General features: G+C 63.2%; 98 protein-coding genes, 2 tRNA genes, 2 other RNA genes and 1 pseudogene (1 of these 103 running past the window's edge). 44 read left to right on the top strand and 59 right to left on the bottom strand.

Annotated features, from left to right (window positions below):
* Nucleotides 1–39: the 3' portion of an O-antigen ligase family protein gene (locus CKO15_RS01085; protein ID WP_200191618.1), read on the top strand. Its footprint begins 1,314 nt before the window's first position; 39 of the gene's 1,353 nt are visible here — the last part of the coding sequence; the start codon falls outside the window, past its left edge; it ends in the stop codon at nt 37–39.
* A 91-nt stretch (nt 40–130) separates the two neighbouring features.
* On the opposite strand, the gene CKO15_RS01080 is transcribed toward CKO15_RS01085, so the two are convergent.
* Both CKO15_RS01080 and CKO15_RS01075 read right to left on the bottom strand, forming a co-directional pair.
* Nucleotides 131–712 carry a hypothetical protein gene (locus CKO15_RS01080; protein ID WP_200191616.1) on the bottom strand — a complete coding sequence of 194 codons (582 nt, stop codon included), beginning with the start codon at nt 710–712 and terminating at the stop codon, nt 131–133.
* Between the two features lie 296 nt (nt 713–1,008).
* On the bottom strand, nt 1,009–1,164 hold the full coding sequence (locus tag CKO15_RS01075) for a hypothetical protein (RefSeq protein WP_200191615.1): 156 nt from the start codon (nt 1,162–1,164) through the stop codon (nt 1,009–1,011).
* Between the two features lie 32 nt (nt 1,165–1,196).
* Between CKO15_RS01075 and lhgO the strand changes: the two genes are divergently transcribed.
* Nucleotides 1,197–2,435: an L-2-hydroxyglutarate oxidase gene (lhgO, locus tag CKO15_RS01070; RefSeq protein ID WP_200191613.1), complete on the top strand. Its 1,239-nt coding sequence runs from the start codon at nt 1,197–1,199 to the stop codon at nt 2,433–2,435.
* Between the two features lie 98 nt (nt 2,436–2,533).
* On the opposite strand, the gene CKO15_RS01065 is transcribed toward lhgO, so the two are convergent.
* Nucleotides 2,534–2,920 (bottom strand): cupin domain-containing protein, encoded by a 387-nt coding sequence (locus CKO15_RS01065; RefSeq protein ID WP_200191611.1) that lies wholly within the window; start codon nt 2,918–2,920, stop codon nt 2,534–2,536.
* A gap of 201 nt (nt 2,921–3,121) precedes the next feature.
* Between CKO15_RS01065 and aepY the strand changes: the two genes are divergently transcribed.
* The 6 genes from aepY (at nt 3,122) to CKO15_RS01035 (ending at nt 10,292) form a co-directional block, all read left to right on the top strand.
* A complete protein-coding gene (aepY, locus tag CKO15_RS01060) occupies nt 3,122–4,318 on the top strand; it encodes a phosphonopyruvate decarboxylase (protein ID WP_200191609.1) in 1,197 nt (398 codons plus the stop codon).
* On the top strand, nt 4,315–5,619 hold the full coding sequence (locus CKO15_RS01055; protein WP_200191607.1) for an iron-containing alcohol dehydrogenase: 1,305 nt from the start codon (nt 4,315–4,317) through the stop codon (nt 5,617–5,619). Before aepY ends, CKO15_RS01055 begins: the two co-directional genes overlap by 4 nt.
* A complete protein-coding gene (locus tag CKO15_RS01050; protein WP_200191605.1) occupies nt 5,616–6,917 on the top strand; it encodes a hypothetical protein in 1,302 nt (433 codons plus the stop codon). Before CKO15_RS01055 ends, CKO15_RS01050 begins: the two co-directional genes overlap by 4 nt.
* 168 nt (nt 6,918–7,085) lie before the next feature.
* A complete protein-coding gene (locus CKO15_RS01045) occupies nt 7,086–8,462 on the top strand; it encodes a LicD family protein (RefSeq protein ID WP_242464457.1) in 1,377 nt (458 codons plus the stop codon).
* 18 nt (nt 8,463–8,480) lie between these two features.
* Entirely contained in the window at nt 8,481–9,650 is a 1,170-nt protein-coding gene (locus CKO15_RS01040) for an aminotransferase class I/II-fold pyridoxal phosphate-dependent enzyme (protein ID WP_200191603.1), read from the top strand.
* A gap of 12 nt (nt 9,651–9,662) precedes the next feature.
* The gene (locus CKO15_RS01035; protein WP_200191601.1) at nt 9,663–10,292 is read left to right on the top strand and encodes a sugar transferase; all 630 of its coding nucleotides are present in this window, start codon (nt 9,663–9,665) and stop codon (nt 10,290–10,292) included.
* 14 nt (nt 10,293–10,306) lie between these two features.
* Here CKO15_RS01035 and CKO15_RS01030 read toward each other — a convergent pair whose 3' ends face one another.
* From CKO15_RS01030 to CKO15_RS01010, 5 genes are all read right to left on the bottom strand, one after another.
* The gene (locus CKO15_RS01030) at nt 10,307–12,307 is read right to left on the bottom strand and encodes a polysaccharide biosynthesis protein (protein WP_200191646.1); all 2,001 of its coding nucleotides are present in this window, start codon (nt 12,305–12,307) and stop codon (nt 10,307–10,309) included.
* A gap of 269 nt (nt 12,308–12,576) precedes the next feature.
* The gene (locus CKO15_RS01025) at nt 12,577–13,545 is read right to left on the bottom strand and encodes a hypothetical protein (RefSeq protein WP_200191599.1); all 969 of its coding nucleotides are present in this window, start codon (nt 13,543–13,545) and stop codon (nt 12,577–12,579) included.
* A 7-nt stretch (nt 13,546–13,552) separates the two neighbouring features.
* Complete coding sequence (locus CKO15_RS01020) at nt 13,553–14,551, bottom strand: BUD32 family EKC/KEOPS complex subunit (protein ID WP_200191598.1); 999 nt, start codon at nt 14,549–14,551, stop codon at nt 13,553–13,555.
* Entirely contained in the window at nt 14,551–15,291 is a 741-nt protein-coding gene (locus tag CKO15_RS01015) for a hypothetical protein (protein ID WP_200191596.1), read from the bottom strand. Before CKO15_RS01015 ends, CKO15_RS01020 begins: the two co-directional genes overlap by 1 nt.
* An 87-nt stretch (nt 15,292–15,378) precedes the next feature.
* A complete protein-coding gene (locus CKO15_RS01010; RefSeq protein WP_200191594.1) occupies nt 15,379–16,011 on the bottom strand; it encodes a fused DSP-PTPase phosphatase/NAD kinase-like protein in 633 nt (210 codons plus the stop codon).
* A 149-nt stretch (nt 16,012–16,160) separates the two neighbouring features.
* Between CKO15_RS01010 and CKO15_RS01005 the strand changes: the two genes are divergently transcribed.
* The 5 genes from CKO15_RS01005 (at nt 16,161) to sufT (ending at nt 21,234) form a co-directional block, all read left to right on the top strand.
* Nucleotides 16,161–16,835, top strand: coding sequence for a response regulator transcription factor (locus CKO15_RS01005; protein ID WP_200191592.1), 675 nt, complete (start codon nt 16,161–16,163; stop codon nt 16,833–16,835).
* Complete coding sequence (locus tag CKO15_RS01000; RefSeq protein WP_200191590.1) at nt 16,825–18,138, top strand: sensor histidine kinase; 1,314 nt, start codon at nt 16,825–16,827, stop codon at nt 18,136–18,138. Before CKO15_RS01005 ends, CKO15_RS01000 begins: the two co-directional genes overlap by 11 nt.
* A 183-nt stretch (nt 18,139–18,321) precedes the next feature.
* A complete protein-coding gene (locus CKO15_RS00995) occupies nt 18,322–19,635 on the top strand; it encodes an NTP transferase domain-containing protein (protein ID WP_200191588.1) in 1,314 nt (437 codons plus the stop codon).
* A gap of 50 nt (nt 19,636–19,685) precedes the next feature.
* Nucleotides 19,686–20,273 (top strand): nitrogen fixation protein NifQ, encoded by a 588-nt coding sequence (locus CKO15_RS00990; protein WP_200191586.1) that lies wholly within the window; start codon nt 19,686–19,688, stop codon nt 20,271–20,273.
* A gap of 409 nt (nt 20,274–20,682) precedes the next feature.
* Nucleotides 20,683–21,234: a putative Fe-S cluster assembly protein SufT gene (gene sufT, locus CKO15_RS00985; protein ID WP_200191584.1), complete on the top strand. Its 552-nt coding sequence runs from the start codon at nt 20,683–20,685 to the stop codon at nt 21,232–21,234.
* Nucleotides 21,235–21,311: 77 nt separating this feature from the next.
* Here the strand turns inward: sufT and CKO15_RS00980 are convergent, their stop codons facing one another.
* Nucleotides 21,312–22,520 carry an aminotransferase class I/II-fold pyridoxal phosphate-dependent enzyme gene (locus CKO15_RS00980; protein WP_200191582.1) on the bottom strand — a complete coding sequence of 403 codons (1,209 nt, stop codon included), beginning with the start codon at nt 22,518–22,520 and terminating at the stop codon, nt 21,312–21,314.
* A 332-nt stretch (nt 22,521–22,852) separates the two neighbouring features.
* On the opposite strand from CKO15_RS00980, the gene CKO15_RS00975 reads away from it, so the two are divergent.
* The 3 genes from CKO15_RS00975 to CKO15_RS00965 all read left to right on the top strand — a co-directional run bounded on the left by CKO15_RS00975 (nt 22,853) and on the right by CKO15_RS00965 (nt 27,029).
* The gene (locus tag CKO15_RS00975) at nt 22,853–23,902 is read left to right on the top strand and encodes a D-2-hydroxyacid dehydrogenase (RefSeq protein ID WP_200191580.1); all 1,050 of its coding nucleotides are present in this window, start codon (nt 22,853–22,855) and stop codon (nt 23,900–23,902) included.
* Between the two features lie 95 nt (nt 23,903–23,997).
* Nucleotides 23,998–25,563: an amidase gene (locus CKO15_RS00970; RefSeq protein WP_242464456.1), complete on the top strand. Its 1,566-nt coding sequence runs from the start codon at nt 23,998–24,000 to the stop codon at nt 25,561–25,563.
* Nucleotides 25,560–27,029 (top strand): aldehyde dehydrogenase family protein, encoded by a 1,470-nt coding sequence (locus CKO15_RS00965; RefSeq protein ID WP_200191578.1) that lies wholly within the window; start codon nt 25,560–25,562, stop codon nt 27,027–27,029. The genes CKO15_RS00970 and CKO15_RS00965 overlap by 4 nt, the downstream gene beginning before the upstream one ends.
* Here the strand turns inward: CKO15_RS00965 and CKO15_RS00960 are convergent.
* The 3 genes from CKO15_RS00960 to efp all read right to left on the bottom strand — a co-directional run bounded on the left by CKO15_RS00960 (nt 27,001) and on the right by efp (nt 29,991).
* The gene (locus CKO15_RS00960) at nt 27,001–28,164 is read right to left on the bottom strand and encodes a GGDEF domain-containing protein (protein WP_200191576.1); all 1,164 of its coding nucleotides are present in this window, start codon (nt 28,162–28,164) and stop codon (nt 27,001–27,003) included. The two genes, CKO15_RS00965 and CKO15_RS00960, sit on opposite strands and share 29 nt — an antisense overlap.
* Nucleotides 28,157–29,314, bottom strand: coding sequence for an EF-P lysine aminoacylase GenX (locus CKO15_RS00955; protein WP_200191574.1), 1,158 nt, complete (start codon nt 29,312–29,314; stop codon nt 28,157–28,159). Before CKO15_RS00955 ends, CKO15_RS00960 begins: the two co-directional genes overlap by 8 nt.
* A 107-nt stretch (nt 29,315–29,421) precedes the next feature.
* Nucleotides 29,422–29,991, bottom strand: coding sequence for an elongation factor P (gene efp, locus CKO15_RS00950; RefSeq protein WP_200191572.1), 570 nt, complete (start codon nt 29,989–29,991; stop codon nt 29,422–29,424).
* Between the two features lie 207 nt (nt 29,992–30,198).
* On the opposite strand from efp, the gene CKO15_RS00945 reads away from it, so the two are divergent.
* From CKO15_RS00945 to CKO15_RS00915, 7 genes are all read left to right on the top strand, one after another.
* On the top strand, nt 30,199–32,823 hold the full coding sequence (locus CKO15_RS00945; RefSeq protein WP_200191570.1) for an efflux RND transporter permease subunit: 2,625 nt from the start codon (nt 30,199–30,201) through the stop codon (nt 32,821–32,823).
* 62 nt (nt 32,824–32,885) lie between these two features.
* Nucleotides 32,886–33,725, top strand: a complete 840-nt coding sequence (locus CKO15_RS00940) for an outer membrane lipoprotein-sorting protein (RefSeq protein ID WP_200191568.1) — start codon at nt 32,886–32,888, stop codon at nt 33,723–33,725.
* A gap of 4 nt (nt 33,726–33,729) precedes the next feature.
* On the top strand, nt 33,730–35,145 hold the full coding sequence (locus tag CKO15_RS00935; RefSeq protein WP_200191566.1) for a DUF1302 family protein: 1,416 nt from the start codon (nt 33,730–33,732) through the stop codon (nt 35,143–35,145).
* 186 nt (nt 35,146–35,331) lie between these two features.
* Nucleotides 35,332–35,607, top strand: a complete 276-nt coding sequence (gene hemP, locus CKO15_RS14630; RefSeq protein ID WP_420842105.1) for a hemin uptake protein HemP — start codon at nt 35,332–35,334, stop codon at nt 35,605–35,607.
* Nucleotides 35,608–35,664: 57 nt separating this feature from the next.
* Entirely contained in the window at nt 35,665–38,343 is a 2,679-nt protein-coding gene (locus CKO15_RS00925; RefSeq protein WP_200191564.1) for a fused MFS/spermidine synthase, read from the top strand.
* A gap of 224 nt (nt 38,344–38,567) precedes the next feature.
* On the top strand, nt 38,568–38,957 hold the full coding sequence (locus CKO15_RS00920; protein ID WP_200191562.1) for a c-type cytochrome: 390 nt from the start codon (nt 38,568–38,570) through the stop codon (nt 38,955–38,957).
* Nucleotides 38,953–40,260 (top strand): FCSD flavin-binding domain-containing protein, encoded by a 1,308-nt coding sequence (locus CKO15_RS00915; RefSeq protein ID WP_200191640.1) that lies wholly within the window; start codon nt 38,953–38,955, stop codon nt 40,258–40,260. The genes CKO15_RS00920 and CKO15_RS00915 overlap by 5 nt, the downstream gene beginning before the upstream one ends.
* Nucleotides 40,261–40,329: 69 nt before the next feature.
* Here the strand turns inward: CKO15_RS00915 and CKO15_RS00910 are convergent, their stop codons facing one another.
* From CKO15_RS00910 to CKO15_RS00900, 3 genes are all read right to left on the bottom strand, one after another.
* A complete protein-coding gene (locus CKO15_RS00910; RefSeq protein WP_200191560.1) occupies nt 40,330–41,148 on the bottom strand; it encodes a response regulator in 819 nt (272 codons plus the stop codon).
* A 566-nt stretch (nt 41,149–41,714) separates the two neighbouring features.
* Nucleotides 41,715–43,898 (bottom strand): catalase/peroxidase HPI, encoded by a 2,184-nt coding sequence (gene katG, locus CKO15_RS00905; protein ID WP_200191558.1) that lies wholly within the window; start codon nt 43,896–43,898, stop codon nt 41,715–41,717.
* A 191-nt stretch (nt 43,899–44,089) separates the two neighbouring features.
* Nucleotides 44,090–44,407 carry a DUF1640 domain-containing protein gene (locus CKO15_RS00900; protein ID WP_200191555.1) on the bottom strand — a complete coding sequence of 106 codons (318 nt, stop codon included), beginning with the start codon at nt 44,405–44,407 and terminating at the stop codon, nt 44,090–44,092.
* Between the two features lie 272 nt (nt 44,408–44,679).
* Between CKO15_RS00900 and CKO15_RS00895 the strand changes: the two genes are divergently transcribed.
* Nucleotides 44,680–45,774: a cobalamin biosynthesis protein CobD/CbiB gene (locus tag CKO15_RS00895; RefSeq protein ID WP_200191553.1), complete on the top strand. Its 1,095-nt coding sequence runs from the start codon at nt 44,680–44,682 to the stop codon at nt 45,772–45,774.
* 46 nt (nt 45,775–45,820) lie between these two features.
* Here CKO15_RS00895 and fdxB read toward each other — a convergent pair whose 3' ends face one another.
* On the bottom strand, nt 45,821–46,099 hold the full coding sequence (gene fdxB, locus CKO15_RS00890) for a ferredoxin III, nif-specific (protein WP_200191551.1): 279 nt from the start codon (nt 46,097–46,099) through the stop codon (nt 45,821–45,823).
* A gap of 233 nt (nt 46,100–46,332) precedes the next feature.
* On the opposite strand from fdxB, the gene msrA reads away from it, so the two are divergent.
* The 3 genes from msrA (at nt 46,333) to CKO15_RS00875 (ending at nt 48,194) form a co-directional block, all read left to right on the top strand.
* Nucleotides 46,333–46,887: a peptide-methionine (S)-S-oxide reductase MsrA gene (gene msrA / locus CKO15_RS00885; RefSeq protein WP_200191549.1), complete on the top strand. Its 555-nt coding sequence runs from the start codon at nt 46,333–46,335 to the stop codon at nt 46,885–46,887.
* Entirely contained in the window at nt 46,875–47,879 is a 1,005-nt protein-coding gene (locus CKO15_RS00880; protein WP_200191547.1) for a zinc-binding dehydrogenase, read from the top strand. Before msrA ends, CKO15_RS00880 begins: the two co-directional genes overlap by 13 nt.
* Nucleotides 47,880–47,969: 90 nt before the next feature.
* Nucleotides 47,970–48,194 (top strand): transposase, encoded by a 225-nt coding sequence (locus CKO15_RS00875; protein WP_338035967.1) that lies wholly within the window; start codon nt 47,970–47,972, stop codon nt 48,192–48,194.
* Between the two features lie 56 nt (nt 48,195–48,250).
* On the opposite strand, the gene CKO15_RS00870 is transcribed toward CKO15_RS00875, so the two are convergent.
* The 3 genes from CKO15_RS00870 to putP all read right to left on the bottom strand — a co-directional run bounded on the left by CKO15_RS00870 (nt 48,251) and on the right by putP (nt 50,766).
* Entirely contained in the window at nt 48,251–48,607 is a 357-nt protein-coding gene (locus CKO15_RS00870) for a HepT-like ribonuclease domain-containing protein (protein ID WP_200191545.1), read from the bottom strand.
* The gene (locus CKO15_RS00865) at nt 48,600–48,890 is read right to left on the bottom strand and encodes a nucleotidyltransferase family protein (protein ID WP_200191543.1); all 291 of its coding nucleotides are present in this window, start codon (nt 48,888–48,890) and stop codon (nt 48,600–48,602) included. Before CKO15_RS00865 ends, CKO15_RS00870 begins: the two co-directional genes overlap by 8 nt.
* A 394-nt stretch (nt 48,891–49,284) precedes the next feature.
* The gene (putP, locus tag CKO15_RS00860; protein WP_200191541.1) at nt 49,285–50,766 is read right to left on the bottom strand and encodes a sodium/proline symporter PutP; all 1,482 of its coding nucleotides are present in this window, start codon (nt 50,764–50,766) and stop codon (nt 49,285–49,287) included.
* A 546-nt stretch (nt 50,767–51,312) separates the two neighbouring features.
* Here putP and CKO15_RS00855 point away from each other — a divergent pair.
* Complete coding sequence (locus tag CKO15_RS00855) at nt 51,313–52,221, top strand: zinc-binding dehydrogenase (RefSeq protein WP_200191638.1); 909 nt, start codon at nt 51,313–51,315, stop codon at nt 52,219–52,221.
* 25 nt (nt 52,222–52,246) lie between these two features.
* On the opposite strand, the gene CKO15_RS00850 is transcribed toward CKO15_RS00855, so the two are convergent.
* Nucleotides 52,247–52,894, bottom strand: coding sequence for a YiaD family glycine zipper/OmpA-like lipoprotein (locus CKO15_RS00850; RefSeq protein ID WP_242464460.1), 648 nt, complete (start codon nt 52,892–52,894; stop codon nt 52,247–52,249).
* A 134-nt stretch (nt 52,895–53,028) separates the two neighbouring features.
* Nucleotides 53,029–53,387: a transfer-messenger RNA gene (ssrA, locus tag CKO15_RS00845) on the bottom strand.
* Between the two features lie 333 nt (nt 53,388–53,720).
* Between ssrA and CKO15_RS00840 the strand changes: the two genes are divergently transcribed.
* The 6 genes from CKO15_RS00840 (at nt 53,721) to htpX (ending at nt 59,692) form a co-directional block, all read left to right on the top strand.
* Nucleotides 53,721–53,942: a hypothetical protein gene (locus tag CKO15_RS00840; protein ID WP_200191538.1), complete on the top strand. Its 222-nt coding sequence runs from the start codon at nt 53,721–53,723 to the stop codon at nt 53,940–53,942.
* A 390-nt stretch (nt 53,943–54,332) separates the two neighbouring features.
* On the top strand, nt 54,333–56,024 hold the full coding sequence (locus CKO15_RS00835) for a thiamine pyrophosphate-dependent enzyme (RefSeq protein WP_200191536.1): 1,692 nt from the start codon (nt 54,333–54,335) through the stop codon (nt 56,022–56,024).
* Nucleotides 56,025–56,031: 7 nt separating this feature from the next.
* On the top strand, nt 56,032–56,766 hold the full coding sequence (locus CKO15_RS14475) for a 2-oxoacid:acceptor oxidoreductase family protein (RefSeq protein ID WP_338035964.1): 735 nt from the start codon (nt 56,032–56,034) through the stop codon (nt 56,764–56,766).
* A gap of 50 nt (nt 56,767–56,816) precedes the next feature.
* Nucleotides 56,817–58,154: a phenylacetate--CoA ligase family protein gene (locus CKO15_RS00825; protein WP_200191534.1), complete on the top strand. Its 1,338-nt coding sequence runs from the start codon at nt 56,817–56,819 to the stop codon at nt 58,152–58,154.
* A 25-nt stretch (nt 58,155–58,179) separates the two neighbouring features.
* Nucleotides 58,180–58,620, top strand: a complete 441-nt coding sequence (locus CKO15_RS00820; protein WP_200191532.1) for an amino acid-binding protein — start codon at nt 58,180–58,182, stop codon at nt 58,618–58,620.
* 166 nt (nt 58,621–58,786) lie between these two features.
* Nucleotides 58,787–59,692, top strand: coding sequence for a protease HtpX (htpX, locus tag CKO15_RS00815; RefSeq protein WP_200191530.1), 906 nt, complete (start codon nt 58,787–58,789; stop codon nt 59,690–59,692).
* Nucleotides 59,693–59,950: 258 nt separating this feature from the next.
* Here the strand turns inward: htpX and CKO15_RS00810 are convergent, their stop codons facing one another.
* The 13 genes from CKO15_RS00810 to CKO15_RS00755 all read right to left on the bottom strand — a co-directional run bounded on the left by CKO15_RS00810 (nt 59,951) and on the right by CKO15_RS00755 (nt 78,978).
* Entirely contained in the window at nt 59,951–60,403 is a 453-nt protein-coding gene (locus CKO15_RS00810) for a hypothetical protein (protein WP_200191528.1), read from the bottom strand.
* A gap of 42 nt (nt 60,404–60,445) precedes the next feature.
* Complete coding sequence (locus CKO15_RS00805; RefSeq protein WP_200191526.1) at nt 60,446–62,152, bottom strand: transporter substrate-binding domain-containing protein; 1,707 nt, start codon at nt 62,150–62,152, stop codon at nt 60,446–60,448.
* Nucleotides 62,153–62,210: 58 nt separating this feature from the next.
* Nucleotides 62,211–62,753: an Lcl domain-containing protein gene (locus tag CKO15_RS00800; protein WP_338035966.1), complete on the bottom strand. Its 543-nt coding sequence runs from the start codon at nt 62,751–62,753 to the stop codon at nt 62,211–62,213.
* A gap of 763 nt (nt 62,754–63,516) precedes the next feature.
* Entirely contained in the window at nt 63,517–66,225 is a 2,709-nt protein-coding gene (locus CKO15_RS00795; protein ID WP_200191522.1) for a virulence factor SrfC family protein, read from the bottom strand.
* Between the two features lie 36 nt (nt 66,226–66,261).
* On the bottom strand, nt 66,262–67,326 hold the full coding sequence (locus tag CKO15_RS00790) for a hypothetical protein (RefSeq protein ID WP_200191520.1): 1,065 nt from the start codon (nt 67,324–67,326) through the stop codon (nt 66,262–66,264).
* A gap of 13 nt (nt 67,327–67,339) precedes the next feature.
* Entirely contained in the window at nt 67,340–70,261 is a 2,922-nt protein-coding gene (locus CKO15_RS00785) for a virulence factor SrfB (RefSeq protein WP_200191518.1), read from the bottom strand.
* A gap of 51 nt (nt 70,262–70,312) precedes the next feature.
* Complete coding sequence (locus CKO15_RS00780; protein ID WP_200191516.1) at nt 70,313–71,920, bottom strand: hypothetical protein; 1,608 nt, start codon at nt 71,918–71,920, stop codon at nt 70,313–70,315.
* Nucleotides 71,921–71,979: 59 nt separating this feature from the next.
* Nucleotides 71,980–74,439 (bottom strand): S8 family serine peptidase, encoded by a 2,460-nt coding sequence (locus tag CKO15_RS14470; RefSeq protein ID WP_200191514.1) that lies wholly within the window; start codon nt 74,437–74,439, stop codon nt 71,980–71,982.
* Between the two features lie 58 nt (nt 74,440–74,497).
* Nucleotides 74,498–74,587 (bottom strand): hypothetical protein, encoded by a 90-nt coding sequence (locus tag CKO15_RS14625; protein WP_420842104.1) that lies wholly within the window; start codon nt 74,585–74,587, stop codon nt 74,498–74,500.
* Nucleotides 74,588–75,970, bottom strand: a complete 1,383-nt coding sequence (locus tag CKO15_RS00770; protein ID WP_200191512.1) for a hypothetical protein — start codon at nt 75,968–75,970, stop codon at nt 74,588–74,590.
* Nucleotides 75,971–76,017: 47 nt separating this feature from the next.
* On the bottom strand, nt 76,018–77,361 hold the full coding sequence (locus CKO15_RS00765; protein ID WP_200191509.1) for a hypothetical protein: 1,344 nt from the start codon (nt 77,359–77,361) through the stop codon (nt 76,018–76,020).
* Between the two features lie 294 nt (nt 77,362–77,655).
* Nucleotides 77,656–77,745, bottom strand: a tRNA-Ser gene (locus CKO15_RS00760).
* A 66-nt stretch (nt 77,746–77,811) separates the two neighbouring features.
* Nucleotides 77,812–78,978, bottom strand: a complete 1,167-nt coding sequence (locus tag CKO15_RS00755) for a quinone-dependent dihydroorotate dehydrogenase (RefSeq protein ID WP_200191507.1) — start codon at nt 78,976–78,978, stop codon at nt 77,812–77,814.
* A 333-nt stretch (nt 78,979–79,311) separates the two neighbouring features.
* Between CKO15_RS00755 and CKO15_RS00750 the strand changes: the two genes are divergently transcribed.
* On the top strand, nt 79,312–80,637 hold the full coding sequence (locus CKO15_RS00750; RefSeq protein ID WP_200191505.1) for a lytic murein transglycosylase: 1,326 nt from the start codon (nt 79,312–79,314) through the stop codon (nt 80,635–80,637).
* A gap of 8 nt (nt 80,638–80,645) precedes the next feature.
* Here the strand turns inward: CKO15_RS00750 and CKO15_RS00745 are convergent, their stop codons facing one another.
* Nucleotides 80,646–80,990, bottom strand: a complete 345-nt coding sequence (locus tag CKO15_RS00745) for a glutaredoxin family protein (protein ID WP_200191503.1) — start codon at nt 80,988–80,990, stop codon at nt 80,646–80,648.
* 261 nt (nt 80,991–81,251) lie between these two features.
* Between CKO15_RS00745 and ppk1 the strand changes: the two genes are divergently transcribed.
* Complete coding sequence (gene ppk1 / locus CKO15_RS00740; protein WP_200191501.1) at nt 81,252–83,360, top strand: polyphosphate kinase 1; 2,109 nt, start codon at nt 81,252–81,254, stop codon at nt 83,358–83,360.
* Here ppk1 and CKO15_RS00735 read toward each other — a convergent pair.
* The 5 genes from CKO15_RS00735 to ppsR all read right to left on the bottom strand — a co-directional run bounded on the left by CKO15_RS00735 (nt 83,306) and on the right by ppsR (nt 88,443).
* Entirely contained in the window at nt 83,306–84,898 is a 1,593-nt protein-coding gene (locus CKO15_RS00735; protein ID WP_338035963.1) for a Ppx/GppA phosphatase family protein, read from the bottom strand. The genes ppk1 and CKO15_RS00735 overlap by 55 nt on opposite strands.
* Entirely contained in the window at nt 84,873–86,411 is a 1,539-nt protein-coding gene (locus tag CKO15_RS00730) for a sensor domain-containing diguanylate cyclase (RefSeq protein ID WP_200191499.1), read from the bottom strand. Before CKO15_RS00730 ends, CKO15_RS00735 begins: the two co-directional genes overlap by 26 nt.
* Nucleotides 86,332–86,844: an Rrf2 family transcriptional regulator gene (locus tag CKO15_RS00725; RefSeq protein ID WP_200191497.1), complete on the bottom strand. Its 513-nt coding sequence runs from the start codon at nt 86,842–86,844 to the stop codon at nt 86,332–86,334. Before CKO15_RS00725 ends, CKO15_RS00730 begins: the two co-directional genes overlap by 80 nt.
* Nucleotides 86,845–86,894: 50 nt before the next feature.
* Nucleotides 86,895–87,521, bottom strand: a complete 627-nt coding sequence (locus tag CKO15_RS00720) for a DUF1249 domain-containing protein (protein WP_242464455.1) — start codon at nt 87,519–87,521, stop codon at nt 86,895–86,897.
* 88 nt (nt 87,522–87,609) lie between these two features.
* Nucleotides 87,610–88,443, bottom strand: coding sequence for a posphoenolpyruvate synthetase regulatory kinase/phosphorylase PpsR (gene ppsR, locus CKO15_RS00715; RefSeq protein ID WP_242464454.1), 834 nt, complete (start codon nt 88,441–88,443; stop codon nt 87,610–87,612).
* Between the two features lie 295 nt (nt 88,444–88,738).
* On the opposite strand from ppsR, the gene ppsA reads away from it, so the two are divergent.
* On the top strand, nt 88,739–91,114 hold the full coding sequence (gene ppsA / locus CKO15_RS00710) for a phosphoenolpyruvate synthase (RefSeq protein WP_200191493.1): 2,376 nt from the start codon (nt 88,739–88,741) through the stop codon (nt 91,112–91,114).
* 125 nt (nt 91,115–91,239) lie between these two features.
* Complete coding sequence (locus CKO15_RS00705; protein WP_200191491.1) at nt 91,240–92,076, top strand: sulfurtransferase; 837 nt, start codon at nt 91,240–91,242, stop codon at nt 92,074–92,076.
* On the opposite strand, the gene orn is transcribed toward CKO15_RS00705, so the two are convergent.
* From orn to motA, 3 genes are all read right to left on the bottom strand, one after another.
* Nucleotides 92,057–92,608, bottom strand: coding sequence for an oligoribonuclease (gene orn, locus CKO15_RS00700; RefSeq protein ID WP_200191489.1), 552 nt, complete (start codon nt 92,606–92,608; stop codon nt 92,057–92,059). The genes CKO15_RS00705 and orn overlap by 20 nt on opposite strands.
* Before the next feature lie 108 nt (nt 92,609–92,716).
* Nucleotides 92,717–93,754: a flagellar motor protein MotB gene (locus tag CKO15_RS00695; protein WP_200191487.1), complete on the bottom strand. Its 1,038-nt coding sequence runs from the start codon at nt 93,752–93,754 to the stop codon at nt 92,717–92,719.
* Nucleotides 93,755–93,774: 20 nt separating this feature from the next.
* Nucleotides 93,775–94,647 carry a flagellar motor stator protein MotA gene (motA, locus tag CKO15_RS00690; RefSeq protein WP_200191485.1) on the bottom strand — a complete coding sequence of 291 codons (873 nt, stop codon included), beginning with the start codon at nt 94,645–94,647 and terminating at the stop codon, nt 93,775–93,777.
* Nucleotides 94,648–94,902: 255 nt separating this feature from the next.
* Between motA and CKO15_RS00685 the strand changes: the two genes are divergently transcribed.
* Nucleotides 94,903–96,399: an HDOD domain-containing protein gene (locus CKO15_RS00685; RefSeq protein WP_200191483.1), complete on the top strand. Its 1,497-nt coding sequence runs from the start codon at nt 94,903–94,905 to the stop codon at nt 96,397–96,399.
* Nucleotides 96,400–96,477: 78 nt separating this feature from the next.
* Here CKO15_RS00685 and CKO15_RS00680 read toward each other — a convergent pair whose 3' ends face one another.
* The 12 genes from CKO15_RS00680 to CKO15_RS00625 form a co-directional block, all read right to left on the bottom strand.
* Nucleotides 96,478–96,825: a histidine triad nucleotide-binding protein gene (locus CKO15_RS00680; protein ID WP_200191481.1), complete on the bottom strand. Its 348-nt coding sequence runs from the start codon at nt 96,823–96,825 to the stop codon at nt 96,478–96,480.
* Nucleotides 96,826–97,055: 230 nt separating this feature from the next.
* Nucleotides 97,056–98,264, bottom strand: coding sequence for a hypothetical protein (locus CKO15_RS00675; RefSeq protein WP_200191479.1), 1,209 nt, complete (start codon nt 98,262–98,264; stop codon nt 97,056–97,058).
* 334 nt (nt 98,265–98,598) lie between these two features.
* Nucleotides 98,599–99,462 carry a glycine betaine ABC transporter substrate-binding protein gene (locus tag CKO15_RS00670; RefSeq protein ID WP_200191477.1) on the bottom strand — a complete coding sequence of 288 codons (864 nt, stop codon included), beginning with the start codon at nt 99,460–99,462 and terminating at the stop codon, nt 98,599–98,601.
* Nucleotides 99,463–99,491: 29 nt separating this feature from the next.
* Nucleotides 99,492–100,640, bottom strand: a complete 1,149-nt coding sequence (locus CKO15_RS00665; RefSeq protein ID WP_242464453.1) for an ABC transporter permease — start codon at nt 100,638–100,640, stop codon at nt 99,492–99,494.
* 64 nt (nt 100,641–100,704) lie between these two features.
* Nucleotides 100,705–101,907, bottom strand: coding sequence for a glycine betaine/L-proline ABC transporter ATP-binding protein ProV (proV, locus tag CKO15_RS00660; protein ID WP_200191475.1), 1,203 nt, complete (start codon nt 101,905–101,907; stop codon nt 100,705–100,707).
* A gap of 108 nt (nt 101,908–102,015) precedes the next feature.
* Nucleotides 102,016–103,674 carry a BCCT family transporter gene (locus CKO15_RS00655; protein WP_200191473.1) on the bottom strand — a complete coding sequence of 553 codons (1,659 nt, stop codon included), beginning with the start codon at nt 103,672–103,674 and terminating at the stop codon, nt 102,016–102,018.
* A 177-nt stretch (nt 103,675–103,851) separates the two neighbouring features.
* A complete protein-coding gene (recR, locus tag CKO15_RS00650; protein WP_200191471.1) occupies nt 103,852–104,463 on the bottom strand; it encodes a recombination mediator RecR in 612 nt (203 codons plus the stop codon).
* Nucleotides 104,460–104,786, bottom strand: a complete 327-nt coding sequence (locus CKO15_RS00645) for a YbaB/EbfC family nucleoid-associated protein (RefSeq protein ID WP_200191469.1) — start codon at nt 104,784–104,786, stop codon at nt 104,460–104,462. Before CKO15_RS00645 ends, recR begins: the two co-directional genes overlap by 4 nt.
* Nucleotides 104,787–105,091: 305 nt before the next feature.
* Nucleotides 105,092–106,831, bottom strand: coding sequence for a DNA polymerase III subunit gamma/tau (gene dnaX / locus CKO15_RS00640; protein ID WP_200191467.1), 1,740 nt, complete (start codon nt 106,829–106,831; stop codon nt 105,092–105,094).
* 34 nt (nt 106,832–106,865) lie between these two features.
* Nucleotides 106,866–106,963, bottom strand: an RNA gene (ffs, locus tag CKO15_RS00635) — signal recognition particle sRNA small type.
* Between the two features lie 14 nt (nt 106,964–106,977).
* Nucleotides 106,978–107,068: transfer RNA gene (locus CKO15_RS00630), tRNA-Ser, on the bottom strand.
* Between the two features lie 94 nt (nt 107,069–107,162).
* The gene (locus tag CKO15_RS00625; RefSeq protein WP_200191465.1) at nt 107,163–108,530 is read right to left on the bottom strand and encodes a hypothetical protein; all 1,368 of its coding nucleotides are present in this window, start codon (nt 108,528–108,530) and stop codon (nt 107,163–107,165) included.
* A gap of 161 nt (nt 108,531–108,691) precedes the next feature.
* On the opposite strand from CKO15_RS00625, the gene CKO15_RS00620 reads away from it, so the two are divergent.
* The 5 genes from CKO15_RS00620 to CKO15_RS00600 all read left to right on the top strand — a co-directional run bounded on the left by CKO15_RS00620 (nt 108,692) and on the right by CKO15_RS00600 (nt 112,762).
* Nucleotides 108,692–109,114, top strand: a complete 423-nt coding sequence (locus tag CKO15_RS00620; protein ID WP_200191463.1) for an NfeD family protein — start codon at nt 108,692–108,694, stop codon at nt 109,112–109,114.
* Nucleotides 109,115–109,156: 42 nt separating this feature from the next.
* Entirely contained in the window at nt 109,157–110,956 is a 1,800-nt protein-coding gene (locus CKO15_RS00615; protein WP_200191461.1) for a HEAT repeat domain-containing protein, read from the top strand.
* A 46-nt stretch (nt 110,957–111,002) separates the two neighbouring features.
* A complete protein-coding gene (gene thpR / locus CKO15_RS00610) occupies nt 111,003–111,527 on the top strand; it encodes an RNA 2',3'-cyclic phosphodiesterase (protein WP_200191459.1) in 525 nt (174 codons plus the stop codon).
* A gap of 133 nt (nt 111,528–111,660) precedes the next feature.
* Nucleotides 111,661–111,993, top strand: coding sequence for a DUF3634 family protein (locus tag CKO15_RS00605; RefSeq protein WP_420842103.1), 333 nt, complete (start codon nt 111,661–111,663; stop codon nt 111,991–111,993).
* 385 nt (nt 111,994–112,378) lie between these two features.
* The gene (locus tag CKO15_RS00600) at nt 112,379–112,762 is read left to right on the top strand and encodes a DUF2628 domain-containing protein (protein ID WP_200191457.1); all 384 of its coding nucleotides are present in this window, start codon (nt 112,379–112,381) and stop codon (nt 112,760–112,762) included.
* A 70-nt stretch (nt 112,763–112,832) separates the two neighbouring features.
* Here the strand turns inward: CKO15_RS00600 and CKO15_RS00595 are convergent.
* From CKO15_RS00595 to CKO15_RS00585, 4 genes and pseudogenes are all read right to left on the bottom strand, one after another.
* Nucleotides 112,833–112,973 (bottom strand): annotated as a pseudogene (locus CKO15_RS00595) (transposase); the annotation flags it as partial.
* 401 nt (nt 112,974–113,374) lie between these two features.
* Nucleotides 113,375–113,587 (bottom strand): hypothetical protein, encoded by a 213-nt coding sequence (locus tag CKO15_RS13995; protein ID WP_242464452.1) that lies wholly within the window; start codon nt 113,585–113,587, stop codon nt 113,375–113,377.
* Nucleotides 113,588–113,635: 48 nt separating this feature from the next.
* On the bottom strand, nt 113,636–114,343 hold the full coding sequence (locus CKO15_RS00590; RefSeq protein WP_242464451.1) for an Rpn family recombination-promoting nuclease/putative transposase: 708 nt from the start codon (nt 114,341–114,343) through the stop codon (nt 113,636–113,638).
* Between the two features lie 135 nt (nt 114,344–114,478).
* Nucleotides 114,479–115,276: a reverse transcriptase domain-containing protein gene (locus tag CKO15_RS00585; RefSeq protein WP_200191455.1), complete on the bottom strand. Its 798-nt coding sequence runs from the start codon at nt 115,274–115,276 to the stop codon at nt 114,479–114,481.
* Nucleotides 115,277–115,343: the final 67 nt, after the last annotated feature.

The following is a 115,343-nucleotide window of genomic DNA, read 5'->3' as shown; positions in this document are numbered from 1 at the left end:
GTGCGTTCGTGGCTGCAACCATGCGATAGAGAGCCTTGAGAAACCTCCGTTGCAGCTTACAAGTCCAACGCACTGGCGGGCTACGCGCCGGGTTTTTCGAGGCGGCGCCCGATGGAGAGAGCAAACCAGTTCAAACCCCGCGAATAACCTCACCCATTTGCTCTAACTCGCACATTATGGCAGTGCGTGGGTCACCCTCCCAACGCTCCAAACAGGCCTTAAACCACACCGAGTGGACCAGATCGACGGTGATTGGCACCCACCGCAACCCCAATAACCGGGTGATTGCCAACCGATGTGTACCCTCGCGGCATTTGATCAGCTGGCCGTAGCGATCAATGCGCACCGTGATTTCATGCTTCATCGGCCCGCCTATCTCGGCTTGCGACTGATACCCCTCGCTGCGGATACGCTCGATTAGCGTTAATAGACTGCGAAAGTAGTCATCGATCTCCGCTCGTGTATAGAGCCGCGGCGAAGCGGTGCGACCGTTGCGGGCGAGCTCTTCGAGCATTGCGTGATAGTGTGAATTCTCCGTAATCGGCCGCCCCTCTAGCAATTCGCGCATTTGCTGCTCACGCGGCAGGGGTCGATCGACCCCACCTAAATCCCACCCTCCACCGCAGACCCACCACGGCCACCGCTTCAAATACCACGGCCACTGCTTCGCGCTCTTGCGGTAACGAATAGAAAAGGGATCGACGCTCAACAAGACCGCGCCACGCCTTCGCATCAAGCGCCAGCGGACGAGCGCATCGCGACGGGGACGGCGACCGGGACCGGGACCAGGACCAGGACCAGGACCAGGACCAGGACCAGGACCAGCGCGGGGAGCACTGTGCTCGCTCGAAGTCAAACCCCTATGAGTGGTCTCGGCCTCAACGTGCGCATCGAACTGCTTGTGGCTGTCGGATTTCACAGGTGTCTCATTCCCTATCGCATGGCACAGGCAACGCCAGAGGGGCTCTCAAAAGGCCGCTGGGTCTGCCATCAGGGTCAATCGCTTGGTCAGCCGAAAGCGGGCTCAACTCCTGTGCCTGACCGGCGAATCGACAGACGAATCGGTGCAGCCAGCAGTTCGGATGATCGTATCGCCTGCTCACCCCCCAGCCCTGCCTTGCCAAAGACTGCGGAATCGACCAGCATGGCAGACTCTACCGGCATCAAGACTTCCAATCAGGCCCCAGAATAGATTCATGGTAAACCACAGCGACTACCTCATCATCGGCGCCGGCATCGTCGGCTTGACCCTCGCACGCGAGCTCTTACAGCGCGACCCGGGTGCACAGCTGACGGTGATCGACAAGGAGCCTGCTGCGGGCCGGCACGCCAGCACCCGCAACAGCGGGGTTCTGCACAGCGGCATCTACTATACGGCCGACAGCTTCAAAGCGCGCTTTACCCGCGACGGCAATCAGGCGTGGCAAGCCTACTGCGAGGAGCGAGGGCTGGCACTGGAGCGCTGCGGCAAGCTCGTGGTCACGCGCAACGAGCAGGAAGAGGAGTCGCTGCAGGTACTTGAGCAGCGTGCAGCGGCCAACGGGGTCACCGTGGAACGTCTTAATGCACAACAGGCCCGCGCGCTTGAGCCTCGCGCGCGCACTTGCGACCAGGCGCTCTTTATCCCCTCTACGGCGACGATCGACCCACAGGAGCTGATCAACACCCTAGAAGAGGAGCTGCGCGCCGCCGGTACCCGCCTGCTCTACGGCCACCCTTACCGACAGCGGCTTACGCGGCAGTCCGGCGCCCAGACCATTGAGGCCGGCACCACTCGCCTGAGTGCCGGAAAGATCATTAACTGCGCCGGGCTCTACGCCGACCGCATCGCCCACGACTTCGGCTTCGGAATGCCGTACAGCGTACTCCCGTTCAAAGGGCTCTATCTCTACGCCAGCGCTAACGCCCCTGCTCCGCGCGCGCACATCTACCCGGTACCAGACTTAGCCACCCCCTTCCTCGGCGTCCACGTGACACGCACTATCGACGGCCGCGCCAAGATCGGCCCGACCGCCACCCCCGCGCTCTGGCGTGAGCACTACGGCGGACTCCGCGGCTTTCGTTTCGATGAGTTGCGCGAAGTCCTCGGGCACGAACTCTACATGCTCGCCACCAACCGCAATCAGTCGCGCACGCTCGCCCGCCAAGAGTTAAAAAAGCGGCGCCGAGAGGAGATGATCAGTGCTGCAGCACAGCTCATCGACGACGCCGCGTCGCTCGGCTTCCATCACTGGGGCGCCCCCGGCATCCGTGCCCAGCTGATCGATCGGCGCAGCCGCTCGCTGGTGATGGACTTCGTCGTCGAGGGGGACGCCCACAGCTTGCATATCCTCAACGCCGTCTCGCCGGCCCTGACCTGTGCCCTCCCCTTCGCCCGCTACCTAGCGACCGAACACCTCGGCCTGTCGGAGCCGCGGCCTATCGAAGCCCGCTGAGCAGCGCGTACAAGCCAGTATAAAGGGGCTTTAGAGGAGGCCTCCCAGCAGGTGTTGTCGTCGCAGGTTGCGGGCGGAGAGAGCTTTAAGGGGCACGTTTAGTGATCGTGCTCAGCCGCGTCGGCCTCCGCCTTAGAGGCGTGCACCGTCCCAGGGGCGTGCTCCGGCGGGCAGTAAGTGGTGTAGAGCTTGAGCATGCCGGAGCCGGTATTGATGAAGTTATGGTGGACCCCCGAGGGCACGATGCTCATATCGCCCTCCTGAACGGAGTACGCCTCACCGCCGATCTCCGCCCGCCCCGATCCGGCAACGAAGAACAGCAGCTGGTCGTGGCCCTCGTGGGTCTCCGCGCCGATATCCGCCCCCTCCGGGATCGCCATCAAGACGACCTGGGTCTCCTGCCCGGTCCACACCACCCGGCGAAACTGCTCGTTCTTGCGCGCCATCTCGGCAATCGGCAGCGTCAGCTTGTTCTCTTCGCTCATTGATACCCTCCTAATCCACTGAAGTAATAGAACTGTATGTACAGCGTCCGCACCGCCCCGGGGCGGTCACCTACGGGTCGCATTGTACCCGCCTACAAGCGCCCGGGCACAACAGGATGCATCTAATCGGCTGGAGCGGATAGAATCTCGGCTGGGACGAACGGATAGAATCTAGCCACCGCCGCTGTTGGAGACTTGCAAATGGATGCTTTGTCGCCCACCGCCAACAGGGATCGGGGTCGATCGGCCGTGATCTCTCCTCAGGCGTTTCACGCGGCCCTGGCCGCTGCCGGGGTCGATTTTTTCACCGGCGTGCCCGACTCACTCCTGAAGAGCTTCAACGCCTACACGGAGGCCACACTCCCTGCCGAGCGTCACATCACTGCGGCCAACGAGGGGACGGCGGTGGGGCTGGCCGCGGGCTTTCATCTGGCAAGCGGCGGTGTCCCGCTGGTCTACCTGCAAAACTCCGGCATCGGCAACGCCGTCAACCCGCTGCTATCACTGGCCGACCCGGAGGTCTACGGCATCCCGTTGGTACTGCTGATCGGCTGGCGCGGCGAACCGGGCGTTCGCGACGAGCCGCAGCACGTCAAACAGGGGCGCATCTCGCCGGATCTGCTTCAGGCAATGGAGATCCCGCACCGCGTGCTCGACGGCGACCCGGCGGCAGCCACTGCAAATGCCCACTGGGCGGTCGCTACCGCACGCCAGCGCAGCGGCCCGGTGGCACTGTTGGTGCGCAAGGGCGCCTTCGGGCCGGCTGAACAGCATCGCGCTGAAGTACCAACACCGAGCGCACTGATCCGCGAGACCGCCATCGCTCAGATCGCCGCCGCGCTCCCAGAGCGTGCCACCGTAGTCGCGACCACCGGTCATATCGCCCGCGAGCTCTACGAGGAGCGTGGCCGCACCGGGCAATCGCGCGCGGCCGACTTCTTAACGGTCGGCTCGATGGGCCACGCCTCGCAGATCGCACTCGGGATTGCCCTAGCCCGCCCGACCGAACCGGTGGTCTGCTTAGACGGCGATGGCGCTGCGATCATGCACATGGGCGGACTGGCAACGATTGGTGCGACCGTAGCCCCACGCAACTACCTGCACGTGGTGCTCAATAACGGTGTCCACGACTCCGTCGGTGCCCAGCCCACGGCCGGCTTCGATATCGATCTGCCCACGATCGCTCGGGCCTGCGGCTACCGCGCCGTGCGTGGGCCGCTGACCGAGGCGGCAGCCATCCCCGCAGCCGTCAGCGAATTGCTCGCCACCACCGGGCCGGCCTTTTTAGAGCTCCACGTCCGCCCAGGCGCCCGCGCCGATCTGGGCCGACCGGTCGAGACCCCGGCGGAGAATAAGCGGCTCTTCACCGAGCGGCTGCAGCAGCGGAGCGAATCGTGACCCTTCGGGACGAGACGAGCCAAGGCCCGGCCGACACACGGCACCAAAGCCGGAACCAAGACCAGGACCAGAGCCGGAGCCGGAGCCAGAAACAGGAACAGGAACAGGAACAGGACGGCGACCAACCCCCGTGCTGGAGCCACCACAACCCGGTCCGCATCCGCTTTGGCCGCGGCGTGCGCGGCAAGCTCAGTGCTGAACTGGCCGATCGGCGCTGCCTGATCGTAACCACCGCCCGTGGGCGACAGCAGCTTGAGAGCGACCCGGCACTGCGCGCACTCAGCAGATCCCCCGCCGTGCGCTGGGTCGATACCGTGCAGCCCAACCCTGAGCGCACCGCCTTGCAGGCGGCAATCGAGACGCTACGACACGAAACCTTCGAGGCCGTGATCGCCTTCGGCGGCGGCAGCGCCCTGGATAGCGCCAAGGTTCTTAACGTCGCGCTCGCCGACGGCGCTGTGACCCATAACCTGAGCGAGCTTCTCGCCGATCCGCGCTGCCATCGCGACGCCCGACCGCGGCCCCTCTACGCCATCCCCACAACCGCCGGCACTGGCAGCGAGGTCACCCCCTTCGCCACGGTCTGGGATCGTGCCGACGGCCAGAAGCATTCGCTCGCTGGCGCCGCCGTCTACCCCTACGCGGCCGTGATCGACCCGGCACTCACGGACGGCCTACCGCGCGAGATCACCCGCGCAACGGGGCTCGATGCCATCAACCAAGCGGCCGAATCGGTGTGGAACCGCAACGCCACTCCTATCACGCTGCAGCTTGCCGCGCGCGCCCTGCGCCTCGGGTTTGAGACCCTGCCAGAGCTCGTCGCCAGCGACCTCGGCACTCAGCAAGACCCACACCGCTGCGTGCACCTGCGCGATCGCCTCGCCGAGGCCAGCCTATTGGCCGGACTCTGCATCAGCCAGACCCGCACCGCCCTGTGCCACTCCATCTCCTACCCCATCACTGCGCACTTTGGCGTCCCTCACGGACTGGCCTGTGCATTCACTGCACCGGCCGTGCTGCGGTACAACGCGACAGTTGATGATGGGCGGCTTCGGCAAGTCGCTTGCGATCTCTTCGGTCGCCGCACCACCGCGGGGGAGTTCGTCGAGAGCTTCACTCGCTTGCACCAATCCTTGGATGTCGGCCCTTTGACTCGACAGGCCATTCCCAGCGAGCAGGCACTGCTAGACCTGATCCCGCAGATGTACACCCCCGGACGCGCGGATAACAACCTCCGCGAAGTCGACGCTGACGCGCTCGAGCAGATCTTACGGCAAGCCTGGAGCGACGCAGCGGGATGATCGACAGGGTATCGGGCAAAAGCTATCGCCTACTGCACTACCTCAATCGCCCGCACAGTATCATCGAGCGCGCTGCACTGGCGCTGATCGGCTTTACCGGCTGCTTGGCCATCACCGCTAGCCCCACCCTGGCCCGTCAACTTGCAGGCGAATTCTGGCAAGACGACTTCAAAGAGAGCCTGCGCCGTGCTCACTGGTACGCAACCCGCGGCTGGCCGCGCATCGGGCGCGTCGACAGCGACCCCTTTTTCTGTGTCAGTGACGGCCTCTCGCTTACAGAAAGCAAAGCGCTGCTCCGCTGGGTCGACCAACGCGCCCGTCGCTCGCGCAGGCTGCCCGAGACCGAGGCACGGTGTGCGCGCCTCTGCACACTCGCACAGTGTGTGCACCGGGCCACTCTGGCCGGTCATGTTGACTGTGCACAAGAGCGGCTGGTCGAGTTTTGGGACGATACGGACGACTTGCTAGCACGATTAAGCGCTTGGCGCGAGCGTCTTGGGGAACGCTGCGGGCCGCCCGGTTCACGGCCACCTGGCCCACCTCGCACAGGCGACTTTGCACGCGACGATGCCGAGGCTGCTCTTCACGACGTCGCGCACCTGCTACCGTTGGAGCGGTGGCGCTGGATGGCGCTTACCGGCACCTTTTTAGGCCTCTACCGGGAGGGCGATTTCCTCCCCCACGATTTCGACATCGATCTGGGCCTGCTGGCTTGTGAAGTCGATCTCGCGGCGTTGCGCCAGAGGCTCGAGCGCTCGCCACGTTTCGTCTCCGTGCGCAGCGATGAGCAGTACCGACTCCACAGAACCTCGGCGGGGCTCGGTATCGAGCGCCTGCCCGTGCTCATTAAGGCCGTCCACCGCACCGGTATCGCCGTCGATTTCTCTCTCTTGCACCAAGAAGAGGGAGTCTGGTGGCACGGCTCCACACTGCATCGCTGGGAGCACGCGCCCATGGAACGAATCGAGTACGAGCTACGCGGGGTGAAGATCCTCGGACCTCGCGCTGGCGATCGCTACCTAAGCGAGGCGTACGGTGACTGGCGCACACCGCGCCACTCGTTTAACTGCACCAGCGACAGCCACAATCTAGTGGTGGTGCGCAATCTACTGAGCGTCTCTCTCTCTCTCAAACGCCTAGCCTGGCACCTGTCACAAGACGACGCTGAGGGGTATGATGCACTCTTAGAACAGCTGCTTCGGCAAGGACTCCTATACAGCACTTACGGTGCTTACAGCACTTATAAAGCTCAGCAAAACGCTCCTATTCAGGTGAATCGAAACTGGCTCGACGATTGAGTCTTCGATCCACTCGGCCCGTTCAACCCAATTGACCCAATTGAGCCAATTGATCCACTCGATCCACATGACCCACTCGCCCAGGAACGGTTCAGCGTCTTGCTTGCCTCAAGCCTCTCACATCTGAAAAGCCTTGCGCGACTCTACCTAACCTTTAACAGCCTGGCCGTGCTGCTGCCCTTCCTGCTCGGGCGCACCGGTGATCGACTCGGGCTCCCCCGGGTAGCCGCCCTCGGCTACCGCACCGCCCACCGTCTAACCGCGCATCGGGCCCACTCGGGCTCAAGAAGCGTCTTCAAATACAAAGCGCTGGTTGAATTCTACGCTACCCGCTTAGAGTGGCGCCTGAACGGCAGCGCGCGCCCCTCTCCCGACCCCCTCTTTCTCTGCACGATCCACCCCATTGGCAAGAGCCCCCGATCCGATCACGGCACGACGCTTCACCCAACGACCCCCAGCTCCAGCATCAAACCGGCGGGACGTTTTGACGCCGACTTTACCCACTTAGGGCTTCGGTTAGAGGGGTTTGTCGGTCGGCGCACGACCGCAGCGCGCCACCTCGAGTTGTGGCTCGACGAAGAGCGCATTAGAACACTCCCTCTGCATCGCCGTAGACTGCTGCCGCCCTTCTTTTACTACCATCTCAGCCGCGAGGTTTTAGCATCTCTACCCTATTCCGCCCGCCTGTCGGTGCGCACTGCAGAGGGGCAGACCTTAGGCTTCGAGCAGACCACAGCGGCCGAAATCACGATTCCGCATGGGGACGGCTCGCTCTTTGAACACCTGCGGGCCGGTGGCAGCATCGATAAAAAGGGATTCTTAGCGCCCACCCCGACCATGGCCGACCGCCGTCAAACGCGCTGCCTTGCGACCTACGCTCAAGCGCGGCACTACTTCATGCAGAGGCTCAACACGCCCCTGCTGCTGATGTACGGCACCCTCCTCGGCCAAGTCCGCGAAGGCGACTTCATCCCCGGCGACGACGACTTCGATGTCGGCTACCTATCGCAGCAGCGCAGCGCCGCCGCCGTGAAACAGGAGACGATGCAGATAGTGGTCGAGTTGGTGCTCGCTGGCTTCACTTGCAGCTTCAACCGCAACGGCCGTCTCTTTCGTCTGCGCTGTCAAGAGGATCCGCCCGATGTGCAACTTGATGTGCATCCAATCTGGTACGCAGAGGGCGCGCTCTGGACCCCTCCGCAAACCTCTCTGCCGCTGACACCAGACGATTGCCTGCCGACACAAACTGTGCGGCTGCGCGGAGAGCCGGTTGAGATCCCCCGCCACCCCGAGAAGATTCTGACCGGCTGCTACGGCGAGGGGTGGCGTGTACCCGATCCGAGCTACTCCGCTGCCTCCCATACAGTATCGAGGCGTATCCGGCGAAAAATCGATGCGACCTGCATCACGCCAGCGGACTATAAAAGGATGCAAGCGCTGATTGACTCGCAGCGCGAGGCGCACCCCCAGACGGGACGACTGATCGCAGTCGGGCTCCATCCGCTCTATCCTTTGTCAACCTACGAGGCCCACTGTGAGTGGTAAACATCCAAGGAGTAAGACGTGAGCCGCAGTGACTTTCTGCCTTTCGCCCGCCCCGATATCGGTGAGGCTGAGATCACCGAAGTGGTCGCCGCTCTGCGTTCGGGGTGGGTCACGAGCGGACCCCGAACCCGGGCCTTTGAGGCGCGCTTTGCTGCCTACCTGGCTGGTCGCGGCAGAACACCGCACTGCGTCGCCGTCAACTCGGCAACTGCCGGGATGCACCTGGCACTAGAGGCGCTTGGCATCGGACCCGGCGATGAGGTCATCGTCCCCGACTACACCTTCACCGCTACCGCCGAGGTGGTGCGCTATCTAGGCGCCACACCACGCTTGGTCGATGTCGATGAGCGGACCTTCAACATCGACCCAGTGGCAGTCGCCGCCGCCATTACGCCCCGCACTCGCGCGATCATGCCGGTCCACTTCGCCGGTTTAGCCTGCGATATGTCGGCCTTGCAACGGCTAGCGGAGCGCCACGCCGTCGCCCTGATTGAGGATGCCGCCCACGCCCTGCCAAGCACTTGGCGAGGCCAGTTGATCGGCACCCTGCCGAGCGCCGCCACCATCTTTAGCTTTTACGCCAATAAGACCATCACCACTGGCGAGGGCGGCATGTTGGTGACGTTCGATGAGGCGTTGGCCAACCGGGCCCGCACGATGCGTCTGCACGGGATCAGCCACGATAGCTTCGAGCGCCACCGCACCCCGTCCGCCGACTGGTACTACGAAGTCATCGCCCCCGGCTTTAAGTACAACATGAGCGATATCGCCGCCGCCCTCGGGCTTCAGCAATTGGCCCGCTTGCCTGCGTTGCACGCTCGCCGGCAAGCCCTCGCGGCGCGTTACGCAGACGGCCTAGCGGGACTGCCGCTGATCCTGCCGCCAACCGCTCCGGTGGGGGAGATGCAGGCGTGGCACCTCTATCCGATCCGGCTAGCACCAGAGGCCGAAATCAACCGAGACGATTTTATTGCCGCGATGGCTGCACGCGGCATCGGCTGCTCGGTACACTTTATTCCGCTGCACCGGCACCCCTACTGGCGTGACTACTGCGGCGTAACGGCGGCCGATTTCCCCATTGCCGAACGGCTCTTTGAGCAGGAGGTCACCCTGCCACTCTATACCGCGATGAGCGATGCCGACGCCGCCCGCGTGATTGCGGCGGTCCGACAGATTGTGAGTCGATAAGGGTCTGCGCATATGGCGAGACGCGAATCACTCACACTCAAGCGCCTCTTTGACCTAGTCACCGCGAGCATCGGACTCTGCCTGCTCGCCCCACTGCTTATCGGCATCGCACTCTGGATCAAACTCGACTCGCCCGGACCGGTCTTTTTTCGACAACTCCGCATCGGACAGTACGGCAGGCCTTTTCATATCTTTAAGTTCCGTACCATGCGCACCGGCAGCGAAGCGGTCGGGCGGCTGACGATCGGAGAGGATCGCCGCATCACCCGTGCTGGGCATCTCCTGCGCCGCTATAAACTCGATGAGTTGCCGCAATTGATCGATGTCGTACGCGGGCGCATGAGCCTGGTCGGCCCACGCCCCGAAGTGCCGGAGTATGTCGCCCACTACCCAGCCGCATTGCACGACCTGGTGCTCTCCGTTCGCCCGGGGATAACCGATTACGCCTCACTGGAGATGCTCGATGAAAGCAAAATTCTGGCTCGGCATGAGGATCCGCACCGGGCGTATATCGAAGAGATCCTGCCGCACAAACTCAACCGCTACGCTGAGTACGTCAGGCGACAGTCGGTGCGCGAAGACATCCGCATCATCGGGCGCACGCTATACCGAATCCTCCGGCAAGCCGTCCCTGCCGACTAGCACCGTTCCTTACGTTACGCGCGCACGTCCCGGTAGCGTTCGGCATAATCCGTCGAGAAGTCGATCCCCACGCAGAAGCGCTCCGCGGCCGTCTCGTTCTCCGTAGCGGCGAACTCCGCTGCCACCTCGGCAACCCTCTCCGCCGGCGTCTCCGAGCCTGTATGCTGCACCCAATCCCAGACCAGCAAGCCCTCGACCGGCCTGATGACCTCGTAGCCTTCCACCGCTGCCGCTAGCGCACTCCGCACTCGCCGACCATCGAACCGATCACAGGCATCGCGCAGCGTCTGCAGCAGTTCACAGAGCGCGGACCACGGCAAATAAGCCTCTTGAGCACGCATGATCATCGGGTGTTCGGTCCCCATCACCTTGCGCCCAAGCAGCAACTCCTCGTACAGCTTCTCACCGGGGCGCAGCCCGATGAACCGGATCTCGATATCGCCCTGCGGATTCTCCTGCGTCCGCTCTTCAAAGCCGGAGAGGCGAATCAAACGCTTGGCAAGATCAAGCACCCGGACCGGCTCCCCCATATCGAGCACAAAGACCTCTCCGCCCTCGGCCATCGAGCCGGCCTGGATGACCAGCGAGGCCGCCTCCGAAATGGTCATGAAGTAGCGAGTCACTTCAGGGTGGGTCACGGTCACCGGCCCCCCCTGCTTAATCTGCTCGCGAAACAGCGGCACGACCGACCCCGAGGAGTCCAGGACGTTACCAAAGCGCACCATAGAGAAGCGGGTTCTGATATCGGGCTGACGGGCCAAAGCCTGCAAAATGAGTTCAGCCAGACGCTTCGTCGCCCCCATGACGTTCGAGGGGCGCACAGCCTTATCGGTACTGATCAGGACAAAGTGTCTAACTCCCACCTGTGCCGCAGCACTCGCTAGATTCAGCGTGCCGAAGACGTTGTTACGCACGCCCTCGACCGAATTGCCCTCCACCATCGGAACGTGCTTATAGGCTGCAGCGTGGTAAACCGTATCGACGCCAAAACCGCGCATAAGCGCTTCCATACGGACCCCATCGGCGACGTCACCGAGGACCGCCTGCAGCTCAACCCAGTCGGAGAAACCAGCAATTTGTGAACGCAACTCGCGCTCAATATTGTAGAGGGCGTACTCCGAGCGCTCCAGCAAAACCAGGCGTTGCGGCCGTAGACGCAAGATCTGCCGACACAACTCAGAGCCTATTGAACCACCGGCCCCTGTAACCATTACCGCCTTGCCCGTGATGCAGGTTGCTAAGAGATCGACTCGCGGAACCACCGAGTCACGGCCAAGCAGATCCTCAATCTCAACCTCGCGCACCTGATCGAGGCGCGCCCGCTTGGAGAGCAGATCGTTTGGGTTCGGGACCGTGAGGATGTGGGCACGCAACGGCTCAAGACGGCCGACGATCTCGCGCCGGCGCGCCCGTGACAGCCGCGGCATAGCAAGCAGGACGTGCATCACTTTGTGACGCTTGATGAGGCCGGGGAGCTGCTGCGGCGACTCGACCGGCAACCCCGAGATCACCGTTCCCTGCTTGGCCGGATTGTCATCGACGAAGGCAACCGGCTGATACTCTAATCCGCTATCTAGGCTAGAGGCCAATTGAATTCCGTCCGGGCCGGCCCCGTAAATCGCCACCGGTTTTTTGTCTTCCTTGCGCTTGGCAACGGATTGAAACCAGGCGCGCACAATGAAGCGCGAGCCTCCAACCATGAGCAATGCCACTAGCCAAAAGATCAGGAACGTCGCGTGAGGCACACCATCGAGCCGCCCCAGGGTGGCAACGACCGCAAAGAGCAAGGCCGCGACCGTCACCCCCTTAAGGACTGCCATGACCGCTTCTGGCCCCATGTAGCGCACCACCACGCGATACAATCCAAACACGGCGAAGATCGGCAGGGCACAGAGCGGGATCACCACGAAGAGCCAAGCGTAGGCGGGCAGCACCTCGGGGGTGGGCGTGCTCAAGCTGAGCGCAAACGCGGCCCACAAAGCAACGGGGAGCATGAGCGCATCGGCCCCCAACATGATCCACCGCTTAACGGGTCGCTTTAGGTCAAACAAGCGCTCGTGGATATACACGACCTCTCCCAGGATGACTTGTAACCGACCAGTTTCGCGCTGGACCGATGCCGCCCTATGCTAGGGGGAGCGTCTACAAAAGGCAAGGCAGCCCTCACCCGTCTCGCTGGCCCATCGACCTATCGCTGATCGCCCCCTTTCCATTGCACCCACCACTGCACCCATCACCTCCATCTAACTGTTCAATCGCACCGACCTTATCGAGCCCGTTGAGCTCACTCGAGGTAGCCGTAGGTCGCCAAACTCTCAGCGAGAGCAGGATCGACCTCTGCCAATTGCTGATTTGCAGGCCGGTAGACTGAACGAATCCGCTCGCCGAGCTCGGCGGTGAGGGTGACTTCGGTGCGCTCAGCATCGAGGCCTAAGCGACGGCGCAGAGCTGCCGGGCGCACTACGCCGCCGCGGCGGCGACGCAGCTGCCAGCTGTTCGGACGCCCTCCAGTTCGCTGCCGTCCACGTCTTCCCGGCTCGACACGGGTGCTGAGCCCGGCAAAGTCCTCGCCGATAAAGCTGCAAAGCGCTCTGAGAAAGCACTCCGGCTCCTGCTGCAACCGCTCGAAAGGCATCACCAGCAAGTCTTGCGCTGGCAACACTTGCCGCAGGCCCTCAACCGTCTGGGCATAGTCGAGAAAGGCTCCCTGGGTTGCGTAGTCACGATCGAGAATTCGCCCTAGCTGCGCCTCGAAGTCGCGCTGTCCGGCATGGCCGATCCGATCGCTCCGCTCAGCGTAGAACGACGGCAGATACGTCTCTTGACGACGAATCAAAAAGAGCACGGCGAGGCGTTCGATGCCGATCCGCTCGGCAGCCTCGCGAAGCTGCGCCAGGCTCTCGAACAAGGTCGAAGGGTGACGGAAGGGCTTTCCCCGCTCACCAAAAAACCGCCACGGTGCGCTCATGCGCTCATGCGAGACCAGCCCCGGTCGCTCATCGACAGCAGCGGCAACAAAAGCTCGTGCTGCCGCCTCGGCTCGCTGCTGCCACTGCGCCGGCGGCAGACCGAGAACCTGATACGCCGGTCGCTGGCGCAGCCAACCGTCGCGCAGCCCCGGCACCGGCTCGCGGCCCCGCCCTAGATAGTGCACCTGTGCAAGCTGCGGGAAGACGTAGCGCTGCAGCCAGGTGCTTGCGGTCTTGTTAAAACCGATATGCAGAATCAATTCTTTGGGGACGATACTCGACATGCAGATCCTACTCGCGGTGTTGGGCGCGATCGACCGGCAGACCGTGACGCGTCTTCCCTAGAAGCGGCCGCAGCCGACGTCGATTGAAACGCACCAGATGGTGCCGAACACACCGCAGCGGCCAGTAGAGCCACCACAGCAGCAACCGCTCGGCAGCGCTCAGCTCTTCGCCACGCTCACGCACGTAGGCCGCCCAAACCCGGGCAAAATCGCCTGGTGCGAGACGCAACTTGAGCAGTAAGCGGGCAGCGTTAAAAGGCGTAGGTTCACCCTCGGCCAACGCCTCCAAATCGACAATAGTCAACCCTTCGTTGTCGTCCGACCCCGCCTCCGCCCACTGACTCCGCACTGCCGAGGCCTCGGTCACCATCAAGAGATTACCCAGTCGGCAATCCTTCAGATGGAGTCCGCTGCGATGCAAGCGCGCCTGAAAACGGCCGATGCGCCCTGCAAGCTCCCCAGCGTGCAGATCTTCGGCCATCACCGCCTCATCGAGAGGGTGCGCATCGATGTAGCGACAGACCAGACACGCCGTAACCACCTCGTTCGCCTGATCGTTTCCTTGATCGCCCGCCCGTGCGTTCCCCCGGTAACGATCAACCGCCGCCAACGGCTCGGCGACGGCACCGGGCAGTGCACGATGAAGGCGTCGCCCGGTCAGCCACGCTGCCACCGCCGAGCGTCGTTTGGTCTTGCCCGGGTTCGTGTACTTAAGGACCACCGGACCGAATTCAGCGGTCTCAAGCCGGTAGACCGTATGCCGACGTCGGTCATGCAGCAGTTCGCCGCGGTGCGGCAACGCCGCCTCCCATTGCACCAACAACTCCGCAAAAGCTGTCGGCGTCAAATGTTGTGCATCGGTCACCCAAAGCGCCCGCTCGTCATCGCCTTCATCGCCGTCATCGAATCGGTAGGCGATGCACGAATCCTCCGCCACCGCTGCATACACGCGTTCGGTCAGTGACGATGGCAGGCGCATCGGCTCCAGCGGCGTCGGCGTTGACATTAGAAGCGATAGCCCATCCACTCGATCTCACGGGCGCACTCGCGGGCGACGATCTCGCGGCAGGCGTCGTCATAGTATTCACGATAATCGACCTTGGCTCCGCTGCCCTTGGTGTGGATATCGGCCATGATGGCGCCGATATCCTCCGGATAGCCGATCTGCTCACTGACGGCAGTCAGCTCCTCGCGCAAGTTCTCATAGCGCACGATACGATCAACGAGCGGACGTGCGCCGTCGCTATAGAGACGAAAATTGCTCTTGCGCGCCATAATCCCAGAGTCGAGGAAGGCACGGAAAGAGTCCGGGGCCTTCTTTTGCCGGTGGCGGTATCGGTAACGGGAGACTGCAAGAGCGTAGGGATTGCGCTCAATGGTAAACGTAAAGTAGTTCCGCCACCGCTGCGCCCCAAGTTGCTGACGCAGCCGCTGCGCACTCATATGCTGATGGCAGTAGGCCGGCAGGCCATCGCGCACGACTTGCCGCCAGTATCGTCCCTGCTCCCACTGCGCATCACTGGCATAGCCACGTAGCCGTCGGACGATGCGATCGGGGCGCGCATTGACCGCTAGACGGTCGTTCTGCGGCCCAGGAAAGCCGAGTCGTGCGCGCATCCGCTCGGCGACCGGGGTAATGACATCGTCAGGCCCAAGGTGCTTAGCAAGGGCCAGTTCCAACGAGCTACCCGCCGTTTTGCGCGTTTTAACGAAGACGAATTGGTAACGGTGGGAGACGATGGTCACGGGCGCCTGCGCAGATCAAGTAAAGCCGATGATGGCCTCTATTGTACTCGAGAACACCGATCTTCCACAGCCGCGGACGCAAGCTCGCTATGGCAGCTGTGCTATGGCTTCTGCACTCACCGCTGCGGGGGCAGCTGCAGGAGTGGCGACCCTTGAGTCTTTTCGCGGGGCGTAGTTGAGCAGAAAGGTCCCTTTACGACGCGGGCTAGCGAAGCTGCGGACGCCTCCGCAACGGCGCGCGTAGCGTCGGGCCGCTTCGTTACTATAGCCAAGGTGCTCCATCAGATAGATGGCGGTTAAGACACCGGTGCGGCCAACGCCGTGCTTGCAGTGAAGCGCTACCGGCTGGCGATGCGGGTCAGCCACAATCGTCAAGAACTGATCGATCACTTCTGGCTCGGGGATTTGCCGACACGGCAGGTGGTAATGATCTATGCCGGCTGCCTGCAGCGCCGTGCGCTCGCGCTCCACGAGGCGCGGATCGTTGCGCAAATCGATAACCGTACGAATGCCCAACTCCTGGCTGGCCCTCACCATGCGCTGCGGCGGCATCTGCCGGTGTCGATAGAAGACCCCAGGGATCACGGGCCAGATCCGGTGGCGGCGCACAGCGCGCAAGGCAGCGGCATGGAGCACGTGCGCAACGCCGCGTACGATATCGTGCAGCGCTTGAGCGTTAGCGTTGCTCTGGACGAGGAAGCTAGGGAAGCTAGAGGCCATACAGATCTCCTACGAGCGGGGGCGACGCTCTGGCGAGCCGACGAGAGACGCCTCTGTTGCGTCCTGTCGAGCTTAACGAGCGAGGTGTAAAAGCTTTGTCGCAGGGATGTGAAAGCGTTGTGAAATGGCAGGCAGGCAGGAAAAAGACCATGCATGTTTTGATCGTTGAGGATCACGCCGATCTAGCGGCTAATATCGCTGATTTCCTCAGCGACCAGGGTCACCTTGTCGATGTCGCTGGTAGCGGCCTGAGTGCGCTACACATCGTGGCAACGAGTCACCCGGACGCCTTGATTCTCGACCTGGGGCTACCGGACATGGATGGCGTGGAGTTGTGTCGACGGCTACGGGCAGAGGGATATACATTGCCAATCGTCGCTTTAACAGCGCGCTCTGAGCTGGAAGATAAGGTCGGGCTGCTCGATCTGGGTGCCGATGACTATCTGGTAAAACCGGTAGCACTGCGCGAGATCGAGAGTCGCTTACGCGCGCAGTTGCGCCGTGCACAGGGGACTCTAGGCAGCGGACAGTTACAGGTCGCCGATCTGCTGCTCGATGAGCAGACGCGGCAGGTCAAGCGCGCCGGCCGACCGCTGCGCCTGACCCGTCTCGATTTCCAGATTTTACAACTGCTGATGCAAGCCTCTCCGGCGGTGGTCACCCGAGAGCGCTTGGAGCGAGCACTGTGGGGGGATGAACCGCCTGAGTCCGACGCACTGCGTACCTATATTCATCGCTTAAGGCGTGTTGTCGATGCAGGGGCAAGCGACCGCCTTATCCATACCGTCCGCGGCATCGGCTACCGATTAACTGATGAAGCTTGATCCGAGACGCAGTTTACGAGGGCGTATTGTCGTTGCCTTTGTCGGCCTCGGGTTGCTGCTCGGGCCTTTGCTGGCGGGGGCGATTTTCTTTCTCAGCCACCTGAGCGAGGAGCGTATTGTCGCTTCAGGATTGCACGAATACTTAGATGAGATCACCTCCTCGCCCCATGAGTACGCTCTGCGGCGACCGGCGACAGCGCCGCAAACACAGGTTTTGACTAACTTGCGTATGGATCACCTGCCTGCTGAGCTTTTTGAGCTGCCCGATGGACTGCACGAATGGGAGGCAGATGGTCAGGTCTGGGCGATTGCTCTGCGCACCACGCCCGAGGGACGATTTGCGGTCATTGAGGACATCTCGCTGATGGAGGCTCGCGAACGTGCCGGCGTGATCGCGGTGGGCGTGGGAGCGTTGCTCACCCTCTATCTGGCCCTGTTTCTTAGCTTCTCCTTAGCCAACCGACTGCTCTCGCCACTGCTCACCCTCTCCGAACGCTTGGCGCGACAGCGGCGCGGCGAACCGGTCCCCACTTTTGCTGAGGGTATCAAGGATGATGAAATCGGCGCTTTGGCTCGCGCTCTGGATCGCTATCGAAGCGATGTCAGTGATGGTCTTGAGCGTGAGCGTGCCTTCTCTGCCGATGTCAGCCACGAACTGCGTAATCCGCTCTCTGTGATATTGAATGCCGCTGAGCTGATTGAACTGGATCGCCAAACGACCCCACGCCAACGAGAGGCGGCAACCCGTATTCAACTAGCCGCACGCCGCATGCACGATACGGTAGAGGTCTTGCTGTTGATCGCACGCCGCGCCTCGACTCGCCACCAAGAGGAACGTATCGAGATCAATCAGGTCGTTACCGAGTTGCTGGATGAGTTCGCGCCGCTGGCGGAGCGTCGCGGTATCGACCTGGCACGGTGCTATCAGGCCAATTTGCAGGTCGTCGCCCCGCGAATTGCCGTACTGACCCTGTTAAGCAACCTAATCGGCAACGCCCTAGAGCACAGTGGCGCAACCAAGGTGACCATCACGCTGCGCGATACCGAAGTGGAGATCGCCGATAATGGTTGTGGGCTGCCGACCAACCTGCCGTTTGCGGATCCGCGCACGGCCACCGATCGGTGTACGCCCAACAGCCAATCGGCGAACGATGGCAAGGGCGATGGCGGACGCGGCTTGCTCTTGGTCAGGCGACTGTGTGAGCACTTTGGGTGGACCATTCGCATCGACAGCCCCCCCTCAATAGGAGTGCGCGCAGTGTGGGGTATCTCTTCTAACCACCACCAGAACGGAGGCGAGTAGCTCGCAGCTAGGGGAAGCCCTGTGGAGTGGGCTTTATCCGGTCGGGAACCGGCCGACGGGAACCGGACAATGCCTGGAAGGTGGTAAGACCGGGGCATCCTCTGGATAAGTCGGCACGTCTATAGAAGCGCGAAACTCACACCATAGCGTAGCTTGGCGGAAGTAGTTCATAATCGGGCCACTATGGCTAGCCAATCAAACCACCCTGCTTGGCCCGTCTCCTGGGCCGTCATCCCTGCTGCCGTACCGAGGCCGGGCGAACCTGACCTGACTCTCTGCCGCGTCGGTGGCCATCCGCTCATCGGCCGCGCCATCTTAGCAGCGCGGCGCGCCCGCGGAATCATTCAGGTCTTTGTCAGCACAGAGAGTACCGAGATCGCCGCTACGGCACGCCACTACGGCGCCCATGTCGTCGCCGCAGCCGCCGCATCGACGACCTCGCCCTTCGCCGCGGCCGCGGCCTTTGCCCGCGCGCACTCGCACTTGGCCTCGCCTCCTCCCGAGTTCATCGCCCTGCTGCGCTGGAGCGCCCCCTTTGTCGCGGCGAGCGACATCGACGGCACCCTGGAGCGGCTTTTTTCCACCGGGGCCGACGCCGCCTTCGCCGCTGTTGCCACCAGTAGTGCCCTGTGGCAACCCACGGCTGCCGCTGCCGACCGGTTTGCGCCGCTCTCCCTCTCCGCCCCCGATCCTGATGCCCCCAAGAGCACGGTCGGCACTGCCGCATTCCCGACCACCTACCGCGAAGCGGGCTCGGTCTACGCCGTTCGCACAGCCGCCGGTTGCCCTCCGGCCGGCGAGCCAGACCACTGGAACGAGCAAGAAGGATGGAGAGAACGCCCCACGACGCTCTATGAATCGGCCGCGGCGCGCGCCCTTGAGGTCACCGACGCCGAGACGCTGCAACTAGCGCACCTGCTCGCACCTCACCTGGGCGCCCAACAAGCGCTTGAAGCCCTGCCTGAGCGCATCGGTGCAGTGGTCTTCGATTTCGACGGCGTCTTTACCGATAACGGCGTCTGGGTCAGTGAGCACGGCGTCGAGAGCGTACGCTGCTCCCGCGGTGACGGTATGGGGATCGGTCTGCTGCGCAGCACCGGCGTACCGCTATTGGTGCTCTCTAAGGAGCGCAACCCGGTGGTCACGACCCGCTGCGAAAAACTGGGCCTGCCGGTACTGCAAGGGATCGACGATAAGCGCAGCGCCCTGCTTCGGTGGCTTGATGAGCACCAAGTAAGCGCCGAGGAGACCGTCTACGTCGGCAACGATATCAATGACTGCCCCTGTCTGGAACTCGCTGGCTGCGCCGTCGGCCCGCAGGACAGCCATCCCGATGTCATCGCTCACATCGACCTGCTGCTAGAACAGCCGGGCGGTTACGGCGCCGTTCGCGAACTCTGCGATCTACTCTGCAGCCACTTCGTCGCAGGCCCCAAGGAGACCCACTCTCTCCCTCCCGTGCTGGTCAAACAGCGGACCACTCCGCTAAGCCTTTGAACATCCACCCTCCTCGGCCATCCTCACGAAATGGTGGAGATCACACCGCGATGGAGACCGAACGACGCAACACTCTACTCGCCCTGCCTGGTGAGGGCGAGCCCTTTGATCGCCACGTATTGGCTTGCGCCCTGGAGCGGGCACTGGAGGAGATCGAGCGCTCGACTGCCCCCTCCTTAAACGCCTCGCTGGGGCTGCCGGCCGATCTGCTAAGCGAGCTGCTTGAGCACAGCTTCCCCGACTTCTCCAGCGTGGCGCCACACATCCGCTGGGATCACGACCCCGGTGAGGGCGCCATCGAAGAGGCCGATCTGCGCGGACTGCTGCTTGAGAACCGCCGTCACGACACCCGCGAGGGGCTATGGCTCGCCTACATCGTTGCCCGCCGCGCCCTGCAACCGGGCCACTTGTGGCACAGCCTGGGCCTGGATGAGCGTACCCAGCTCTCGACCATGCTCCAGCGACACTTTCCCACCCTGGCCGAGCAAAACACCAACAACATGCGCTGGAAGAAGTTTTTCTACCGCTGGTTGTGCACCCAGGAGGGCATTTTGATTTGCAAATCGCCGATCTGCGGCGACTGCCCCGACTACCGTGAGTGCTTCATCCTGGAGGGTCCGGACGGCGACGAACATTAAAGTGATAACCGATCCCAGCGGGCGCAGTCGCCACTAAAGTAACAGCCACTGAAGTGGAAGCGATCGCTTTCGGTAACAGCGGTTAGAGGCTCCAAGCTGCGGTTTCGTGCCCGCATCAATGATGCTTACCTACTGCCGCTGCCCGATGGGTGAGGCCAGACAAATACATGCAGACTTTGCTACCCCGATTTTGTTAGAGTGAGAAAAAGTGCCCCAGAGCCTCGATGTGGTTGCTCGGTGACTCGGGGGATTGATCAGGGGGCTGAACAGATCCAGCCGCACGTAGAGACCTCACAGAGCCATCGCGTACTCGCTTGATTAGCAGGAGTTTAGCTGATTTTTAGGGCGATTGGCGCGATCTCTTAAGGCCGTTACTGCGGTGTTATGCTCAAACCAACCGGGGGCAACTATGTACGTTCCGCGCGGCGAACCTGTCGTCTTCGAGCGCGACTGCGAGGCCGTCGTCATCCCCGCCGGCGACTCGGGCACCATCCCGGCCGGGGCCGAAGGGGTGCTGACACAAGCGCTAGGCGGCAGTTATACCGTCTTCTTGCAGGGCCACCTCTTTCGCATCGACGGCACCAACGCCGATGCCATCGGCAAGGAGCCACCGACACCGCCGCAGCTGCCGGAGGGAGCGAGCGATGCCGATGTCGAGCAGATCATCTGGGAGCAGATGGCGACGTGCTACGACCCGGAGATCCCGGTCAACGTCGTCGATTTAGGTCTGATCTACCGCTGCGACATCACCAAAGACGGCGAGGGGTACCGCCACGTCGATATCGACATGACGCTGACCGCCCCCGGCTGCGGGATGGGCGACATTCTCGCCCACGACATCCGGGTCAAGGTCGAGATGGTGCCGACCGTAGCAACGACCTCGGTGCAGCTGGTCTTCTCGCCGCCGTGGAGCCAGGAGCGGATGTCGGAGGCGGCCAAGCTGCAGGTCGGCCTGCTCTAGAGACCTGCCAACCGCTCACCAAGCTGGCGCGCGCGCCTCACGGCTTTATTAGCCGTGGTTTAGCCGTGGGGACGATGTCAAAGCTCCTGGCGCTCCATCCACGGGATGATGCGCTCGAAGGCCCGCTCGATATCCTCCATGGAGGCTGAGTAGCTGATCCGTAGCGAATTCGGACAGCTGTCGCCGAAGGCGTCTCCTGGGACGACGCAGACACCGGTCTCTTTGAGCATGCGGGTGGCCAGGTTCGTCCCGTCGGTGTTGCTCGGCAACGAGGGGAAGAGGTAGAAGGCGCCCTGCGGCCGGTAGCTGGTCAGATGGGGGGTATTGCTGACCAGCTCGACAATACGATCGCGGCGGGCACGATAGGCCTGCAGCATCTCGGCGACGCAGTCGGGGCCGCCCCGTAGGGCCGCGACCCCCGCCCACTGCGCCGGGGTATTGGCCACCGTCGTCGTAAAGATGTGGAAGCGTTGCAGCTTTTTGATCGCCCCCTGGCTGGAGATCAGCCAGCCGATGCGCAGCCCAGCCATGCTGAACGTCTTCGATAGGCTCGAGACCACCATGACGTGGTCGAGATCGGAGGTGCAGCGCAGCACGCTCGGATACTCCATCTCGTCGAGCACCAAGTGGTCGTAGACCTCATCGCTGAAGACGTAGACGCCGCGGTAGGCGGCCTCCTGAACAATCGCCTCGATCGTCTCCTTGGGATAGACCGTCCCGGTCGGATTGCTCGGCGAATTGAGAATAATGCCGAAGGTGCGCATACCGATGTTGTCGATCACCTCCTGCGGATCGAGCTGATGGCCGTGCTCGGCGCGAGTCGGGATCGCTTTCACTTCGGCGCCATTCATGCGGATCAGCGGCGCATAGAGCGGAAAGGTCGGATCGGGCACCAAGAACTGCCGCCCCGGTGCAGCGGTCGCGGCAATGGCCAGGTACATCGCCTCGGTCGCGCCAGTGGTGATCAGGACATTTTCCGGCACCAGCGGCCGATCGTAGAGCGCGCTGTAGTACTCGGCTACCGCCTCGAGCAGCTGCGGCAGGCCGGCATCCATGGTATAGCCGGTCTTGCCGTCGCGCAGCGCCTGAATATGGGCCTCCAGGACGTGCTCGGGGACGGGAAAATTGGGCTGGCCGATCGAGAGGTGGATGACATCGTCCATCTCCGCAGCCATGTTGACCATCCGGCGGATACCGGGGATCGGCAGCGCCCGTACCGAGGGGCTCCAGGCCGGTTCACGGATATCGTCGGTATCCAGTTCAAGCTCTTCGGATCGTACTGCCACAGTTCGCTCCTTATGCTGTCATCGCCACGACGACTCTACATCACATCGCTACGGCCACACTGCTACGGCCACACTGCTACGGCCACCGATCTCTAGCACCCACTCTGCTACTCTTCTATCGCCACTCTTTGCAGACACTCTAGTGCGGCCTTCCGCTGCATCCGCTCAAGCCCTAGCGGAGACGGGTACCGGGCGCGGGTACAACCGCCCTCAGAGAGGCACCACATGAACAGGATCACCCCGAACGGCCTCACAGCCCCTTGTAACCCAACCATACTCTCGCTACCGTGCTTACGGTACAGTAAATTGCCATCATCGGAGAATCGAGCGTCATGCCGAGCGACGCAAAACCCGTTATTGCCCTCCTGACTGCCGCCGAAGAGGCGCCCCCGCCGGGGCTCGAACGCCTCGACGGACGGGCCCGCATCCACCATGCGACGAGCCGTGAGGGACTGATCGCGGCGATCGCCGATGCCGACATCCTGCTGGTGACCGATTTTCGCACCCGCATTGTCGCCGAGGCGTGGCCCTACGCCCGGCGCCTGCAGTGGGTCCACGCCACCAGCGCCGGGGTCGATGCCCTGCTCTTTCCCGAGCTGATCGAATCGACCGTGCCGGTCACCAACGCCCGCGGCATTTTCGATCGCGCCATCGCCGAGACCGTACTCGGCATGATTCTTTTCTTCGCGAAGGACTTGCGAACAACCCTGGCACTGCAGGAACGGCGCGAGTGGCGCCACCGCGAGACGCAACGCATTCAAGATAAACACGCGCTTGTAGTCGGGGCCGGCTCGATCGGGCGGCAGATCGCCCGCCTGCTGCGCGCCGCCGGCATGCAGGTGACCGGGATCGCCAGCCGCGAACGTGACCACGACAGCGACTTTACCGCTGTCTACGGCCCCGATGCGCTGCATGAACAGCTCGGCCTTGCCGACTACGTCGTCATCGCCGCACCGTTGACGGCGACAACCCGCGGGCTGTTTAACGCCGAGGCCTTCCGAGCCATGGCCAAGGGCGCGAAGCTGATCAACATCGGGCGCGGCCCGATCGTCGTCACCGAGGATCTGGTCAACGCGCTGCGCAACGGTGAGATCGCCGGGGCGGCACTCGATGTCTTCGAGGAGGAGCCGCTGCCGCCAGAACACCCCCTCTGGGCCATGAACAACGTCTTGATCTCGCATCATATGGCCGGCGATTTCATCGGCTGGCGCTCGGCGCTGATTCAGCAGTTTATCGATAACTTCGAACGCTGGCTCGCCGGCTCATCGCTGCGCAACGTCGTCGATAAGGAGCGCGGCTACGTACCCCCCGATACCGCGACAGAGAGCGGCCCTAGTGCCTCCGCTGCCCCAGCGCCCCCCACTGCATCACCGCCCGAATGAGCCGATCGCACCACTCGAGACCACTCATTTGGACCTCTTCAGGCCTGCTTGTACCACTTTTTTCAGCTGATTAACCGCACGGACCAACACGACCCATGAGCCAAAAGAGCAAAAAGAGTAAAAAGGACAAAAAGTGCTGCCGCAAATCGGCCACCCAAGCCGCCGCTGAGAGCGCTGCCACCGACCGCGTGACCGCAGCGGCCGACGAGGCCCCCGAGATCGCCGGCGAAGAAGGCGGCTGCGGCTGCTCGTGCGGTGGGTCCGATGCAATCGATGCGATCGCCAATATGAGCGCGACGATGCTGCTGCGCTGTTTCCGCGACGGCTCCCTCTCGCCGGTCGATGCCGCCGAGGCCGCCCTGAGCCGCATCGAGCGCTACAACGACCGAGTCAACGCCTTTTGCCTCGTCGACGAGGAAGCGACTCTAGTCGCTGCCTACGCCAGCGAACAGCGCTACCACTACGGGCAGCCGATGGGGCTGTTGGACGGCGTGCCGATCGCCATCAAAGACGTCTTTCTCACCCGCGGGTGGCCGAATCTTAAAGGCTCGAAGACGGTCGATCCGCGCGGACCGTGGGAGCTCGACGCCCCCGCGGTCGCAGCACTGCGCCGCCACGGCTTTGTGCCGCTGGGCAAGACGACCACCCCGGAACTCGGCTGGAAAGGGGTCACCGACTGCCCCTGCTACGGCGTCACCAGAAACCCCTTCGACACAAGCAAGACCGCCGGCGGCTCAAGCGGCGGCAGCGCCGCCTCGGTCGCCCTCGGCATGGGGCCGCTGGCCCTCGGCACCGATGCCGGCGGCTCGATCCGCATCCCCGCCGGCTTCTCCGGCATCGTCGGCCATAAGCCGACCCAGGGACGCATCCCGATCTGGCCGGCGAGCCCGTTCGGCACCCTCGCCCACCCCGGGCCGATGACCTGGACGGTCGAAGACGCCGCGCTGCTGATGAACGTCCTTGCCGAGAGCGATCCGCGCGATCCTACCCTGCCGCCGACGCAGCAAGACTATCTCGCCGCGATTGAGGGCGGTATCCGTGGTCTGCACATCGCCTTTAGCCCCAGGCTCGGCTACGTCGATGTCGATCCGGAGATCGCCGCTGCGGTCGCCGCGGCCGCCCGCACGCTCGAAGCGCTCGGGGCCGTCGTCGACGAGGTCGACCCCGGCTTCAGCGACCCCCGCGAGGCCTTCGACCTGCTCTTCTTCGGCGGTGCGGCGAACGCCCTGCGCACCATCCCCGAGGCACAACACTCCGAGATGGACCCGGCCTTGATTGAGGCCGTAGCAAGCGTGCGCGAGCGCTCCATGCTCGACTACCTGCAGGCGATGAACGAGCGGGCCGCACTCAATGAGCAGATGAGCCGCTTCCATCAGCGCTACGATCTGCTCGTGACCCCGGCGCTGCCGATTCCTGCCTTTGGCGCCGGACTGGAGGTGCCGGAGGGGTGGTCCGACCCGCGCTGGCCGAGCTGGACCCCCTTTACCTACCCGTTCAACATGACCGGTCAGCCAGCCTGCTCGGTACCGTGCGGCTTTACCGCGGCCGGACTGCCGATCGGGCTGCAGATCGTCGGCCCGCGCCACGCCGACGGGCTGGTCTTGCGCGCTGCGCACACCTATCAACAAGCTGCACCACTGACGGATCGGAGGCCGCTATGACGCTCAACTCCCCCCTCCTTCCCGAGGTCAAAGGGTATATCGACGGTGCCTGGCAGGGCGCCGACGACGCCACCACCTTCCAGGTCACCAACCCGGCGACCGGCGAGGTGCTGGCCGAGGTGCCCGCCATGGGTCCGGCGGAGACGACCCGGGCAGCGGCTGCGGCGGCCGCAGCGCTCGAGCATGAGAGTGATCTGGCCACCCGCCGGCGCTGGCTTGAGGCGATCGCAGCAGCCTTGGAGCAGCACCGCGAGGAGATCGGGCGGATTCTCACCCTGGAGCACGGCAAACCGCACGCCGAGGGCAGCGGTGAGGCGCTCTACGCCGCCGGCTTTTTCGCCTACGCCGCCCGCCATATCGAGGCGTTGGCCCCACGCACCTTAGAGGAGCAGCCGCGCGACTGCAGCTGGACGATCTATCAGCGCCCGGCCGGGGCGGTCGCCTTGGTCACGCCGTGGAACTTCCCGATCGGCATGATCGCTAAGAAGCTCTCGGCCTCACTCGCCGCCGGGGCGCCGGCGGTGATCAAACCCTCGGCCAAGACGCCGCTGACCCTCATCGCCCTGCTGACCCTGCTCGATCGCGAACTCGATCTGCCGTCCGGCATGGTGAACTTGGTCACCGGCGCTGCCGGACCGATCGGTGATGCCCTGCTGAGCGACCCGCATATCCGCGTGATCAGCTTCACCGGCTCGACCGGCATCGGCCAAGCGCTCATCCGCGGCAGCGCGGACGGGGTCAAGCGACTCGCCCTTGAGTTGGGCGGCAACGCCCCGTTTATCGTCTTCGCCGATGCTGACCTAGAGCACGCCGCCGAACAGCTGATCGCCAACAAGTTCCGGGGCGGCGGACAGACCTGCGTCTGCGCCAACCGCATCCTGGTCGAGGCGTCGGTGATGGAGCCATTCGCTGAGCGCGTCGCCGAGCGTGCTCGGCAGCTGACCGTCGGCAACGGCATGGAGCCTGGGGTCGACATCGGCCCGCTGATCGATCGCAGCGGCTACGATAAGGTGCGCCGTCACTACCTCGATGCCATTGAGCGGGGGGCGGTCAGTGTGCTCGGCGACGACCCCGGCGCACTGGAGCGCGACTACGGCGCCTACTTCCCGCCGACCGTCATCCGCGGGGTCACGCCGCAGATGGCGTGCTGGCAGGAGGAGACCTTCGGCCCACTGGTGCCGATGACTGCTTTCAGCGATGAGTCGCAGGCGCTCACGCTGGCGAACGATACCGAGTTCGGCCTGGCTGCCTACCTCTTTACTGCCGACGGCGCGCGGGCCGAGCGCTTCATCCCGCGGCTGCAGTTCCCGCACGTCGGCTACAACACCGGCAGCGGGCCGACTCCGGAGGCGCCCTTCGGCGGCATGAAGCACTCCGGCTTCGGGCGCGAGGGCGGCCTAGAGGGGCTGTTCGAGTTTATCGAGACGCAGACGGTGCCTACGGCTCTGAAGAAGCAGCGCTCGTAACGGTGGTGGGGACGGTGGTGGAGCTGCCTTCGGTCTGGGCATCGGCCATGACACGGTTGCGGCCGGCCGCCTTGCCGGCGTAGAGCAGACTATCGGCGCGCACCAGAGCGGCGTCGACCGTCTCGTCGGCACCGACCTCGGTCACACCGAAGGTCGCCGTCACCTCAACCCCGCACATCGGCTCTGCAGCCAGCCCCGCGCGGCAGCGCTCAGCCAGCGCATACGCCTCAGCAAGCGCACTCTCCTGAGCGATAATTAAAAACTCCTCGCCACCCCAGCGGGTGACGGAGTCGGTCGCCCGCACCGTCTCACTCAACCGGCGCGCGATCTCGACAATGACCTGATCGCCGACGGCGTGGCCGTGGCGATCGTTGACTCGCTTAAAGTGATCGATATCGAGTAGCAGCAGACTAAAGGGCCGTCCGTAACGCTTAAGGAGCGAATCGGCCTGAGCGAGCAGCGCATCGGCGGCACGGCGGTTGCCAATACCGGTCAAAGAGTCAGTCTTAGCCCAGTAGTGAAGCAGTTCCGCGCGCAACAGTGCGCTCTGCAACTTATCGCGCATAGTGGCAGCCGTTGCCGCCAACGCCAGAATGATGACCAAAAAGAGATGAACCCGCAGCAAGTAGACCAGTGTCTCGCCGCTGACAGCGCCGCTGCGCACTTCCCCCCAGATCCCGCTCGCGGTAACAACGGCACTGGCGAAGATGATGAGTAGCCCGGCGATCACACCGCGCCACTGCTCAAGGACCACATAGGCAGCCAAGAGCAATACGGCAACCGACCAGAAGTGGCCACCGGTTAAGACCAGCAGGTGCTCCTCAATCGGGCCAGCAAAGTGCAGGTGCCAAATCAGTCGGCTGAAGACCAAGGCGCCGGCGCTGATCAGAAGCAGTCGTTCGAATCTCTGGGTCAAGGTGCGCTGGTAGCAGAGCACCCCACAGAAGAGCAGAAAGAGGAGGATAAAGACCGGATAGACGAACTGGATAAAGAGATCATCGGGCTCGCGCATCCACCAACTGGAGAAGAGCACCAGACTGCCGACAAAGAGCGCGAGACAGTAGACCCCCCGCTTCAATTGATTGAGCGAGCCCAACACCCCATCACGATCCAGCACGCCGTCCCGCTCAGCCATCGCCGCCCCCCTCCCCTCGCGCCTCAGCAACGGAGTCGACCCCAATCAGCTGCGCTAGGAGCCGATCGACCCCCAGAGCAACCCCCGCACAGTCGGGGAGCCCCCGCTCTTCAAGCGCACTCAGCAGCGCCTCATCAAGCGGATAGACCGGCAGACCAGAGGCCCGACGCCACGCTTGCTCGCGGCTAAAACGTTCGCGCTGCGCGCCGGCATCAGTCAACTCATGGTAGCCGTTGGCGATCTCCAGCCCATCGATGAAGAGTTCAAAGCGCCGGGCGGTCGCCGACGGTGCGGCACAACCGGCGGTGCTGGCGCCTGTCTCTTCGTTTGTCTCCGCACCGGGCTCCAAGCGTGCCAGAGCGGCCTGGCTGGCCGGAAATGCCTCGACAAAGGTCAAGGCGCCGCGGCCAAGCTGCGGAGCCACGACATGGGAGAGCAGCAGATCGAGGCGCTCATCGCGCTGTCGCTGCGCCTGTTCGTCGGCATCACGCCCAGGTAGATCGCCGCCCACACCACCAGTGCCTGCCGCGACGCCTTCCGCTGCGCCAGGAGAGTCAAGAGAGCCCTCGACACCAAAGAGCTCAACACCGTGGCGCTGCAGCGCCGAATCGAGCGCCTCCGGTGTCGCCGCGAGCGGATCGACACCGGCATACTCCACGAAGGCTTGGCGATAGGTCAAGTGCTCGACCGGATAGCGGGCCAATGTCGCTGCCGGTAGGGCCGCCTCAGGTAGCGACGGTGCCGGTAGCGACGATGCTGCCAACCGCGCCGCGACCTCCCGCACCAGCTCAGCAACCTCGCCCATCAAGTCGCGGTGATCCCAGCCGATGCGATACCACTCGAGCAGGGTGAACTCGGCGGCGTGCCAGCGCCCAAACTCACCACCTCGCCACGCCGGGCCGAGGTAGTAGAGATCGCCGCTGCCGGCCGCCAGCCACTGTTTCATGGCCGACTCCGGGGAGGTCTGCAGATAGCGCACCTCACCGCTGGGACCAGCCTCCGGGACCGCCAAGCTCGATAACCCGGGGTCCATCGACGCCGCTCGGCCAAGACCGCTCGGCTGCACCTCGATGACGCCGCGGGCGGCAAAGAAGGCGCGCAGTTCGGCTAAGAGCTGGGCACGCTGCGAGAGGCGCTGGTGTAGCGTCATCTCGTCACAGCACGGCACGCAACGCCCTCAGGGAGCCCTGCATCCGTGGGTACAAACGGTGCGAATAGCACAGCTGCAAACCGCTCGGGCACAGACGCACCGCACCCTCACTCCTTAGAGCGGCTGACGTACTCGCCCTTGCGGGTGTCGATGCGCAGCACCTCACCCTCCTCGATAAAGAGCGGCACCCGCACCGTCGCCCCGGTCTCCAGCTTCGCCGGCTTACTGCCGCCGCCGCTGGTATCGCCGCGCACTCCAGGGTCGGTCTCCACCACCTTCAGATCGGCAAAGTTCGGCGCCTCGACCTGCAACGGTTCGTCATTCCACAGCACTACGGTACAGACATCCTGCTCCTTGATCCAATTGGCTGCATCGCCGACGGCGCGCTGTGGAGCGGCCTTCTGCTCGAAGGTGGTCGGGTCCATGAAGTACCAGAACTCGCCGTCGTTGTAGAGATACTGTAGATCGGTCTCGACCACGTCAGCGGCCTCGACACTCTCCCCCGACTTAAAGGTCTTTTCGACGACGCGGTTGGTCTTAAGGTTGCGCAGCTTGACGCGATTGAAGGCCTGTCCCTTGCCCGGTTTCACAAACTCGTTCTCGATGATCGAGTAGGGATCACCGTCGAGCATCAATTTCAGCCCGCCCTTAAACTCGTTGGTGCTATAACTGGCCATATGTCTTCCTTCGCAGATTCGCGGATTAGCGGATTCACAGAGAGGGGGAAGCGTTGGGACGGGATGCTACCGGAAAGCAGCGCTCAGCCCAAGCGTTACACGCGCGCAGCGGGAGTCCTCTGATCATTGCACGCGAGCACTTGCCAAACGCCCGCCATGATGTATCATTACAATTGAATACAATGTCCAGACAAAGGGGAACACCTCATGGGGGGACCGCTTGCACTCTGGTGCATCGATCATCGCCGCTCGATCTTCGCCGCCATGCTGCTGTTGGTGGTGGCGCTCGGAGCGCTGATCCCGCGCATCCAGATCGATACCGACCCGGAAAACATGCTGCCGGCCGATCAAGCCGATCGGGTGCTCCACAACGAGATCCGGGAGCAGTTCAATCTCAACGAGATGGTCGTCGTCGGCCAGGTCAACCGCGACCACCCTGACGGAATCTTTAACCCGGACTCCCTCGCCGACCACTACCACTTAACACGCGCCATCGAACAGATCGACGGCGTCATCGCCCGCGATCTACTCGCCATGGCGGCGGTCGATAACGTCGAGCAATCGGCCCCCGGGACGATCGACTACGACTGGCTGATCGGCGCCCCGCCGCAGAGCCAGGAAGAGGCCGACCGGATTCGCGCCGCCGTCGAACGCCTCCCGATGTATCAAGGCACCCTCGCCTCTGAGGACGGCACCGCAGCCGGTATCTTCGTACCGATCGCCAGCAAGGACTACAGCCACCGCATCGCCGGTGAGATCCGCGCGGCGGCGGCCGAGATCGGCGTCACTGACGAGCTGCACATCACCGGTCAGCCGGTCGCCCAGGACACCTTCGGGGTCGAGATGTTCCAGCAGATGGCCGTCTCGGCCCCCTTGGCTGGGCTGATCATCTTCCTGGTGATGCTCTACTTCTTCCGCAACATCGCGCTGGTCATCGCCCCCATGCTGCTGGCGATGACGGTCGTGATCTCGACCATGGGGCTGCTCATCGGGACCGGCTTTACGGTCCACATCATGAGCTCGATGATCCCCATCTTCCTGATGCCGATCGCGGTCGTGGCCTCGGTCCACGTGCTGTCGAACTTCGCCGACCGCTACCGCCCCGGCGACGATCCGCGTGCTGTCATGGGTGAGGTGATGCAACGCCTCTATAAGCCGGTGCTCTTTACCGGGTTGACGACCGGCGTCGGCTTCGCCTCGCTGATCTTCACCCCGATTCCGCCGGTGCAGGTCTTCGGCGCCTTTATCTCCTTCGGCGTCTTGCTGGCGCTACTGCTCACCCTGACCTTCATACCGGCCTACGTCGGCTCTCTGTCGCGCCGTAACCTCGATCGGATGGCAGCCCGCGTCCGCCAAGATCAGGCGAGCGAACAGAGCTCGAAGATGTGTACCGCGCTGGGGGCGACCGGTCGGTTCGCCGTCCGCCGGCGGGGCTGGATCGTCAGCGCGCTGGTGCTCCTGGTCGCTGTTGCGGCCTTCGGCATTAACCAGATCCAGATTAACGACAACCCGACCCGCTGGTTCAAGGCGAGTCACGACATTCGCATCGCCGATGCCGTCCTCAACGAGCGCTTTGCCGGCACCTACGAGGCCTATATCCGACTGCAGCGGACCGGGCTTGAGGAGGTGGCCGAAGAGCTTCGCACCACCACCGATGAGATCGTTGCTGAGGCTGCAGAGGCCGGACACGATCTCGCCCCGCAGTGGGAGGAGTTGTGGGAACAGAGCCGTGGCGAGGGCCCGCTCGGCGATCGCCTGGAGGCGTTGGCGATTGAGATCGACGATCTGCTCTTCGAGGTCGATCTCGATCAAGCCGAGCACTGGGAGGCGCTGCTCGATGCGGTCGAGGCCGCCCGCACCGAGACCCGCGCCTTCCAAGAGCCGCGCTACTTGGCCTGGATGGCCGATCTGCAGCGCTACCTTGAGGAGCAAGGGGTGGTCGGCAAGTCGTCGTCACTGGCCGATCTGGTCAAGACCGTCAACCGCGAGCTGATCAGCGGTGATCCGGCCGACTTTAGACTCCCGGAGCGATCCGGCGGCGTCTCGCAAGCGCTGCTAAGCTTCCAGGGCTCACACCGGCCGCACGATCTGTGGCGCTTCGTCACGCCAGACTACACCGAGGCCAACCTCTGGCTGCAGCTGCCAAGCGGCGACAATCAAGATATGAGCCGGGTCGTCGCCGCCGTGGAGCGCTACCTGGTCGATCATCCGCCCCCCGAGAATGTCGAGCTCGACTGGGCGGGCGCGACCTACATCAACCTGATCTGGCAGGGGGAGATGGTCAACGGCATGCTCTTCGCCCTGCTCTCTGCCTTCGTAGTGGTGCTGATCATGATGATCGCGCTGTTCCGTTCGCTGACCCTCGGGCTGCTGGCGATGCTGCCGCTGACGGTGACGATCGCCTTCATCTACGGGGTGATGGGGTTGATCGGCAAGGACTACGATATGCCGGTGGCGGTGCTCTCATCGCTCTCCATCGGCCTGTCGGTCGATTTCGCCATCCACTTCATTCAGCGGCTGCGTATGGCCCTGGAGGAGACTGGATCGTGGCGCACAGCACTGGAGCAAGTCTATCGTGAACCAGCCTGCGCCATCTCGCGCAACGCCATCGTCATTGCGGTCGGCTTCCTGCCGCTGCTCGCCGCACCGCTGGTGCCGTACATCACCGTCGGCACCTTCCTGGCCAGCATCATGGCCGCCTCGGCGCTGGTCACCCTGCTGGCCCTGCCAGCGCTGATCGCACTGCGCCCCGGCCTCTTTCTCAAGGAGACCGGGGGAGAGGCCGGAAAGGAGACCGGGGCGGGTCGCAGTGCAGCCGGTTCCAACCTCTAATCGCTGAGCGGTCATAGCTGAGCACAGCCAAGACGTTCAGGCAGACACAGGAGACGATTAAGATGGCACACGAGACCAAAACACCTTGGGTGTCGCTGTCGCTGACCCTCGCGCTGGCGGCTGCGACGGCTACCGCGACGGCTACGGCCAGCGACCACAATCACGAGCCGAACCACGACCGCGATGTGATGGAGATCGTCGAACGGGCCAACCTCGCCGCCTACTACGCCGGCGCGGATGGTCGCTCCGAGGCGCGGATGCGCATCGTCGATGCGCGCGAGCGCACCCAGACACGGCAGTTTACGATCCTACGCAAAGACGTCGAAGAGGGCGGCAAGCAGCACTACCTAGTCGTCTTCAGCCGCCCCTCGGAGTTCCGCGGCGTTGCCTTCTTGGTCGAAAAGCGCCCCGGCGACGATGACGACCGCTGGCTCTACCTGCCGGATCAAGACTTAGAGCGGCGCATCGCCCCCGGCGATAAGCGCACCAGCTTCGTCGGCTCCCACGTCTTTTACGAAGACGTCTCGGGGCGTGACATTCAAGATGATGAGTACGAACTGCTTGAGGTCACCGACGACCGCTATAAGATTCGGGCGACCCCGAAAGAGCCCGGCAGTGTCGAGTTCGCCGCCTATACGATGTGGGTCGATCGTGAGACCTACCTGCCCATGACCACCGAGTACGAGGATGCAGCCGGCAGCGTCTACCGGCGCATGGAGAGCTCCCAGGTGGAGATCATCGACGGCCACCCGACCCCGCTGCGCATGCGCATGGAGGACCACAACATGGGCGGCTACACCGAGGTGCAGTTCCGTGGCCAAGAGTACGATCTGGGCATCCCGGCGAGCGTCTTTTCGCAGCGCAGCCTGCGCAATCCACCGCGCGAATGGCTGGGGAGGTAGCGCCATGGCAGCAGGTACGGGAGAGCGACCGCAGCGGCAGCTCCGTGCTGCCCTCCTGCTCGCTGCTGGAATGGTTACCGGGGTAGCCGTTGCGGCCGCCCCGGCGACACACGCCGAGTGGGGAGCGAACGGCGGGGACGACGGGAACAATGGTTGGGACAACGATTGGGAGGATAACGGCTGGGATGACGACCCGTGGGGCGATGAGGAGGCGGGCGGGCTGCCCTTTGAGCTCAGCGGCTTCGCCGAGCTGGCCGGCGGCTACCGGACGCGCGATCACGAGCTCTTCGATAAACGATATCACTTAGCCGAGGCGCGCTTGCGCCTGGAGGCAAGAGGCGACTGGCGCCGCTTCGACTACCGGGTGCGTGCCGACGCCGTAGCCGATGGGGTCACCGACGAGCTGCGCGGCGAGCTGCGTGAGGCCCGACTCAGCTTCCCGGTCGGCGAGCGCCTCGATATGCGCCTCGGCCGCCAGGTCCTCGCCTGGGGCACGGGTGATCTGCTCTTTATCAACGACCTCTTCCCGAAAGACTTTCAGTCGTTCTTGACCGGGCGCGACGAGGACTATTTGCAAGGCCCCTCCGATGCCGTACGCGGCACCTGGTACGGCGAGCAAGTCACGCTCGATCTGGTCTGGACGCCGCTCTTTGCACCGGATACCTACCCGGAGGGCGAGCGGCTGAGCTACTTCAACCCTCGCTCCGGCGAACAGGTCGTCGACCGCCTCCGCGCCGAGGAGCCCGACGACTTTCCCAACGACGGTGAACTCGCCGCGCAGCTGCGCACCCGCATCGGCGGCACCGAGCTCGCTGGTTACTTCTACCGCGGCTTCTTCCCGCAACCCGGCAGCGTAACAGAGGCGGATCGGTTGACTCACGGCCGGCTGAACGCCTTCGGCGCCAGCCTACGCGATCGCCTCGGCCCGGGGATTGTCAACGCCGAGATCGGCTACTACCACTCGGTCGACTACGACAGCAGCGCCCCGCAGCGTGCACCGAACTCAGAGGCGCGGCTGCTGCTCGGCTACACCTGGGAGGCAATCACCCACCTCGATGTCGGGCTTCAGTACTACGTAGAGTGGCTGCAAGAGTACGACGAATTGAAGGCCGCGTGGCAGGGAGATGAGAACTTGGATAACGCCCAGGAGGACGACTACCGCCCTGATGAGTTCCGCCACCTGCTGACCGCTCGCCTGACCTACTCGATGTGGCGCGACAATTTAACTGCCTCGCTCTTTACCTTCTACTCGCCGAGCGATAACGACTACTACCTGCGCCCGAGCCTGCGCTACCGCGCCTCGGACGCCCTAACCTACTCGCTGGGCGGCAACTTTTTCGGTGGCGACCACGCTCATACTTTCTTCGGACAGTTTACTGAAGATTCAAACCTCTACGCACGACTGCGCTACCGCTTTTAGATGGCTTGACTTCCTCTCCACGGCTAAAGCCGGGGGCTCCCCGAGCCCGAGTGGTGATTGACTATAAAACGATAACCATTATCATTGCCTCTACTAAGCGCACATGCTATCAGGTTGCATCCTCGGTCGCGCACTGCGCCAGTGATTCGGCGACACGTGGTGTCGCTCGCAACCGTGACTGCAACAGTGAGCGCGAAAATCGGCAACTGCGAAGCGAAGATCGGGGGGTGTTCGGTGGTGGACGAAGGCGAAGAGGGAGCAAGATCAAACGCAACCGCGCTGCGCAGCGGCAGCGACAACAATCAGGGCGCTGTGCTAGCTGCAAAGCCGCGGGGCGCTGGGAGTGTGCGCCTAAACAGTCGCGACCTTTTCGGTGACGCCCGACAGGTGATCATTGAACACGGCCAAGAGGAGTACCGACTACAGCGGACGCGGCAGGGGCGACTGATCTTGACGAAGTAGCACAACCACTGTGCAATAGCGCCGCTAGGCTCACCCATCGGTTTTTTCGAGCACCCCATGAATCCTGAGCGAATCCGTATCACCGCCGTTGCGCTCTTTTTCCTCTCCGGCTTTGCCGCCTTGGTCTATCAGGTGGTCTGGGTTCGCGAACTCGGCTTGCTCTTCGGCAACACCGCCCAGGCTGCCGCACTCACCATCGCCGTCTTCTTCTCTGGGCTGGCGCTGGGTGGCTGGTTTTGGGGGCGCTTAGCACCGCGGTTGCGCTCAGCACTGGCGGCCTTTGGCGGCGTCGAGATTGCGGTTGCGGTGACCGCCGGCGGCGGGCTCTTTCTCGGCGAGCCTTACCACACCCTCTACCCACTACTGTCCGACGGAGTGGCCGCGTTACCGGGCGGCGAGCTGCTGCTGCGCGTCGGGTTGGCCACCCTGCTGCTCTTCCCGCCGGCGTTCTTGATGGGCGGTACGCTGCCGTTGATGGGACAGGCGCTGGTTGTCGGCGGACAGCGTCTCGCGACGATGGGCACCGCCCTCTACGCCATCAACACCTTCGGCTCGGTGACCGGAGCGCTCGCAGCCGGCTTCTTCTTGCCGATCTGGCTCGGCTACAGCGGCACCTATGGATTGGCCATCGCCATCGATCTGACGGTCGGTTTGGCCGCCCTTCTGATCGCCCGCCGTCTGCACGGCGGAGTCCTCGCCCCCTCTCTTAAAGACGAGACGGTAGAGCGTCCTACCGCAGCTGCCGAGCCCGCCGCACGCCGCCACAGCAGCAGCCATGGCAGCAATCATGGCAGTCGTAGCAGTCAAAAACGCCAACGCGATCGCGCGCGCCGCGGCGCGCCTGGCGAGGACGCTGCCGCTGCGCTCCCCTTGCCGTGGCACCTGATCTGGATGATCGCCGCCGGTTCCGGCATCGCCACCCTCGGTGTCGAGGTGCTATGGACCCGCCTCTTTGCTCAGGTGCTGCAGAATTCGGTCTATACCTACGCCATCGTTCTGGTTGCTTTTCTGCTGGCCTTGGCGTGCGGCTCGCTACTCGCCAACCTTTTGGTGCGGCTGCGCCGCCCGGCCCCGCAGCACATCCTGCTGCTCTTGCTGCTGTCCGCGGCGCTGGTGGTCGCGCTCTCGCCGTGGGCCTTCCACACCGCCACCGGCGGCTTTGCCTACGTCGGCAGCGGCACCGGATGGTACGACTATCTGGCGGCCGTCTCGGCTCTCGCTGTCGGTGTGATGGTGCTGCCGGGCGTGCTCCTCGGCGCCGTCCTGCCCTACCTGCTGCGCCTGGTCGAAGCCGCCAATCCCCAGCCGGGCGAGGTCTTAGGGCGTCTGGTAGCAGCCAACACCGGTGGTGCCATTGGCGGTGCACTCCTGGCCGGCTTTGTTCTGTTGCCGCTCTTCGGCGCGACCATCAGCCTGCTGCTGTTAGCAGTGACCTATCCGCTCCTCGCCGTACTCGTGTTAGCCAGTGAACCGGTCCGCACCACCCGCCACTTCGGCTACGCGAGCGCAGCACTGCTCGCAGCCGCCACGTTGCTGCTCGGCGCACTGCGCCCGGAGGCACTACAGATTGCCCGGGTCGACGAGGCGGCGGGCGAGCGTCTGTTGGAGGTGCGCGAGGGCACCCACGCCACGGTGGCGCTGGTTGCCCGCGATCAACACCGCCTGCTGCGCGTGAACAACTACTACACCTTGGGCGGTAGCGGCGGCCTGGATGCCGAGCGCAACCAAACCTTAATCCCGCTCATGGCCCACCCGGAGCCGCGTCGCATCTTCTATCTCGGGCTCGGGACCGGCATCACGGCGGGCACGGCGCTGCGCTTTCCCAGCGTTGAGCAGGTCGAGGTCTGTGAGCTGCTGCCGGAGGTCGTCGATTTCGCCGAGCGTCACTTCGGCGAGTGGAACGAGGGGCTGTTCGACGATCCGCGCGTTACGGTGCGCGCCCACGATGGACACCACTGCCTGCGCCACAGTGACCAGGCGTACGACGTCATCATCAGCGATCTCTTCACGCCGTGGAAGGCCGGCACCGGCAATCTCTATACCCGTGAGCACTACGAAGTGGGACGCCAGCGGCTCGCCCCTGGCGGACTCTTTGTCCAGTGGCTCCCCCTCTATCAGCTGACCGACCGCGAATTTGGCTCGATCGCTCGCACCATGGATGAGGTCTTTGAGCAAGTGGTGGCGTGGCGCGGCGACCTCTTTGCTACGGGCTCGATCGTGGCGCTGATCGGGACCACGGCCGATACCGTACTCGACCCCCAGAGCCTGATCCGCCACGGCCGTATACTGGCCGGCAATCCGAGCCTCCCCGAGGAGCTGCTGCTCGCCGCATCGCTGCGCATGTACGTCGGGCAAATCTCAGGGAGCGATCTATTTGATGACTACCCGATCAACACCCTGAACCGCCCGGTGATCGAGTTCCAGGCGCCGCACACCCAGCGCCGGGTCCAAGCCGGTGAACTCGGCTGGCTGGTCGGCCCAGCCCTTGGGCACTTCTATGAGGCCCTGGCCGAAGCCGTACCGACAGCCCACGACCCCTATTTACGGGCGATTCCACCAGCGGCCCACGACTATATTCGCGCCGGGCGCCACTTTTACCACTACAGCGTCCTCCACCACTTCGGCCATGAGGCGTTAGCGCAGCGCCACTTAGAGACTTTTCTGGCGCTGACACCATTTGAAGCACCGCCGCCGCCGCCGCAGGAGCCGGCAACACGAGCGGGCTGGGAGGAGTAGCTTAGACCGCGGCGCTACCCCTTTCGGACAGGTTGGCTCGGCCGAGCAATTGTGATAAAAGTCAAATCCACTGCTCTTGCTTGGACGCGGTTACGCTTAGGGGGGATCAACCAATGGGCATCAGGAGAATCAAAAAGAGAGAGGCGGCAGAGCACGGCGGAGCGCATGGCGCTAAATCGTTCCGATTCGGCGTGCCCCGATCCGGTGCGCTCTTGTGCGGAGTGATGCTGCTAGCCGGGGTCGTTTCTCTTAGCATCGGCAACGCCCTAGCAGATGGTGTTGGAGATGGCCCAACTGGTCACGCCGACGGGACCCATTCGGCGACTGATCGCGCGGCGGGTGACGATCCGCAGCCGATCTCGCGCGCTAAGATGATCGCTTACAGCTGTTTCTCCTGCCACGACCGCACGGGTCAGGGCATTAAGAGCATGCCGCCAATCAGCGGCTTCAGCCCCGAGCAGATGGTGCGGATGCTTGAGGATTTTCGCGATGGTCACGGCGAGCCGACGGTCATGGACCGGCACGCTGCCGGCTATTCGCAGGAGGATTTTGAGGCGATCGCCGAGTTTCTAAGCACGATGGATTGGGAAGGCGAGGTGTCCGATGAAGATTGATCGACTGACACGGCGGCAGTTCATCGGCCTCGTCGGGGCCAGCGGAGTCAGCGCGGCAGCGGCCCTAAGCGGCTGCGCCCCAACCTCGCCACGTCCAAGCCCGGAGAGCAGCGGCGCCCGAGTCGTCGTTGTCGGCGGTGGTCCCGGGGGCGCAACGGCCGCTAAATATCTAAAGTATTTCGAGCCTAACCTGGATGTTACGCTCGTTGAGCCGAAGCGCTCCTACTACACTTGCTTCGGCGGCAATTGGTACTTGGGCGGCTTCCGCGAACTAGAGACCCTGCGCCACGACTACCGGACCCTCACCTCGCGCTATGGCGTGCGAGTGGTGCACGATCGCGCCATCGATCTCGATGCCGACGGCCGTCGCCTCATCACCGAAGAGAACGGCTCACTCCCCTACGAGAAGCTGGTGCTCGCCCCCGGAATCGAACTCGACTACTCGCGCGTCGAGGGCATGGGGGCGAGCGATGCCGAAGCAATCCCGCACGCTTGGGAGGGCGGTAAGCAGTACGCCGTACTCCGCTCCCAGCTGCTAGAGATGAAAGACGGCGGTACCTTTATCATGTGCGCCCCGCCCAACCCCTTTCGCTGCCCGCCTGGCCCCTACGAGCGAGCAAGCCTGGTGGCCCACTACCTCAAAGAGCACAAGCCGCGCTCGAAGGTGCTGATCTTGGACGATAAGGATGGCTTCTCCAAGCAGGGGCTGTTTAAGGAGGGGTGGGAGGCGCTTTACGGCGATATGATCGAGTGGGTGCCGGCATCCGCGGGGGGCGCCTTGGATCACGTCTCCGTGGCCGAGTGCAAAGTCTATACCGACGGTGGCGCCCAAGCCCACCGCGCCGATGTACTCAACGTCATCCCGCCACAGCGGGCCGGGCGTGTGGCACAGCAGATGGGCTTAACCGACGACGACGGCTGGTGCTCGATCAATCAGCTCACCTTCGCCTCGGACAAGCACCCAGATGTCCACGTCCTCGGCGATGCCGCCGTTGTCGGCGCCATGCCGAAGTCCGGACACGCCGCCAATAACCAGGCAAAGGTGGTGGCCGTAGCAATCCTCGCTGAGCTGCGAGGGCACGAACTGCCGGAACCGACCAAGGTCAACACCTGCTACAGCTTGCTCGCCCCCGACTGGGGCGTCACGGTTGCGGCCGTCTATAAGTACGAGGAGGGCGAGATCCGCTCCGTTGAGGGCGCGGGCGGACTCAGTCCTGAAGGGGCCTCGCGCGACTTCCGGCTCCGCGAGGCCGACTTCGCTCCGGCGTGGTACGCCGCCATCACTCAAGATATCTTCCGTTAGCTGGTCAATCGACGGCCCCTGCCTGCAGTCGGTACCGCTTGGGCAGGGGCTTTGTCGGCTTCGCTACCGCTATTCGTTGGGCACCGTGCTCTGCTGAACAAAGCGCTGGATTAAGGCGTAGAGCTGGCCTTGCAGCGCACTGTCGAGGGTTTCGGCAAAGTGGACCGCGATATCGACGGTATCACGCTTGCCTGCACCTCCGCGTCGCTGCGACCGCTCGGCTTCGATGCGTACGACTTCGCAGGGCAGGCGCAGCTCCTGTACCTGTGTCTTTCCCTCGCGCCCGCCCTCTTCGCCCTGTGGAGACTCGATTCGCACCCCCACGTTATCGTAAACCCAGAGTAGGCCACGCCCCATCGAAGACTCGGTACGGATGCGTGCCCCCGTCGCCGAGATATCGACCAAACGCCCGGTGAAACCGCCCCCATCGCCACCACCCTCCGGCTCGACGGTGACAGCGATCTTTTCCAGCGGCTGAAGGCGATCGGCCCGCCGCCGTTCAGCGCGCTGCATGACTCGCTGAATCGCCGCGATGACCGTCTTGGTGGTAAACGGCTTAACGATATAAGCATCGACCCCGGCCTCGACTGCCGCAAGCAGCGACTCACGATCGGCGCGGCTAGTCACCATGACAAAGCGAAGCTGCTCCCACTCCGGGGTCGCACGGATCTTGTGCAGCAGTTCATCCCCGGTCGGCGGGGGCATCTCCCAGTCGCAAAAGACCCAACCGATCTCCGCACTGTACTGCTCAAGCACCTTTAGGGCTGAGCTGCCATCGTGCGCCTCAAAGAGCTTGCGGCACTTGAGATAGCGGCGCAGCATGTCCGAGGTGATGCGTCGTGCAGTCGATGAGTCGTCGACCACCAAGACGGTTTCGTTCTCCAGCATTACAAAGCTCCGCTTTCCCTCTTCAGTCCGCTCCAGTGGACGCTGTTTTTTTTGCTCCGCCGATCCGGTACGCAGCGCTCCAGGACACTGCGCTCCGGGGCAGATAGATACCACCACACCGGCACCATGATACCGATAAGCGGGCACTAATCCATATGCCGAGAGAGTTTTCTTATCCACAGCGCGCTGTTGACAATAGCGCTGCCTGCCGATCCAGCTCAGCAACCCATTGATCGCACAAGGCCATTCATAACCGACTGAAATACAAAGAGGCATGCCTAGCGGGCAACCTTTAACCAGTGCGTCAAAAGTCGCAGCTGGCGCGGCCTCGGCACAACTACCCAAGGTTCTTCCACAGAGTTATCCACAGGTTCTGTGGATAAAATTGCCGAGCACACGGGACGCGGGCTGACTCACCGATAAGCAGCACCGGCAGCTGCGACACCGGCTGAAAAAGCAAAAAAAATGGCGGGCAAGGACTTCGTGATGCGCTTGCCCACCACTCGCCGGCCCGCCCCCACCGCTTCATCGAGCGATCCAGCCTAGGCCGGACCGCTCAGGACCGCTCAGCCCAGATCGAACCGATCGGCGTTCATCACCTTGTTCCACGCCGCGATGAAATCGTTGACGAACCGCTCCCGGTTATCGTCCTGGGCGTAGAACTCGGCATAGGCACGTAGGATCGAGTTCGAGCCGAAGACCAAGTCGACACGGGTTGCGGTCCACTTCGTCTGCCCGGTCTCGCGCTCTTGAATCTCATAGAGATTTTCGGCTACGGGCCGCCAGGTGTAGCGCATATCGGTCAGATTGACGAAGAAGTCGTTGGTCAACTGCCCTTCACGGTCGGTCAAAACACCGTGTTGAGTCCCGCCGTGGTTGGTGCCCAAGACGCGCATACCGCCGATCAGCACCGTCATCTCGGGGGCGGTCAAACCGAGCAGCTGCGTGCGATCGAGCAACAGCTCCTCGGGCTGAACCACGTAGTGCTTTTTGAGCCAGTTGCGGTAGCCGTCGGCCACCGGCTCGAGGTACTGGAAGGAGTCGACATCGGTCATCTCAGTCGTAGCATCACCGCGCCCCGGCGCAAAGGGCACCTGAACGGCGTAGCCGGCTGCCGCGGCCGCCTGCTCAATACCGACGTTGCCGGCCAGCACGATCACATCGGCAACACTGGCCCCGGTCTCGGCGGCGATGCCTTCCAGCACACCCAGTACCTTTTCCAAGCGCTCCGGCTCATTGCCCTCCCACTCCCTTTGCGGGGCTAAGCGAATCCGGGCACCGTTGGCGCCACCGCGCATATCGGAGCCGCGGAAGGTGCGCGCACTGTCCCACGCAGTCGCCACCATCTCACCGATCGAGAGCCCGCTGGCGACGATCTTCGCCTTGACCGCATCGACGTTGTAGTCGCTCTTACCGCGCGGGACCGGGTCTTGCCAGAGCAGCTCCTCGCTCGGCACTTCGGGGCCGAAGTAGCGCGAGCGCGGCCCGAGATCGCGGTGGGTCAGCTTGAACCAAGCGCGGGCGAAGACCTCATCGAAGTAGGCCGGGTCGTTGTAGAAGCGCTCGGAGATCTTGCGGTACTCCGGGTCGATCTTCAGCGCCATATCGGCGTCGGTCATGATGGGATTGAGGCGAACCGACGGGTCTTCGACATCGACCGGCTTATCCTCCTCCTTGATGCCGACCGGCTCGTACTGCCACGCCCCGGCGGGGCTCTTCTTGAGCTCCCAGTCGTAGTTGAGCAGCAGTTGGAAATAGCCATTGTCCCAGCGCGTCGGATAGGTCGTCCACGCGCCTTCAATGCCGCTGGTGACCGTATCGCGGCCAATCCCTCGCCCGACCTGGTTGTTCCAACCTAAGCCCTGCTCCTCAAGCGGTGCCGCCTCCGGCTCGGGGCCGAGGTCGGCGGCATCACCGTTGCCGTGACACTTACCGACGGTGTGGCCGCCGGCAGTCAGGGCAACGGTCTCCTCGTCGTTCATTGCCATGCGCTCGAAGGTGACCCGCATGTCTTTGGCGGTCTGGAGCGGATCGGGGTTGCCGTCGACCCCCTCCGGGTTGACGTAGATCAGCCCCATCATGACGGCCGCCAGCGGATTCTCGAGGGATTCGCGGTCACTTGCGTAGCGGCTCTCGGGATTGTCGCTGGGCGACAGCCACTCCTTCTCCGAGCCCCAGTAGATATCCTTCTCCGGATGCCAGATATCCTCGCGGCCGAAGGAGAAGCCGAAGGTCTTCAGCCCCATCGACTCGTAGGCCACGTTGCCGGCGAGAATGATCAGATCGGCCCAGCTGACCTGGTTGCCGTACTTCTTCTTGATCGGCCAGAGCAACCGCCGCGCCTTATCGAGGTTGGCGTTATCCGGCCAGCTATTGATCGGCGCAAAGCGCTGATTGCCGGTATTGGCCCCGCCGCGCCCATCCGCCACGCGATAGGTGCCGGCGGCGTGCCAAGCCATGCGGATCATGAGTCCACCGTAGTGGCCCCAGTCCGCCGGCCACCACGGCTGGCTGTCGGTCATCAACTCCTGCAGATCCTGCTTGAGCGCGGCGACGTCGAGACTCTTCAGCGCCTCGCGGTAGTCAAACGCCGCCCCCAGCGGGTCGGTCTTGGTATCGTGCTGATGGAGGATGTCGAGGTTGAGGGTGTGCGGCCACCACTCCATATTGGAGTTGCCTGAGGCGGTATTGCCGCCGTGCATAACCGGACACTTACCACTGCTGCCACTGCTGCCTTGTTGGTCACCCATTACAAGCGCTCTCCGTTAGTTGCTCCGCCAACCATACGGTCGGACTCATCAAAACCTAACATCCCGCCGAACTGCATGCAGCACCACACCCGCGGAAGCGAGTGTCACGAGAATACTTTCGAGATTTATTCTAATAAAAGAGACGCAGACGCTCAAGCCCTTCCCCTGCGCGCCCTCCATCACGCCCCTTGCTAAAGCAACTTCATCAACGCTACGATCAGCGCCACCTGACCGAGCAGCAGCGGCACCAGCCACTTCAGCAAGTCCGACTTGATCCGCACCGTCTCAGTGCGCAACTGCTCAATATCGAGCTTCAGATCGGCGCGGATCTGCTCGATCTCCTTTTGTAGCCGCAACTCGGTCTCGCGCAGATGGGCCTGCGTTGCCAGATCGGGGAGGTGTGGATAACGATCCTCAAGACGCTCGAACGCCTCGGCAATGATCCGCGCGCGAGTCCGGTCATCCGGCGCTGAGGTCAGGGCTTCATAGAAGGCAACAGCTGAAGTCATGGCGGAGCGCTCCGGCAATCAGTCGGGAACCCAAGCACCTGCGTGGTATTTCGTCGGCCTAACTGACACTCTGATAGCCTAACCGAATCCCGGGGCCTTTGCAGCGGATTCGTTTCACGTGGCAAGGACTTACAACCAAACCCGGCCTTGCTTCCGCGTCAACTACCCCCGCCTAAAGGCGGGAGCTTGTGAAAGCAGGCTGGGTTGACCAGGGAGAGTGGCCAATGTGCCGCTACATTTGCAACAGGTCATGAAGTGAAAGGAAGCAACCGATGAGTCAAGCTCTGGTGCTACTCGCCGCCTGGCTGCTTGATACGGTATTCGGTGAACCGCATCGTGGCCATCCACTATGCGCCTTCGGCAACCAAGCGGAGCGCCTAGAGCAGCGGCTCAATCGGCCATGCTGGTCGGCTGGGCGGCGGCGTGCCGCCGGCGCCGTCGCGGTGGGACTTTTGGTCTTGCCGTTGGTCATGCTCCTCTTCTGGGTGAGCCACCACCCCTACGGCTGGCTGCTGGAGCTGCTGGTCCTCTTTTTCTGTATCGGCTGGCACAGCCTGCGCGAACACGCGGAGGCGGTCCGCGAGGCCCTTCGCACGGCCCGCAGTGGCGGCAGCGGTCTGGGCAGCGGTCTGGGCAGCGGTCTGGGCAGCGATCCAAGCAAAGATCCAAGCAAGGATCCAAGCAAGGATCTGAACGCCGCCCGGCGGGCGGTCGGCGCCCTGGTCAGCCGTGATACGACATCCATGCAGCCACCGGCCATCGCGGCTGCAACCACCGAGTCGGTCCTGGAGAACGGCAACGACGCTCTCTTCGCCACGCTCTTCTGGTTCGCGATTGCTGGCGCCCCCGGCGCACTGCTGCACCGATTAGTCAACACGCTCGATGCCATGTGGGGCTACCGCAACGCACGTTTTAACGACTTCGGTTGGGCGGCTGCCCGCTGCGACGATCTACTCGGCTACTTACCGGCCCGTCTCACCGCGTTCACTTACGCCTTGTGCAGCCGGCATCCCATTCGTATCTGGCGCTGCGCACGCCGCCAGGCCCGCTCCTGGCCCGGGGTCAACCCTGGAATAGTGATCGGCGCCGGTGCGCTGGCTCTGGGCGTTCGCCTCGGCGGGACTGCTCCCTATCCCGACGGCCTCCATCGCCGACCGCGCCTGGGGCCGTGGTGGGGGGCGAGTGCCAACCGGTGCTATGACAACATATCTGGCACCGACACCGACGCCCGGCAGGGACACGCTACTGCCGGGGGGGCGCTTGATGAGTCAGCGATCACCGCCGCCGTGCGCCTCGTCGGACGCGGCGCTTGGCTGTGGCTCGGTGTGCTGCTGCTCCTCTTCCTGCTCCCGAGTGGCTACACGTGATCTTGCGCTTGACCTGGTGATCTTGTGCTTGACCCGGTACTCTCCGCTATTCGACGGCTAGCGGGGCATGCTCAAAGCACTCCTTAGGGCAGGCCGCGGCACAAGCCTTACATCCAATACACGAGCCATCGCTAGCGATGGTCATGTACATGCGGATTTCATCGTCCTCGTCCTCATCCTCTTCTTCCACCAGGTCCAACACGCTCTGCGTACAAGCCTTGAAACAGCGACCACAGCCGATGCAGATATCTGAGGAGAGGGCGGTAATAAATTCGGGCACCCAGGTGGTGCCATCCTTGCGGTAGCCTTCAAGATAAGCGCTCATGACATCATTCCTCATCTCTATGATCTCTCTAAGGGATAACGCACTTGAGGAATGGATACAAGCGCTTTTGGAAGCATGGCGGTGGTCGAGCACTTCTCCTGGGAGCGCCGGCGTCCTCCACTGCGTGGCAGGCTGGTGGACCATGGCAGGCTGGTGGACCATGGCAGGCTGGTGGACCAAGAAATGATCAAGGCCCACGACGAGAATCCAGGTTCGGAAACGAGGATCATCCGATGTCACACACGATCACGGTTGGCGGCGGCTGTTTCTGGTGCATCGAGGGCGTCTTCCAGCAGCTTCCTGCCGTACACCAAGCCCTCTCCGGCTACGCCGGTGGCAAGACACCCGACCCGAGCTACCGCGAGGTCTGCAGCGGTCGCACCGGCCACGCCGAGGTGGTGCAGGTGCACTTTGACCCGGAACGGATTGAGGAGCGGGCGCTGCTCGAGCTCTTCTTTGCCATCCACGACCCGACGCAGCGGGATCGCCAAGGCCCCGATGTCGGGCCGCAGTACCGTTCGATCATCCTCTATGCCGACGCGGAGCAGCGGCGCACCGCCGAGGCGGTCATCGGCGAGTTGGAGGCAGCGGGGGCCTACCCCTCCCCCATCGTCACCGAATTGGCTCCGCTGACCCTCTTCTATCCGGCGGAAGCCGTGCATCAGCGCTACTACGAGGCGGCACCGGAGGCGCCTTACTGCCGCTCGATGATCGCACCGAAGATCGCCCGTGCCCGCGAGCGCTTTCCTCACTTGTTCGATGGCGGAGAAAAAACATGCAATGTGTGAAACTCTTTGAGCCCGGCGGCCCTGAAGCACTGCAGCTTACCGAAGTCGCTACACCGGAGGCGGAGCGAGGACGGGTTCAGGTTCGCGTAGCAGCAGCCGGCGTCAATCCGATCGATGCCAAACAGCGCCAGCGCGGCCCACTCTTCCCGGGTGGAACGCTGCCTGCCATTCTCGGCTGCGACGGCGCTGGCACAGTGACTGCGGCAGGCGACGGAGTCGATGCTGTGGCGGTGGGCCAGCGGGTGCTCTTCTTCAACGGCGGCATCGGTCTGGAGCCTGGTAACTATGCCGAGTACACGAGCGTCGATGCGCGCTACGTGGTACCGATCCCGGACTCGGTCGACTGCAACACTGCAGCCGCTATGCCGCTGGCAGCGCTTACGGCGTGGGAAGGGCTCTTTGATCGTGGACGGCTGCAGCGAGGGGAGTCGGTGCTGATCCACGCCGGTGCCGGCGGTGTCGGCCACATCGCCATTCAGCTAGCGCGCGAGGCCGGTGCAGAGGTGCTGACAACGGTCAGCGACGACACCAAGGCTCAGTTCGTGCGGGATCTCGGCGCGGCGCACGTCATTCGGTACCGCGACGAGGACTTCGTTGCGGCGGTCTTGGCCCACACCGGGGGCCGTGGCGTCGATTTGGTCTTGGATACCGTCGGCGGCGCCGTCTGTACCCGCTCACTGCACGCGCTGGCTACCTACGGCCGCCTAGTCACCATCCTCGCACTGCCGGAAGAGATGGACTGGCCGCACGCCCGACTCCACAACCTCACCGTGGCACAGGAACTGATGGTGACGCCGATGGCTCTTGGCGACGATGCGGGACGCCGACAGCAAACCGCGATCCTGAGTGAGTGTGCCAGCCGGCTTGCCGACGGCCGCCTGCGTGTCCATGTCGCCGAAACCTTCCCTTTGGAGGGCGTTGCCGAGGCGCATCGACGCATCGAGAGCGGTGGCGTGATGGGCAAGCTGGTGCTTGCCGCTGGGAGTGGCTGAGTCGGGAGCCCGGAGCTCGAAGGCCCGCTACCGCGGGCCAACGCGGGACCATACTCAGCAGCTTGGACAGATGCGCCTAGCGCTGACGCTCTGACGCTCAAGGCGCACTGGCAGGGTATCCTCAATGCCTTCGACTCGCGCCTGTCCAACGGCTCTGTCGAGGGCATGAACGGTCAGATCCAAATCGCCAAGGGCCGCGCTCGAGGCTTTCGCACCACCAAGAATCTGATCACCATCTGTTACCTGGTCTGCGGCAAGCTTACTCATCTGCCTGCCTCACCCTACGGCACAAGATGTAGTTCGGCGGTGGCTTGAGACGATGGCGGTGCTACCCACACAGATCACGAAGGTGCCCCGTTTCCGGCCGGGTCTCACGCCTGTACCTCGTCTTTCAGCGCCTTGAGCTGCGGCAACAGTTGGGGCACATCATCCTGGACGATGCTCCAAAGGGTGTCGTCGTCGATACCGAGGTAGCCGTGGATGAGACGGTTGCGGGTGGCGATGATCATCCGCCAGGGGATTTCAGGATGGGCGGCCCGGACCTCATCCGGGATATGGGAGGCGGCTTCGCCGATCAGTTCCAGATTACGCAGGGTAGCGTCGTAGGTGAGACTGCTAGCTACGAAACCGGCCTGGTCGAGGCCGTCGGTGTAGGCGAGCACCTTCCCGGCGAAGTCAATCATGTCGACGAGGTAAAACCGCCATTCGCGCTGTCTGGCATCAGACATTGACCCGCTCCTGTTCAATGTAGGGGCGAAGCTCCGGCCGCAGGGCCTTTTCTGTGACCAGGTCGACTGGACAGCCGAGCATGTCCTCCAGGTAGAACTGCACGCCGAAATAGCGTTTGGAGGTGGCCGGGCCGTCGAAGTCCACCAACACATCGATATCGCTGTCTATTCTTGCCGTATCGCGTACAGTCGAGCCGAACAGGGCCAGCCGAGTCACGCCGAAACGGGCCTGCAAGTCGGGTTTGCTGCGGCTTAGCAGGTCGAGAACACGTTGTCTGTTCATAGCAGTTCAGGGGATAGCAGCTCAGGGGACAGTCTTGTTTTCCGGGTACGATCGAGCGTTATCGCGGGAGCCGAGTTAAACAGTGACTGCCAGTCGACGCTCGCCCTCAGATAGCTCGCGCTGCAGACCAGACCAGACCAGACCAGACCAGACCAGACCAGACCAGACCAGACCAGACCAGACCAGACCAATGTTACGGATGTGACGCTCGGTATTCTAGATCGCGGTGGCACGGAGCAGGTAGCGCAACGTCTACCTCTGAGTGAAATAAATCCGTCCCCGTTTCTCCCATCGCTGTCAATGGCCATCCATAACGAGACCATCATCCCTAATCAAAAACCAGGGATGATGCGTTACCGCTGGCGGCGGAACTCGCCGGGCCAGCCCATCCGGGTCACTCCATCCGCGCCCGGACCCGATCGAACTCGCGCTCGATCACCTCACCAGGACCGCCGCCGATGCGACTGAAGATCAGGATCGCCACGGTCCCGAGGATGAAGCCAGGCAGGATCTCGTACATATCGAACAGACCGCCCTCGAGCAGATCCCAGACGACCACCGTCACCGCACCGACGACGATCCCTGCCAGAGCGCCGTTGCGGGTGGTGCCCCGCCAGAACACTGAGAGGATAATCACCGGCCCGAATGCGGCACCGAAACCGGCCCAGGCGTAGGCGACCAGGTCGAGTACAGCGGCATCCGGATTGAGGGCGAGCAGCGTGGCAAAGAGGCCGATGCCGAGCACCGTACCCCGGCCGACCCACACCAGCTCTCGGTCACCGGCGCGCGGGCGCAAGAAGCGCTTATAGAAGTCCTCGGACAGGGCCGAGGAGGAGACCAGTAGCTGCGAGTCGATGGTGCTCATGATCGCCGCCAGCACCGCCGCCAGCAGACAGCCCGCCACCCACGGGTTGAACAGCGCCTGGATCAGGGCCAGGAAGACCGTCTCCGGATTTTCCAGGGCGCCGGTCCCCCCGAAGAAGGCGATGCCGGCAAAGCCGGTGAAGATCGCCCCGAACAGGGCGAAGACCATCCAGCTGATACCGATGAACCGGGCCGCTGGGATGTCCTTCGGGCTGCGGATCGCCATGAAACGGGTCAACACATGGGGCTGCCCGAAGTAGCCCAAGCCCCAGGCCATCAGCGAGATGATGCCGAACAGCGTTACATCGTGAAAGGCATCCAGCGCCCCGGGCTCGAGCTCCGCCACAGCGCCGGCAGTCTCCGACCAGCCGCCGAGGTTCATCACCGTGATCACCGGCACCAGAATCAGGGCGACAAACATCAGGATGCCCTGGATAAAGTCGGTCCAGCTAACCGCCAGGAACCCGCCGAGCAGGGTGTAGACCAGAATCACCGTAGCGCCGACCGCCAGAGCCAGGGTGTAGTCCACGCCGAAGGCACCCTCGAACAGGGTCCCCGCCGCCACCAGCCCGGCCGAGGTATAAAAAGTGAAAAAGAGCAAGATCACCAGGGCGGAGGCCACCCGCAGGGCCGAGGTCCGGTCCCGGAAGCGATTCTCGAAGTAGGCGGGAATGGTGATCGAGTCCCGTGCTATCTCGGTATAGCGGCGCAGCCGCTCGGCGATGAACTGCCAGTTGAGGTAGGCACCGATGGCCAGGCCCACCGCAATCCAGATCTGATTCATCCCCGAGACGTAAACCGCTCCGGGCAGGCCGAGCAGCAACCAGCCGCTCATATCCGAGGCACCGGCCGACAGGGCCGCCGTGCCGGCGCCGAGGCGACGTCCACCGAGGATGTAGTCAGCCAGGCTCTTGGTAACGCGGTAGGCAAACAGCCCCACCAGGATCATCAGGATCAGGTAGACGACAAAGGTCGCGAGTAGCGGGATGTTGAGATCGAGTTCCCCGTTCATCGGTGCTCCCCCCTCAGTTTATGGCTGACCAGGCTCACCAGGGTGAATGCCACCACCAGCAGCATGGGCACCAGCAGCCAGAACCAGGTGGCCGTCGTGAGGTTCTCTTCCATCGCCCGTTCCTCCGTTTGCAGCGCCCGCCGCCGTCCCCGGGGCGGCAGGCCAAGGATTATTAGCCCTGGCGCGCAGATTTCGTGCCATTCGCCGTTTGCCGTTTGCCGTTTGCCGTTTGCCGTTTGCCGTTTGCCGTTTTCTAACGCCCCGCTTACCCGGATACCAGCACGGCGTCTGCACCCCGCGTGACCTGCGATGAAATACCAAGCGGCAGGACCGTGCAAGGTGTTGCACCAACCTACCACTCCCACCAAATCCCAGAGAACCGGGACACGAGCGCCCCCGCGATGCCGTCAACCTTCTCCAGCAGCCTGGTACCACGAGGGGTCTAGGAGCACGATGCACAAGATGGCAACGGCGACTCTCATCTTTTCCTGATCGCGATCTGATATACCGCGGTGAGAGCCCAGATTCGGGTACAAGGAGAAGCAAATGTCACACACGATCACGGTTGGCGGCGGCTGTTTCTGGTGCATCGAGGGCGTCTTCCAGCAGCTCCCCGCTGTACACCAAGCCCTTTCCGGCTGCGACGGCGCTGGCACAGTGACTGCGACAGGCGACGGAGTCGATGCTGTGGCGGTGGGCCAACGGGTGCTCTTCTTCAACGACGGCATCGGTCTGGAGCCTGGTAACTATGCCGAGTACACGAGCGTCGATGCGCGCTACGTGGTACCGATCCCGGACTCGGTCGACTGCAACACTGCAGCCGCTATGCCGCTGGCAGCGCTTACGGCGTGGGAAGGGCTCTTTGATCGTGGACGGCTGCAGCGAGGGGAGTCGGTGCTGATCCACGCCGGTGCCGGCGGTGTCGGCCACATCGCCATTCAGCTAGCGCGCGAGGCCGGTGCAGAGGTGCTGACAACGGTCAGCGACGACACCAAGGCTCAGTTCGTGCGGGATCTCGGCGCGGCGCACGTCATTCGGTACCGCGACGAGGACTTCGTTGCGGCGGTCTTGGCCCACACCGGGGGCCGTGGCGTCGATTTGGTCTTGGATACCGTCGGCGGCGCCGTCTGTAGCCGCTCACTGCACGCGCTGGCTACCTACGGCCGCCTAGTCACCATCCTCGCACTGCCGGAAGAGATGGACTGGCCGCACGCCCGACTCCACAACCTCACCGTGGCACAGGAACTGATGGTGACGCCGATGGCTCTTGGCGACGATGCGGGACGCCGACAGCAAACCGCGATCCTGAGTGAGTGTGCCAGCCGGCTTGCCGACGGCCGCCTGCGTGTCCATGTCGCCGAAACCTTCCCTTTGGAGGGCGTTGCCGAGGCGCATCGACGCATCGAGAGCGGTGGCGTGATGGGCAAGCTGGTGCTTGCCGCTGGGAGTGACTGAGTCGTGAGCCCGGAGCGCCCCACACCTATTCGACAAGAGGCAACACAGTCAACTCAACGCGACGATTTTGAGCGCGACCGGCAACACTGTCGTTGCTGGCAATCGGCCGGCTCTGGCCAAATCCGACGATATCGAGGCGGACCGCCTCCACACCGAGACCGATCAACTGATTGGCTACTGCCTGCGCACGATTCTGGGAGAGCAGCATATTGTAGCGCTCACCACCGGTACTGTCGGTGTGGCCGGCCACTTCAATCATGGTCGAACGGTACTCGGTAAGCACCTTGGAGACCGACTCTAGGACCGGAATAAATTCACCCTTTACGGTCGCACTATCGATATCGAAAGTAATGTTACCTGGCATGTTGAGGATGATATTGTCGCCGTCGCGAGTCACGGAGACGCCGGTTTCTTCAAGCTCCCGGCGCAGCTCAGCCTCCTGAACATCCATGTAGTACCCTACGCCGGCGCCCGCAATAGCCCCGATGCCGGCCCCCTTCAGAGCCCTCTCCTTCCGTTTTTTGGAGTCGCTGGAACTCGCAATGCCAACCAACGCACCAACACCTGCACCAACGGCTGCGCCGGTAGCAGCCTTAGAGCGCTGCTGCTCACCGGTATAGGGATTAACCGTAGTGCAGCTAGCGACGCCGACTAGGGCGCACATCATAACCATCAGTATTAATTTAGGTTTCACGGTTTCGCTCACTATCCGAACGCAATAGCCGCTGCTAACCATACACAAAGAATCGTGCTTCGGGCACTTAGATCGCCGTGTCGGTCGCTGATGGATGCTACTGGAAGGGGAATTGGTGGAGGCGGCGGGAATCGAACCCGCGTCCGCAGGAGCTACACCGTCGGATCTACATGCTTAGCCGAGTCTATTTTATTTAACCAGCGGGCGCCCGACCGGCAGGGCGTCCCGATGGCGAGTCCGTTGGGTTTCGTGACGGCAGACCGGACCTATCGACCGACACTAGCCTGCGTATATGACTGCTCGTCGACCGGCACAGGCACCGATCGGGAGCAGCTAGCGGGTTTTTACGCCGCTAGAGCGTAGTTGTCGTCGTTGGCAACTATTTTAAGCTTACAGCCGGTTTTACGAGGTAGACTGTGACCTCGGCATGCACCTCGGGCTTTGCGACCTGCGTCGAAGCCATGTCGCCCCCTCAGCATGGCGGAAGTATAGCGCATAGGCTGTTGTCTGGCAAGCAACGCCCTCCCTGCAACCAGCATGCCGGCGCACTCCTCAGCTTTGTGCAATGTTTTGTGCGATCGCTGCCCCCTATTGAGGTGGCCCCACGGTTGCAGGATGATACCCTTGGGTACTGGGGAGAGGTCCGAGGCGGGGCGAAGAGACACGCCCACCCCGGCTTAAGCTGGCTGACACCGGCCATAGCACAGGCAATAGTCCAGAGTTCAGGCGATAACCGCCGCGCACCGCTGCAGCGGCACCACCATCGAGACGTCGTCGTGATACGACCAACGGGAGCACACTTGCGATGTTGATATTCACACTGGCGATGGGGATCATGGCGGTTTTGGCGCTGCTCAGCGGCGTCAGCTTCTACCTTCTCTCCAAGCGCGGCAACAAAGGGGGCAGGGCCTCCGCTGGCCCAGAGATACTGCAGGCGATCTTTTTCATCAGCGCCCTAAACTTGGCCGCCAACGGGACCTTCTTCGGCATCGTCTTCGGCGTTAACGCCTGGGTCGGTTTCTACTGACCTTGAGGGCGAGAAGGCTCAGACGGTGAGGGGGTGATCACCCCTTGGTCCACTTTGCCAGACAGCACCCAGGCTTTACCCTCCCGAACTCAGTCCCACTGGCGAAACATGACGAGGGTCGAGCGCTTTTCCTGGGAGCTAGCACTCCCAGCCGGGGACCCCGCTGCCCTCCTCTGCGAGGCATGCTGGTAGTCACCAAGCAGACGGTGGTGGCGCCCCCGAAAAAGAACATCACGCCCTCCGCCCCGAGTTCGTAATTAATCGGCAGTCGCCCCGCCTCACGCCCCTCGGACCGCCTTGATTCGCCGGCGCGGCTCGATTATCCTCGCCGCGCGCGCGGCGTGTTTCTTGCCCGGCGTGCCTCCCCTAGCAAGCGTCAGGAGCACTCTCATGCCCGATCAGTTCCTCACTGGTAACGAGGCCATTGCACAGGCTGCGCTGGATGGCGCGATCTCCCTCGGGACCGGCTACCCCGGCACCCCCTCGACCGAGATTCTTGAACGCTTCGGCGTCCTCGGTGGGCGGGCACAGTGGGCCCCGAATGAGAAGGTGGCTTTAGAGGTCGGCATCGGCGTCGCTTTCGGGCGTGCGCGCGCGCTGGTGACTATGAAGCACGTCGGCTTAAACGTCGCCGCCGATGCGCTCTTTACCGCGACCTACACCGGGGTGAGCGGCGCGCTGGTGATCGCCGTCGCCGACGACCCGGGGATGCACTCGAGCCAAAACGAGCAAGATACCCGCCGCTACGCCGAGGCTGCCGGTGCGCCGATGCTGGAGCCGGGCGACTCGCAAGAGGCGTACGACTTTACGCTCAAGGCCATTGAGCTCTCAGAGCGCTTTCAACTGCCGGTGCTGCTGCGCTTAACGACGCGCATCTGCCACTCCAAGACGGGCGTTAAAACCCGCTCGGAGCGTCTGCCCGCCCCGGCCCCCCACTATGAACGCGACATTCCCGGACGGGTCATGATCCCCGGCTACGCCCGCCCGGCCCACGTCCGGCTGCGCGAGCGGCTGCGCGCCATCGCCGACTCCGAGGAGCCGCGGCAGCTCGTGCGCGAGGAGGGCAGCAGCACCGAGCTCGGCATCATCGCCAACGGTGTCGCCGCGCGCCACGCCCGCGAGGCCGCCCCCGAGGCGCGTCTGTTCAAGCCGGGACTGACCTACCCGCTACCGATCGAGCCGATGCGCGAGTTCGCTGCCAAGGTCAAGCGCTGTGTGGTCGTCGAAGAGGGCGACCCGGTGCTCTACACCGCCTTGCGCGCTGCCGGCGTTGCCGTCGAAGGCAAATCGGAGCCGTTTCGCTTCGGCGAGCTTAACGTCGATCGGGTGCGCAAGCTGCTCGTCGATGATCGCAGCCCGGAGCCCGAACCCGATGCCCCACCGAAACCGCCGCGGCTGTGCGCCGACTGCCCGCACCGCCAGGTCTTTCAGATTCTCTCCAAACACGAGTGCATCGTCTCGGGCGATATCGGCTGCTACACCCTCGGCGTGATGCCACCGTTCGAGGCGATGGATACCTGCGTCTGCATGGGGGCAAGCATTACCGTCGGCCTCGGCCTGCGCCACGCCCTGCCTAAAGAGCAGGCCCGGCGTGTTGTCAGCGTCATCGGTGACAGCACCTTCGTCCATACCGGGCTGCCCGGCCTCGCCGAGATGGCCTACAACCCGCCGCCGACCGGGCATGTGGTAATCGTGGTCGATAACGACACCACGGCGATGACCGGCCTTCAAGAGCACCCGGGGACCGGTCGCCAGCTCGATCACCTGCCGGCCACCAGCAAGCTCAACTACGAGGCCGTTGCCCTCGCCTTAGGGATCACTCAGGTCTTCGTCTGCGATCCGACCGACGGCAGCGACGACTTTGAGCGACTGCTCGTCGATCGTCTCGCCGCCGACGATCTCTCCTTGATCGTGGCGCGCAAGCCGTGCCCGCTGCTCACGCGCCGCTTAGCCAGCGTCGCCAGTCAAGAGCAAGAGGGTACGAGCAGCAGTCAGCCATCGGCTGGGGAGGCGGCGATCGCAGCAACCGCCGCTGCCGCCCCGTCACCGCGGCAGACCGAACCGCAGTCGCAGTCGTCGTGAGGGCCTGATGATGAATACCGCCTCGACCCGGGAGCACAACGCAGACGCCCCGCCGACCACCGGCCCAGGGAGCAGCCCGCAGCCCTCCCCCGTGACCAACATCGTCATCGCCGGATTGGGTGGACAGGGCATCGTCACCGGCTCGGACATCCTTGCCGCTGCCCTCTTTCAGGCTGGCTACGATGTCAAAAAGAGCGAAATCCACGGCATGAGCCAGCGCGGTGGCTCGGTCTGCAGCGATATCCGCTTCGGCGCACGGGTCGACAGCCCGATGGTGCCGGCCGGCTGCGCCGACTACCTGGTCATCACCGAGCCTTCACAAGTGGCCCCGAACCGGCATCGGCTTCGCCCGCAAGGCTACATGATGACCCCCGACACGGTGCCCTTCCTCTTCCAGGACGACGACCCCAAGGGCGCTGCACGCGCCGCCCGCATGATCAACGTCGCCCTGCTCGGGGTGCTCAGCGCTCATCTACCGCTGAGCGATGACCAGTGGCTCACCGCCATCCGCTCGATCCTGCCCGAACGTCTCCACGAAATGAACAGCCGCGTCTTTCTCCACGCTCGACGCATCGAGGCGATCCTCAGCGGTCTGCGCCACAACCCAGCGGCTGACGGCGAACTCGGCGCGACGGCGACCCACCCGTCCGCTGCGGCCGCAGCCTCGCCCTCGCCTTCATCACAGCCCTCGTCACAACCCTTGCCCCCAGCGGACCAAGATCAAGATCGCAGCAGGGCGTGAGCGCCTTAGCATCCGAATCACCACCGCCCACGCGCCGCGGAGGAGTAACCATGGCCGAACGACGACTCGATCACGGTAAAAAACAGGCCTTCAACGTCGCCAGCGCTCCGGACTACTTGCCGTTGCCACAGCTACGAGCGCTCCAGCTTGAGCGCCTCCAGAGCATCGTCCAGCGCACCTATGAGCGCGTCGCTCACTTTCGTGAACGCTGCGATGCGCTCAATGTCGAACCGAGCAACATCCAGCGACTCGAAGACATCGAAGCCCTGCCCTTCACCGTGAAGGACGACCTGCGCGCCACCTACCCCTACGGCCTCTTCGCCAGCCCGATGGAGGAGATCGTGCGGCTGCACGCCTCCAGCGGCACCACCGGCAAGCCGATCGTTGTTGCCTACAACCAATCGGACATCGCGCTGTGGGCCCACGTCATGGAGCGCTCCTTCGCCGCCTGCGGCGTCCATCCCGGCGATGTCGTACAAAACGCTTACGGCTACGGCCTCTTCACCGGCGGTCTCGGCGCGCACTACGGCGCCGAAGCCCTCGGGGCAACGGTCATCCCCATCTCCGGTGGGCAGAGCGATCGCCAGATCATGGTGATGCGCGATTTCGGCGTTACCGCGCTCTGCTGTACGCCGAGCTACTTCCTGCACCTGCTTGAGCGCGCGACAGATCTCGGGGTCGATTGGGCGAGTCTGCCGCTGCGCGTCGGCATCTTCGGCGCCGAGCCGTGGACCGACAGCATGCGCGAGCGCATTGAGCAGGAGAGCGGCATCCGCGCCTTCGACATCTACGGCCTCTCCGAGATCATCGGCCCCGGTGTCGGCGTCGAGTGCTCGGCACAGAACGGCCCGCACCTCTTCGAGGATCACTTCTACCCGGAGATCATCGACCCAGAGACCGGCGCCCCACTCCCGGACGGCGAAGAGGGCGAATTGGTGCTCACAACGCTGACCAAACAAGCGATGCCGATGATCCGCTACCGCACCCGCGATATCACCGCGATCGACCCCGAGCCGTGCGCGTGTGGGCGCACGATCCGTCGGATTCGCCGCATCAGCCGGCGCAGCGACGATATGCTGATCATCCGCGGGGTCAACGTCTTCCCCTCGCAGATCGAAAGCGCCCTGCTGCGCGTTGAGGGCACCCTGCCCCACTACCAGATTGAACTGACGCGCACCCACGGCCTCGATCAGATGGAGGTTGCCGTCGAGGTCACGCCAGAGATCTTGAGCGATAAGGTCAGCGGCATGGAGGCGCTGCAAAAGCGCATCGGCCATGCGCTTGAGCAAGTCCTTGGACTGCGTGCCACGGTACGCCTAGTCGAGCCGCAGACGCTGCCGCGCAGCGAGGGCAAGGCACGGCGCGTCATTGACCGTCGCGAGGTCTAATGCGATCGAGAGGGGGTTTACACCGATGAAGATTCAGCAACTGTCGCTATTCCTTGAAAATCGCCCATCTCACCTCAAACATCCGTGTGAGGTCCTTGCGCAGACGGGGATCAACATTCGCACGCTTAGCCTCGCCGATGCCGAGCGGTTTGGCATTCTGCGCCTGATCGTCTCGGAGTGGGAGCGCGCGCGCGAGGTTTTGGAAGCGGCCGGTTGCGCCGTTCGCGTCGACGAGGTCGTAGCCCTTGAGGTCAGCGACGAGACAGGAGGGCTGGCCCAGGTGCTCGGGATGCTTGAGAGCGGTGGCCACAATGTCGAATACATGTACGCCTTTACTTTACGGCGCACCGAGAAGGCGGTCTTGATCATGCGCTTCGATGATACCGATGCGGCGATCGCGACATTGGCGGCCCGGGGGGTGAGCGTACTCGACCCCGTAACGCTGTTCAGCGACGGCCAGTTGTGACTAGCCGAGGTATAGCTGACCAGGCGTTGTTCAGGGCCGCTGCGGCAACAACGGCTGCTGGGCATCTCGAAAGACTCGGCGCTCGACCGGCTGCGCCTTTGACTTTGACAATGAACACAGTGGTTTTTCGAGGCTCCCAACTCTTTCAGCCAGCGGAGGTTCCCCTATGAAGCGGGTAGTTCTCTTTCTAGCGACCAACTTAGCGATCATCGTCGTTCTCGGGATCATCCTGAACGTCGTCTTCGGCTTCACCGGTATCCTCGATCAGCACGGGCAAATCAACATCACCGCCCTGCTCACCTTCGCCGCCGTCTTCGGCTTCGGGGGCTCGTTCATCTCGCTCGCCCTCTCGAAGTGGATGGCCAAGAAGGCGATGGGGGTGCAGATCATCAGTCATCCCGATAGCGGACCGGTCGGCGGGCTCGATCCGAAGCTAGAGCGGGTGGTGCGCCTCGTCAAACAGCAGGCCAAGCGCAAGGGCATCGGTGAGCCGGAGATCGGCGTCTTCGACTCTCCCGAGCCCAACGCCTTTGCCACCGGCGCCCGCCGCAACAAGGCGCTGGTCGCCGTCAGCACGGGCTTGCTGCAGAGCATGACCGATGAAGAGGTCGAGGCGGTCCTCGGCCACGAGGTCAGCCACGTCGCCAACGGCGATATGGTCACCCTCGCCCTGATCCAAGGCGTGGTCAACACCTTCGTCATCGCCTTGGCGCGAGTGGTCGGCGTGATGGTCGATCGCCACGTCTTCGGCAACGAAGATGGCTACGGGATCGGCTACTTCGTCACCTCGATCATCGCCGAGATCATCTTCGCCATCCTCGCCTCGACGATTGTCATGTGGTTCTCGCGCCAGCGCGAATTCCGTGCCGATCAAGGCGGCGCATCGCTCACCAACCGCGAGGCGATGATCAGCGCGCTGCAGCGGCTCAAGGCGATGCAAGAGGCACCGACCGAGATGCCCTCCTCCATGCGGGCCTTCGGGATTCGCAGCGGTGGCAGCGCGCTCGGGCGCCTCTTCATGTCGCACCCGCCGCTCGATGAGCGGATCGAGGCGCTGCGCCGGGCCGCTTAAAGCGCTCGCTTGAGCGCCGCCCCGCACCCCAGGCGCCTCCTCCTGGCGCCTGAGCGCCAAGCAGCGACACCAAGGAAGAGCCCAAGGAAGAGCCCCCGCCAACCTAGGTTGACGGGGGCTCGCTCTTTTCGGTCTTTTTCGCGCTTGTCCGAGCTTTTCCGGGGTGCCCAGGGGCTTCTTCTCGGCACCCAGAGGAGGAGACTGAGGAAACAGAGAGACGCTATCGCTACCTAGCTATCGCTAAACCTACTAATGCGGCTACTTAATGCGGGCGCGCAGGATCTCAGCGGCCTCCTCCAACTCGTCACGCTTACCCTCCTTGCGCCGACCACGGCGCCACACCGACCGGTCGATCATGCCGCCCTTGGTGCGAATCTCCAAGGTCCGGCAATAGCGCGGCAAGAAGCGGAAGCTGACCAGCAGCGCCAACCCCAACAGCGGAGTCAAAATACCGACAAAGATCGCCAGCGCAAAGTTCTCGTGAAGGTAGGCAATCGAGACCGGTGAGGCGATAAAGAGCAGGATCAAGATCAGATAGAGGGCGATCCGGCGCCAACCATCGACGGCCTCGAAGATGTACTCGTAGCCCTCATCAACGCTCACCGACTTCAGGTTGCCGAGGCGGATTGCGTTCCGCGGTGTGCGAATCCAGTCGCTGTCGATGACTAGATCCTTTAGGGGTTTATTTTGTTTATCGGCCTTGTCGTTCATTCTTAAAATTGGACCTTTTTTGAAAGTGGCTACCACGCTTACCTATTCATGGTACCACTGAATATGTCGCTCCACGATACTGGTGATATCGCCCCTATCGTCCATATCGATGAGCACCGCATTCACGGCATCGAGAAACTCTCTGCCATCGGCATCATCACGTACCATCAACCCCAATCCGACATTGTAATGACCGCCAATATCTCGAAAATCATTCATGTCGTAAGGGGACCTTTCAATCGCGGAATCGGCCACGAAGGGGTTAAAGCTGACAAAATCGACATGGCCTTCCGCCAACATTTCGAAACATTCAACAGGATCATCGCTGCTCGCGGTAATGACTTCGATCCGGTCCGCATCGACCAAATCTTGGATATCTGAACGATAGTAGCCATCCGGCTTACACGTCCACTTACCGTTGAGATCAGAACGGCCTTGATACTCCTGTAAATGGTGATCCGCAGCCACGAACAGGTGTACAGGCATGCTGTGTAACGGCTCTGAGAACAAGGCTCCCGACTGCTCGCGCTCCACCACGTAGGGGTAGGCCGCATCCGCATCTCCGTCGATCACCGCCGCCTCGGCGTCCGGCCAGGCCACATGTTCGATATCAAGATCCGGGTCATCAAACGCCTCGTTCAATGCCACTTGAACCACTTCCGAACTCATGCCGCCTTCTGGCAACCGCTCATCCGCGAATGGCCCATAGTTGTTTCCAGTTCTCAGAACGATGGTATCGCCATCTCCCGCCATCGTATCGTCGTCCAAGATGGTCCGGTCTACATGCGCCAAAACATCACGATAAAACGTCGTAAGTCCGTCATTGGTTTTCCTATCGATGACTCCACGACTACGAAGCACCCCGAGCGCTTCATTGGCATCCGCAACGATCTCCGCGCTGCGTGGATGGTCCTCGGCCACCATAATCCGCATCGGCGCTCTTCCGGCGCTACGTCGCGCTTCGGCAAAATCGCTCTCGTCCAAGCGGGGGTTCGCGTGCAGCGCCTTCCATCCGGTATATGGATTCACCGGGAAAAGGTCCGCGTCACCCCGCTCTAATTTCTCGAAGCAGCTCGCCACCGACGCATCACCCCTGACGAGATCCAAGAGTCCGTCGTCCAAGTATTGCTGAATGTCTTCGGTAAAATAGCCTTCCGGCTTACAAACAGTCAGGCCGTCCAGCTCCGACTCTTCCCAATGCGCCGAGATCGGTGGGCCATCCCGCATGACAAAAAACTGTGTACTTAAATCGTACACCGGATCAGTGAACACAAATCCGGTTTCCCGCATGGCGTACGGGACCGCCGCGTCCTGCTCATGGCTCTCCACCTCTCGCTCCACGGAAGGCCAATCGTCGAGCGTATTCAACTGAACGTCGTAGCCAGCACGCTCGAGAGCCTCCTTGGCGATTCGCACCGTAAACCCTCCGCCCTGAAGCGACGGATCGGCGAAAGGCTGATACTCACCACTGGTGGCCAGTAAAACCGTATCTCTTACTTCGTCATCGCCGCGCGGATCGGCGGGAATATCCAGTACCATTCCCGGCATGAGAAGATCGGGTGATGGCAGCTGGTCACGGTTGGCTTCGTAAATGTCCCGGTAAAAAATCGCCGCACCATACTCCTCCAGTGCTATCGCCGAGAGCGTGTCACCATGCTGAATCTGACGCGATGCGCTATCCGCCGCCGCGCTTCCGACAAAACTAAGAGCCGCGGCAGCCACGAAACCCCTCTTGCCGTACCCCTTCATCACCCTAACCCCCCAGCATCAGCTCAGTATATCTTCTGTGAATCACTGCGACTCCGCCCTATCGATAACAATCCTCACAACCCTCATCATCGACTTCCGGAGAGCGCATTAAGACGACCGCTCGCTCCTCGCCCGTGCTTATCCTCTGCACACCCCTTTGACCCAGTTCAAAGGCATGGGCAAAGCCGGAGATACCTCGCTGTTCGGTCGCCGACCAGACAACCGCTCCCTCGTTGAAACCGAGCCCCATCTCCGCAAACGCTCTGAGTTCGTCAGCTTCCGGAATCCTCCAATCCGAGTGCCCCGCCAGGCTTGCTCCATTCGCATCGTCCGCGGCGTTTTCCACATTCTCCCAAGTGTGCTCCTCTGCGGAACCGGTGCACGAGCCATCGGTCCACTCCTGACCGAACAAACAGGCCGTCCACTGTATTTCATTCGCCTTGTCAAATACCGTTCCGTTGTCGTAAATCACATAACTGTCTGTTTTTTCATGAACTCCGGAAGGAACATCATCCTCAGCGAAGAACACGGAGAACACCTGGTATACCAGCCAGCCAACCGCAACGACCAAGGCCAGTAGCGAGAGGATTACCACCAGCACCTTGGCCAAATCTCTGCTGCGTCGATTCTCAGGACCACCCGTGCCGCCTGAGCCACCCAAGCCGCCCTGGTTATCTGAGCGCCCTGGGCCACCCGAGCCACCTGGGCCATCCGAGCCACCTGGGCCACCTGAGCCATCCGGGCCACCTTGGTTATCTGTGCGCTCCGGGCCACCCAGGCCGCCGCGGTCATCTGGGCGCCCTGGGCCATCAGGGCCGCCCGGGCCATCCGAGCGGCGCTCGGACTGAACCCTACCGTCCAGCCAGACACGGTCTTTGACCCAACCGCCTTCGGATAGCCACTGCCCCGCTTCGTAAAAACCGTCGCCCCGGCTGATAGCGAAGTAGACCGTCTTGCTCCCTGAACCGCCGGCTCCGCCGTCGCCTCCGGCGGGAACCTTCGGGCGCTTTGATATCCCCACCCCAGGACGCTTGCTTCTTTTGGGTACCGGGGGCCGCAGGTGCCCAATCGCAATCTCTTGCTGAGAGATCCGTCCCCCCCTGTCCAGTTCTACATCGACCCAGATCCGACCGTGAGGCACTTCATTCGAGGATAGAAAGCGGGCGGCCTCGTCCTTCAGGATGATCTTGTGGCGCTCTACCCCCTCCGCACCACCCCCTTGGACAAGGAGTTCGACATTCCCGGCGTCGTTATTGTGTAGCTCCACCCGGTAATCACTCATCTATACGGTTCCTCAATCCATCGCCCGAGCAAAGATTGCGCTCGTATCACAAGCACTAGGTAACAGGGTAGCGCCTCTGGGCCTAGAGGGCGTCAACCTGCTCAACGATCTCTCCAAGCCGACGATTGGCCTCTACGTCGAAGGTAATCTCGTCGGCATTCGCCACCAGGGCGCTGTAAAGCCCCTGGATCCAGGACACCGGAAAACTCAGCTGCACGTTCTTATCGTCCAGATCGAGATCTTCCAATCGTACGGTCTCTGGCTTCATGTTCTTGAATATCGGCACCTGTTCATCCCACCCCGGGAACTTCACTGTCGGCCGCTCGGTCTCGGGAAACCTCCCCCAGTCGAAATCGTTCACAAACCGATTGATCTCCAGTGTGGTCAGACGGGCGCAGAGATCAACCCACAGAGAACTGTGCGCACTCTCGAGCCCGGGCCGAACCAGCTCTTTGACCCGGTCGCGAAGACGCCGCCGCCGCGAGGCGTCCTTGATGCCGTTGACCAGTATGCGGGCAGTCTCCATATCGAGTCCGAAGAGTGCAAGCTCGTCTTCGTCGTCAAGCAACGAAGTCAAGGACATAAACCACCGGTCCATGACCTCATCGGCGTAGGCATCGGCTTTGTCCCACAGCAGATTCACCTTCGACGACTGCTCGCTTTCGTCCTGCTCCTGCTCCTGCTCCTGCTCCTGCTTCAGCCAGGGGAAGATATCCTCAAGATCCTCGCCACTGATCTTCCCTTCCAGCCCGTTAGGCGCTGCCGGACCCTCGCCATCGGCTGATTCCTTCTGGAGTTCCGGAACTTCGACGTTATAGTAGACGGACCACGCCACTTCCTCGGAGATATAAAGCCGCTCTAGGAGCAGCCCGAGCACCCCCTTCTGGACCACCTTCATCATGGCTCGGCCTACAACCTGCGCATTCTTCTCGGCCTTCTTCCTCTCCTCGGCGGCATCCTCGTCGTGGTGCATGCTCCGCAGTACAGCCAGTGCATCCTGCTTCTGCCTGTGAAATTGCGTGCGGATCTGTTCGACCTTGTCCTTGTCACTGGACGCCGCCCTGATCCCCTCAAGGAGATAACGGGTACCGAAGCGATTCGGCGTCGCGGTCTCCTCCCACATCCGCTCCGGATCGTGGACGTGCTTGCGCACCACTGGCGAGTTGATGAACGACTGCCGCATCATCTCCATTTGCTCCTTGTGATGCGGTTGAATGCCGTCCTCCATGCCGCTGACTTCGCTGGTACTGAAAATCGCCTTTGAAAACCGTGGATCGCGCACGAAATAGCAGTTCATGAACGGCTTCCCCGGCGTCCACTCCTTGATCCACTGGTCCTGATCCCGGGCGTGCTGCCACTCCTCCGCGAAGTTCTTCGAGAGCCGGGCCTGCCACTTAGTGGCGTGATCCTCTTCGGAGCCGGCCTGCTTCTCCAACTCGTTGTTCCAGAAAGTCCCGACGAAGAAAAAGCGATTGGCCTTGCCCTGTCGCTCCTCGGCCGATCCACCGATATTGCGCTGGATCCAGTCGTAAGTCAGCAGTGGAACCTCCTTGACCTCGGGGTTCCCGTCACGTTGACCGATAAGCAGGGTCGTCACCCGGAAACCAGTATCGTAGCTGGCGAACAGAAACGATACCTTGCCCCGGACGAACAGCTCCTTCATGGAGACCACATGCTCATCGGCGTTCGGCTCTAGCTTCCCGTAGGAAATGGTCTGTGGTGTGCGTGCCCCAGGAAAGTCGAGAACGTCCGCGTGTTTGAGAAACTCCAGGGGTTCGTGATTGGCCGTCACTTCCGGAATAGGCAGCACGACTTCCTTGATCAACGCCGTAAAGACCGCCCGATCCATGGAGACGCTCACCCCTGACTCGCCGCTTACCTGAACCGGGTCCAGCCCCCCTCCATCGTTCGTGGCAAGCCCGGCAACCACACCCACATCGAGGATCGTGCGCGGTAACAGGGACTCTTTGTGCACTTTCGGCATAACCGCGTCCTTGTCGGTGGCCGCGAAGCGGGCGAAACCAAGCTGCGACAAACCGCCACTCAACTTCTGGTAGAGCCCGGTGATACTGGGGACCTGCTCCCACAGCCAGGCGAAGAGTTCGGCGCGCTGCCTCGCCTCAAGCCGGGGGGCTAGCGCTGCCACTTGCTCCCAGTAACCCATACGCCGCAGTTCCGTAATCCGCGCGTCTTTAGGAAAGTGCTGCTCCAGATAGTCGCGCAGATCAAAGATGTCGTCTTCCGTCAGGCCGTCCCGCTCGCTCTGTCCGGCGCCACCTGATAGCCGGTTAATCTGCTCCTGGAACGCCTCGATATCCGGAGGGGCAGCCACCCCCTCTTGGTGTACGTTGGCCAGATACCCGTGCGCCAGCACCGCCGCCAGTTCCGTCTGCGTCAGCAACTCAAGCTGGATCCCTGGCTGGCCCGAGGGACAATCGTCGTGGATGGTAAAGCGGGTGACCGTTCCAGTCGACTCCTGCCCACCTGTCGGGTTCATGTCCCGCTGGAAGTCGACCGCCTGGCGATCCGGTGGCAGGACCACCTCCAGCGGGCTCTCTTCCCGGGTGCGGACCATATTCGAGACGAGGTACGACTTACCGTGCTGACTAGCGCCGAACACGCCCACCGCCGGACGGATGCCCGCGGCCCGGGCAAGACGCCGCCCCCTGCGACGCACCTCCTTGAGCTGCGCGAGGACATCCATCTGCCCCTGCTCACGCTCCAGGTGCTTCGAGGTCCAATCGATCCCGTTCTGGATTTGCTGGGTCAGGGTCTCACACTTCTCTTTCATAGTCCCACGCCCCCTCAGTACCTGTTTCGTTACTGCTCATTCCGCAACGATGTCCGCATAGATCACGGTCTGGCCGCTGCTTCGGCGTTGCACGACAAACCCCGCCCCCTCCTTGACGTTCTGCCCCCCAACGCCGGTCGCGTTGTGAACGGCGGGGTCGACGTGCCGCCAATCTTCCGGCGAGACAAAGTCATACTCCTCGAAGCCTACGCTTACCGCCCTGCCGATTCGTTTCAGCACCTCGCGTCGCTCGGGGATATAGAGCCCCGACAAGCGCCCCATGAACCGCTTCAGCGCTTGCGTCGCGTCCTCCAATCGCCGCTCCTCGTCCTTTTCCTCGCTGCGCAGCGCCTCACGCGCCTCCGCCCAGCCGACACAGACCGCGCCGACGAATGGACCCAACGCTTCGGACGGCTCCTCTAGTGCTTCCAGGAGCATATCCCGAACCTCGCGCTCCGCCCCCCGATCGTCGAACACCTGCTCGACAAGATCCCTCACCGGTACGGCCCTCTGCAGCTGCTCTCGAAGTCGCTTGTGCTGCACGTTGGCCTCGGAGATTTCACCCTCCAGGCGCTGAAGCTCTTCCCGGTAAGACGCCTCCCGTTCATCCCATGCGGAGCGCCACTGCTCCAGTTCCGCTTGCAACCGCTGCGGCTCCGCCTGTGCCGCCTGCACCCCCTCCTGCAGACGCGCAAGGGCGTCACGCGTCATAAACGCGCGCATCACATCCGCCAACCACCGCTGAGTAGGCGGAAGTACGTCTTCCCCCTCCTCAGGCTCCGAGGCGTTCTCCGGTGTCGGGACATGCAAGCGAGGATTTTCCGCAAGCGGCGCCACGGCCGCATCACCGACGATCTGCAACAGCAGTTCCGCGGTATAGACCGGGTCCGGATCTGTGACCGGCTCCGGTTGAGCTGTAGGCTTGCTCGTCGGTGGCCACGACGGCGCAGTCGACGCAGTGCCGGCTGCCTCCTGATCCGACTCACCGGGTGAACCTGACCCAACCCGCTGCGTGATCCGGCGTGATTTCGCCTTCTCTCCCGGTGCGGCTTGGTCGTCACCACTCGGTATGGATGTCCGAATGCTCTTACGCCCTTTCACGTCCGATACCCCTTTACTGGAACTTCGCCACAAAGAACGTTCCGGTATCCTGCCAATGGCCACCTTCCGTCACCATCGACTGCGGCTTCAGGACCAACGAACCTGTCGACACGCTTTGGCCCTCGCGGTCCTCCACCCCCGCTACTCTGAGGACCTCCCGGCGCTCCGGTCGATCGGACGGTCGTCGCAACGTCACCTGAAGCGGAATCCGGTTGCGCAGACGCTCCGCCTCGTTGGGCGCGAAAGCGAGACGGTACATGGGTGCGGCGATCCAGCTGTCGGTCGGCAACTGCCGAAAACCGAGGAAGATATCCCCGCTGAAGGCCAACGTCCCCTCATCGCCCCCGTCATGCGGCGTCAACAGCTGATCCTTCAGTATCAGCTGCTGGGTATCGAACGTCCCCACGTAGGCCGCGGTGGAGTAGATCCCCTCGCGCAACTCAGAGGTATCCAGCCGGAACCCCTCCAGGCGCCCCGAGGTTCCGGCCATAAGTGCCACGGCCGCCCCGGCCGAGACACAGGTCTTAGGATCTTTGATGGTCCCCCTGGCGTCGGAGAAGGGATACCAGTTGCCAATGCGATAGCGGCCTAGGTTAATGATGCGATCCGGCGTCACCGGCAGGCAGGAGACGAACAGGTCGCGAACGATGGGCAGCATGGTGGGCTGACCAGCCAGCAGCAACAGGTCGCAGTCGAACTGGGCCAGGATGTTGCAGAGAGCGACGATACGGCGCTGCATCACCTGCTGGACGGCCCACTCCACCTCGCGGTAATCCAGCGTCCATTGCACATCTGCGAGCCGAAAGCCCTCCGCGCCCATCGACCGCATCTTTTCTTCGACGTAGGCCTCGACGCCCGGCTGCGGCGCCGGATGATTCTCGAAGAACCAGCGGTACGGCCGACTCTCCATCGGCCGGCGCTCAACGGCGTGCCGGATCATCGCCAGTGCGATCGGCATCGCCACCTGGTTCGCGAAGGCGCGGCGGTGCTGGCGCTCGGATGCCGACTGGCCGCCGAAGTCCTCGCCGAAGAGTGTACTCATGGCCATGGTCTGGTCGTGGCACCCCAGTTCACGCGCCCGCTCCGCGATCGGGGGCAGTACACACCGCTCGATGACCCGCTTGGCGATATCGTCGCCGGCTAGGCTGAAGCCCTCCCAGAACTCCGGACGGGGCTTGACCATGGCGTTGGCCACCGCAGTCTCGTGCTCGTAGGTGCAGACCATCACGTCAGTGGTCCCGCCACCGATGTCGACACTGGCGATCCTCACGCTGGGCTCGCTAGAACCACCGCGCGGCTTGCCATACGTCCTGGCGAACCGGTTCATGTCCCCGTTGAAACGGCTGAGCACCTCACCGTAGACAAAGACCATCTGACAGCAAGTGGCCTCGTCATAATCCCACTCCTGGCGGCGCTCCAGCGGTTTAGTCACCTCGTCTGGCTCAGGGATGACCGTAATCTCGCCATCGAAAGGCGGCCGCCCGTTGAAGTGGTTTCTCAGCGCATCCGCGGCCCGCCAAGCGTGACGCCGCAGCTCCTGCTTCTCCTTTTCGAGCATGTTGGTAGGGCAGGTCACCACGATGCGGTTGAGGCGTCGCCGCCGCGTCTCCTTGCCGTGGTGTTCGCGGAAGGAGGGGCTATTGATCTGGCTAATGGCGTGTAACAGGAGTTCGGCAAAGACGAATGTCATGGTCGACCCCCGGGAAAAGCACGGCGTCAACGCCGGGGTCCGGGCGCCAGTTTCGTCTTCGCCGAGGTATATGCCCTCCTGAGTGAACTGCGTAGTGAACTGGTTGAGTGCCGGCTTGGGCACCTCCGCCACCCCGTCATTGAAGCGCCACGCCTCGTCCCGATCACGCGGCTCGTCGTCCCATAGGTAGCGCTTGGGGCTCGACATGCCGGAGGGGTACTCCGGTCGACCGCTGATCACAGAGCGGCGAATTGCCTCGTAACCGATCCGCACCGGACTGGGCCAATCAAAGGCGTTGGGGCGATCGCTGATACTGGTGGCCTCCTCGGGGCCAAACGCCGCCTTGATGAATTCGACTCGCATCGGGAAAGCGTCTTCGTGGATGACATCCGGAATCGAAAGATCCCGAATCCGCAGCCGGGCCGAGTTGACATTGAACGTCACCGGCTCATCCCCTTCGCTCTGTACCAGAATCCCACAGCTGCGCGAGTTGCCCACGTCGAGAATCAGGTCCACATCCATGTGGTACTCGTCGTCGTGCAACCGGATGGACGGAAACTCAGTGCTCTGGTTCAGAACCTGGAGCAACGTGGCGTAGTAGGCCAAGTGCGGCAGATGACTCTCGTCCAGGGCACCACTGCCCAGACGATCCTTGCGCTGCTCGTAACAGGACTGAACCCACTGCATCACCCAGGGTTCGGACAGAAAACCCATGCTGGCATCCAAATCGGCCGCCAGGCCGAAGGACGACTGAATCAGATCGTCCCGCAAGGGGGTTGCGTAGCTGTCAGTGGGTTGCTCCACGTAGGAGGTATCGAGCGCCAGGACGATGGAGTGGGTCGCTCCCTCCACCGGCTGACGCAGCGGCTGGAAGATCAACCGGGCCCAGGTCAGAGGGCCTTCTTCGAAGTCGCCCCCCTCCCGGGACATGTTGCGCCGGAAATACGGCACCGGCAACCAGAACCCCTCGAAACACTCCAACGCACGACGGGCCGAAGCGGTCTCGATGCGATCTTCCCGCAAACGCTGTCCAGTCTTGGGATCAATGAGCTCCTCCCCAGAGGTGGCATCGACATAGTGATCCCCTTCTTCCGCCAGAGCCGCAAAGACCAGCTCAACGCTGTCGTCGTACTCCAGCTCACAGAAGTTCTGCTTGACCCTCAAAGCCGGCGAACCGTCGCCAAAGTTCGCCCGCAGATCCACGAACTGCACCCCAGAATTGCCAATCAAGTTCACCGTACTCACCAGCACCCCCCATGAAAACCTGCCCGAATAACTGAGTTGGCGAAATCCCGCTTATTCATCCCCATTCTCATCCTCGTACGTAACCATCAACGTGGCTTCTTCGTCAGCCAGCACAAGGAGATCGGTATCGGTCTCCTCGACCTCGAGAATCTGGACCTCGCCCGCATCCACGGGACCACTGAAACCCAGGCGGATATCTCCGTGCTCACTCCACTGCAACCCCTGGGGATCGCCTGCGTCCCCTTCATTGATACCATCTGGGTCATAACCAACTGAAAGTGAGGGAACATTATCATGGACGGCGGTGGTCAACTCCTCTTGCGCCGACTCGCTCAGTTGGTCGAACTCGACCTCAGCCATGGCTGAGCCGGCTAGATGCTCAGAGTCGACGGTGAAAAGCTGCACTCCCGGTCGCCCATCCGCCATCAAGGCCTCAACGCGCGCGTATCGTGTTCCAGCCGGCAGTTCGGCCACCTGGAATTTGGGCCCCACGGTACGGACCAGCTCCGCCCGATGACACCACCCCGGGCCGCCCGGCAGAAGGCATACCAACCAAAGAAGCGCCGTCAATCCAACCACCCCGACCAACCCGGCGGCGACGTACGCCAGCGGCCGCTTCCAATCGCGTTTAGCACGGAGGCGTACGGTGTACTCCGTCTCCTCTGGCGACAGAGCAATATTTTGACGGTGGGTAGCGCCGTCGGCTAGGGCGATGCGGACCGCCATCTGCTCAGTGTCCACCGGCAGATCCCGCACCTCGACAGTGCCCGAAGCGTCCGTCTGACCCACGGGGATCTCTTCCCCGCTGCGTTCCAGGGTGACCCCCACCCCCTTCCATGGGGTGTCGTCCCGGGCATTGAGCACCCGTAATGTCACGGTGCGCTCCCGCTGCAGCGTCAGTGTCACCGTAGCGCTCTCAGCGTTGGTGCCCGCCTTCGCGGTCTTCGACACCGCCGAAGCGCCGCGAACCTCCGGCGCCAACGCCACCGCGACCTCCTCGTCCGGGGACAAACCAGTGATCTTGGCCACCCCCGAGGGATCGCTCTGCGCACTGCCCAACATCATGCCCTGACCATCTCGGGCGACCACGGTCAACTCCGATGCGGCGCTTCCATCCGGCTCCAGCAAGCGGACCCAGATGCAGGCGGCCTCCATCTCACCGATCCGTTGTCCGATGATGCCTCGCAGGATGCTCCGCGGCGCATCCCAGTTGGGGAGCAGATGGCCCCACTGCGTCAGCACCGGCCGATCGCCCACACGGTAAAGAGCGGAAATAGTCGGGATCTCGAACGTCTTTTCCAGGGCCGAGAGCAGTGTTTGTTTGTCCCCGGCGTGCAGCGTCTGATCCGACCGCAGGCGCGTCTCCAACTCCTGGATTTCGACCTGGGTGCGACGCAGTAACTGCTCTTGGGCTTCGTCGTCCAGATCAACAAACGAGACTACTGCCCCCGGCAAATCGGTGAGCCACTGAAACGTCTGGCGCCCGTTGTCGTCCAACGCCTTCACCGGTTTGGCGAACAGCCGGTGCGTCCCGTGCTCGGCGAGAATCTTGCGAAACTGCTCGTAGAGATAGCCGACTTCGACTGCCCCCTCCATCAACGGACGGATCTCCGAGCACGACGTTACCGTGATTACACGCATTTCCTGCTCTTCTGCCATCGCCCCCTCTCCCGGTACCGGATTCTCGATACGAACCGAACGAGCCGACGGTTGCCGGCTTACTGCTCCTCCATAAAGAAGCGCACGACATCGCGATCTGGGTCCACCACGCTTTGCGCCGAGCACCAGGCCACGCCATCGGCCAGCGCTTCGCATTCAAACTGATGCGGGTTATAGGCGGTTGCCGGGTCGTGCTGACACGTTGCCACCTCGTCGTGCTCCATCGAGAGGACCCTGTCCTCGAGAGTCACCGTCAGGTCGGCTCGACACTCCCCTTCCGGCTCGTCGTACGCAATACGACCACTGCCATCGGCACTGATCCGGAACTCAATCTCGATCTCTACACCATCTCGATCACGCGTAAGACCCTCACTGGCTCGCCATACACCCTCGGCAAAGGTCAGATCGTCTTCATCGGGGTCGCCGGGGATGATCAGCCGATCGTCGTCGCCGGGCTCCCCGTTGCAGCACTCTTCAAGCGCCTCTAGGCGCCGCTCCAACTCCTCCACCCGCCGCTCTAGTTCGGGGCAGTCACACTCTCCAGGAGGCTCGACGCCGTCGTCCGGTTTTGCCGCCTCCACGGCAGCCGCCACATCCAGCAGCTGCCCCACCGGACGGTCCGGGTCCTCTTCCAGCGGTTGCGCCGTATCCACTAACAGGGCACGGATCTCTGCCGGCGACAGATCGGGATTGACCGAGCGCACCAGCCCAACGGCCCCGGCAACGAACGGGGAGGCCATGCTGGTGCCCTCCTCCTTCTCATAACCACCGCCAGCCACGGCGCTGTAGATTGCCTTGCCGGGGGCGGCGATATCCACCACGTCGCCGTAGTTGGTAAAGCTGGCCGGAGCCAGGGCGTGCTCAACGGCACCCACCACGAACGAGTCATCCTGCCGATTCCTGGGATCCACCCGGGCCGGCACAGCGTCGTTGCCGGCAGCCGCCACAACAACCGTACCTTCTTCCTCCATAGTGGCGATCAAACGCTGGTAGATCCTCTCGGACGCACGTGTTGCCCTGACCACCCGATCGGGATCGACATCCGGAGGAACGATGACCCCAAGGGACATATTGATCACATCCGCACCACGATCGCGCGCCAATTCCATGGCATCAATGATGTTGGTTTGAGCAAACATCCCTTGCGTACCACTCGACGCCTCGATCAAAAGTCCGCTGCAGCGCGGACAGACGCCGGCAACCCCTTCGTTGTTATCGATCGCGCCGATGGCCGTCGCCGCCACGTGGATGCCGTGGGAGTGGCCAGCCTCCGGCTCGAGGTTGGTCTCTCCGGTGGTCACGTTGAAACCGCTGACACGTGGTCCGGCAACCTCCGGGTGCTCCGGGTCGAAATCGCCGTCGATGACAGCGACCTTGATGTCTTCGCTGCCGAGCGTCACCTCCCACGCCTCGAAGGCGTTGATGGCGTGGTAGCCCCAGTCCCTGGCACCCCCCCCCTCGGCCTCGGTATCAAACCCCGGGTCGTTCGGCTCGTACTGCTCCATCTCGTCCACCGGATTGAGCGTGGCCTCCTCGACCTCCGGCAGCCCCTGAAGATACGCCTTCGCAGCGGCCAACTCGCCGTCCACCTCGACCTGGACCAGGCCAACCGTCGGTCGGTACCCGGCAATCCGAATCCCTTCGTCTTGCCACGCCCGCGCGTACTGCTCCAGAATCTCCCGCGTATCCACCCCCTCCTCCAGCAGCACCAGGAGCTGACCGTCGACGATCTGGCGGCCCAGCGGCTCGTCATCGTAGTCCACAAAACGGTCCGGATCGGCCGGCTGAAAACCCGGCTCCGGCGGCACCAGTTCCGGGCGAAGCCACCAGAACAGCAGCACCCCCAACAGCACCAAGAGCAGCAGACCACCAAGAATCGCCGCAATCCAACGCCAGCGCCGCCACCCGCCACTACCGGTGGGCGGCTCCGTCCGCGGCGGCGGCGGCGCCTGCGGCGGTGCCGTCCGTGACGGCTCGGGCGACTCGCCGGCACCCTCTTCTTCCGCCGCCGGACGCTCCAGCGCCTTGATCAGCCGGAAGCGCTCACGCTCATCGGCCTCGATTGCGTGAAACCCCCAGCAGACCAGAACCATCCGGCCCCGCTCGACCAGCACATAGTCAAATCCCGGCACCTCCACCGCCAGCTGAAGCACCTCTCCAAGCTCGCGCTCATCAGGCTTATCCGCCTTTTTCAACGCCTCACCCAGCGCCGTGACCTGCTCCAGCAACTGCCCCAAGCGCGCCGTGCACGCCTCCCGCTCCGAGTCGGGCAGTTCCGGTAACGGCCGTGGTGATGAGACGTGGTCGGCCAGCCAGGTGATCTCCGGCTGCCCCGTGCGTACGTCGTGGTGATCGGGCACCACCGGTCGGGAAAATAACTGCGCCACCTCTTCTCCCAGCCGTGCGCCCACTACCGAGACAATCTGCTCGTACTTCGAGTACACCTCCTGACCGCGCCAAATCAGCGGCCTGATCCCCTGCAACTCATCCCGGTGAATGATCGTCTGTCGTGTCGCCACGATACCCCCCGTGCCGTTCAGCGATGGTTACGGGCAATGCCCGAGCAACTCAGCGGGCTCAGCGGACCACCTGCCACAGGAGCAGCGCCCCGTCCCATGAACCCGACAGCACCCGCTCGCCGTCCGGGCTAAAGGCCCTAGAAAACACTCAATCCACATGCCTCGCGAAGGTGCGCAGCTGCGCGCCCGACGATGCCTGCAGCCCCTGCAAACGCACCCAGCGGCTCGGCGAGACCGTGCGCTCACCGTCAAGCTCCGCCGCCGCCCGCACCCGATACGCCCTGCCATCGAGCAAACCGCGCAGCTGCGCGGTCAGCGTCCCACCTTCCGCATCCGCCGACACCCGCTCCGCGTCCGAGAAATCTTCTCCCGCCGGCACGTACTCGAAACCGGCCCACTCCGGCTCCGCATCCGATGCCCCCGACCACGACGCCGTCAGGGCCACACCCTGCAGCACCCCGTCGTCCTCCCACAAGCCCTCCACATCCGGCAGGCTCAGCCCCACCGCCGACATATCCAGCTCGCGAATCTCACCTTCCGCGCGACCCGCCTCGTTCACCGCCACCGCACGGTAGTAGTAAGTCTCCCCCGGATCGAAGCCGTCCTGGCGCAACTCGAACCGGCGCGGCCTTTGCGTCGACGCTGGCTCCGCCTCCCGTACCGTACCGTCCGCCAGTTCCGGATCCTGCCCGAATTCCAAATAGAGATTCGTCTGCGTGTCACCCGTGTCGGTCAGCTCCCCACGGAGCAGCGCCTCATCGCTAGTCACCCGATGGCCCTCACCCGTACGCACCGTCGCCGGATCGGTCTCCGTCTCAAAGACCATGCCCAGGCGCGGAAGAATAGGCGTATGGCTGGTACTCTCCGTACCGACCCGCTCTTGGATCGGTCCTGTCCCGCTCGGCTGAAACGACCGGGCCTCCTCACCCGAACCCGGGTGAGGCGCCCACTCCTCAATCAGCGGGTGCGCCATCAGATCATCGACGATCAGACCATCGCCCCCGGAATTGTCCAGCGCCCAGTGATGCCCTCGCGACACCCTGTTCTGCCCGATGAAGTACCCCTGTCCCGGCTCCAGGGTCACCGGCGGGATCTCCAGCACCTGGTCCGGACCACGCTCCTCCCACTGCAGATCTTCCGGCGTCAATAGCCGCTCTAGGCGATATTCGCCGTAATCGCCCTGCGAGGGGTCCAGACTCGCTTCAAACAGTCCCACGGCAAATGGCTCCGCTGAGCCGAAATCGGGCGGATCCCCGAACGCCTCCAAGGGCTCCTGTCTCGGTTGTGCACCACCCCCGCCAATAAGCGCGGTGACCGTTACCTCCCGGGAGACCTCAAAGTAATAGCCGCGGTGAAGATAATTGTTCGTGATGACCCCGCTACCGTAATCACTGACCCGGAATTCACCCTGCCCGCCAATCGCCGCACCGCCACCCTGAAAACTGGCCAGCGCAGTGACCAGGGCGGCTGTCCAGATCCCCCGGCGGGCCGTAGAACCGCAGGCCGTCGTGGTATCTGTTTGATCAATCACTCCGCCCCCCTCAATACACACGATTGCATCACCTTGCATCCCCGCCATTAGGCCCCCCCAGCCGCCCCTAGACCCAGCAACTGCAGACGCACCCAGTCGCTCGCCGTGGCCGTGCGATCATCTCCAAACTCCGCCACCGCTCGCACGTGGTACGCCTCGCCATCGTGCAGCCCACGCAGCTCCGCGGTCAGCGTCTCATCCTCCATATTCGCCGAGACCCGCTCTATGTCAGCAAAATCCCCTCCCGCCGGCACGTACTCGAAACCAACCCACTCCGGCTCCAAATCCGGGGCCTCCGACCACGACGCCGACAGCGTCACCCCCCGCAGCTCGGTATCCGACCACAACCCCTCTAACTGCGGCAGGTCCAGTGCCGCGGTCGACACGGCCAATTCACGAATCTCGCCTTCAACGTGACCGGCACGGGATATACCAACCGCGCGAAAGTAATAGACTTCGCCAGGATCCAGGTCTTCAGCGCGATACGAAAACACCGTCGGCTCCGAACTCACCTCCGGGCGAGTCGAGTGTCGTTGTGCATCAGCAAGATCCGGGGTCGTACCCAGTTCGAGATACAAATCAACAGCGGCATCCCCTGGGTCTTCCAAGACTCCTGAAAGCTCTGCCACTGCGGGGGAATGTATATCGGGCTCTGCCGTGGAGATCTCCGGTGGAGTCGCCCCCCCCGTTAAGATCCAGCGCATCACATTAGCGACGAACCGCTCACCTTCTTGTACATCATCGAAGGAATCAAATAGCGGCCCAATAACCGCCGTTCGCCCTTCATTCCCGATCACTAATGCGGCTCCGTCACCTAATTGCCCAACACCTTCAGCGTCACCCAGCGGTCTCCATGATCGGCTGAATACAGTCCAACCGGGGTTATCCAAATCGATTTCCGTCTCCGCCATGGAGGCCGCTTGGAATATTGGGTGGGCATCTGTTTGAATCCGCTCGTCATTCTCGGAGACGGGTTCCGCACTCAGCACCCGCGCTAAACTCTCCCCCGTCCAAATCGTCGCGACAACCCTCCCCCCATCATCGACATAGGATTCAACGACCGGGGCAACAGCCGAGGCAAATTCTCCTGACCTTTGAGCGCCCACAATCACGAGATCGTAATCATTTGCGGAGAGTTCCCGCTCGAAACCGCTCAGATCATCAACAATCGTTGCTGTTTCCTCAAGCCCGGTACGCGCTAAGGCTCCCGCAACGCTGCTTTCTCCTTCGCTCTCATCCACAACGACCAACACCCGGTCGTCGAATGTCTCGGCTTTTGCCGGGGTGACACCTATCAAAACCAAGAACGTGGCAACACACCCAAATAAAAACAGGGCTGCACGATCCCGTAGACGGTGATCAGATACGCTCCCCGAAAAGAGCACCGACATTGCTTCGAACCTTCGGCTCCAACTCACCCTTGATGTCATCATTCTCCGCCTCCGGCCGTTTTGGGCAGCAAACAGTCATTTCCGCTTTATCGTTCATACGCGCGATCGGCCTTACCGACCCTACCACCGATGCCACCTAGCCCGGTGATGCTAGCAAGAGGTCGAACGCCACAGCCTAAAGCGGGGGAGGGGGAGGGAGCGAGGAGTAAGCCGATGGCCGACTGTGACTTTCCGTGACTCGGGCCTCTTGAATGGCTCGGCATGTGACAGCCTGATCGTATAGGCCACTGCTTCTGGCGGAGAGGGAGGGATTCGAACCCCCGGAGGGCGCATGCCCTCACCCGATTTCAAGTCGGGTGCTTTCGACCGCTCAGCCACCTCTCCTGTGGCGAGCACTATACCAGCACGACGACCGCTGATGAAGCGCCAACGGCGCAGCCAGGCTGCTACTCAGGCTGCACTTAGAGGCGGCCCGGCGAGACGCCGAGGCCCTTGCAGCCCTTGCCGCGCCTCAGAGTTCCCCACCCCCTCAGGCCCAGTCAACAGCAAGCCGGCCGGTGGGCGCGGACGTGCCCGCGTCCCAGTTCGGCGCACTGCATTGGCCGCCCGGATCGCCTCAGCGATGAGTTCCGGCCCACGATAGACCAGCCCGGTGTAGAGCTGCACCATGTCGGCGCCGGCTTGGAAGCGGCGCATGACGTCGTGCTCGGAGGAGAGCCCGCCGACCCCCATGAGGGTCACCGCGCCCTGGGTGTGCGCCGCAATTTGCTCAAGCACCTCTTCGGCGCGCTCACGCAGTGGCCGTCCACTCAATCCGCCCTCTTCGCGCACCGAGGCCTCGGCGACGAGCCCTTCGCGGCTGACAGTGGTATTCGTTGCCACGATGCCGTCCAGGCCGTACTCAAGCAGGAGATCGAGCGTCCGCGGCAACTCTCCCGGCCCCCAATCGGGCGCCAGCTTGATGAGCAGCGGCACGTACTTATCGTAGGCCTGCTCAAGCCGGCGGCGCTCATTGCGTAGGCGATAGAGCAGCCCCCGCAGGATGACCGCCTCACGCTGCAGCGCCCGCAGCCCCGGTGTGTTGGGCGAGGAGAGGTTGATCGTGACGTAGTCGGCCACCGGGTAGACGGTCTCGAGCGCGCAAGCGTAGTCGTCGGCCGCGCGCTGCGGGGGGGTTTCGCGATTCTTGCCGATGTTGATGCCGACAACCCCGCGAAAGCCGTTGCGCCGGCCGCGCTCAAGGTTGCGCACTAGGGCACCGGCACCGCCGTTGTTAAAGCCCATGCGGTTGATCAGCCCCTCTTGGTGCGGGAGCCTGAAGAGTCGCGGCGGCGGATTGCCCGGCTGTGGCCGGGGGGTCACGGTGCCGAGTTCGACGAAGCCGAAACCGAGCCGAGCGATGACATCGAGATAGCGCCCATCCTTATCGAAGCCAGCCGCCAAACCGACCGGATTGGGAAACTCCAACCCCATGATTCGCCTCGGAACCACGCGCTCACGCCGGGCACTGGCAGCGACCCCCAAGCGGGTGCCGATGCGCGCCAGATTGAGCCCCACGGTGTGCGCTCGTTCCGGCTCGAGTTGAAAGAGCAACGGCCGCAGCAGCGAGTAATACATTCTCTCTCCTTTTGGCTTCGCAAGGCAGATCCGCTCCGCGGGCAGAATCACTCCCGTTCGCCAACCAGTTCACCAGGCAACTCATCAGCCCATGGTGGTCCAGCCCATGGTGCCCCAGCGACCCGTGTTGGTTCGCGGCGACCCCGTGTCTCGGCCCGTGTCTCGGCCCGTGTCGGCCGCTCAGATCTTATGGCAGAATGAGCCCGCTATGCAGGCCGACCCCGCACGAGGATATCATTGTTTCTTAGCCCGGTTCCGTCAAGTTGTCGGCCGCCCTGTACGCGCCCCCCACCAGCCGGCCCACCCAGGGCAGGCCGCCTGCGGAGGAAGTTGATGTCAGCCGCTCTCCCCCCCCTTCGACACCGCAGCCACCAGCAGCACAGCGACGCCGCTGCAGCCCCGGCACCACGGCCGGCACTGCGGTTGGCTCTGGCAACAGCGGCAACACTCGCGGCACTGGCCACACTGACGCTCAGTCCGCCGCTGGCCTCCGCCAGTAGCGCCCAAAGCACCCAAGACGACGACCCGGCACTCGCTCAGTGTCTGCTTGAACTGCGCAGCGACCTTGAGGCCGCCGGCTACGACGCCGACTTGGTCCGCGACACCTTAGCCCAGGCCAAACGCCTTGAACGCATCGTCGCCCTCGACCGGGCCCAGCCAGAGAGTGTGCAGTACTTCACTGACTACCTAGCGCAACGCGTAACCGCCGGACGCATCGAGCGCGGCCGCTTCATGTACCAAATCTACGAAGAGTTGCTCTGGAAAATCTACAGCGACTACGAAATCAGTCCGCGCTATCTCGTCGCACTCTGGGGCATGGAGACCCACTACGGCTCCTACTTCGGCCGCGTGCCGGTGATCGACGCACTCGTGACCTTGGCCTGTGACGATCGTCGCCCGCGCTTCTTCCGCGAGCAGATCGAGGCCACCATCGCGCTGCTTGAGCGCGGCGATCTGCACGCAGACGACCTCTACGGTTCGTGGGCGGGCGCGATCGGCCATACGCAGTTCATGCCGAGTACGATGCGCGCTCACGCCGTCGACTACGACGGCTCCGGTCGTATCGAGCTGCGCGATAGCGTCCCGGATGCCCTCGCCTCGGCGGCGAACTACTTGCAGCATCTGGGCTGGCGCCCTGGTGAGCGCTGGGGGCGTGAGGTCAAGCTAAGCAATCGCTTCAACTTCAAGTCCCTCGGGCTCGACGAACGACGCCCCCTGAACGAGTGGAGCGAACTCGGCATCCGCCGGGCCGACGGCTCCAGGCTGCCGGAGAGTACGATGGAGGCGGCCTTGCTGCTGCCGATGGGCCGCCACGGTCCGGCCTTTTTGGTCTACGACAACTTCGATCGGCTGCTGCGCTGGAACCCGTCGCAGTCGTTCGCCCTGGCCGTCGGCCACCTTGCCGACCGCATCGACGGCAGCGGACCGCTGCGCGCCGCTCCCCCGCCGGAGGAAGAGCTGCTCGATCTAGACGAACTGCGCGAGACCCAGGAACGTCTCAACGCACTCGGGTACGAGGCCGGCCCGGTCGACGGCATCCTCGGCCAACAGACGCGCAACGCCACGCGCGCCTTCCAGCAGGAGAACGGGCTACCGGCCGACGCCTTCCCCGACCGGGCGGTGCTTGAGGCGCTGCGCGAGGCCGAGCAACAGCCTTAGCGCTAGCGCTACGACTCCGGCGGCGGCGCCATCTCCTCGACGAGTGCGCGCAGGTAGGCGATGATGTCGGACGACTCATAGAGCCACTGCGCCGACTCGCCGTCGGGGATGTAGAGACACGGCACCATCCGCTTCCCCCCTTCCCGCTCCAGCCGCTGTGCGGCCTCGGGATCGGTGCCGATATCGATGCGCTCAAGCTCCAACCCAAGACTGCGCAGCGTCAAACCGACGCGCATACAGAAGGGACACCACTTGCGCTCATAGAGGACCAAGCCCTCAACTGCCTTCGCCAACCGCCGCTGCAGGCGCCGCTGCTCGCCCGGATCGGCACTGCTGCCCTCACTCTCGCTCATCGCTCCCCCTGATCATACTTGGCAATAGTTGCAAAAGAGATAGATGGTCATCCTTTCATAAAATGGTCATGAAGCCAAATCGGCAAGCTGATAGACTCGGACGGACAGACCAACGTATAGATCCAAGGCGATCGACGCCGATCGCCCCGACGAGCGGGTCTTGCGGAAGACCCGCGCCGGTAGACTGCCACGCCCCCAACAAGCGAGCACGACTCTAACAAGCGGGCACAACCCTGACGACTAGCTGGACCCTGATAGGCCATGGATAGCGAGACCCCGTCGATCGACCTCAACCAGCCCGAGTTCTACACCAATCGTTTGATCAGCCTGCTGGAGTTCAATCGTCGGGTGCTGGAACAGGCGAAAGACCCGCAGGTGCCCCTGCTTGAGCGGCTGAAGTTCCTCTGCATCCTCAGCACCAACATGGATGAGTTCTTCGAGATCCGTCTCGCTGGCGTCAAACAGAAGGCCGATCTCGGTTCGGTGCAGACCGAGATCGACGGGCGCAGCCCGCAAGAGGTGCTCGCCGCCACTGGGGCACTCGCCCACGAGATCACCCATGAGCAGTACCAGGTGCTCAACGAACAGGTCATCCCGGCGCTCGCCGAGCAGTCGATCCACTTCGTGCGTCGTCAGAGCTGGAGTCGCGCGCAACGGGCGTGGCTGCGTGCCTACTTCGAGGAGCAGTTGCTCCCGGTGCTCAGCCCACTCGGGCTCGACCCGGCGCACCCCTTTCCCAAGGTCCTGAACAAGAGCCTCAACTTCGTCCTCTCGCTCGAGGGCAAGGACGCCTTCGGACGCAACACCGGCTACGCCATCGTCCAGGCTCCGCGCTCACTGCCGCGCGTCATCCAGCTCCCCGCCAACGAGATCGAAGGCGGCGGTCCCAATGACTTCGTCTTCCTCTCCTCGGTCATCCACGCCTTTGTGAATGACCTCTTCCCCGGCATGACGGTGCGCGGCTGCTACCAGTTCCGGGTCACCCGCAACAGCGATCTCTTCATCGACGAGGAGGAGATCGACGATCTGATGCGGGCGCTCGAAGGCGAGCTACCACAGCGGCGCTACGGCCAGGCGGTGCGCCTTGAGGTCGCGGCCAACTGCCCCGATGAGATGGCCGATTTTCTGCTCAATGAGTTCGAGCTCGAGCGCGAAGATCTCTACCAAGTCGACGGGCCGGTCAACCTCAACCGCCTGATGGCCGTCTACGATCTGGTCGCTCGCACCGATCTCAAGTACCCCTCCTTTACCCCGGAGATGCCCCAGGCCCTCAGTGGCGGGTCGAGTCTGTTCAAGGTGATGCGCAAGCGCGATCTGCTGCTCCACCACCCCTTCGAGTCGTTCGTGCCGGTGATCGACCTGCTGCGCCAGGCCGCCGACGACCCGAACGTCCTCGCCATCAAGCAGACCCTCTATCGCACCGGCCCCGACTCGGCGATCGTCGAAAACCTCGTGCGTGCCGCCGAGGCGGGCAAAGAGGTCACGGTGGTCATCGAACTGCTCGCGCGCTTCGATGAGCGCGAGAACATCGTGCTGGCCAACCGCCTGCAAGAGGCAGGGGCGCACGTCGTCTACGGCGTCGTCGGCTACAAGACCCACTGCAAGATGTTGCTGATCGTCCGCCGCGAGGGGACGCTGCTGCGCAACTACGCCCACCTCGGCACCGGCAACTACCACTCGCGTACCGCCCGCCTCTACACCGACTACGGGCTGCTGACGGCCGATCGCCAAGTCACCGAGGACGTACGACGCATCTTTCTGCAGCTGACCAGCCTCGGGCGGTTCAAGGAGCTCTACCGGCTGCTGCAGGCCCCCTTCACCCTGCACGACGCCCTGCTCAATCGCATCGAGCGCGAGGCCGAACTGGCCAGCGCCGGTAAGCCGGGGCGCGTCATCGCCAAGGTCAACGCGCTGACCGAGCCGCGCATCATCCAGGCGCTCTATCGCGCCTCCCAAGCCGGGGTCGAGATCGACCTGATCGTGCGCGGCATCTGTGTGCTGCGCCCCGGCATCACTGGCCTCTCAGAGACGATTCGAGTGCGCTCGATCGTCGGTCGCTTCCTTGAGCACACCCGCGTCTACTGCTTCGGCAACGACGGCACACCGGAGATCTTTTGCGGCAGCGCCGACTGGATGGATCGCAACTTCTTCCGCCGTGTCGAGACCGCCTTCCCGGTCACCGATCCGGCCGCGCGCGAGCGCATCCTCAGCGATTTAGAGTGCTATCTGCAGGACAACTGCCAAGCGTGGCTGCTGCAGAGCGACGGCAGCTATGTGCGCGCCCAACCGGCCGCCGACGAGGCCCCCTTCAGCGCTCAACAGGCGCTCTTGGAGACCACCTCAAGCCGCCATCCGGCACGCTCTAAGTAGCGCGCCTCCTGCGCCAGGTCGGCGCGCAGCAGTGGGTTGTCAGCGAGCACCGACGCCGGCCAGGTCAGCGTCAAGACCCGCTTCGCCGTCCGGTCGAGCTCCGGCTCAGGCGCCGCGGCGTCACTGCGGCTGCGGTGCAGCAACACGGCTAGGCGCAGCAGCAGCGCCAGCCGGGTCGCCGGCTCTTGCCAGCGCGCCGGCAACTCGCGCCGCGGGGTACGGGCGAGCTTGCGCCGATGGACCCGCACCAGCACCGCCAGCAGCGCTTGTTCCTGGCGCGAAAAGCCGGCCAGATCAGCGTGCGTAAGGATATAGGCGCCGTGCTTGTGGTACTGCGCATGGGAGATATCGAGCCCGATCTCGTGGAGTTGCGCGGCCCAATCGAGCATGTCGTGATAGAGCGGATCGGTCAGGCCCCACGGCTCGGCGATCTGGGCATAGAGGCGCAGCGCCGTTGCCCGAATCCGCTCCGCCTGCCCGGCATCGACCGAGTAGCGCTGCCGCAGCGCCGCCACACTGGCATCGCGAGCGTCCTCGGCGCCGGCGACCAAACCGGCACGACCGCCGAGATCGTAGAGAATCCCTTCGCGCATGGCGCCATCGGCGACCTCCATCTGCTCGATCGAGAGCGCCTCAAAGACCGCCTTCAGCGCTGCCACACCACCGACAAAGACCGGCTGCCGGTCGGTCGAGAGCGCCGCCTTGGTGGCCAAGCGCCGACACTCGCCCTCCTTGATCAACGCCTGCACCAGCCGCTCAAGGCTTGAGGCACTGACCACACCCGGAGCATCACCGTAGAGCGCGGCACAGACCTGCGCCACCGCCTTGACCGTCCCGGAGGCCCCAACCGCGGCCTGCCAAGCCGTCGCGCCAAAGGCCGCCGTGATCGGACCAAGCTCAAGACGCCCGTGCAGCACCGCCGCTGCCATCGCCGCCTCGCTCACCCGCCCCTCAGCGAAGAACTCCGTACTCAACGCTACACACCCGAGGTGCAGGCTCTCCATCTGCAGCGGCCGACTGCCCTCACCCAAGATCAGCTCGGTACTGCCGCCACCGATATCGACCACCAGCCGGCGCCGCTGATCGAAGCCGAGACTGTGGGCAACGCCAAGATAGATCAGGCGCGCCTCCTCGAAGCCGGAGACGACTTCGATCGGCTGCCCCAGGGCGTGCTCAGCGGCCGGGAGCAGATCTTCGCTCGCCCGCGCCCGGCGCAAGGTATTGGTGCCGATTGCCCGCACACTCCCCGGATCGATCTCGCGCAGCCGCTCGGCGAAACGCTCCAGGCAAGCAACGGCACGCTGCTGTGCCGCCATATCGATGCGCTTTTCATCCGGCGTCAGCCCGGCGGCCAAGCGCACCGGTTCGCGCAGACGGTCGATGACCCGCAGAGTACCGGTCTGCGGCGTCAGCGCCGCAACGATCATATGAAAGCTGTTCGAGCCAAGATCGATGGCAGCGACAATGCGCTCGCCCCCTTGCTGCGGCTCGGGACGGTTCGTCGGTGAGGGGCTAGGAGGGGTGTTCTTGCTCGACACGATTGCGTCCGCTGCTCTTAGCTCGGTAAAGGGCTTCGTCGGCACCCCTGATCAGCGCCTCAATGGAGGAGAAGTGCGCCGCAGCGGTGGCGTTATTTGGATCGTAGAGAGCATAACCGATCGAGGCGGTCACATGGCGCCTCTGCAGCGTACCACCCATATCGTGGGGATGATCGGCAATCGCCTGGCGCAGGCGCTCCAAGACACCGCGCACGGCCAACTCGCCAAGCCCCGGCAGGGCGATCAAAAACTCCTCGCCACCGTAGCGGGCGAGGATATCCTGCTTGCGCACACTGCTACGCAAGATCTTTGCGACCCCGTAGAGCACAGCATCACCGGCCTGGTGCCCAAACTCGTCGTTAACACTTTTGAAGTGATCGAGATCGATCAGCGCCACTGCAAGCAGCTCACGCGCGCGACCGGCCCGCTCAAACGCGTGCTGCAGCCGCTCGGCAAGATGGCGCCGATTGTGCAGCTCGGTGAGCGGATCGCGCTCAGCCTGCTGCTTAAGGATGCTATTCTGAGCCTCCAGCTCCTGACTGCGCCGCTGCACCTGAGCGGCCTCGTGGATCATGTTGAGACTGCGCAGGGTCAGGACCTCGCGCGCCTGTTCCGAGATCCGGTTCAGCTCATCGCCACCCTGGATATCGACCTCGTAGACCTTGATCAGCTGTTTAACGGCGGTGGTCACCATTTCGAGCACTTCACCGAAGAGCGCCTGCTCCCAGCCGAAGTACCGATGGGCCAACGCCGCCGCCTGCACGGTCGCAGCCTCAGGATCTTCGGTCACCCAGACATCGGCCATCCGGCTGGAGAGCGCAACGACTCGCATCAGTTCCAGCTCGGGGCACGCCTCCGTATCCCCGCCGCAACCGGCGGTCGAACGCTCCGGCTCGTGACTCCCAGCCGCCGCTTGGCGCAAGTAATCGGGAAGATTCCAGCGCTCCATGAGCCAACTACCGAGCTCGGCGTGATCGACACCGAAGCAGCCGATCTCTGCCAGACGCAGTGCCTCATGATTCCCCGCCTCCCCCGCTAAGCGGCCGTAAGCGCGCGGCTCCATGGCGTCGAAGACCAGCATGCCGAGATCCTGAAGCATGCCAGCGAGCAGCAACTCTTCGCTGTTGAGACGGCCCTCGCGGATACCGATGCACTGCGCCGCTGCGCCACAAACCACGGCACGCCGCCAAAAAGCACTGCAGTCGAGGCGTCCCGGCCCCGACTGCAAGGAGTGCAACAGCGTAAACCCCAGAGAAAGCGTCAAGGTCGCCTCAATCCCCAGGGCCAATACCGCCTCGCGTAGGTTAGCCGCCTTACGCCGATGCGCGAACGCCGGCGAATTGGCCGCCGCCAACACCTTGACCGTAAGTGCCGGATCTCTCGACAAGACCTCTACGATCTCAAGGGCGTCAACCTCCGGCTGCTGACTCAGCTCAACGATGCGCAGCGCGACCCCAGGAACGGAGGGGAGACTCTTCATCTGCACCAGCTGCTGTTCGATCTCTGGCTTCATGCACGCTCTCGGTCAACGAGCCATGATACACCGCGTCCCCACCTTGCACCCCAGCAGCCATCTCCTGCAGCGTCATGCGATCGAGCAGTTCGTAAACCTGGCGACTCAGATCCGCCCATAGACCCACCCCCGGGTCCTCTTCGCCGTCACCCTCGATCTCGGGCGGTGTGCCGACGTAGCCGTCGACGGCCATGATGATCTGCGCCGCCGTGATCTGTTCAGCCGCCTTCGCTAGACGGTACCCGCCACCGGGGCCACGCACGCCATACACCAACCCCTCGCGGCGCAACGCGGCAAACAGCTGCTCTAGGTAGGACAACGAAATCCCCTGGCTCTTGGAAATCTCGGCCAATGTCACCGGCCGCTGCCCAGCGTGAACGGTAAGCTCAAGCATGGCTGCAACGGCGTAACGCCCTCTGGTTGATAAACGCATCAGACCGCCCCCTTGCCCTTGGTTATTTAAGGGATTTGCCTACATGATTTTTAGTCTGGCCGCCCCTCTGCGTCAACCCCCAATATTGATCGAGTGCAAACTCGGACCGCCTCCGGAAAGGCGTGCCCCTCCCCGAGGCTAAACCTCAACCACCTGTTTAAAAAACGATTTTCCGCCCAGCGCGTAACCAAATCGTCACTCGCTCGGCGCGCCCCTCCCTGCCCCACTTCCAAAACCTCGGCCAACCGGGCGTCGTGGTAAACCCGCACAGCCAAATCGGGCACCCGCTCCCCCTCGGCACCCGGATCTCCAGCGCCGCCGCCCGTGCCTGTTCCGACCTCGGCAACACGCTGGCTGGCAGTACGACTGAGACGGCCACGGTTACGGTTCGCCGCGCCATCTCCGCCCTCAGCGGCACTGGGTACACTGACCACGACAAAACGGTGCGTTAGCGATACCGTCGTGGTGTAGCGACCCTGATCAAGGATCTCCAAGCCCAGCTGCACACCGTCGCGGGAAAACGAAACCGGCGCCACCGCCCCACTCGCCAACCCGGGGGCGAGTCGGCGCATGTAGATGTAGTTGGTTTCGTAGAGCTCCATAAGCGCCGCAAAGCTGCGCGGCGGAACCTCTAGCGCACCGGTTGTCACGGCGGTGTCGATCATGCGCGGGAGCATAACACGACTGCCCCGCCTGCGAGCCACCGACACCATCGAGTTTAGGGTCTTTTTTGGACCCCCACCGACGTGCGGCCGCTTAAGTGCGTTAGACTCGACGCGGCAAGCCGCGCTGATGGATCAGCGTCGAGGCGATCTCCTCGATCGACATCGTCGTGATATCCATATAGGGGATCCGTTCGCGGCGGAACATCGCCTCGGCACGGGCGACTTCCAACTCGCACTGCCGCAACTCAGCGTACCGGCTGTTAGGGCGGCGCTCTTGACGAATCTGGTGCAAACGGTCGGGATCGATGGTCAGCCCGAAGAGTCGATCTTGCTGCTGGCGCAGCCCTTCCGGCAGCCCCGAACGGGCGCGCACGGAGCTGAAATCATCGGCGGTCAGCGGGTAGTTGGCCGCATAGATCCCGTACTGCAGCGCCAAGTAGAGCGCTGCCGGCGTCTTGCCGCTGCGCGAGACACCGACCAAGATGATGTCAGCACGCCCGTAATGGCGTAGAGTGGCGCCGTCGTCGTGGTGCAACGCGAAATTCATCGCCTCGATCCGCACGTCGTACATGGTATCATCGGCGATGCCGTGCGACCGGCCGATGATGTGCTGCGAGGGGATCTTCAACTCGCGCTCAAGCGGCTGGATGAAGGTATCGAAGAAGTCGAACAGGACAATCTTCTCGCTTTCGCGCAGGACGGCAAGGACCTCCTGGTCGATAATGGTTGAGAAGACGATGGGACGGTGGCGATCGGCCATCGAGACCGTCTCGATCCGTTGCAGCGCGCTCCGTGCGCGCTCCGGCGTATCGACAAAGGGAAGCGTCGCCTGCTCGGTAGCTACGGCGAACTGGGTCAGCAGCGAACAGCCAAGCGCCTCGGCGGTGATTCCGGTGCGATCGGAGACGAAAAAGACTCTGCGCATGTCTGTCATCGGTAGCGAGTCATTGGTGCAAGTACAAGTCATCGGTAACGATCTGGCGATTGTGGCTCAGCGGGCACGGCTCGCGATAGCCGCCTAGCGCGGCGTCGCCCACTGCAACGGCAGCAGCACCCCCGGTGCGCGGCGATGCTGGTGAGCCGACCAGGCGAGCAGACATGGTAGACCAAAGCGCCGGCGCTGGCACGCAGCGAGTAAACAGCGCCGAACAGCGGATAAATGGTCGCGCCAGAGAATCTAACGGACGATCCAACGTAAGCACACAGCGAAGCTTCAGGGGAGTACAGCCTTGCAAGACTATGTAGTAGAGCTCGACGCCCTCGGCATGGGCGATGTGGACCGGGTCGGTGGCAAGAACGCCTCGCTCGGCGAGATGATCAGCAACCTGAGCCACGCCGGTGTCCACGTGCCCGGAGGATTCGCCACTACCGCTGCCGCCTACTGGGCCTTTCTGGATGCCAATGGGCTGCGCGAAAAGATCCGGGATGCGCTCGCCGATCTCAATGTCGACGATGTCGAGCAGCTCGCCGCTACCGGTGCCCACATCCGCCAAATGGTCCTCGACGCTCCCTTCCCGGAGTCCATTGATGCCGCCATCCGCGCCAGCTACGAGAAGCTAGAAGCCGCGGCGGCAGGCGAAGCCTCTTTTGCGGTGCGCTCCTCGGCCACCGCCGAAGACCTGCCCGATGCCTCGTTCGCCGGCCAGCAGGAGACCTACCTGAACGTGCGCGGCATCGACGGCATTCGCGAGGCCATCCACCACGTCTTCGCCTCGCTCTTTACCGATCGGGCCATCTCCTACCGCGTCCACCACGGCTTTGACCACGAGCAAGTCGCGCTCTCGGCCGGTATTCAGCGCATGGTGCGCTCCGATATCGGTGCCTCGGGCGTGATGTTTACCATCGACACCGAGTCGGGCTTCCCCGATGCCGTCTTTATCACCGCCTCTTGGGGGCTCGGTGAGACGGTCGTCCAGGGCGCCGTCAATCCCGATGAGTTCTACGTCTATAAGCCGAATCTGGCGGCCGGGCGACCGGCGATCCTGCGCCGCAGCCTCGGCGGTAAGGCGATCAAGATGGTCTACTCGGGAGACGCTGCACACGGTAAGACCGTCGCCACCGTCGATGTGCCGGAAGACGACCGGATGCGCTTTTGCATTACCGACGAGGATATCGAAGACCTCGCCCGGCAGGCTGTGATCATCGAGCAGCACTACGGCCGCCCGATGGATATCGAGTGGGGCAAGGACGGCAACGACGGCCAGATCTACATCCTGCAGGCGCGCCCAGAGACGGTCAAAAGCCGCGACGGCGGCCAAACGCTTGAGCGCTATCATCTAAAAAACCGCAGCGAAGTGCTCGTCGAGGGGCGTGCCATCGGCCAGCGTATCGGCGCCGGGCGCTCGCGCGTCGTCGCCAGCGTCGATGAGATCAACCGCGTCGAGCCCGGCGATGTCCTCGTCACCGACATGACCGACCCGGACTGGGAGCCGATCATGAAGCGTGCCGCTGCGATCGTCACCAACCGGGGCGGACGCACCTGTCACGCAGCGATCATCGCCCGCGAGCTCGGCATCCCGGCGATCGTCGGCTGCGGCGATGCCACCGCGAAGATCCCCGACAGCACTGAGGTCACAGTCTCGTGCGCCGAGGGCGACACCGGCTACGTCTATTCCGGACTGCAGGACTACGAGGTCCGCGAGGTCGCGCTGCAGGATATGCCGGAGCTGCCGTTTAAGATCATGATGAACGTCGGCAACCCCGACCGCGCCTTTGACTTCCGCTTCCTGCCGAACGCCGGCGTCGGTTTAGCCCGGGTCGAGTTCATCATCAACCGCATGATCGGCATCCACCCGAAGGCCCTGCTCGAGTTCGATCAGCAAGAGCCGAGCATCCAGCGGGTCATCGCCTCGCAGACCGCCGGCTACGAGAACCCCGAGGAGTTCTACGTCGATAAGCTCGCCGAAGGGGTCTCGATGCTCGGTGCCGCCTTCCACCCGAAGCCGGTCATCGTGCGGCTCTCCGATTTCAAATCGAACGAGTACGCCAACTTGATCGGTGGCGAGAAGTACGAGCCGCACGAAGAGAATCCGATGATCGGTTTCCGCGGCGCCTCGCGCTACATCGCCCCGCACTTCCAAGACTGCTTCAAACTCGAGTGCCGAGCCTTGCGCCGCGTCCGCGACGAGATGGGGCTCGATAACGTCTGGCTGATGGTGCCCTTCGTCCGCACCCTCGATGAGGCGCGGCAGGTTATTGATCTGCTCGCTGCCAACGGCCTGGAGCGCGGCAAGAACGGGCTGAAGGTGATGATGATGTGCGAGCTGCCGTCGAATGCGGTGCTTGCCGATGAGTTCCTGGAGCTCTTCGACGGTTTCTCGATCGGCTCGAACGACTTAACGCAGCTGACCCTCGGGCTCGATCGCGACTCCGGGGTCATCGCACACCTCTTCGATGAGCGTGACGAGGCGGTCAAACGGCTGCTCGCGATGGCCATTCAGGCGTGCAACCGCCACGGCAAGTACGTCGGCATCTGCGGCCAAGGCCCCTCCGATCACCCCGACCTAGCACGCTGGCTGATGGAGCAAGGGATCGAGAGCGTCTCGCTCAACCCAGATAGCGTCGTCGAGACGTGGCTCTACCTGGCAGGCAAGGAGCAGGCCTAGGGGTGGGCCGGGAATGGCCCAGGAATAGCGGGCCTAGGGGTGGACCAGAAATGGCCCAGAAATGGCCCAGAAATGGCCAGGGATGGCCAGAGTTTGAACAAGCCAAGAACTGAGATCACACCTGTATGTTCATTCAACCGCATGAGGTCGCCACCCGGCTCGACGATCCGCAGTGGCTGATTGTCGATGTCGGCGATCGCAGTCGTTTTCAGCGCACTCGCCTGCCGGGCGCCGTCCAACTCCCCTACGAGGCGTTGATCCGCCCACAGCCGCCGGTTGCTGGACTCGCCCCCGACCCTGCTGAGCTCGTGGCAACGCTTGCAGCGATCGGAATCGGTGACGACGAAGGGACGACGGTCGTGGCCTATGACAGCGATGGCTGCGGCAAAGCCAGCCGCCTAGCATGGACGCTCGATTGGCTCGGCCACCCGCGCGTACACGTTGTCGACGGCGGTCTGCAGGCGTGGCTAGGGGCCGAGCTGCCGACCGAGCGCAGTACCGCAACGCCTACCGCACCCACCCCCGCAGCTACACCGCTGCCGGCACAGGCGCAACGCCCCGAGGCCTTGACCGAGCTCGACTGGTTGCGTGGGCACTTCGACGATGAGGGGGTACGACTGCTCGATGTGCGCAGCACCGAGGAGTACAGCGGCGAGGTGGCGCTAGCCGAGCGCGGCGGACACATCCCCGGCGCTCGCCACCTCGACTGGAGTCAGCTGAAAGATCCGGAGCACGCCCCAGCGCTGCGCCCGCACGCCGAGATCGAAGAGATGCTCAGGGCGCGCGACATCGGCCCCGAGCACCGAGTGATCGTCTACTGCCAGAGTCACCACCGCTCCTCGTACGCCTACGTCGCACTGCGCACGCTCGGCTATCGGCACGTCAGCGCCTACGCCGGGTCGTGGTCGGAGTGGGGCAACTGCGGCGATACGCCGGCGGTCACTACGCCGGCAGGCGAATAAACTCGCGCCGGTAGTGGCGCAGCTCCTCGATAGAGTCGCGCACATCATCGAGCGCCAAGTGGGTGCTGCTCTTTCCGACCTGGTCGGCGACGGCCGGCGCCCAGCGCCGTGCCAACTCCTTCAGGGTGCTGACATCGACGTGGCGGTAGTGGAAAAAGGCTTCCAGCTGCGGCATCCAGCGCGCCATGAAGCGGCGATCCTGGCAGATGCTGTTGCCACACATCGGTGAGGTCTGCGGCGGCACGTACTGCTCCAAAAAGCGCAGCATCGTCTCTTCGGCCTGCGCCTCAGTCACGGTGCTCGCCCGCACCCGCTCGACCAACCCCGACTTATGGTGCTGGTTGGTGTTCCACTCGTCCATGGCCTCTAAGACGCTCTCGGGCTGATGGATCGCCAACACCGGCGACTCGGCTAAGACGTCCAGATTGCTATCGGTGACAATCGCTGCCATCTCGATGATGCGATCGCGCTGCGGATCCAGTCCTGTCATCTCCAGATCGATCCAGACCAGATTCCACTTCGACATCCCCATGAGACTACTCCCTACCCTCTCTATTGCCCTGCAGCTACTCTCTTCTGCTCTACGCGACTAAGCGCAAGCGCTCTACAACCTTTGCCGCGCTGCCGCGCGTGCCGTGCGTTACCACGTCTCCGGCTCAGGGCGCCGACGCTCCTCAGGCGTCAGCAAATCCACCCCCCGCTCTGGTTCGGCCTCGGGCTCTGGCTCCGCCTCGGGCTCAGGTTCCGGAGCGGGCTCCGGTCGCAGCGGCTCTTCAGTGACCGCACGCAGGCGCCGCTCCTCAGGAGTAAGCAGCTCGCGCGGGCCGTCTCTACCAAAGCCCAACCGACTGAGATCACCGTGTGCATCGTAGCCGTGTGACCGCTCCCGCTCGGCAATCCGCGAAACCGCCTCGGGGCTGAGCAGCACCAAGGTCACCCGGCGGTTGATCGCCGCACGCGGATCGTCTCGATCGAAGGGAATCGTATCGGCGTAGCCGATCACCTGTGCGATGCGCTCGCTCGGCAGCCCGGCGTTGCGCAGCACCAGGCGCGTGTGGTTAGCGCGATCGGCCGAGAGAAACCAGTTGTCGTAGTCGGCCCGGGCGAAGGGGACCGCATCGGTATGCCCGGAGATCGACAACGGATTGGGGATATCGGCGAAGGCCTGAACGAGCGCTTCCAGGATCGAGACGGTATAGCTCATCGGTTCCGCCCGCCCGCGCTCGAACATCGGGCGATCCTCATGATCGATCAACTGGATGCGTAGACCGTCGTCAGTCATCTCCATGAGGATCTGATCTTGATACGGCTCAAGCTCCGGGATCCCTTGCAGCGTGTCGTAGAAGTCTTCGGCGAGCTCACGCATCTCTTCGGTCTCGACCCAATCTCGACCGATCGGCATCCCTTCCAGGTTGATCGGCGCCCGACGCTCGCCGGCCAGGTCGACGACATCGGGGCTCACCGGCTCATGCACCGCCGTTGGATCACGGAAGTACTGCCCGATACCGACCCGCTGATGGTCTTCCAGGGCCAAAATCAGCCACAACACCAGGAAGATCGCGAACATCGCCGTCATGAAATCGGCAAAGGCGATCTTCCACGACCCGCCGTGGTGGCCGTGGTCTCCCTTCTTCACCCGCTTGATGATAATCGGGCGGGTCTTGTTCTCTTCGGCCATAACCTACCTGCTGGCCCGCCCTAAGCGTCTTGTTTCTTCGCGGCCATCATCTTCACGTGCTCTTCGAGCTCGAAGAAGGTCGGCCGCTCGGCCTCGAACATTGCCTTACGCCCGAACTCGACGGCCACCACCGGCTTATAGCCGTTGAGCACGGCCAACAGCGTGACCTTGATCGTCTCGAGGAACTTGCTCTGCTCATTGGCCCTGTGCTCCATCGCCTGGCCAATCGGACCGATAAAGGCGTAGCCAGCAAAGATACCGGTAAAGGTACCGATCAGCGCCGCAGCGACCAGCCCGCCGATGGTCATGACGTCGGCGTCGAGCGATCCGAGGGCGATGACGACGCCGAGCAGCGCGGCGACGATACCGAAGCCGGGCATGGCGTCGGCGACCTTGTTGACCGCCGCGGCCGGACGCTCCGCCTCCTTATGGTGCGTCTCGATCTCGACATCCATAAGGTTTTCCATCTCGAAGGGGTTCATGTTGCCGCCGACCATCAGACGCAGATAGTCGCAGAGGAAATCGAGCGCGACGTGATCGTTTAGGATTCGCGGGTAGGATTGAAAGAGCTCGCTCTCACGCGGATTGTCGACATCGTCCTCGATCGACAGCAACCCGTCCTTCTGAGCGCGTTGGAAGATCTCGTAGAGCAGCGCAAGCAGATCCATATAGTGCTCGCGCGAGTACGGTGCGCCACCCGAGACCTTGGGCGCCGTAGAGATCACCTGCTTGATGATCTTCATCGGGTTAGCGATCAGGAAGGCCCCGAGTGCAGCCCCGAAGATGATCAGGAACTCGTAGGGCTGCCAGAGAATCGCCAGCGGCCCCCCGTGCGCGGCGTAGCCTACGATCACTGAGAAAAACGCGATGGCGGCGCCAATAATGACCAGCATGATCGACCCGTTTACCTTCTAGCCTGTGTATCCCGTGGCCAGGAACCGGCTGCACCCCCCTCACCCGGTGTGCCGTCCCCACCGTTGTCTTAACGCCTGACATTCTAACCTTAATCGCCTTGCCGGGCGATGCGCTCTCCCCAGCCGCCTTCCCTGCCGCAGGCGGCGGGCTTTTCACGCAGGTCGCGCAGGCCGGTAACCGAAACCACCCAAAGAGTGGTTCCGATTATTCTCTAAGGTGCCTACAATAGCAGGATGTATCCGACTCAGCAGCATACACGGCGTCTTGGTGATTGGGTCTCCCTGCTGAGCGAAACCCAGCTGCCGCGAATGCCCAACCACTCCCTCGACTACGATCTCGCCCCCCGAGATCTGGCAACCCAGGTCTATGGTGATCCAGCTCTGGTCCTCAACGTCATCCGTGCGCTGAACGCCATCGCCCCGCGTCACTTCGAGGGCGGCATCCACAGCATGGAGGACGCCATCCTGCTGCGGGGCAGCGGGGGGCTGGAGAAGATCCGCAACGCCATGCCCGATGCACAGGCGCAGCTGAGTGCGGCGAATTATCGCGGCTACCTCTTCACTTGTGAGCGCGCCATCCACGCCGCCTGTCAGGCGCGGCGCTGGGCGTGGCTGCTGGCTGACCTGTTGCCGAACGAGGTCTTTACCGCCGCCATGCTGCGCCACACCGCCGAGCTGGTGATGTGGGTCCACGATCACGGCGCGGTCATGCGCACGATCCACGAGATGGCGCCGGAGCCGGCCTACGCCGCCGAGGCCGAATACGTCACCCTCGGCTTCTCGCTCGGCGAGCTCAATCAAGCCTTAGCGCGCAACTGGAAGCTACCGGGGCTCGTTGCCGAATCGAGCGACTCCTTTGCCACCGACATGGGCTCGCCGCGCAGCTGGGCGGTGGGGCTGGCCTACCGGCTTGCCGCCTTGGCCCGTCAAGGCTGGGAGCACCCGGAGATGGGACCGCTGCTGGAGGCGCTCGGCGAGCTGCTGGAGTTCGATGAGGCGGCCACCCGCGAGGAGATCGTGCGCGGCGCTCACGACGCCGCCGAACTGCTGCCGTGGAAACCGGTCACCTTCGCCCCACTGCTCAACACCGACCCCGATACGGAGTCGACCGACGAGGCCGCCAACCCTTACCTATCGCACGGCGAGGCCAAAGGCGGCGTCTGCCTCGCCCCGCGACCACGGGTCTTTACCCGCATTCGCAAGGAGCTAGAGCAGCGCAACTACGAGCGCGCCGCCGAGCAGTCGCGCCTGCGCAGCACCAATCCGCGCGCGTGCGATGTCATCGTCAACCTGGTCCTCAGCGGCCTTTACGACGGCCTCGCTCTCAGCCGGGTGCTCTACGCCGAACTCCACCCCGACGGCGAGACACTGCGCGCCCGCTTTGCCCTCGGCGCCGCCGGCGATCCGCAGTTTCACCGCTTCCGGGTCGATATCGCCCGCCCGTCACTGATTCAAGAGCTGATGGCCAAACCGGCAGCGGTCTGGCTGACACCGCGCCGCTACGAGCGCATCCGCGGACGCGCCCCGGTGGCCCTGCACAACATCGCCGCGGAACGCTCCTTCTTCATCGCCTCGCTCTACGTCGATAGCCAACCGTGGGGGCTCTTTTACGCCGACCGACGCCGCGTCGATAACGAGCTCGACGAGGCGACCTTCAAGTCGTTCCGGCAGCTATGCGCCCTCGGCAGTCTGCGCCTTAAGGAGCAGGTGAAGGCGAGGAAGTGCGATTGAGAAGATAGGAGCAGCAAAAAGGGGTCGGGCAAAAAGGGGACAGACCCCTTTTTGTGTCCTTTTTGCTTTTTGCAAAGCTCACCCCGGGGGCCACTTCAGCGGACGACCGCCGACGACGTGGAGGTGCAGGTGGTAGACCTCCTGACCGCCGTCCGGACCGCAGTTAAAGATCGTGCGATAGCCGCTCTCGGCAATCCCTTCGCGGCGTGCGACCTCGCGCGCGGCAGTGAACATTTCACCGAGCAGGTCGCCATCCTCTGGGGTTAGATCTTGCAGCGTCGGGATCTGCCGGCGCGGGATCACGAGGACATGAACCGGCGCCTGCGGATTGATATCACGAAAGGCGACGACATTCTCCGACTCGTAGACCACATCGGCATCGCCCTCACCGCGGGCGATCTGGGCAAAGATCTCTTCGATCGACATCGTGGGTAGCTCCGCTCCTATGGGCTGATATAGGCTCAAGGGGCCAAAAGGTGGTGGCAGAAAGGGGCCAGCCCCCTTCTCTCCCAAAGCGAAAAGGGGACAGACCCCTTTTTGGTCCCCTTTTTGCTGGTTGGGCGGGCTCGCCCCGACTGGCCACTGGCCAATGCCACCGGCCAATCAACTCAAAGCCTCAGCAAGCCCGCCGTCCGACCGTCCTGGTCTCACCCGGATTAGAAGTAGTAATCCATGGTCAGGCTGAAGGTCTGGGTAAACTCCATGCCATCCGCGGTGGGGTTACCCGTGAGACCGTTCTCTTCGTCGGTCAGGTTCTCCAGCAGCACCTCGGCGTAGATCCAGCCCGGGCCGTAGTTATAGGTGGTGCCGAGCACCAGATCAAAAGTGTCGTCAAAATTAACACCGACGCCAAAATCATCGAGGACATCATTGATGTCGCTGTCAGGCGAACGCCAGGTCAAGTCGGCGTAGGGGTACCAGTTGCCGAGGTCGTTCAGGCCTGCGCTCAGCATCATGGCCTGACCAGAGCCCTGGGTCGTAAAGTCGTAGCCCTCCTGCATAAAGGCATCGACATCGCCTTGATCGTAAGCGACGAACTGCGCTCCAAGATCGAGACTGGCTACAGTGCCTTCGGTGTAGAGCCCAGCGGCGAAATGGGTCTCGCTTTCTTCGCCGACACCAGTCAAGACCTCTCCAGTAACAGGATCAACCAAAGGATCCTGGTTCACCAACTGCCCGGCCTGCAGCGACAACCCGGTGCGGAAGCCGCCAGCGGTAAAGCCGAAGTCACCAACCACCGTGTTGACCTTCTGATAAGTATCGTTGCTACCCCAGTGCTGGCCAACTGCCCCGGCCCTGAACAGTCCAGGGTCCCCGACCCCAGCACCATCATCCATCGAGGTCGTATCACTCCCCCAGTTCTGGCTCTTGATGAACATGAAGCTCATGTCGAGCGGCCCCTGCGGGTCGACATCGAGGCGGGCACCGACGTTGTACTGATCACCGAAACCGCGTATCAGCCGTTCACCGGGCCAGAAGTTAAAGCGGCTGTAAGTGAAGGGCACCTCGGTCTTACCAACCGTCAAGGTCATGGTCTCGCCGATGTGGCGCCCGACCGCCAGTTCCTTAAAGCCCCAATACCGGTCATCATCGCCGCTGAAACTCTGGAAGCTGCCCTCGCCGAAGCGGGTCTCGGCGTTGAAGAACCACTCGTTGTGCTCGTGGTTAACGTAGAGGATCAGCGCCGGCAGACCGACATCACCGAGGCGATCTTCGCTTGCATCGCTGTCAACATCGTAGGTGTAGTTCGCCCACATTCCCAGCGAGATCGACTCTTCCAGCGCCAGTGCCGATGCCATCGGCATGGACAGCGCCGCTGCAACCCCCGTTGCGATTAAGCTTTTGCTCTTGCTTTGTGTACTCATCGATACGTGCTCCTTATTCAGTGCTATGGAAAAATCAGCCGTCGTATGCACTGTCTTGTAATATTATTGACTCGCGTTTTGGCCCAGCGCTCGCCGGCGTTCCCGGGAAACGGGCTCTACCACCGTCATGCTTCAGCATGTGTGACAGAGTCCCGGGGGGCACAGGTTGGAGGGGCCCCTGTGCCTGTGCCTGAATCCACAGCAGAGTCCGGCCGAACGGACCCGCCCACACTCCGGGTGAGAACTCCCCTGGCGCCGGACCCTGCCCTCTGCCCTCCTCTACCCTGATGCCGCATCCGCATACGCACTCGAGCTAAGCTCGAGCGGCTTCAGCTCAGTTGCGGGCACAGGCGACCCAATCGTCGACCAGGCCGGACTCACTCTCAAGGAACTGCGCAACGGCAGCCTCGGTCGACTGCTCACGACCCAAGCGCATGTAGTCGTTGAGCATCTCCAGGTCGATCTCGATGCAGCCGGCAAAGGCGGCAATCTCTGGGAAGTCGTCCTCGAAGCCCTGGCGGGCCATGGCGTGGATGCTCTCGGCCTCACCGAGCACCCCCTTCGGATCGTCGAGATACTCGAGCATGTAGGCGCCGAACTTCCAGTGCGGGCTCCAGCCGGTGACGACGATCGGGTTGTTGCGGCGCGCTGCCCGGTGGAGGGCTGCGGTCATCGCCGCATCACTCGCCTCGACTAACTGGTAGTCGAGACCGTACTCCTCGATGACATCGTGCGAGAGGCGGGTCAGACCAGCGCCGGGGTCGATCCCTTGGATCTGGCCATTGAGGCGGTCGACCCACTCCGGGTCGCGCAGGTCTTCGATTGAAGTCAGACCCTGCTCATAGAGGTAGGCCGGCACGACCCAGCCGAGCTTGGCGTTGTCGTAGAGCACGCCCAGATCGACAATATCGTCGCCGTAGCGCTCGATGTAGTCTTCGTGGGTGATCGGCTGCCACGACATCAGCATCAGGTCGAGATCACCGGAGGCCAAGCCAGTGTACTGCGGCGCGATGTCGGTCTGCACCAGCTCGACATCGACACCGAAGCGCTCTTGGATGACATGATCGGCGATCTGTGTAACGAACTCGGCATCGGCCCACGCCGTCCAGCCGATGCGCACTTGATCGGCGCTCGCCGCGCCGGCCATCCCGGCGGTCAAGGCCGCCGTCACTCCCGCAGTTACGATCTTACGATTCATGGCTCTCTCTCCTTCTCTCTTCTCTGCGGTTATCCGTTTGCCGCTGCGCCGGCAGCCTGACTCTGCTCTTTACGGGCTCCGAAGAACCAGCGCAGCAGCGCCCCGTAGTCGCGGCTCTGACGACCGCGACGGCTCTCACCAAAGCTCTGACTGATACGATCGAGCAGGATCGCCAGGAAGACCACCGCCAAGCCACCCTCGAAGCCGAGGCCGACCTGCAGGCGCTGAATCCCGGTCAGCACCGTACCGCCGAGGCCACCGGCGCCGATCATCGAGGCGATCACGACCATCGACAGCGCCAGCATGATGGTCTGGTTGATGCCGGCCATGATCGAGGGCATGGCCAGCGGCAGCTGGATCTTGAACAGGAGCTGCCGTTTGGTACACCCGAAGGCCTGTCCGGCCTCGACGTGCTCCTGGCTGACCTGGCGAATCCCGAGGTTGGTCAGACGCACCGCCGGCGGCATGGCGAAGATCAACGTTGCGATGGCGCCGGGCACGGTGCCGAGGCCAAAGAAGATCGCCGCTGGGATCAGATAGACAAAGGGCGGCATCGTCTGCATCAGATCGAGCACCGGGCGCGCCACCATCTGCACCTTATCGCTGCGCGACATCGCAATCCCGATCGGCAAGCCGATGATCAGCGCTGCGATACTCGCCGCCACCACCAGCGAGAGGGTGCGGATCGTCTCGGGCCACAGATCCATACTGAAGATCAGAGCCAGGGCGATCAGGGCAAAGAGGCCGAAGCGCCAACCGACGCGCCACGTCCCGACGGCGATGATCAGCACGGCGAGCATCCACGGCGGCGGGTACCACAGCAGCGCCTCGATCACCGGGATGAAGAGACCAAGGGCGAAGAGCGCTGCGAGCCCCAGCGCGGTGATCGCCCCGGCACGCCGGCCGAATTTCAGCCACACCCCAGCGGCGATAAAGAAGGCGGTCAGCCATAAGGGGTAGAGCAACAGAAACTCGGTACTATCGACCAGCATGCGAATGACCGCCTCGATGCCATCGAGCATCGGCTCGAGGTTATCGCTCACCCAGTCGACGCCGTCCTCGATCCAGTCGCCGATGGTGATCGGCTCCAGGATATGCTCGTTGACCCAGTCGGCGACGGTCTCGATCGGGCCGATGGTCTCGTACTCTTCGACGTCCGGTGCATCACCTGCTTGCATAAACGAAACCTATGTCTGCGGCTGAGCCTAATTTTGGACCTAATGTTCGGCCGACTTGTTGGGCCTACTGCTGAGCCTGCTGTTGGGTCCGATCCAAGGTCAGCAGCAGATCGCTCTGCGTGATGGTGCCGCGGTAGTGCCCCTCGTCATCGACCACTACGAGCGGGCAGGGGCTCTCGGCACTGATGCCGAGCACCTCCGAGATCGGGGTGTCGGCCGTTACGCTCCGTGCCTGTGCCAAAAAGGCATCAGCGTAGCCGCCCGATTGACGGATGGCCGCCGTCAAGCTATCGAGCGAGACCAACCCCTGATAGACCCGGTTGCGATCGACGACGACAGCCAAGTCGCCGGCGTAGCTCTTGAGCCGCTCCAGCGCCGCACGCAGCTCCATGCCGGGGCGCTGGATCACGGTCACGCGGCGCTTATCGGCGATATCGCCGGCGCTAAAGACCTGACTGACATCGACTCCGTAGAAGAAGGAGCGCACGTAGTCGTTCGCCGGGTTGGAGACGATCTCCTCCGGGGTGCCGATCTGCACCACCGACCCGCCCTCCATGATGGCGATGCGATCGCCGATGCGCATCGCCTCGTCGAGATCGTGCGAGATGAAGACGACGGTGCGACTGCGCTCCTGCTGCAGGCGCAGCAACTCGTCTTGCATCTCGGTGCGAATCAACGGATCGAGCGCCGAGAAGGCCTCGTCCATGAGCAGGATGCTCGGATCGCTCGCCAGAGCGCGGGCCAGCCCGACCCGCTGCTGCATCCCGCCGGAGAGCTCCTCGGGGTAGCTCTCAGCGTTCGCCGCCAACCCCACCGCCTCAAGGGCCTGGTAGCCCCGTTCGCGCTGCTCGCGCGCCGAGTAGCCGGCCACCTCGAGTCCGAAGGCGGCGTTCTCGATCACCGTCTTATGCGGCAGCAAGGCAAACGACTGGAAGACCATGCTCATATCGCGCCGGCGCAGCTCGATCAGCTCGGCCTGGCTCATGCGGGTAATGTCTTCGCCGTCGACGTAGAGCTGCCCGTAGGTCGGCTCGATGAGGCGGTTGAACATCCGCACCATGGTCGACTTGCCGGAGCCCGAGAGCCCCATGATGACGAAGACCTCGCCCTCGGCGATGGTGAAGGAGGCCTCGCGCACCCCGACCGTGTGGCCGGTGCGCGCGAAGATCTCGTCCTTAGCGCACCCCTGCTCAAGGAGTTCGTAGGCGCGCTGCGGCCGCGGCCCGAATATCTTGTAGAGGTCTTCGACGACAATCTTGTCACTCATAGACAGCCCTTGGTTTTAGACAGTCCTCGCTTCGGCGACTGATGCGGCAGCAACCGATTCGGCCTCCCCCCGCCCCGCCGCAGCGCGGGCCGGAGGAGACCGGTTGGTCTAGATCTTACCGCTGAGTTTGAGCAGCTTTCTCTCGTGTTGCAGACCCATAAAGAGACTGACGCAGATCAGCACCAGGACCACAGTAAAGGGCAACCCGGTCGTCACCGCCCCGGCCTGAAGCGCACTGAGTGCCGCATCGCCGCCGATAAAGAGCAGTGTCCCGGCGAGCAGCCCCTCCAAGGTCACCCAGAAGACACGCTGGGCATCGGGGGAGTCGAGCTTACCACCGGCAGTGATGCTGTCGATGACCAGCGAACCAGAGTCCGAAGAGGTCACGAAGAAGACCAGCACCAGGAAGACCGCCAACAGTGCCGTCAGGGTCGTCCACGGCAGCTGCTCAAGCATGTGGAAGAGCGCCATCGACTCATCGGCGCCGAGCCCGGCGGCCAATTCACCGACCCCATCGACCGCCTGCTGCAAGCCGGTGCCACCGAAGGCACTCATCCAGACGATCGTAACCAGCGTCGGCACGATCAAAACCGCTGTCATGAACTCGCGCACAGTCCGTCCGCGCGAGACGCGCGCGATGAACATGCCGACGAAGGGCGACCACGAGATCCACCACGCCCAGTAGAAGGCGGTCCAGCCGTGCAGGAAGGTCTCATCTTCGCGGCCGATCGGGTTGCTCAGCGACAGGAAGCTGCTGACGTAGGCGCCGCTGGTCGTCGCCAGCGAGACGGCGAAGGCGATCGCCCCACCGGTGATGATCACAAAGAGCATCAACAGCCCGGCTAGGCCGATATTCAGGTTACTGAGCACCTTAATACCGCCATCGATCCCCCGCAGCACTGAGATCAAGGCCGCCACGGTCACCCCGATGATGATTGCGACCTGCGTAGCCAGGGTATCGGGCACCGCCTCGAAGACGTAACTCAGCCCGCTCGCCGCCTGCTGCGCCCCGAAACCGAGCGAGGTCGCCAGACCGAAGATCGTCGCCAGTACAGCAACGGTATCGATCACGTGGCCGATTGGCCCCCACACGCGCTCGCCGAGCAGCGGGTAGAAGACCGAGCGCACCGTCAGCGGCAGCCCCTTATTGAAGCTAAAGAAGGCCAGAGCCAGCGCCATGACGCCGTAGATCGCCCACGGGTGCAGCCCCCAGTGGTACATCGTCGCACCCATGGCGGCGTAGGCGGCCTCGGGGGTATTCCCCTCGACGTTCAACGGCGTGCCGAACCAGTCGGTGTAGTAGGCAACGGGCTCGGCAACCGCCCAGAACATCAGCCCGATGCCCATGCCGGCGGCAAAGAGCATGGCAAACCAAGACAGTCGCGAGAAGTCAGGGGTGGCATCGACGCCGCCGAGGCGGATCTTGCCCACCGGGAGAACAATTAAGGCCAAGCAGAAGAGAACAAAAAGGTTACCGGCGCCCAAAAAGAACCAGTCAAAGGTTGAAGTCGACCACGCTCGCGCGGCGCCGAGGGCGTCGTTGGCGACGTCGGTAAAGATGAGAGTGCCGATTAAAAAGGCCAAGATCAGGCCAGCGCTGGTGACGAAGACCGGATTGTGGAGATCGAGCCCCAGCGGCCGGATATTCTGCTCACCGATCTCGTGATCGGTGTCGTACTCCTTCTCTAACTCTTTGATTTCTTTTTTTACTTCTTGGGGGGATAGAGACTCAGGCGCCTCTTCGCGAGGCTCGCGGTCGTTGGTCATCGTGCGCTTCTCCCTGTGGCCTGACAAAGCGTCGCTGCTGTCGGGGCATCGGGCTATTCAAGGCTATGCCCCGACCAAGACTCGGCAAACTCCGCCTAATTCCGCCCGATTCCGCCCGATTCCGCCGCTGAGGGGATAGCGACACCCTATTCAGGTTCGCAAAGGGTAACGGGCGAGTCAAATCCCGCCGGTATAATCGCGACGGCCCAGAAAGGCGTGCGAGAGTGTGCCCCGGTCAACTTGATCGAGGACCCCGCCCATCGGCACCCCGTGCGCGATGCGGGTCGCACGGACACCGTAGTCGCGGGCGAGCTCGAAGAGGTAGTGCGCCGTAGCCTCGCCCTCCACGGTCGGATTGGTCGCCAGGATCAACTCGCTAATCGGCTCGCTGGAGAGACGCGCTTCGAGATGGTGGAGACCAAGCTCCTCTGGGCCGATGCCATCGAGCGGCGAGAGGCGACCACCAAGGACAAAGTAGAGCCCTGAGAACCCGGTCGCCTGCTCTAAGGCGAAGACGTCGGCACTGCCCTCGACGATGCAGAGCAGCGCGCGATCACGCTGCGTGCTGCGACAGATGCGGCAGCGCGGCTCCTCAGTGAGGATGCGACAATCGGCGCACTGACTGATACCTTCGGCCGCACCCTCTAATGCGCGAGCCAAGCGTCGAGCCCCGTCGCGATCACGCTGTAGCAGATGCAGTGCCATACGCTGGGCGCTGCGGTTGCCGACCCCGGGCAGACGGCGCAGACTCTCGATGAGCTCGGTCAGTGCCGGCGAGAAGAGGCTCAAAACGGCATCTTCATCCCCGGCGGCAAGCCCATGCTCTCAGCCATCCCCGACATGCGCTCCTGGCTTTCGCGCTGCACCTTATGGACGGCGTCGTTGAAGGCAGCGGCGACGAGATCTTCGACCATCTCGCGGTCGTCTTCGAAGAGCGAGGGGTCGATTTCGACCTTGCGCACCTCTTGCTTGCCGGTCATCAAGACTTTGACCATGCCAGCACCGGCCTCGCCGGTCACCTCCATCGCTGCGACCTCTTCCTGGATCCGCTGCATGTCCTCTTGCAGCTTCTGGGCCTGCTTCATGATGTTGCCAAGTCCGCCCTTCATCACGTCTGGATACCTCGACTCGCTTGCAAGTGGGTTGTTGGTGGGGGGCAGCTGTGAGCCGTTGCCCGGCGCCCAGCATTCGGTGTCCGGTGTCCGGTGCCCGGTGTCCGGTGTCCGGTGTCCGGTGTCCGGTAACTGATTGTCACCAAACCGAACCGAGAGCCCCGCCCTTACGGGGCAGGGACTACAGCGCATACCCCACCCAAACGCCCGATGCTAGCACACAGTGCCGCGTGGGTGCAGTCCGCGTAAGCGCCGGCAGATTCTTCTCTTCAGCTATTCAGCTGTCCAGCAATCCAGCAATCCAGCTATTCGCTCTTACCGCTGGAAGCAGGATCGTCTGCGGCCGGTCGAATATCACGCACTTGCGCCCCGAAGACCGCCTGCAACCCCTGCAGACCGCGATCGCTCGCCAGTGCTGCCTCGGCCTGCTGCTGCCGCTGCGCCGCCCGGGCTTGGGCCTGCTGTGCCGGGGTCTGCTCGGCCCCGGCGACCACGATACGCAACTCAATCGCCTCACCGAGCTGAGCGCTCAATGCCTCTTGCAGGCGCAGACGCCGCTCATCGCTGAGCAGATAGCGGTGCGCGGGATCAAGGTGCAGGGTCAAACGGTGCCCATCCTGGCCCTGCCACTGGCAGTGGCTCGCCAAGGCGTGATCCAAGCCGTCGAGGTGACTCGCGACCCACTCGGCCCACTGCTTAGCCGACGGCGCTGCGGCGGCTCCTGCTACGGATCCTGCTACGGGGCGCTCAAGACTCGCCTCAGCCCCCTCGACTGCGGGGCCTTGTGCCGGCCTTGCTGCAGATTCTGCGACGGAATCTGCCGTAGCGGAGCCTGACGTAGCGGAATCTACCGCAGATGCTGTAGACCGGGATGCAGGTGACGATGCATCCGGTGATACTGCTGGTGATGCCGCTGGCAAAGAGGCTGCCGATGGTGGCGCCGCTGACCGTGGCGGCGTCGCTGCCGGGCGAAAGGCGAGCATGCGCAGCAGCGCCATCTCAAAGCCGATCGCCGGATCGGGGGCGTAGGGCAAGTCGCGCCGGGCGTTAAGACCGATCTGGTAGTAGAGCTGCAGATCTTCGGCGGCGATCGCGGTGGCGAGTTCCAGCAGCGCATCGCGTTCGGGCTCATCCTCGGGGATCACCCCCGGGGTGTGACAGGCGAGGGCCAGATGGTGAAAGGTGGCGATCAACTCGGCGAGGACATCGTCGAAGTCGGCCGCATGTGCGGCCAAGTCGCGCGCACTGCGGATCAGTCGCTCCCCCTCTCCGGCGGCCAGCGCCTGGATGATCTCAAGGACTTGGCTGCGCTCCATGGCACCGAGCATGGCAGCGACTTCGGCATCGCGTGCCGCCCCCTCGCCGTAGGCCAGCGCCTGATCGAGGAGGCTCAAGGCGTCGCGCAGACTGCCATCAGCGGCGCGAGCGATGCGCGCAGCGGCAGCGGCATCGACCTCGACTTGCTCGGCAGCAGCGATCTGCAGCAGGCGCTCGCGGATCAGCGGCGCTGGCAGACGGCGCAGGTGAAACTGCAGGCAGCGCGAGAGGACCGTCACCGGCAACTTTTGCGGATCGGTGGTGGCGAGCAGAAACTTGACGTGATCCGGCGGCTCTTCGAGGGTCTTGAGCAGGGCGTTGAAACTGTGCCCCGAGAGCATGTGGACTTCGTCGATCAGGTAGACCTTGTAGCGGCCACGGGTCGGGGCGTACTGAACGTTATCGAGCAGTTCGCGGGTATCTTCGACGCGGGTACGCGAGGCGGCGTCGACTTCGATTAAATCGACGAAACGCCCCTCGTTCAGTTCGCGGCAGCTGGGGCAGACCTCACAGGGGGTGGCGGTTACGCCCTGCTCGCAGTTGAGGCACTTCGCGAGGATGCGGGCGACCGTGGTCTTGCCGATACCGCGGGTGCCGCTGAGTAGGTAGGCGTGGTGGATACGCCCATCGGCGAGCGCATTGCTCAGCGCGCGCAGCACATGCTCCTGCCCCGCAACGTCGGCGAAGCAACGCGGTCGCCATTTACGAGCGAGCGCTTGGTAGGTCATGGCCGACGGCGGCTCCTGCTCGGGATGGAGGCAGCCGTACCAGCCACACCCCGGCGCCCAACGGTCGCTGCTGCCGCTGCTCCCTTCCGGGCCTGACGGGGTTCACAGCGTGTTGTCGCGGGGGGACCAGCACGGCCACCACTGCTTGGCGGAGAGGGAGGGATTCGAACCCTCGGTACCCGATTAAGGTACACACGCTTTCCAGGCGTGCGCCTTCGACCGCTCGGCCACCTCTCCTCGCCTCTCTGTATCGTGGCGGGTACTTTAAACCAGCGGCCAGGGTGACGCAAATCTCGTCGCCGGGGGCGATAAAGGGCAGGTAGCGGCGAGCTCAAAAGTAGTAATCGGCGCTGATGAAAAGCGCTTCGCTGCGCCCGCCGCCAGGCCGGGTGTAGAGGCCATCGGCCACCGGGTCATCAGCGCGGTTGAGATTCGCCAGCAGCAGCTCGAGGTAGAGCTGCCCGGGGCCGTAGCGATAGCGCGTCCCGAGCACCAGATCCATCGTGCGCTCGCCACCGGTGCGCGAGGCCCGATCGGGCCAGCGCGAGCTCCAGTCGACGTAGGGGTACCAATCAGCCCACCGCGCACCGAGGCTCACGGCGGCGATCTGCCCCCGACCGTGGCCGCGCTCGTAAAAGCGGTCGGGGCGCCCCCAGGCGAGCGGCACGGGGCCATCGTCGGCGACCGGATAGAGGCTGCGCCCCTGATCGTAGTGGATGGCCTTGGTGGCCAGATCGAAGCGCCCGTAACGCCCCTCGCTGTAGACGGCAACCGCCCAGTGGGAGCGCCGCTCACCGCCGCTTTCGCGATCTTGCAACCGTCCCCCTTGCAGCGAGACCCCCAGCCGCGTCGCCGAATCCGCCGCACGGCTGGATACAAGCCAGTAGCCGAGATCGCCGACGGCGGTGTAGCTCTTGCGGTAGCCGTAGACTTCGCTGAGCGAACCCCAGTGCGCCAGGGTGTGGTCGTCGAGCGGCTGACTGTCGTCGCGAAAACCCGGGCCGTGGATCAGCATCCAGCGACTCTCCCACGCCCCAGGCAGCCCGCCGAGCAAGCGCACCCCGAGGTTATACTGCGCGCCGAAACCAGAGGCCATGCGCTCGCCCGGCCAAAAATTGAAGCGGCTCCAGGTGAACGGCACGCGGGCCTTGCCGAGTTCGAGGCGCCAGCTGTCGGTAAGCTGATGACCGACGACCAGCTCTTTGATGCCGAGATAGCGCCACAGCTCGGCACTCTGCCCTGTATTCGCCCCAGGGCCACTGTCGGCACCACTGATGGCGGCACCACTGATAGCACCGGTGCTTAAGCGGACTTCCCCGCGCAGCGACCAGGGGCTGCGCGCGCTGCGGTGATCAAGGGCCAGGACGAGGCTATCGTACCCCTGTCCGCCAGAGCGCTCGCCGGCCGCCGTCTTCGCGTAGCTGTACTCATAGGCAAGCCAAGCGCCGTACTGCACCGCGGGCGGTCCCGGAGCGACTGCAGCAGGACGTAGCGGGGCCTCGGCGGGTGCAGCCGCAGCGACGGGCGCACTCACAACAGCGGCTACTGCAACCACAGCTGCGGCCACTGCAACTGAGAGCATCGTTCGTGCGGCGAGTGCGGCGAGTGCGACGAGTGCGGCAAGCACCGAGACAAAGGGCGCTGAAGCGCTCGGTGCGAGCGGAGCATAAGGGGGTGGAAAAGAGGATCGAGTTGACACGAGTACGGCTCCTTCCGTAGTGAGCCCTCCCTTCCGTGGAGGGCGCCGGGGATCGGCTCCGCAAGCTTAGCGGCATCCGCCCGCCGCCACAAGCGATGAGCCAGCGGCACTCCACCCCGCTCCCCTCCCCTGCAGCCATTCGGCGTGGCATACTCAGCCCCATGCAAGCGAACGGCCACGACCTTCATCCAGCCCTTCGGTACTGGCTGATTCAGCTTCCCGGGCTACTGCTCATTGGGGTGCTGGCCAGCATTGCCGCCAGCTTTGGCCTGATCGACGCCAGCACCGCCGTGCTTCTCTTTCTGCTCTGGCTCGTTAAAGACCTTGTTCTTTACCCCGTCTTCATCCGCACCGAAGGGCTCCACTACCCGATGGGACGTGATGCGCTGATCGGCGCGCAAGCTGAGGTGGTCCGCCCTATTGAGCCGGAGGGAAGCGGACAGGTTCGTGTCCACGGCGAATTGTGGCAAGCGCGCAGCGTCGACGGCCGACGTTTTGGCAGCGGCCAACTCGTCGAGATCTTCGGCGTCGACGGCCTGACCCTCTTCGTTAAACCGATCCCGCAGCAACAGGTAAACAGGTAAACAGGTAAACAGGTAAACAGGTAAACAGGTAGCGAACACCTTATGACCCGCTGGAAAAAGCCCCTTGCTAACCTCTTCCAGCCGCGCTGGCGCAACCCTGACCCCGAACAGCGCCGGCAAGCGGCGATCGCGCTATCGATTACCGACCCGGAGAGCGACAGCGTACTTGCTGAACTCAGCCAAGATCCCGAAGCACAGGTACGGGAGGCGGCTGTCAAGCGGCTGCGCCACTTGCCGTTGCTGCGCGGATTCCTCCACGGCGATCCCGATCCGGGCGTGCGCACGTCGGCTTCTGCCCGCTATCGACAGATGCTTCTCGGCGAGAGCGACACCCGTCTCGTCGAGCGCGAGCTCTACCTCTGTGATGACTCGACCGTGCGCGCCCACGTCGCGCAAAAGGCGCGCTGGCCCCAAGTTCGCCTCATCGCCATCCGCCTGCTTGAAGAGCCAGGCATCCTGCTCGAACTGGCCCTGAACGACCCAGAGCCAGGCAATCGCCTCTATGCCCTTGAGCGTATCACTGACCCGCAGGCGCTTGAGGCCGCAGCTTTCCGAGCCCGCAACACCGCCCCGGAAGTCGCCGAGGCGGCCACTGCCCGCTTAGCTGGCGAGCGACCACCGCGTCCGGCTATCACCCATCCAAGTCCGGCCCCGCTGTTGAATGCGGGTATTGGCACAGGCGCGGGTGACGCAGGCACGGGCACAGGGGGCGGAGGCACGAGAGGCACGGGAGGCACGGGGACAGGCACTCGCACCGGCTCCGGGCAGGCAGCAGGCACGGGGACAGGCACTCGCACCGGCTCCGGGGCAACCGTGGGCTCAGGAGCGACACCACCTCGCCACCCGGCGCGCTTTCACGCGCCGCCGACCGAGGCCTCCACATCGACTTCCGCAGCCTCCTTGAGTGCTTCAGCCACCTATCAGGCGGGGTTAGCAGCGGAACGCACCGCGCCCGCCGACCCTGCCTCGGCCCTCTGCTGCGCCATGGAAGGATTGGCCAACGGCCGCTGGAGTCCAGGGTTACACAACCGCCGCCGCCGACTCATCAGCCGCTGGCGGGCCCTCGACCCCACCCCCGGGGCGGCTCTGCAGGCGCGCTTTCATCGCGCCAACAAACGCGCCCTGCTCACCGAGCCCGGAAGCAACAGCGTTGCCACGGATAACCTGCGGCAGCTAGAACGACTGCTCAGGGAGCGGGTCGCCACAACGGCAACCAGCGATGCCATCGCCGACGAGCGGCTGACCTCGCTCATCCACACACTGCGGGTTGATGAGCGCAACAGCGAACACCCCGAAACTGCCCGCGCCTACCGTCTACTACAGCGCACCCAGCGGTACCTCGGTGGCTCATTCAGCAGCGGACTAGGAGCCGGAATCAGCGCCGAAACGAGAGCGGCCGATGCAGCCGGTGCACGCCACGTTCGATCCGAAGCCCAGTCAAAACCCGAACTCCAATCCGATGCTTCGACTGTTGACGCGCCTGCCGCACTGGAGACACCCGCACTGGAGACAGCCACTGCGTCTGCCACTGCGTCTGCCAACACTGCATCTGACACTGCATCTGAGACAGCCACTGCGTCTACAATCGCGCCGACCGCTGCGGCCCGCGCGGCTCAAGGCTCCGCTGGCTCCAGTACGTCAGGGCATGACGGGCGTACGACTCGTACTCACGGCACCGCCGGTTTTCCACAACAACCCACCGCCCGCATCACCCTCGGAAAGCGCTCCCACCTTCGTGAGTTGGAAAACCTGTTAGAAGATGCCGAAGCGGCACTCGAGAAGCGTCAGTGGCACCAGCTGCGGGCCAGCCTTCGCACCGCGCAGGCACTGCTCGGGGGTTGAAAAGAAAAAAGGAGACTGAACCCAGTCGACGAGCCTGCTTGCCGTTATGGATCGACCCCAACGCCTCTTCTTCGCTCTCTGGCCAGACGACGCGCTCCGCTCAGCGATCTGCTCTCGCGTACCCTCTGGGCACGGTGGACGCCCAGTAGCTCGCGATAACCTTCACCTCACCCTGGCCTTCATCGGTGCCGCCGACACCGCTTACGCGACGTGCCTCGCCGAGGCGGCGCAAGCGGTCCGCTTCGAGCCGTTTGCGATCGAGCTGCGGGGCTTAGGGTGCTTCGGCAAGCGCGAGGTACTGTGGCTCGGCGATGTGACACCGCGCGAGCCGCTGGATCGCCTGGCCCTGGATTTGAGTGCCGCCCTGAAACCTTGCGGTTTCCAGCCCGAAGCGCGGCCGTTCTATCCCCACGTCACAGTCGCGCGTAAACTGAAGGCGCTGCCGAGCCTCGGTTCCATCGAGCCGGTCCGCTGGGAGGTCGAGCGCTTCTGCTTGGTCGCGTCTCTCCCGACTCCGGTCGGCGTGCAGTACGAGGTGGTACGCTGCTATCGTGCCGATGCGGCGTGCTAGGCTGCACGAGTACGGTCAAAAATTATCCAGTCGGGCATAGGGCGCATCATTCGCCTACATGCGCGGTCTTATCCACGGGGTTATCCACAGCTTCTGTGGATAACGCGCGCGCGTCCGCTAAGCCATTCTTTGCATGATGATCGCCATCTTCCTGCTGCTCTTGGCTGGCTTGGTGGCCGGCTTAGCCTGGATGCTCTGGGATGCGCGCTACGTCTTCATCGTCGCCATCGAGGACGGCAAGGTTCGGAGCCAGCGCGGGTCACCATCGCCGAGTTTCCTCCGGGACTGCCGGGATGTGGTGCGCCTGCACAGGCTGCGGCGCGGCAAGATCTACGGCGAACGCACGGCGGCCGGAGTCGAGCTGGGCTTCTCGCGCGAGATCCCGGAGCACGCCCGCCAAGCGCTGCGCAACGTCTGGACTCCACCGCCGAGTGGTGGCGGTGACGGTGCCAAACGGCGTGCTTGAAATAATCGACGAATTAGGGGTTGTGGATTCAGTCGGAGCAGAGTAATCTCCGCGCAGGCGTCCAGGAAGGACACTACAGGGCAGGGACTCAGGAAGTGAGTTTCGGCCGTGATTTGCAAAAGGACTTGTCCGGTCATGGATGGCCGGAGGATAGACAGGGACCGTATGCGATACCCCTCCGAATCTGCTGGTTGCGCCAATCCGACCCGCTCGGCACGGATTGCTGTGTGTGGCCCCGGAACAGCGGCAGCAGTCCCCATCAGTGCAGTCAACCGCCGCCCGTCACGGGTAGCGTCTCTATTGCTGTGCTGCAATCGGGATCTAGGATGGTCCCACAGAAGGAACGGGCAGTAGGAAGCTGCTCACTCAAACCAAGGAGATGGCAATGAAGTATTTCAGAATTCACGAACACCCGGAACACGGCCTTGAGGCTGTCAAGGACGGCTTCTCGTGGCCAGCGCTCTTTTTCGGCATCTTTTGGATGCTCTACAAACAACTTTGGTATCCGCTAATGTACCTCTTGGCGGCCGGGGCAGGCCTTCTGCTGCTGGAAGGCGTCCTCGTCGCGACCATCGTACCGTTCTATTACCACGATCTCGTATTCATGATCTTCGGCGCGATCTCCTTAGCGATTGCGATCTGGGTTGGCACTCAGGCGAACCAGTGGTACGCGGGAAAATTGAGGTTCATCGGGTACAAAGAGGTCTCGCAGCAGATATCAGGCTCGCCAGAGCTAGCCATCTCACAATATCAAGCCGCGAAGAGCTAGGCATACAGAGGGCGGGGAAACCCGCCCTTTTCGTTAGGAGAGCAAGCTAGTGCCTACCCCCCCCACTTTAATCAAAGGCCTTGTGCGCCTCGTCGCGGGTCTCGGCCATCCAGATGTCATGGAGGTCGGCCTTGACCTTCGGTTGCACCGACTTCGGAAGCTTGTTTAGCACGTTAGCGCTCTTGTGGACCCAGCAGCGCTGATGGTCGGTCGCCGAGTGGTGCGCCGCTGTCGGTCTTGAAGCAGTACATCGAACAACAGGAAGCCCCAAAGTAATGGCGCTGCGCGCCATGCGCCGCTTCACCACCCCCTAAGCCGCTGCGCGGCTATAGGCGGAGCACTGCATCCGATTTGCCTGTCCATCCGATTTGCCTGTCTGTCCCTGGGTGCGCCGCCTGCCTGTCCATCCGATTTGCCTGGTCGTGCCGTGCAAACCCGTAGTCAGTAAAAGGAATGTAGCCACTGCGGCCGTGTTGGCTCGGTGTGAGCGTTTGCCAGGTCATATCGTGTCCTTGAATTATTTGAGGATATGCGTAACAGAAAACATACCACCAGACTGCAACTCGACACAGGCTGGGGGATGCGCGCGCAATCCATTCGCCCTATATCCGCTCAGTGCTGCCCCTGCCCCTCACTACGCAGCTTGCCGACACCCTCCACGCTCAACCCCGTCGCCTGAGCGATCTGCTCATCGGTCAGCATATTCAGTGAAATGAGGTTACGGGCGGTCGCCTCAGCACGCAGCCACTCTCCCTCTAGCCGCCCCTCTAGCCGCCCCTTCTGCTGCTCTTGCTCCGCCCACGTCAGTATGTTCTCTGCCAGCATATCCCGATCCTCCACTAAGCTGTTCACCTGCTCCAGCACATCCTCAACCTACGGACCTAAGCGCTTCAGGTGACGCTTGAGCCAACGGGTGATCACCTTATCCAAGCGTTCCTTGTCCGGATGGGCGCGGATGCTCGCCACCAGACGATCCACCGCAGCCTGCATCGCCCCTACGTCCTTAGACGCCTGCTCCACCTCGAAGATCCCGCTTAGCGGCGTGGAACGCTCTGCCAGCTGCTCTGTGCTGTAGGCCGATTGATTGACCAGATAGTAGCGCAGATGCGGCTGATACGAGCGCAGGAAGTCCGGTGGCTTGGGCCGGATCATGCGGTAGATATCTTCCTGTGCCGTCCAGCGTGCTGAGCCGTTGTAGATCACCACCGGAAAGATCGGCGGCATCCCCTGATACGCCGTCGTCACCTGGGTCTTGATCAGGTGGTCGTAGAAGCAGGCAACGTAGTGGAGCAGACGGATCGGCAGACTGTGATCAACGGTCGACTGAAACTCCATCAATAGGTAGAGGTAGACCGGCCTCTTGACACCATCCCAGCTCACTTCCACCGACCAGACCTTATCCTCGATCTTCTCGTTGAAAAGTGGGGTGATGTAGTTGCCGCTATGATCCTTCAGGGTGGCGAAATCCATCATCGCCGCCACTTCCGGCGGTGCAAAGCCCTCAATGAGCTCTCGTACCAGCTCCGGATAGCTGAAGAGCTCCTTGTAGCCGGTATCGTGGTAGTTGCCCTGCATCGCCATAAGCGAAAATCCGTGCTACGCCGAGGCTCTAGCGTAGCACAGCACCGGGGAGAGACAGAGAGAGACGGATGCGCTCGGTTCGCATCCGCTCTGCCTGTTCCTGGGGGTACTGAGGGTGTCCGCCGTCTTCACCCCTCAGTGCCCGTCCCCCCTCTTTTCGTCATCCGCGTACCTCACTATGGTCACCTCACCTCTGGCGCTCCTCCCACGCCACTGGTGCGCCCATAGGTCCAAGACGTAGTGTAGGTATATGTTCCCCAGTATCGGGGACAGTACCGCACCCTGTGGCGTCCCCACCACCGTCTTCGACCGCCTGCCGTCTTCGTCTACTCCACATTTGAGCGTGCGCTCCACAATGCGCAGCATCCGTTTATCTGCGATCCGGTGCGCCATAAACCTCATCATCCAGGTGTGGTCTATGGCATCGTAAAAACCCTTGATATCTGCATCCAATATCCAGTTGACCTTCCTGGTCATAAGCGCCACATAGGTTGCATCCAACGCCTGATGTTGCGAGCGACCCGGCCGGTGCCCGTAGCTGAACCCGAGAAAATCGTTCTCGTAGATCGCCTCCAGCACCCACACTACGGCCTGTTGGACGACCTTGTCCTCCACCACGGTAATGCCGATCGGTCGCCTTCCGCCATCTTCCTTGGTCAGCCAGACCCTCTTGACCCGCTGGGGCTTGTATCGGTTCGCCTGGATTCGTCCGTGGAGCTCCGAGAGTCGCTCCCGGAGTCCCTCGCCGTAACTCTCCCAGTCCTGCCCGTCAACCCCGCTGGCCGCATGGCGGTTCAGTGCGTAGTACGCCTGCTCCAATAGTTCCTCCGTGATGTGGTGCAGCAGGTTATTGAATCGCAGACGGCTGTCCCGTCTCGATGCCTCATGTAGCCGGATTAGCCCGGCCGGCGCTTGCCTGATGCTCTGCGTCATCGTCACACCCCGTCTAATCCCGCTTCCTCTCTGTCAAAGCCCTTCGCTCCACAGGCTCCGCTAGGCT

The organism is Halorhodospira abdelmalekii (assembly GCF_016583625.1).
Lineage (GTDB): Bacteria > Pseudomonadota > Gammaproteobacteria > Nitrococcales > Halorhodospiraceae > Halorhodospira > Halorhodospira abdelmalekii.
This window is presented reverse-complemented; position numbering and strand designations above follow the sequence as displayed.

What these genes read in the sequence shown, in the direction of transcription:
- CKO15_RS00685 (WP_200191483.1), top strand. Translation starts at nt 94,903, where the DNA reads ATGTATCCGACTCAGCAGCATACACGGCGTCTTGGTGATTGGGTCTCC.
- CKO15_RS01010 (WP_200191594.1), bottom strand. Translation starts at nt 16,011, where the DNA reads ATGGCCTCTAGCTTCCCTAGCTTCCTCGTCCAGAGCAACGCTAACGCT.
- CKO15_RS00925 (WP_200191564.1), top strand. Translation starts at nt 35,665, where the DNA reads ATGAATCCTGAGCGAATCCGTATCACCGCCGTTGCGCTCTTTTTCCTC.
- motA (WP_200191485.1), bottom strand. Translation starts at nt 94,647, where the DNA reads ATGCTGGTCATTATTGGCGCCGCCATCGCGTTTTTCTCAGTGATCGTA.
- lhgO (WP_200191613.1), top strand. Translation starts at nt 1,197, where the DNA reads ATGGTAAACCACAGCGACTACCTCATCATCGGCGCCGGCATCGTCGGC.
- CKO15_RS00825 (WP_200191534.1), top strand. Translation starts at nt 56,817, where the DNA reads ATGGCCGAACGACGACTCGATCACGGTAAAAAACAGGCCTTCAACGTC.
- CKO15_RS01000 (WP_200191590.1), top strand. Translation starts at nt 16,825, where the DNA reads ATGAAGCTTGATCCGAGACGCAGTTTACGAGGGCGTATTGTCGTTGCC.
- CKO15_RS00810 (WP_200191528.1), bottom strand. Translation starts at nt 60,403, where the DNA reads ATGAACGACAAGGCCGATAAACAAAATAAACCCCTAAAGGATCTAGTC.
- CKO15_RS00970 (WP_242464456.1), top strand. Translation starts at nt 23,998, where the DNA reads ATGAGCCAAAAGAGCAAAAAGAGTAAAAAGGACAAAAAGTGCTGCCGC.
- CKO15_RS00765 (WP_200191509.1), bottom strand. Translation starts at nt 77,361, where the DNA reads ATGTCGGTGCTCTTTTCGGGGAGCGTATCTGATCACCGTCTACGGGAT.
- CKO15_RS00615 (WP_200191461.1), top strand. Translation starts at nt 109,157, where the DNA reads ATGACCCGCTGGAAAAAGCCCCTTGCTAACCTCTTCCAGCCGCGCTGG.
- CKO15_RS00730 (WP_200191499.1), bottom strand. Translation starts at nt 86,411, where the DNA reads ATGAAGCCAGAGATCGAACAGCAGCTGGTGCAGATGAAGAGTCTCCCC.
- CKO15_RS00960 (WP_200191576.1), bottom strand. Translation starts at nt 28,164, where the DNA reads ATGGCTGAGCGGGACGGCGTGCTGGATCGTGATGGGGTGTTGGGCTCG.
- CKO15_RS01065 (WP_200191611.1), bottom strand. Translation starts at nt 2,920, where the DNA reads ATGAGCGAAGAGAACAAGCTGACGCTGCCGATTGCCGAGATGGCGCGC.
- CKO15_RS00910 (WP_200191560.1), bottom strand. Translation starts at nt 41,148, where the DNA reads ATGCTGGAGAACGAAACCGTCTTGGTGGTCGACGACTCATCGACTGCA.
- CKO15_RS00935 (WP_200191566.1), top strand. Translation starts at nt 33,730, where the DNA reads ATGGCAGCAGGTACGGGAGAGCGACCGCAGCGGCAGCTCCGTGCTGCC.
- ppsR (WP_242464454.1), bottom strand. Translation starts at nt 88,443, where the DNA reads ATGACAGACATGCGCAGAGTCTTTTTCGTCTCCGATCGCACCGGAATC.
- CKO15_RS01005 (WP_200191592.1), top strand. Translation starts at nt 16,161, where the DNA reads ATGCATGTTTTGATCGTTGAGGATCACGCCGATCTAGCGGCTAATATC.
- katG (WP_200191558.1), bottom strand. Translation starts at nt 43,898, where the DNA reads ATGGGTGACCAACAAGGCAGCAGTGGCAGCAGTGGTAAGTGTCCGGTT.
- CKO15_RS01030 (WP_200191646.1), bottom strand. Translation starts at nt 12,307, where the DNA reads ATGTTGGGGGCCGATGCGCTCATGCTCCCCGTTGCTTTGTGGGCCGCG.
- CKO15_RS00755 (WP_200191507.1), bottom strand. Translation starts at nt 78,978, where the DNA reads ATGTATTACTCGCTGCTGCGGCCGTTGCTCTTTCAACTCGAGCCGGAA.
- CKO15_RS00870 (WP_200191545.1), bottom strand. Translation starts at nt 48,607, where the DNA reads ATGTCTGATGCCAGACAGCGCGAATGGCGGTTTTACCTCGTCGACATG.
- CKO15_RS00585 (WP_200191455.1), bottom strand. Translation starts at nt 115,276, where the DNA reads ATGACGCAGAGCATCAGGCAAGCGCCGGCCGGGCTAATCCGGCTACAT.
- CKO15_RS00965 (WP_200191578.1), top strand. Translation starts at nt 25,560, where the DNA reads ATGACGCTCAACTCCCCCCTCCTTCCCGAGGTCAAAGGGTATATCGAC.
- CKO15_RS01025 (WP_200191599.1), bottom strand. Translation starts at nt 13,545, where the DNA reads ATGTCGAGTATCGTCCCCAAAGAATTGATTCTGCATATCGGTTTTAAC.
- CKO15_RS00745 (WP_200191503.1), bottom strand. Translation starts at nt 80,990, where the DNA reads ATGAGCGAGAGTGAGGGCAGCAGTGCCGATCCGGGCGAGCAGCGGCGC.
- CKO15_RS01075 (WP_200191615.1), bottom strand. Translation starts at nt 1,164, where the DNA reads ATGCCGGTAGAGTCTGCCATGCTGGTCGATTCCGCAGTCTTTGGCAAG.
- CKO15_RS00670 (WP_200191477.1), bottom strand. Translation starts at nt 99,462, where the DNA reads ATGAATCGTAAGATCGTAACTGCGGGAGTGACGGCGGCCTTGACCGCC.
- proV (WP_200191475.1), bottom strand. Translation starts at nt 101,907, where the DNA reads ATGAGTGACAAGATTGTCGTCGAAGACCTCTACAAGATATTCGGGCCG.
- msrA (WP_200191549.1), top strand. Translation starts at nt 46,333, where the DNA reads ATGTCACACACGATCACGGTTGGCGGCGGCTGTTTCTGGTGCATCGAG.
- CKO15_RS01020 (WP_200191598.1), bottom strand. Translation starts at nt 14,551, where the DNA reads ATGTCAACGCCGACGCCGCTGGAGCCGATGCGCCTGCCATCGTCACTG.
- dnaX (WP_200191467.1), bottom strand. Translation starts at nt 106,831, where the DNA reads ATGACCTACCAAGCGCTCGCTCGTAAATGGCGACCGCGTTGCTTCGCC.
- CKO15_RS00675 (WP_200191479.1), bottom strand. Translation starts at nt 98,264, where the DNA reads ATGAGTACACAAAGCAAGAGCAAAAGCTTAATCGCAACGGGGGTTGCA.
- CKO15_RS00680 (WP_200191481.1), bottom strand. Translation starts at nt 96,825, where the DNA reads ATGTCGATCGAAGAGATCTTTGCCCAGATCGCCCGCGGTGAGGGCGAT.
- CKO15_RS00725 (WP_200191497.1), bottom strand. Translation starts at nt 86,844, where the DNA reads ATGCGTTTATCAACCAGAGGGCGTTACGCCGTTGCAGCCATGCTTGAG.
- ppk1 (WP_200191501.1), top strand. Translation starts at nt 81,252, where the DNA reads ATGGATAGCGAGACCCCGTCGATCGACCTCAACCAGCCCGAGTTCTAC.
- CKO15_RS00865 (WP_200191543.1), bottom strand. Translation starts at nt 48,890, where the DNA reads ATGAACAGACAACGTGTTCTCGACCTGCTAAGCCGCAGCAAACCCGAC.
- CKO15_RS01050 (WP_200191605.1), top strand. Translation starts at nt 5,616, where the DNA reads ATGATCGACAGGGTATCGGGCAAAAGCTATCGCCTACTGCACTACCTC.
- aepY (WP_200191609.1), top strand. Translation starts at nt 3,122, where the DNA reads ATGGATGCTTTGTCGCCCACCGCCAACAGGGATCGGGGTCGATCGGCC.
- CKO15_RS00655 (WP_200191473.1), bottom strand. Translation starts at nt 103,674, where the DNA reads ATGACCAACGACCGCGAGCCTCGCGAAGAGGCGCCTGAGTCTCTATCC.
- CKO15_RS00600 (WP_200191457.1), top strand. Translation starts at nt 112,379, where the DNA reads ATGAAGTATTTCAGAATTCACGAACACCCGGAACACGGCCTTGAGGCT.
- CKO15_RS00835 (WP_200191536.1), top strand. Translation starts at nt 54,333, where the DNA reads ATGCCCGATCAGTTCCTCACTGGTAACGAGGCCATTGCACAGGCTGCG.
- CKO15_RS00945 (WP_200191570.1), top strand. Translation starts at nt 30,199, where the DNA reads ATGGGGGGACCGCTTGCACTCTGGTGCATCGATCATCGCCGCTCGATC.
- CKO15_RS00900 (WP_200191555.1), bottom strand. Translation starts at nt 44,407, where the DNA reads ATGACTTCAGCTGTTGCCTTCTATGAAGCCCTGACCTCAGCGCCGGAT.
- CKO15_RS00590 (WP_242464451.1), bottom strand. Translation starts at nt 114,343, where the DNA reads ATGGCGATGCAGGGCAACTACCACGATACCGGCTACAAGGAGCTCTTC.
- CKO15_RS14475 (WP_338035964.1), top strand. Translation starts at nt 56,032, where the DNA reads ATGATGAATACCGCCTCGACCCGGGAGCACAACGCAGACGCCCCGCCG.
- thpR (WP_200191459.1), top strand. Translation starts at nt 111,003, where the DNA reads ATGGATCGACCCCAACGCCTCTTCTTCGCTCTCTGGCCAGACGACGCG.
- CKO15_RS00780 (WP_200191516.1), bottom strand. Translation starts at nt 71,920, where the DNA reads ATGGCAGAAGAGCAGGAAATGCGTGTAATCACGGTAACGTCGTGCTCG.
- CKO15_RS00795 (WP_200191522.1), bottom strand. Translation starts at nt 66,225, where the DNA reads ATGAAAGAGAAGTGTGAGACCCTGACCCAGCAAATCCAGAACGGGATC.
- orn (WP_200191489.1), bottom strand. Translation starts at nt 92,608, where the DNA reads ATGGGGATGTCGAAGTGGAATCTGGTCTGGATCGATCTGGAGATGACA.
- CKO15_RS00895 (WP_200191553.1), top strand. Translation starts at nt 44,680, where the DNA reads ATGAGTCAAGCTCTGGTGCTACTCGCCGCCTGGCTGCTTGATACGGTA.
- CKO15_RS00665 (WP_242464453.1), bottom strand. Translation starts at nt 100,640, where the DNA reads ATGCAAGCAGGTGATGCACCGGACGTCGAAGAGTACGAGACCATCGGC.
- CKO15_RS00705 (WP_200191491.1), top strand. Translation starts at nt 91,240, where the DNA reads ATGTTCATTCAACCGCATGAGGTCGCCACCCGGCTCGACGATCCGCAG.
- CKO15_RS00620 (WP_200191463.1), top strand. Translation starts at nt 108,692, where the DNA reads ATGCAAGCGAACGGCCACGACCTTCATCCAGCCCTTCGGTACTGGCTG.
- CKO15_RS00695 (WP_200191487.1), bottom strand. Translation starts at nt 93,754, where the DNA reads ATGGCCGAAGAGAACAAGACCCGCCCGATTATCATCAAGCGGGTGAAG.
- CKO15_RS00940 (WP_200191568.1), top strand. Translation starts at nt 32,886, where the DNA reads ATGGCACACGAGACCAAAACACCTTGGGTGTCGCTGTCGCTGACCCTC.
- CKO15_RS01035 (WP_200191601.1), top strand. Translation starts at nt 9,663, where the DNA reads ATGGCGAGACGCGAATCACTCACACTCAAGCGCCTCTTTGACCTAGTC.
- CKO15_RS00880 (WP_200191547.1), top strand. Translation starts at nt 46,875, where the DNA reads ATGCAATGTGTGAAACTCTTTGAGCCCGGCGGCCCTGAAGCACTGCAG.
- efp (WP_200191572.1), bottom strand. Translation starts at nt 29,991, where the DNA reads ATGGCCAGTTATAGCACCAACGAGTTTAAGGGCGGGCTGAAATTGATG.
- CKO15_RS00955 (WP_200191574.1), bottom strand. Translation starts at nt 29,314, where the DNA reads ATGACGCTACACCAGCGCCTCTCGCAGCGTGCCCAGCTCTTAGCCGAA.
- putP (WP_200191541.1), bottom strand. Translation starts at nt 50,766, where the DNA reads ATGAACGGGGAACTCGATCTCAACATCCCGCTACTCGCGACCTTTGTC.
- CKO15_RS00975 (WP_200191580.1), top strand. Translation starts at nt 22,853, where the DNA reads ATGCCGAGCGACGCAAAACCCGTTATTGCCCTCCTGACTGCCGCCGAA.
- CKO15_RS00840 (WP_200191538.1), top strand. Translation starts at nt 53,721, where the DNA reads ATGTTGATATTCACACTGGCGATGGGGATCATGGCGGTTTTGGCGCTG.
- fdxB (WP_200191551.1), bottom strand. Translation starts at nt 46,099, where the DNA reads ATGAGCGCTTATCTTGAAGGCTACCGCAAGGATGGCACCACCTGGGTG.
- htpX (WP_200191530.1), top strand. Translation starts at nt 58,787, where the DNA reads ATGAAGCGGGTAGTTCTCTTTCTAGCGACCAACTTAGCGATCATCGTC.
- CKO15_RS00855 (WP_200191638.1), top strand. Translation starts at nt 51,313, where the DNA reads ATGTCACACACGATCACGGTTGGCGGCGGCTGTTTCTGGTGCATCGAG.
- CKO15_RS13995 (WP_242464452.1), bottom strand. Translation starts at nt 113,587, where the DNA reads ATGCTGGCAGAGAACATACTGACGTGGGCGGAGCAAGAGCAGCAGAAG.
- CKO15_RS00920 (WP_200191562.1), top strand. Translation starts at nt 38,568, where the DNA reads ATGCTGCTAGCCGGGGTCGTTTCTCTTAGCATCGGCAACGCCCTAGCA.
- sufT (WP_200191584.1), top strand. Translation starts at nt 20,683, where the DNA reads ATGTACGTTCCGCGCGGCGAACCTGTCGTCTTCGAGCGCGACTGCGAG.
- CKO15_RS00720 (WP_242464455.1), bottom strand. Translation starts at nt 87,521, where the DNA reads ATGCTCCCGCGCATGATCGACACCGCCGTGACAACCGGTGCGCTAGAG.
- CKO15_RS00990 (WP_200191586.1), top strand. Translation starts at nt 19,686, where the DNA reads ATGGAGACCGAACGACGCAACACTCTACTCGCCCTGCCTGGTGAGGGC.
- CKO15_RS00850 (WP_242464460.1), bottom strand. Translation starts at nt 52,894, where the DNA reads ATGGTTATGATGTGCGCCCTAGTCGGCGTCGCTAGCTGCACTACGGTT.
- CKO15_RS00750 (WP_200191505.1), top strand. Translation starts at nt 79,312, where the DNA reads ATGTCAGCCGCTCTCCCCCCCCTTCGACACCGCAGCCACCAGCAGCAC.
- CKO15_RS00805 (WP_200191526.1), bottom strand. Translation starts at nt 62,152, where the DNA reads ATGAAGGGGTACGGCAAGAGGGGTTTCGTGGCTGCCGCGGCTCTTAGT.
- CKO15_RS00995 (WP_200191588.1), top strand. Translation starts at nt 18,322, where the DNA reads ATGGCTAGCCAATCAAACCACCCTGCTTGGCCCGTCTCCTGGGCCGTC.
- CKO15_RS00820 (WP_200191532.1), top strand. Translation starts at nt 58,180, where the DNA reads ATGAAGATTCAGCAACTGTCGCTATTCCTTGAAAATCGCCCATCTCAC.
- CKO15_RS00605 (WP_420842103.1), top strand. Translation starts at nt 111,661, where the DNA reads ATGATGATCGCCATCTTCCTGCTGCTCTTGGCTGGCTTGGTGGCCGGC.